The following is a 112,793-nucleotide window of genomic DNA, read 5'->3' as shown; positions in this document are numbered from 1 at the left end:
CGCCGTCCAGGGTCGCCGACATCACCACGATGCGCAGGTCTTCGCGCAGCGAGGCCTGCACGTCCAGCGCCAATGCCAGGCCCAGGTCGGCGGCGAGGTGGCGTTCGTGGAATTCGTCGAACAGCAGGGCGCCGACGCCGTCCAGGGTCGGATCGTCCTGGATCATGCGGGTCAGGATGCCTTCGGTGACGACCTCGATGCGGGTGCGCGGGCCGACCTTGTTCTCGAAACGGATGCGGTAGCCGACCGTCTCGCCCGCGGTTTCGCCGCGCTGGCGCGCCATGAAGTTGGCGGCGGCGCGCGCGGCGACGCGGCGCGGTTCGAGCACGATGATCTTGCCGCCGTCCAGCCACGGCGCATCGAGCAGCGCCGGCGGCACCTGGGTGGTCTTGCCAGCGCCGGGCGGCGCTTCCAGCACCAGCCGCGGGTGCTCGGCGAGGCTGGAGCGGATCTGCGGCAGCAGGGAATCGATGGGGAATTGGGCGGTGGTCACCTGCATAAGGATACGTGCGCGGTTGTGCGGCGTGGCGCGATTGCCTGCTCCCTCATCCGCACCACCGTTCTCCCGCCTTTGAAAAAGGGGGTTGAGGGGGATTTGCTTTTGGCGCTTTACCGCGGGAACAACAGCAACAGCAAATCCCCCCCTCCCCCCCTTTTTCAAAGGGGGGAAAAGCGAGAGCGGGCTAGTAAACTTGTGCATTGCGGCCTCCAAGCCCCTCTCTTCGTGATCCCATGCAACTGATCGACATCGGCGCCAACCTCACCCACGACAGCTTCGACCCCGACCGCGAGGCGGTACTGCAGCGCGCGCGCGATGCCGGCGTGACACGCATGGTGATCACCGGCGCCAGCCGCGAGCATTCGCCCAAGGCGCTGGAACTGGCGCGGCAGTACCCGGGCGAGCTGTTCGCCACCGCCGGCGTGCATCCACACCACGCCACCGAATACACCGCCGAGTGCGACGCGGAAATGCGCGAATTGCTGTCGCACGATGAAGTGGTCGCGGTCGGCGAATGCGGCCTGGATTACTTCCGCGACTTCTCGCCGCGCCCGGCGCAGCGGCGCGCGTTCGAGATGCAGCTGCAGACCGCGGTGGACACCGGCAAGCCGCTGTTCCTGCACCAGCGCGATGCGCACGCCGATTTCATGGCGATGATGAAGAACTTCGACGGCAAGCTCGGCGCGGCGGTGGTGCACTGCTTCACCGGCACGCGCGAGGAGTTGTTCGATTACCTGGACCAGGACTGGTACGTCGGCATCACCGGCTGGCTGTGCGACGAGCGCCGCGGCCTGCATCTGCGCGAACTGGTCAAGCACATTCCGGCGCAGCGGCTGATGATCGAGACCGACGCGCCGTATCTGCTGCCGCGCACGGTGAAGCCGGCGCCGTCGCACCGGCGCAACGAACCGATGTATCTGGCGCATATCGTCGAGGAACTCGCCCGCGATCGCGGCGAGGAGGTCGCGGTCACCGCCGCCAACAGCAGCGCGGCGGCGAGCGCGTTCTTCCGCTTGCCGGCGCGCTGAGATTCGCGCGCCGGCCCGGTCCCTTGATCAGTCCAGGGTGAAATTGCCGCAGCCGTACCACAGCGCCGGCCAGGCCTTGTGGTCGGGACCGGCGTTTTTCGCCGCCGGCGTGACCATGATCGCGTAGGTGTAGCGCCCGTACTTGCCGCCGGTATTGCCTTTGTTGTCCTTGCACACCTGGCCCAGCTTGACCGGTGCGATCTGCACCTTCAATCCGGTTTTTTCCTGGCCGATCACGCCCACCAGCTGGTACTGGCCCTGCGGCGCGGCGGTCTGATCCAGCGGGCCGTTGAGCGGCTTCTTGGCTTCCGGCACGGTCAGCGCGTAGACCACGCTCGCGTCAGCGTTCGTCGTCAGCACCACCCGCCAATCGGTATTGCCGCCGCGGAAGGCCGGCGCGGGAAAGGTGATGGCCTGTGCGAACGCACAGGGCACCGCGAGCGCGGCGGCCAGCGCCAGACCGGCGGCGACAGTGAAGGAAACGCGCATGGAAGACTCCTGGAGGGGGCGACGTCGTGCCGCCGGTACCGCTATCAACGAGCGGCCGCGGCATCCGTGAAAGCCGGCCGGCGCGGCCGACCGGTGCGGGCCGCGAGCGCTTGCGCGCGTCGCGGTTCACCCACCAACGCAGTACCCGCGCGATAGCGGACAAGGTTCCGGGCGCGAGCATCGCCTCGCTCGCGCACGCGTTCGAGCCGGCCCGCGCCGCCATGATTCGCCGACTGCGCCGCGACGCGCGGCGGCCGAACTCGCTACTCTTCGCGCTCGAACCGGGCCGCAGCCACCCATCGCCCCGACGCCTTGCCAGGACTCCGCATGCCGACCGCCGTCTCCGAAAACCGATCGCCCGTCTTCGTCCCGATGGCCGTCGCCTGGCTGGCGCTGATCCTGTCGGCGGCCTTCGTCCTGATCGGCACGATGACCACGCCCGCCGACGCGCGCGCGACCGCCTCGGCGGCGGCGCAGATCGTGCAGTGGCTGTGCTCGATCGGCCTGCTGTTCGGTTTCGTGTTGGTACTGGGCTGCGTGCTGGTCGATCGCCGCGGCACGCCGCGGCGCGCGTGGTTCGCGGTGCTGGCCGCGCTGGTGCTGATCTTCGGCCTCGGCGTGGCCTGGTCGATGGGACAGAACCAGGCCTTGGCCGCCTTGCTCAAGGATCGCAGCCGGCAGGACCTGCTGATCTGGGTGTCGGCGCTGGGCGCGGTCAAGGTAATCGCGATCAACGCCGTCGCGCTGCCGCTCGCCTGGCGGCTGGGCGGGCGCGGCGACACGCCGGTGAGCTGGAGTTCCGGGCAGCGCCGGGTGGTCGGCGCGCTGGTCGCGGCGAGCCTGTGCGCCGGTCTGTTGCTGCTGGTGCAGAACGTGGCCGCGGCCTTCACTTCGCTGGGCCAGGGCGAGCAGGGCGCGGGCATGAGCGTGGTCGCGCTCGCCGTCGGCGCGGTACACGGCCTGTTCGCCTTGGCGCTGCCGATGCGGCGCGGCGCGGGCGCGGTGCCGGCGCTGCTGTCGTCGCTGCTCACGCCGGTATTGATCGTCGCCGCCTCGCTGCCGGTGGTCACCGCCGGCGAAAGCTGGGACCTGCCCGCACGGATCACCGCGGTGCTGCTGATCCTGTTGTTCGCGCCGATGCTGTCGTGGCTGCTGGTGCGCTGGCTGCACGGGCGCGCCGGGCGCGGTTGACAAGCACGCGACCGGCAAACGAAAACGGCCCGCATCGCGGGCCGTTCCGGTTTCGCCGCAATGAAGGGCTCAGTACATGGCGAGGTCGCCGCAGCCCTTGAACGTGTCCATGCCGTCCACGTGCACGCTGACCGACTGCAGGTGCTTGTTGTCGCCGTCGTCGGTGCATTCCTGGCGGCTGATCTCGATGGTCATCGGCTTGGCGCCGTCCTTGCCGGTCAGCTCGCCGCTGAGCACGATCAGCGTGCTCGGCGCGTCGGCCGGCTGACCGTTGTAACGCGCGCTGCCGCTGGCCTTCTCGGTGCCGCTGCCCCAGGTCAGATCGACCTTGTGATTCATCTCGCCGGTGGCCTGGATCTCGATACTCCAATGTTCGCCGAAGCCCTTGAACGCGGGCACCGGGCTGACCTTGCCGACCTGATCGGCGCCGATCTTGCCCATCGGCTGGATGGTCTTGGGCGGGTCGGCGGGGGGCGTATCGGTCGCGGGCGCGGCGGTGTCGGCGGGCTTGTTCGCGCTCGCATCGGCCACCGCCGGATCGGCGGCCGGCGGTTTGGAACAGGCGGCGGCGAGAACCGCGACGGTGAGCATCGCGGCGAAAGGCATCAGGCGCATGGGCAACTCCTAAATCGAATCCGCCCGGTGCGGGCGTGGAGGTTGTAACGCGGCTACGGTGCAAATAGGGTCAAAAGGCTAGGAGTGAGTGCGCAGGAGTGAGGAGTGAGCGAAAGCAAAAACTCACTCCTCACTCCTGCGCACTCACTCCTGCTTTAATCAACTGCGCAACCCCACGCCGCGCTTGAGCAGCCACAGCGCCAGCGACGACAGCCCGACCACGAAGGCCAGCATCAGCGCATAGGCGACCAGCACCGGCACGTCGCTGCTGCCGAGCAGGCCGTAGCGGAACGCATTGACCATGTAGAAGATCGGGTTGGCGTGGGTGGCGGCCTCGGCCCAGGCCGGCAACAGCTTGACCGAATAGAACACGCCGCCCAGGTAGGTCAGCGGGGTCAGGATGAAGGTCGGGACGATGGCGACGTCGTCGAACTTCTTCGCATACACCGCGTTGATGAAGCCGGCCAGCGAGAAGATCGTCGCGCCCAGCAGCACGGTGGTGAAGGTCACCAGCGGATGCGGCACCCGCACCTTGGTGAAGAACATCGCGATCAGCAGCACGATCGCGCCGACCATCAGCCCGCGCAGCACCGCGCCGGCCACGTAGCCCCACAGGATCACCCAGTTCGGCATCGGGCTGACCAGCAGTTCCTCGACATGGCGGCCGAACTTGGCGCCGAAGAAGCTCGAGGAAATATTGCCGTAGCTGTTCTGGATCACGCTCATCATCACCAGGCCGGGGACGATGAACTCCATGTAGGTGTAACCGCCCATGTCGCCGATGCGCGAGCCGATCAGGCCGCCGAAGATCAGGAAGTACAGGGTCATGGTGATCGCCGGCGGCACCAGGGTCTGCCCCCAGATCCGCAGGATGCGCGCGACTTCGCGCCGCACGATGGTGCCCAGCGCGACCAGGTTGCGGCGCATGGAAGTGGGCTGAATCGCGTCGGCCGGTTGCACCGGAAGCGTCTGGCTCATGCGGCGGTCTCCGTCGTTGCGGGGGTCGGTTCGGAGGGTTGGTTGATCATGCGCACGAACAGTTCTTCCAGTCGGTTGGACTTGGTGCGCATCGAGCGCACGCGGATGCCGGCTTCGCCGAGCGCGGCGAAGACGCGGTTGAGATCCATCGCGCGCGGCATTTCCAGATCCAGGGTGTGATCGTCGGTGGCGAGGATGGTCGCGCCTTCGATCGCCGGCAGCGTCGCCGGCACAGTGCCGTCGATGTCGAGCAGGAAGCCTTCCACGTCCAGCATCGCCAGCAGCGCGCGCATCGGGCCCTGCTGGACGATACGGCCCTGGTCGATGATCGCCAGGTTGCGGCACAGGTTCTCGGCTTCTTCCAGGTAGTGCGTGGTCAGGATGATGGTGGTGCCGGCGGCGTTGATCTCGCGCAGGGTCTTCCACATGCCGCGGCGGATTTCGATGTCCACACCGGCCGTGGGTTCGTCCAGGATCAGCAGGCGCGGGCGGGTCATCATGGCGCGCGCGATCATCAGCCGGCGCTTCATGCCGCCCGACAGCGTGCGGCTCATCATCGTGGCCTTTTCCCACAGCTGGGCGCGCTTGAGCTCTTCCTCGGCGCGCTGCAGCGCGACCGCGCGCGGCACGCCGTAGAAGCCGGCGTAGTTGACCAGGATGTCGAGCGGCTTCTCGAACATGTTGAAGTTGAGCTCCTGCGGCACCAGGCCGATCAGGCGCATCGCTTCGCTGCGGTTGCCGGTCAAGTCGGTGCCGAAGATCTCCACCGAGCCTTCGCTGAGATTCACCAGCGAGCTGACGATGCCGATCAGGGTGGACTTGCCGGCGCCGTTGGGGCCGAGCAGGGCGAAGAAGTCGCCCGGGGCGACGTTCAGGGACACGCCCTTGAGCGCCTGAACTTTGTTGTCGTAGGTCTTGCGCAGGTCGCGCACACACAAGGCGGGCACCGAAGCGGACGCGGGGGCACCGGAGTGCGCCGTTGCCGAACCGGGTCCCGTGGCGGGGGCCGTTGGCTGGGTCATTGCGGAAGGTTCTCGGATCGCTGGCCGCGGGCCTCGCGGCGAATGGCTTAGTATAGGCGGCCCCGTGGCGGTACTCCGGCCACAGACTGTTGCGAAATCCCGCGTTGCCTCGCCCAGGACGGGCCGAACCTCGCCCTGGACAGGCTTTGCGCCCACCCGGCTTTGCGCAGGCGGTCGCCTCGATCATCGCGACGGGGCCGGCCGGGCCCCTCCCGCGTCCGATCGCGCCGCAAGCCGGCCGGACCGTCCACCGAGAATGCGACCTACATGAAGCAATTCCCGCTCAAGCTCGTCTCGCGCAGGATGCTGGCGCCCAGCGTCGGCCACTACGTGTTTCTGCGCGACGACGGCGAGCCGCTGGATTACATCCCCGGCCAGTTCATCCAGATCCATTTCCAATACGCCGACGGCACCGCGACCAAGCGCAGCTATTCGCTGGCGACCATCCACGACCACGCGCTGGGCCCGGGCGAGGAAGTGGAGATCGCGGTCAGCTACGTGCCCGGCGGCGCGGCGACGGCCTTGTTCGAAGGCTTGAGCGAAGGCGATCCGGTCCTGGCCAGCGGCCCGTTCGGGCGTTTCTGCCTGATGCCGGGCGACGCCAACCAGCGTTATCTGCTGATCGGCACCGGCACCGGCGTCACCCCGTACCGGGCGATGCTGCCGCAGTTGCAGGCTCTGATCCGCGAGCGCGGCATCCAGGTGGTGCTGCTGTTCGGCGCGCGCACCCCGGACGAGCTGCTGTACGGCGACGAGTTCCGCGCCTTCGCCGATCGCGAGCCCAACTTCCGCTTCGTCCCGTGCTTCTCGCGCGAGCTGCCCGAGCAGCCGCACGCCGATGTGCGCCATGGCTATGTGCAGCAGTTCCTGGACGAATTCGCGCCGGACGCGAACGGCGATATCGCTTATCTGTGCGGCAATCCGAACATGGTCGATGCCTGTTTCGAGGCGCTGAAGGGGCATGGGCTGCCGGTGCCGCAGATTCGGCGTGAGAAGTACGTTTCGTCTAAGTAAGGCTTAAGAGCGAATCCCCCCTGCCCCCCTTTTTCAAAGGGGGGAACAGCAAAAGCCTGGAGCCGCCGCGCGTTAACCGTTGCCCCCTTTAAAAAAGGGGGCACGCGCCTGCGCAGCCCCCATCCCGGGCCGTAGCCCACCGCGCGGGGGATTCGCTCTTCAACCACCGCGATCAGTCACATTCTTCCCGAAGCCCCCGTCTGTCATCCTTGAAGGCGCACCCGCCTTGGGGAAGAGACTCGGACCATGCATCGATTCGGATACGCACAGCGGCCGCGCTACGCGGCCTTGGGATTGGCCGCGGCCTTCGCGGTACTGGCTTTGGCCGGTTGCAATAACGCCGGTACGCAAGCCGCGGCCAGCGGCGGCGCCGGCAAGACGGCGGCGGTGAAGCGCCACTACGGCCGCATCGTGTTCGATCCGTGCACGCTGTCCTCGGCCTACGCCGCCGGCACCATCGCCGCCCAGTGCGCGACCTTCAAGGTTCCGGAAAACCACGCCGCGCCGAACGGGCGCACGATCGACCTGCACATCGCCTGGCTGCCGCCCACCGATGAGAGCGCGGTCGACGACGATCCGGTGTTCTTCCTCGCCGGCGGCCCCGGCCAGGCCGCGACCGAATCGTGGCCGCTGGTCGATGGCGCCTTCCGCGAAGTGCGCAAGCACCGCAGCATCGTCCTGGTAGACCAGCGCGGCACCGGCCGGTCCACGCCGCTGACCTGCCGCGAGGCGGCCGGCGACAGCGACGGCGGCCAGAGCGAGCAGGCCATGCTCGACAACTCGGTCGCCGCGGTCGAACGCTGCGCCAAGTCGCTGAAGGTCGATGCGCGCTACTTCACCACCACCGACGCCATCGCCGACCTCGACCTTGTGCGCACGGCGATCGGCGCGGCCAAGATCGACGTGGTCGGCGTCTCCTACGGCACCCGCGTCGCCCAGCAGTACGCCGGCCGTTATCCGCAGCACACCCGCGCGGTCGTGCTCGACGGCGTGGCGCCGAACGAACTGGTGCTGGGCAGCGAGCACGCGCGCAATCTGGATTCGGCGCTGGCCGCGCAGTTCAAGCTGTGCCAGCAGACCCCGGCCTGCCGCGCGCGTTTCGGCGGCGAGCCGCGCGAGCAGTTGCGCCGGCTGATGGCGCGCCTGCAGGCCGCGCCGGTCGAGGTCGATTACCGCGATCCCAGCACCGGCGAACAGCTGCGCGAGAAGGTCACTTCCGGCCACGTGGCGATGCTCACGCGCATGTTCTCCTACGCGCCGGAAGCGGCTTCGCTGCTGCCGCTGATGCTCAACGAAGCCGACCAGGGCCGCTACGCGCCGCTGATGTCGCTGTCGAAGATGCTCGGCAGCCAGCTCAGCGAAGAACTCAACTACGGCATGCAGCTGTCGGTGACCTGCGCCGAGGACGCGGACCTGTTCGTCGCCGATCCGGCCGACGCCGACACCGTGCTCGGCGATGCGATGACCAAGGTGCTGCAGGCGCAGTGCAAGGTCTGGCCGACCGGCCAGCGGCCGAAGGATTTCCACGCGCCGTTCGCCTCGCCCTTGCCGGTGCTGCTGCTGTCGGGCGAACTCGATCCGGTCACCCCGCCGCGCTACGGCGAGCAAGTGCTCAAGCACCTGCCCAACGGCCGCCACCTGATCCTGCGCGGCCAGGGCCACGGCGCCCTGCGCATCGGCTGCACGCCCAAGCTGCTGGGCCAGTTCATCGAAACCGCCAACGCCAAGCAGTTGGACGCGCGCTGCCTGGACGCGCTGGGCTACGTGCCGCCGTTCGTTTCGTTCAATGGGTGGGAACCCTGAGAGCCGGGAATCATGCCGCTCTCGCCATTCCCGATTCCCCATTCCCCATTCCCGGATTCCTATGATCACCGCCCACGATCTGCATAAATCCTTCAAGACCAAGACCGGCCTGGTGCAGGCCGTGCAAGGGGTCGATTTCGAAGCCCGCGACGGCGAGATCACCGGCTTGCTCGGACCCAACGGCGCCGGCAAGACCACCACGCTGCGCATGCTCTACACGCTGATGCAGCCCGATCGCGGCGAAGTGCGCGTCGATGGCATGGACGCGGCCAAGCAGGCGGCCGCGGTGCGGCGCGCGCTGGGCGTGCTGCCCGATGCGCGCGGCGTCTACAAGCGCCTGACCGCGCGCGAGAACATCGCCTACTTCGGCGAACTGCACGGCATGGGCCGCGCCCAGATCGATCAGCGCACCCGCGCGCTGTCGCAGGCGCTGGACATGGACGACATCCTCGACCGTCAGACCGAGGGTTTCTCGCAAGGCCAGCGCACCAAGACCGCGATCGCGCGCGCGCTGGTGCACGACCCGCGCAACGTGATCCTGGACGAACCCACCAACGGCCTGGACGTGATGACCACGCGGGCGATGCGCGGCTTCCTGCGCGGCCTGCGCGAGGAAGGACGCTGCGTGATCTTCTCCAGCCACATCATGCAAGAGGTGGCCGCGCTGTGCGATCGCATCGTGATCATCGCCAAGGGCCAGGTGGTCGCCGCCGGCACCGCCGATGAACTGCGCGCGCACACCGGCGAAGACAATCTGGAAGACGCCTTCGTAAAGGCGATCGGCAGCGACGAGGGACTGCACGCATGAAGACCGGGACTTTCGCCGCCATGTGGTCGGTGATCCGCAAGGAACTGCGCGACATCTCGCGCGACCGCCGCACCCTGGCCATCACCCTGCTGATGGGCCCGCTGCTGTATCCGCTGCTGATGCTGGGCATGGGCTCGCTGGCCGAGAACCGCGCCCGCACCCAGCTGGACACCGCGTTGCGGGTGCCGGTGCGCGGCGCCGAGCACGCGCCCAACCTGATCAAGTTCCTGGCCACGCAGAACATCGTCGCCATTGCCGCACCCAAGGATCTGGACGCGGCGATCCAGAGCCAGGACAGCGACGTCGGCCTGATCATCAGCAAGGACTACGCAAAGGATTGGAAGGACGGCCAGCCGGCGCTGGTGGAAATCGTCCAGGACAGCACCCGCCGCGACGCCGAAATCCCCAGCCGGCGCGTACGCGCGGCGCTGGAAGGCTACAGCCGCCAGGTCGGCGCGCTGCGGCTGCTGGCGCGCGGGATCTCGGCCAACATCGTCCAGCCGGTCAACGTCGGCGATCGCGATGTCGCCACGCCCGAGGCCAAGCGCGGCCTGGTGCTGTCGGCGCTGCTGCCGTATCTGCTGATCATGACCTCCTTCATCGGCGGCGCGTACCTGATCATCGACGCCACCGCCGGCGAGCGCGAACGCCAGTCGCTGGAGCCGCTGCTGGCCACGCCGGCGCCGCGCGGGGCGATCGTCAGCGGCAAGATCGCCGCGGCCTGCATCCTGGGCCTGTTCTCGCTGCTGCTGACCCTGCTCGCCTTCAAGCTCAGCGCGCAGATGACCACCGGCATCGGCCGCATGCTCGACGTCGGCCTGCCGGCGATCGGCAAGATGCTGCTGATCCTGATGCCGATGTCGTTCATCGGCACCGCCCTGCTGACCTACCTGTCGGCCGCGGCCAAGAGCCTGAAGGAAGCGCAGAGCCACATCACCTGGCTGATGCTGATGCCGCTGATCCCGACCTTCGTGTTGATGGTCAATCCGCTCAAGACCCAGCTGTGGCAGTTCACGGTGCCGTTCCTGGCGCAGAACCAGCTGCTGCTGAAAGTGATCCGCGGCGAAGCGATCTCCGGCCAGACCTGGGCGGTGTACCTGGCCACCGCGTTCGGGCTGGCGGCGCTGCTGTGGTTCGCGGCGGTGCGGCGTTATCACAACGAGCAGCTGGCGATTTCCGGCTGAGGCCGGCGATGAGCGGCCGCCGCGGTGTCGCGGCGGCCGCGGCGTCAGACAAAAAAAGCCCGGCTTGCGCCGGGCTTTTGTTTTGCCGATGGGTTCGAACCGGGGCGATCAGCCGCCCGGGTTGAAGCCGATCGTGCGGCGCGTGGTGACCGGTCCGGGAACCGGCTGGAAACGCCACTTGCGCACCGCGTTGACCGCTTCGCGATCGAACACCCGCGCCGGGTTGGAACGCACCACGCGCGCGGCCGTGACCGAGCCGTCGGTGCCGACGGTGAACTCGACCTGGACCTCGCCGGAGGTGCCGGCGCGCAAGGCTTCCGGCGGATACCGCGGGGCCGGCGTGGACACTGCGCGCAGATCGCTCGGCGAGCCCGTCGCGGCGGCGGCCGGAGCCGGACGCTCGGGCGCGGCGGCCGGTTCGGGGGCGCTGCGTTGTTCGGCGGCGCGTTGCTCGGCGGCTTTCTGCTCCGCGGCGCGCTGGGTCGCGGCCTGGCGCTCGGCGGCCTGCTGGGTCGCCAGTTGCTGGGCGGCCTGCTGCTGCTGTTGCTTCTGCTGGTCCAGACGGGTCTTTTCCAGCTCGGCCTGCTTCTTGGCCTGTTCCTCGGCGGTGAGCTTTTCCTGCTCGGCGCGCTTGGTCACCCCGTCCTGGGCGGCGGTGATGCTGGCCTTCAGACGGGCCAACGCCGGATGCTGGGCGTCGGCGCGTTCGATCAGCGCGGCCAGGCGCTGGGCTTCGGCAAAGTCCTCGCGGCCCACGCTCTGTTCGGTCGCGATGACCGTCATCGGCAGCAGGTCGGTCAGCGCGCTGGAGGCGACCGCATCGGCCGGCGCTTTTTCGCGCAGGGCCAGGTAGTACTCGACGGCGTTGTCCTCGGCCGGCGCGTAGAGACGGTTTTCCACATACGCCTTGCGCGCGGCTTCGCGCAATTGGTCCACCGTCAGGGCCGAGACCTTGGCCGAAACGGCGTTCTGCGCGGTCACCGCCGGTGCGGTGGCGGCGGGCGCGGGCGTCGCGTCCGTGGCGGGCGCGGCGTCTTCTTTTTTCCCGCAGGCGGCCAGCGCGCATCCGAGCGCGAGCACGACGGAAACCTGCTTTACAACGCACAGCCGGCTGCTACGCCGGTCATAGTTAGCGACGATCATTGGTAAAAGCTCCCCTGAAGTACGCGAGACCCGTCCGATACGGGGCCGGGCGCACGTCCGATAGGACGCGCTAGCGGGCCGCGTTTGTCAAGCATTCAGGTTGCGGTGGTCCCCGGGATGGGCGTCAGATGCCGAGTGTGCCACCCATCGCGCCGCCGACCGATACCGGGTGTGTCGGTTTGCGCCGCAACGCGCGACCGCCGCCACAGTTCGCAGCCATGCGCGAGCGGCGCGCCCGGCACGTCCCGAACCCCTGTCGCAGTTGTGAAACGCGGCCGCGCCGGCCCCGGCGCCGGACTGCGCGGACGGGTGCGCGGCCCCGGACCGGGCCGCCCCGATCCGGCCCCGTGCGCGCCGGCCGCCGGCATCGCCGCGGCGCCGCGATCGCCGCCGTCGCCGATGCCCGGGCCGCCATCGGCGTGCTCTAGAATCGCCGCACCACAGGCAGGAAGCGGGAGCGGGTCATGAGCATTCTGGGTTTCATCAAGGGCGAGCTGCTGGAGATCATCGAGTGGACCGATGACTCGCGCGACACGCTGTCGTTCCGCTACCCGGACGACGACAAGGAGATCAAGAACGGCGCCCAGCTGATCGTGCGCGAGTCGCAGCAGGTGCAGTTCGTCGCCGCCGGCCAGTACGCGGACCTGTTCAATCCCGGCAAGCACACGCTCAAAACCGAGAACATCCCGATCCTGTCCACCATCCTGGGCTGGAAGTACGGCTTCAACTCGCCGTTCAAATGCGATGTCTATTTCCTCAACACGCGTTTGTTCACCGGCAACAAGTGGGGCACCTCCAACCCGGTGATGATGCGCGACGCCGACTTCGGCGTGGTCCGCCTGCGCGCGTTCGGCACCTACGACTTCCGCATCGTCGATGCGCCCAAGTTCCTGCGCGAAGTCGCCGGCACCGACCAGAATTTCCGTCTCGACGAATTCGCCGACACCATGCGTTCGCGCATCGTCAGCGTGTTCACCGATGCGCTCGCCACCGCCAAGGTGCCGGCGCTCGATGTCGCCTCGCGCTACGGCGAACTCGGCGATGCGTTGCTGCCGATCATCAACCCGGCGATGACTTCCAAGTACGGCATCGAGATCACCAGTTTCCTGCTGGAAAACGTCTCGGTGCCGCCGGAAGTGGAGAAGGCCATCGATGCGCGTTCCAGCATGGGCGCGGTCGGCAATCTCAACGACTACGTCAAATTCCAGATGGGCACCTCGATGGCCAACGGCAGCGACGGCGGCGCGGCCGGCGGCGCGGCGCAGATGGCGATCGGTTTCGGCATGGCCCAGGAAATGATGCGCAGCATGCAGAACAATACTGCTGCCGCGCCCGCGGCCGGTGCCGCGGCGGCCCCTTCCGATGCGCTGGACGTGCTCACGCCCGAACAAGCAGCGGCCAAGCTGGGCGTATCGGTCGAAGACGTGATGGCCGCGATCGCCTCGGGCGATCTGAAGGCGCGCAAGATCGGCAACGCCACCCGCATCGCCAAGGCCGCGCTCGAAGAATTCCTGCGCGGCTGATGGACAGCGCCACCGTCGGAAAACATCCCTGCCCGGAGTGCGGCGGGGATCTGCAATGGAATGCGGCCAAGCAGTCGCTGGCCTGTCCCTATTGCGGCACCATCGTGCCCTGGTCGCCCGCGCAGGAAGCGCAGGGCGAGCAGGTGGCCGAGCTGGATCTGGTCAAGGCCCTGGCCGAGCATCCGGCCGATCAGCGCGGCTACGGCGACGATGCCCAGCGCCGCGAAGTGCAGTGCCAAAGCTGCAAGGCGATCTCGGTGTTCGTCGACGGCAAGGTCGCCGATCGCTGCGAATTCTGCGGTTCGCCGTCGATCATCGACCACCAGTCGCTCGGCGACGCGGTCACGCCGCAAAGCCTGCTGCCGTTCAAGATCAGCGACGGCCAGGTGCGCGACTCGATCCGCAAGTGGTACGGCACGCGCTGGTTCGCGCCGAACCGGCTCAAGAGCGCGGCATTGACCGACACGCTCAAGGGCATCTACCTGCCGTACTGGACCTTCGACGCCCACGTCTCGGCCAGTTGGACGGCTGAGGCCGGTTATCACTACTACGAAACCGAAAGCTACACCGAGAACGGCGAGCGCAAGACCCGTCAGGTGCAGCGCACGCGTTGGGAAGACGCCTCGGGTTCGCTGCAGCATTTCTTCGACGACGAACTGGTGCCGGGCACGGTCGGCGTGCACCAGGATTTGTTGCAGCAGATCGGGACGTTTCCGACCACCACGGACTTGAAGGCGTACTCGCCGGAATTCGTGCGCGGTTGGTTGGTGGAGCGTTACCAGGTGGATCTGCGCCAGGCCGCGCAGCGCGGCGAAGCGTCGATGCAGGAGCAGACCCGCGCCTTGTGTTCGGCCGACGTACCGGGCGATACGCAGCGCAATCTGCAGGTGCAGGCGAGTTTTCGCGGCCGCACCTTCAAGCACATCCTGGTGCCGGTGTGGCTGGTCAGCTACACCTACGGCTCGCGCAGTTTCCAGGTGTTGGCCAACGGCTACACGGGGCAGATCGCGGGTGAGCGGCCTTATAGCTGGGTGAAGATTTTCTTCGCTTCGTTGGCGGCGTTGATCGTGGCGATGTTGTTGCTGATGGTGTTTGGCGGCAATCGCTGAGTGCGGTTGCGCGGGATCGCGCGACCCTTTTCGTGTTGAACGATTCGGCCGGCTTTGTCGGCCGATTGTTTCTGCGTGTCTGGGCGACAGCGCGGCGAAGTAATTGAGCATCCACTGAGATGTCGAGTGCGGCGATAGCGACGGCTGCTATTGCTGCTGTTGCTGTTGCTGTTGCTGTTGCTGTTGCTGTTGCTGTTGCTGTTGCCAAGATTTTGCTTCGTTTCGCCTCTTCTTTTGTCGTTGCTGGGCGCGGCTGGTTACTCGCGAGACCGATGGACACCCGAAGGGCGGCGCACATGGACGTGCGCCGGGTGCCACCTTGGGCAGGATGCCCAATGTGGCACCTGCCTGCGCAGGCTACGCACTCGTGGCTTTTGACTCGAAACAGCCAATGCGTTTTCTTTGGTTACTTTCTTTGTCGCTTTGGACAAAGAAAGTGACCCGCCGCTTTATGGCGGAAGCGTTTAGCGTTTGATCTTGCTTGTTGCGTTTGATCTTGCTTGAAGCGTTGAAGCTTCTAAGGAACCTGAAAGCCCCTGACCGAAACAACCAGACCTGCGCACTCCCTCCTACCGTCATTCTCGCGAAAGCGGGAATCCAGCGACTTCAAGCGTTCTCGCACGAAAGGCCCTGGATTCCCGCTTTCGCGGGAATGACGAGCAAAAGAAGCCTCAAGCGAGAGCGAGATCAAACGTCTAAGCAAGATCAAACGCATGAAGCTTCCGCCATGGAGCGGCGGGTCACTTTCTTTGTCCAAAGCCACAAAGAAAGTAACCAAAGAAAAGGCTTTAGCTGTTTCGAATCAAGAGCCACGAGTGCGATGCCTGCGCAGGCAGGTGCCACATTGGGCATCCTGCCCAAGGTGGCACCCGGCGCACGTCCATGTGCGCCGCCCTCCGGGTGTCCCTGGTCTCGCGAGTTACAGGCCGCGCCCAGCAACGACAAAAACAAAGGCGAAGCGAAGCAAAATCTTGGCGACGGCAACAACAACAGCAGCAGCAACGACAACAACAACAACAACAACGACAACGACTGCGGCAGCTAGCGACAGCGACAGCGACAGCGACAGCGACAGCGACAGCGACAGCGACAGCGACAAGGCTAAAACGGTCTTCAGCGGTGGAAGCCTGGCAAGCCAGTCGGCCCAAACGCCCAGACAAGTCGAGGGGTGGGTCGCAACTATTGATTAAATATCAACAGTAATTCGCCCAGAACCCCATTTTTCAGCAAACCCGCCCAGCCGACACTGCGCATCCCCATCCACCGGATGCCCGCCATGCCCCTCGCCCTCCTGGCCTTGACCCTCGGCGCCTTCGCCATCGGCACCACCGAGTTCGTCATCGTCGGCCTGATCCCCACCATCGCCGAAGACCTCGGCGTCAGCCTGCCCTCGGCCGGGTTGCTGGTCAGCCTGTACGCCCTCGGCGTCGCCATCGGCGCGCCGCTGCTGACCGCGCTGACCGGGCGCGTGCCGCGCAAGACCCTGCTGGTCGGGCTGATGGCGCTGTTCACCGTCGGCAACCTCGTCGCCTGGATGGCGCCGGGCTACACCACGCTGATCGTCGCGCGCATCCTCACCGGCCTCGCCCACGGCGTGTTCTTTTCGGTCGGCTCGATCATCGCCACCAGCCTGGTGCCGAAGGACAAGGCCGCCAGCGCTATCGCCACCATGTTCAGCGGCATGACCGTCGCCTTCGTCACCGGCATTCCGATGGGCACCTTCATCGGCCAGCACTTCGGCTGGCGCACCACGTTCCTGGTAGTCGCCGCGTTCGGCCTGATCGCGATGCTCGGCAGCGCCTTGTTCGTGCCGAAGAAGATCGCCCACAGCGCGCCGGCGCCGCTGCTCAAGCAAGCCGCGGTGCTGCTGCAACCGCGCCTGTTGCTGGTCTATGCGATGACCGCGGTCGGTTACGGTGGCTCGCTGATCGCCTTCACTTACCTCGCGCCGATCCTGCAGGACATCGCCGGTTTCAGCCCGAACATGGTCAGCCTGGTGCTGCTGGCCTACGGCATCTCGGTCGCCTTCGGCAATGTCTGGGGCGGCAAGCTCGCCGACCGCAACGGCCCGATCAAGGCGCTGAAGACGATCTTCCTGCTGCTGGCTTCGGTGCTGTTCGTGCTCAGCTTCACGGCGCACAGCCAGTGGCTGGTGGTACTCACGGCGCTGGCCTGGGGCGCGGTCGCGTTCGGCAACGTGCCGGGCCTGCAGGTGTACGTGGTCAAGCAGGCCGAACATTACTCGCCGCAGGCGGTCGATGTCGCCGCCGGTTTCAATATCGCCGCGTTCAATCTGGGCGTCGCCGGCGGCTCCTGGGCCGGCGGACTGGTCGTGGCCCACATGGGCCTGGGCCACACGCCGTGGGTCGGTGCGCTGGTGGTGCTCGGCGCGTTCGGCCTGACCGCATGGAGCGGCTGGCTCGACCGTCGCGACGGCCTGCCCGATCGCGCCAGCGGCGCCGTCGTCGCCGCGCACTGATCCGTTTCTCTCTTCCCCCAATCCACCACGAGGTTTCGCCATGACCATTCCCGCCTTCGGCCTGGGCACTTTCCGTCTCAAGGGCCAGACCGTCATCGATTCGGTACGCAACGGCCTGGAGGTCGGCTATCGCGTCATCGACACCGCGCAGATCTACGACAACGAATCCGAAGTCGGCCAGGCCATCGCCGACAGCGGCGTGGCCCGCGACGACTTGTTCATCACCACCAAGATCTGGGTCGCCAATCTGTCCAAGGACAAGCTGATCCCGAGCCTGCGCGACAGCCTGCGCAAGCTGCGCACCGACCGCGTCGATCTGACCTTGATCCATTGGCCCTCGCCAAACGATGCGGTTTCTGTCGCCGAGTTCATGAGCGCCCTAGCCCAGGCCAAGCTGCAGGGGCTGACCGGCGCGATCGGCGTGTCCAACTTCAATATCGACCTGATGCAACGCGCGATCGACGTGGTCGGCGCGGACGAAATCGCGACCAACCAGGTCGAGCTGCATCCGTATCTGCAGAACCGCAAGCTCGCCGCCTTCGCGAAGCAGCGCGGCATCCACCTGACCTCGTACATGACCTTGGCCTACGGCAAGGTGCTCAGCGATCCGGTCGTCGCCTACACCGCGCGCAAGCACGACGCCACGCCCGCGCAGGTCGCGCTGGCCTGGGCGATGCAGCTGGGCTACGCGGTGATTCCGTCCTCGACCAAGCGCGAGAACCTCGCGAGCAATCTGCTGGCGACCTCGCTGCGCTTGAGCGACGACGATATGCAGCGCATCGCCGCGCTGGATCGCGGCGAGCGCCTGACCGATCCGGACAGCCTCGCCCCGGCCTGGGATTGATCCGCGCGTGCCGCCGCGCCGATGCGCGCGGCGGCGCGACTACCGCGCCACGCATCCGGCCCGGCCCCGCAGCGATTCTTGCCGCAACAGAAAGAGTCGTTTGCCCGCCGCCGTATTTTTCATCGCCCCCGCGATCCCCACACTGATCGCAATCGCAGCTTCCAGAGACCGACCATGTTGTTCACCTCACACCGCCTGGGCGGGTTCGATACCGCCAACCGCATCGTCATGCCGCCGATGACCCGCTCGCGCGCCGCCCACGGCGAAGTCGCCACCGAGCTGATGGCGCAGTACTACGCGCAACGCGCCGGCGCCGGCCTGATCGTCAGCGAAGGCACCCAGATCAGCCGCCAGGGCCAGGGCTATGCCTGGACGCCGGGCATCTACACGCGCGAACAGATCGCCGGCTGGCGCAAGGTCACCGACGCGGTGCACGCCGCCGGCGGGCGCATGTTCGCCCAGCTGTGGCATGTGGGCCGCGTCTCCCACGTCGCGCTGCAGGCCGACGGGCAGGCGCCGGTGTCGTCGTCGGCGCTGATCGCGCCAGGCGTGAAAGTGTTCGTCGATACCGAAGGCCGCGGCCCGGAAGCCGGCGTCGGCGAGATGGTCCAGCACTCGCCGCCGCGGGCGTTGAGCGTGGAGGAGATTGCCGCCATCGTGCGCGACTTCGCCCAGGCCGCGCGCAACGCGCTCGAAGCCGGGTTCGACGGCGTCGAACTGCACGGCGCCAATGGTTATCTGATCAATCAGTTCATCGACTCGCAAGCCAACGCCCGCGACGACGAATACGGCGGTTCGCTGCCCAACCGCCTGCGTTTCCTGCGCGAAGTCGCGCAAGCGGTGGCCGACGTAGTCGGGCCGCAGCGCATGGGCGTGCGCCTGGCGCCGCTGACCACGCTGCAAGGCGCGGTCGACGACACCCCGCAGGCCACGTACCTGGCCGCGGCCAAACTGCTCGACGATATCGGCGTGGCCTACATCCATATCGCCGAGGCCGACTGGGACGACGCGCCCGGCATGCCCGATGCGTTTCGCGAAGCGCTGCGCATCGTCTACGGCGGCAGCCTGATCTACTCCGGCCGCTACACCAAGCAACGCGCGGAAGAAGCCTTGCGCAAGGGCTGGGCCGACCTGATCGGCTTCGGCCGTCCGTTCATCGCCAATCCGGACCTGCCGTACCGCCTGCGTCACGATCTGCCCTTGAACGAAGGCGACCGCGCGCGTTATTTCGGCGGCGGCGCGCAGGGCTATACCGACTACGCCCGCGCCGCCTGACGCGTGGCGCGATGTCAACAGCCGGCGCGGTTCATCCGCGCCGGCCGTCGCGGATTCAACTCGCCCACTTCGATTCGCGGATCACGCTGCAGAAGTTGCCGCGCACGAATCCGGGCTGCTTGTCGGCGATCACGTCGGCCTTGACGTTGCCGAACGTCGTCTCCGGCTTATGCCGGATGCCGTCGTAGAACGCCTGCAAGATGTCTTCCTTGAAACGCGCTCCGCGCGGATGCTCGCGCACCACCGCTTCGCGCTGCGCGTCGCTGTAGCGGTCGTAGGTCAGCCCCAGCACATCCATTTCCACGCCCGCGGTCACCAGCGCAATCAGCGGATGCATGTGCTGCGGGATCCCCGGCGTGGTGTGCAACGCGATCGCGGTCCAGACGCGGTCGATATCGAGTGCGTCGATCCTGTGACCGCGCAGGAAATCGCGCGCGGCGTTGGCGCCGTCGACTTCGAAGCGTTCGCAGGCGCTGCTATGGACATGGGTCAGTCCCATGTCGTGAAACATGCAGCCGCAATACAGCAGCTCGGGATCGAAGCTCAGCCCGCGTTCGCGGCCGGCCAGCGCGGCGAAGTAATAGACCCGGCTGGAGTGATGGAACAGCAGCGGCGAGGCGGTGTCGCGGACCAGCTCGGTGATCTCGCGCGCCAAGGCGCTGTCGGGAATGCGGATGCCGTCGATATCGAAGTTCATGGCGATGCCTGACTGTGGGGACTTTCATGCTCGGCGCCGGCCGCCATGGCCTCAATCGTCGTAATACGTCTTAAACTGCCATTTCACGCGTCCAGCCGACGCCGGCCCGCCGGCAAGCGAATGTCATGGCCCGAACCATCGCGATCCTCGCCCTGCCCGGCGTCCAACTGCTCGATGTCTCCGGCCCGCTCGACGTGTTCGCCCAGGCCAATACCGAGAGCGGCCGCGAGGCCTACGCGCTGCGCGTGGTCGCCTGCGCGGCCGGGCCGATCCGCAGCTCATCGGGCGTGCGCCTGCTGCCGGACCTGATCGCCGGCCGCACCGACGAGCGCTTCGATACCTTGCTGGTCGCCGGTGCACCGGATGCTGCGCGCACCCGGCCCCGGGATCACGTCCTCGCCTGGCTGCGCGCCAGCGCGGCGAAGTCGCGGCGCTTCGGTTCGGTCTGCACCGGCGCGTTCGCGCTGGCCGCGGCGGGTTTGCTCGACGGGCGCCGCGTCACCACGCATTGGGCCGCGGCCGAAGCCTTGGCGGCGGCGTACCCGGATACGACGGTGGAACCCGATGCGCTGTTCGTGCGCGACGGAAAACTGCGCACCGCCGCAGGCGTGACCGCCGGCCTGGATCTCGCCCTCGCTTTGGTCGAAGAAGACCTGGGCCGCGAGTTGGCGATGCGCGTGGCCTCGCAGTTGGTGATGTTCTTCAAGCGCCCGGGCGGGCAATTGCAGTTCAGCCGCCGCGGCCAGGCGCATCCGGCCGGGCGCTCGGCCTTGCAGGAAGTGCAGCGTTGGGTCGCCGCGCATCTTGCCGACGATCACAGCGTCGAGGCGCTGGCCGCGCGCGCCGGATTGAGCCCGCGGCATTTCGCGCGGCTGTTCCTGGCTGAAGTTGGAATCACTCCGGCGGCGTGGGTCGAACTGGCGCGGATCGATCACGCGCGCGAACTGCTCGAAGCCGGCACCGCCGCGCCCAAGCAGGTCGCGGCGCTGTGCGGCTTCGCCAATGCCGACACCTTGCGGCGCGCGTTCGCGCGGCAGCTCGGCGTGACGCCGGCGGAATACCGGCGGCGCTACGGACACGGGCGCGTTTAAGCGCGCGGCCGCCGATCGGCTTATTTGCCGATGCAGAAGCTCGAAAAGATATGCCCGAGCAGATCGTCCGCGCGCACGCGGCCGGTGATTTCGCCCAGGGCTTCATGCGCCTGCCGCAATGCTTCGGCGGCGAGGTCGAGCATTTCGTGATCGAGCTGGGCGCGCGCGTCGTCGAGCTCCTCGCGCGCGCGCAGCAGCGCATCGACGTGTCGCGCGCGCGCGGTAAACGCGCCTTCGGCCGCGTCCGCCGCGTCGCCTTGCGCCAGCGCGCGCAGGCGCGCGTGCAGGGCGTCCAGGCCGGCGCCGGTCTGGGCGGAAACGAATACGCGATTCTCGCCGCCGATATCGGCCGGACCGGGCGAGTCGTAGTCGGATTCGAGCAGATCGATCTTGTTGTAGACGAACAAGCGCGCCGGCACGTCGATGATCGCGTCCGACACCGAGGCCAGCCCGATGTGCGGGGCGCGCGCGTCGATGACCACGATCGCCAAGTCCGCGCGGGTCAGCTCGCCGCGCGCGCGACGCATGCCTTCGCGTTCGATCGCATCGCCGCCGTCGCGCAGGCCGGCGGTATCGACCAGGGTCAGTTCGACGCCGTCCAGGCGCACGGTCTCATGCAGCAGATCGCGGGTGGTGCCGGCGATGTCGGTGACGATGGCGCGCTCGCTGCCGGCCAGCGCGTTGAGCAGCGAACTCTTGCCAGCGTTGGGCGGGCCGACGATCACCGCGTGCAACCCGTCGCGCAGGCGGCGGCCGCGTTCGGCGGCGGCGAGCAAATCGTCGAGCGAGGTCGAGGCGGCGGCGAAGCGCGTGCGCAATGCGGCGCCGCCGAGGGTGTCGAGCGGTTCGTCGGCGAAATCGATCGCGGCTTCCACGTGCACGCGGATCGCGAGCAGATCGGCGGCGAGGGCTTCGACACGGCGCGAGAACTCGCCGTCGAGCGCGCGCCGCGCAGCGCGGGCGGCGCGCGCGTCGCCGGCGGCGATCAGGTCGGCGACGGCTTCGGCCTGGGCCAGATCGAGGCGGCCTTCGAGAAACGCGCGTTCGCTGAATTCGCCCGGTCGCGCCCGTCGCGCGCCCAGGGCACATGCGCGCGCCAGCAATTCTTCGAGCAACGCCGGGCCGCCGTGGGCCTGCAGCTCGACCACGTCCTCGCCGGTGTAGCTGGCCGGCGCGGCGAAGTAGAGCGCGATGCCGTCGTCGATGGTCTCGCCGGCTTCATCGCGGAAACGCACGTAGTGGGCGTGGCGCGGCTGCAGTTCGCGCGCGGCGATGGTCTGCGCGATCCCGCGCGATCGAGAACCGGACAAACGCACGATGCCGACGCCGCCGGCGCCGGGCGCGGTGGCAATGGCGGCGATGGTGTCGCGGGCGGCGGGCGGGGTCATGGGGAGGATCATAAATCCGGGGGTGGCGAAGGGGATGTATTTCGGGGACGGTCCGCAACGGGATTCGCGATTCGCGGCCAGTAGGGCGCTGTTTTTGCCGTCATTCCCGCGAAGGCGGGAATCCAGCGACTTCAAGCGTTCTCGCACGAAAGGCACTGGATTCCCGCGTTCGCGGGAATGACGAGCAAAAGCGAACTCTCCGCGCGACCTAACCCGCGTTGGCCGTTAGTGCCACGCGACGTAGCCCCAACCTCACAAACACGAAGCCCGCCTTGCGGCGGGCTTCGTGGGCGAATCGAATCAATCGACCCAGACCGAACCTCAGTCCTTGTCCTTATCCTTGCCCGCCGTCGCCGGCGCCTCGGCATAACGCTTGGTGGTCACCCACTGCTGCAGCAGGCCCAGGCCGCCGTTGGCGACTTGGTACAACACCAGGCCAGCCGGCAGGAACGCCAGGATCACGCCGAACATCAGCGGCATGAACTGCATCATCTTGGCCTGCGCCGGGTCCATGCCGGTCATCGGCGTGAGCTTCTGCGTGGTCCACATGATCGCGATGTTCATCAGCGGCAGCACGAAGAACGGATCGCGCGAGGTCAGGTCGTGGATCCACAGCATCCACGGCGCATGGCGCAGTTCCACCGACTCGGCCAGCATCCAGTACAAGGTCATGAAGATGATCATCTGCGGCAGCAGCGGCAGACAACCGCCGACCGGGTTGATCTTCTCTTTCTTGTACAGCTCCATCAGCGCCATCTGGAACTTCTGCTTGTCCTCGCCGTAGCGCTCCTTGAGCTGAGCCACGCGCGGCTGGAACTTGCGCATCTTCGCCGCCGACTTGTACTGCGCGGCCGACAGCGGATACAGCGCCAGCTTCAGCATCACCACCAGGCCGATGATCGCCCAGCCCCAGTTGCCGAACAGGTTGTGCAGTTTCTCCAGCAGCCAGAACAGGCCGTTGGCCAGGGTCGCGAAGATGCTGTAGCTGCTGAAATCGACGGCGCGGTCCAGGCCGGGCACGTTCTGCGCTTCGATCGCCTTGACCAGCTTCGGGCCGACCCACAGGCGCGCTTCGGTCGTGGCCTTCTGGCCCGGAGCGACGTTGACGCCCGGGCCGAGGTCGCGGATCAGGTACTGCGGCGCGGCGCCGGCGTTGAGCTGCTCCAGCGAGAACTCGCCGGCGTCCTTGTCGCCCGGAATCCAGGCGGCGAAGAAGTGGTGCTGCAGCATCGCTATCCAGCCGCCGGTGACTTGCTTGTCCAGCTTGCCGTCGGCGAATTTGTCGAACTTGCGCTTCTCGTACTTGTCGGCCGGGCTGTACCACGCCGCGCCCTGGAAGCTGTACTGCTCGGGGCTGAAGGGCCCCTTGCGCGCCAGTTCGCGCGGCACGCGGCTGAGCTGGCGATAGACGAAGCCCTGCCACGGCGCGGTGCTGCCGTTGCTGACTTCATCGCGCACTTTGATCGCGTAGTCGCCCTGGCGGAAGGTGTAGGTGCGGGTGATGGTCACGCCGTTCGGGCCGGTCCATACGAACGGCACGGCGATGTCCTTCGCGTCCTTGGCCAGGACCAGATCGCGCTGCTCGCCGGCATAACGGAAGCCCGACTCGTGCGTCGGCGCGGCGTTGCCCTGGCTGACCCAGCCGCTCTGGGCGACGAAGTACAAGCTGGAGTCGCTGGCCAGCAGCCGCATCGGCGGGCTGTCGGGCTCGGAGCTCACCGGGTAACGCAGCAGATCGGCTTCGCTGATCTCGCCGCCGCGCAAGGTCACCTTGAATACGCCGGTGGTGACGGTGACGGCCGGTTCGGCGCCGTTGGCCGCGGCAGTACTGACGGTGGAACCGCCGGGAACCGCCGGCGTGGCCGCGGTCGGCGCGCCCGGCACGGCGGCCGTGGCGGCGACGCCGGAGGCGACCGGCACGCTGCTGGCCGGTGCGACCGCGCTCGGCGGCGGCACGGGCGGAGCCGATTTCTCCTTGCCCCACTCCATCCATAGCAAGGTCGCCACCATCAGCCAGGCGAGGATCAGAAAAGCACGGGTCTGGTTCATGGGCAGCAGGCAGGCTCAGCCGGGACCGGGGTCCGGCGTGGGGTCGGAAGGGGAAGCGGCCGGCATTGTGCCGGGCGCCGCAGTTGCGGGCAATGCGAGCGCCGGACGGGTGCCGCCGCGCTTGAGCAGACTGTGGAAGGCGACGCGGAGTTCCTCGCCGCTGCAGCGCGATGCGCCGGGTCGAGCGACCACGACATAGTCGCCACCGGCCAGCTCGGCGCGGACGTGGCGGAAGGCGTCGCGAAGCACACGCTTGATGCGGTTACGGCCGACCGCATGCGGATCGACCTTACGCGAGACCGCAAGGCCCAGGCGCGGCGCGATGGAATCGTCGGCCTGGAAATGCAAAGCAAGCACGGGCAGCGCCACGCGCCGCCCATGCTTGAATATACGGTCGAAATCGGAGCGCGCGCGTACCCGCGCGGTGCGCGGGAAGCGGGTCGAATTCATTGCAGGCGGGCGGCCGCTGGACGCCGGATCGGGAAGATCGCGACAGGCGGCCGGCAACGCTTAGGCGGTCAGGCGCTTGCGGCCCTTGGCGCGACGACGGGCGAGGATCTTGCGGCCGTCGGCAGTCGCCATGCGGGCACGGAAACCGTGGTCGCGCTTGCGCTTGAGGTTGCTGGGCTGGTAGGTGCGCTTCGTGGCCATGATCGGCTCGGCTGTAACTGGCGTAGAGGACCGCGGATTCTACGGGATCGCACAAGTTCGGGTCAACTCTTTGTTTCGTCTGCGCTTTGCGTTGCGCGACCGGCGCCGCCAAAGCGGTCGCCCCAGCCTGTGCATGAACCTGTGGATTAGTCCTGTTCCGGACCCGGCGGCGATGGTAGTCTGACCGACCCCCCGGCCTCCTTCGTCGCGATGTACGCATCGTGCGTTGGGCCGCTTTCGTCCGTCGCCCGGCCTCACCGCCCCGCCCGGCCGACCGCATCACGCATAAAGAAGACTCACAGCACAGATGGAAGCCTGGCCCCGCTGCCTTGAACGCCTCGAAGCCGAATTCCCGGTCGAGGACGTCCACACCTGGTTGAAACCGCTGCAGGCGACGCAGCGCGACACCAAGACCGTGCTCTACGCGCCGAACGCGTTCGTGGTCGAACACGTGCGCGAACGCTACCTGGGCCGGATCCGCGAACTGCTGTCGTATTTCGCCGGCAGCGACGATGTCAGCCTGGAAATCGGCTCGCTGCCGCGCATCGCGCCGTTGCCCGCGCGCGAGCCGGACATCGCCGTGAGCGCGCCGCGCCCGGTGGCGCCGCCGGAGCCGTTCCAGGGCAATCTGGACAATCACTACACTTTCGACAACTTTGTCGAAGGCCGCAGCAACCAGCTCGGCCGCGCCGCGGCCTGGCAGGCGGCGCAGAAACCCGGCGAACGCGCGCACAACCCGCTGCTCTTGTACGGGGGAACGGGCCTGGGCAAGACCCATCTGATGTTCGCCGCCGGCAACGCCATGCGCGAGGCCAATCCGGCCATGCGGGTGATGTACCTGCGTTCGGAACAGTTCTTCAGCGCGATGATGAAGGCGCTGCAGGATAAGACGATGGATCAGTTCAAGCGCCAGTTCCAACGCGTGGACGCGCTGCTGATCGACGACATCCAGTTCTTCGCCGGCAAGGACCGCACCCAGGAAGAGTTCTTCCATACCTTTAATGCGCTGTTCGACGGCAAGCAGCAGATCATCCTGACCTGCGACCGCTATCCGCGCGAGGTCGAGGGCCTTGAGCCGCGATTGAAGTCGCGCCTGGCCTGGGGCCTGTCGGTGGCGATCGAGCCGCCGGACTTCGAGACCCGCGCCCAGATCGTGATTTCCAAGGCCAAGGAACGCGGCGCCGCGGTGCCGGAGGAAGTCGCCTTCCTGCTGGCCAAGAAGATGCGCAGCAACGTGCGCGACCTGGAAGGCGCGCTCAACACCCTGACCGCGCGGGCCAATTTCACCGGCCGCGCCATCACCGTCGAGTTCGCGCAGGAAACCCTGCGCGACCTGTTGCGGGCGCAGCAGCACGCGATCGGCATCCCCAACATCCAGAAGACCGTGGCAGACTACTACGGCCTCCAGATCAAGGACTTGTTGTCGAAGCGGCGTACCCGTTCGCTCGCCCGTCCTCGCCAGGTCGCTATGGCGTTGACCAAGGAGTTGACCGAACACTCGTTGCCGGAAATCGGCGACGCGTTCGCCGGCCGCGACCACACGACCGTTCTGCACGCCTGCCGTCAGATCCGCACGTTGATGGAAACCGACGGCAAGCTGCGGGAAGACTGGGACAAGTTGATTCGTAAACTCAGCGAGTAAGTCGTTCCGGCGGCGGCGGCAACGCCTAGCCGGAAGGAGAGAAAGAACCGCTGTGTCGTACAAGCCGGGTGCGCGGTCGGTTGCACGGGCCGTTGCATCGGCGGAAAGAAACGAAGTGATTGTTGTGAGGCGGGTGTTGCGGGGGCTTCGAACCCGGAGCGCCGCGTTCGCCGATCACGCTCCAACGTATAGGCTCGACCGCGCTGCCGGCCGCGCTCATCGTCTGAGATCGCAGGACCGCTGCTGCAGGGTTGCCGTTACCTCGTAAGTCGTCTCGGGAAGCGTCGGATCGTGAGGTGCGAAGGTTTGCGCGGAAGGAACGGGAACGCTGGAGGTTTCGCCAGCACGCACCGCGATTTCAGCTGCCGTGAGGCCGTGTCACTGCGGCGAGACACAAGGTAATTCGTAAACCACTGATGCGAAAGGCATAAGTTGGGGGACGAAAGACGCACAAGCTGTGGACAAGTTAGAGGCCGCCCAGAGGCGCCGAATTTATCCACAGGTTCTACCCGGTCCCCAAGGCCGGTTCTACCCGCTTTTGAAGTACCGAAAAACGTATGGATATCAAAGCGTTACATACGTTCTCCAACGTTTTTCGCCGCTCCACCTCCACCATGCTTTTGATTTATACATCTCTTTAGTAATTGGGCTTGCGCCCACAGACGGCCAAGGGGTCCGCATGCGTTTCAGTCTGCAACGCGAAGTCTTTCTCAAGCCGTTGGCCCAAGTGGTCAATGTCGTCGAACGCCGGCAGACCTTGCCGGTCCTCGCCAATCTGCTCGTGCAGGTCAAGGACGGGCAGCTGTCGCTGACCGGCACCGACCTGGAAGTCGAAATGATTTCCCGCGTGGCGGTCGAGGATGCGAAGGACGGCGAAACCACGATTCCGGCGCGCAAGCTGTTCGAAATCATTCGCGCCCTGCCCGACGGCAGCAAAGTCACGGTCAGCCAGACGGCGGAGAAGATCACCGTCCAGGCCGGTCGCTCGCGCTTCACCCTGGCCAGCCTGCCGGCCAACGACTTCCCGTCGATCGACGAAGTCGAGGCCACCGAGCGCGTGCGCGTGCCGGAAGCGGCGTTGAAGGAGCTGATCGAACGCACCGCGTTCGCGATGGCCCAGCAGGACGTGCGCTATTACCTCAACGGTCTGTTGTTCGACCTGCGCGAGACCAGCCTGCGCTGCGTCGCTACCGACGGTCACCGCCTGGCCCTGTGCGAGGCGCCGTTCGAAGGCAACGCCCAGGCCAAGCGCCAGATCATCGTGCCGCGCAAGGGCGTGCAGGAACTGCAGCGTTTGCTCGAAGGCGGCGATCGCGAGGTCGAGCTCGAAATGGGCCGCGGCCACATCCGCATCAAGCGCGACGATGTCACCTTCACCAGCAAGCTCATCGACGGCCGCTTCCCCGATTACGAGGCGGTGATTCCGATCGGCGCCGACAAGGAAGTGCGGATCGAGCGCGAAGTGCTGCGCGCCTCGCTGCAGCGCGCGGCGATTCTGTCGAACGAGAAGTACCGCGGCGTGCGCATCGAAGTCACCCCGGGCCAGCTCAAGATCAGCGCGCACAACCCCGAGCAGGAAGAAGCGCAGGAAGAAGTCGAAGCCGACACCAAGGTCGATGACCTGGCTGTGGGCTTCAACGTCAACTACCTGCTCGACGCCCTGACCGCCCTGCGCGACGAACACGTGGTCATCGCGCTGCGCGACGCCAACTCGTCGGCGCTGGTGCGCGAGGCCTCCAACGAGCGTTGCCGCCATGTGGTGATGCCGCTGAGGCTCTGATTCGGGTTATCGAGTCAGGTTCCACGTGGAACACGAAGACGCCCGGTTCTTAACCGGGCGTTTTTCGTTGACGGGTCCGGATTGGTGCCGGGCGCGGACCTGGCTGTAGCAGCCCCGTTAACCCTTGGGTCCGGGGCTGCTCTGTTCCCGCCGCAGGGATTTCTCCGCAAAGCCTGTTCCGGCGGATCTCCTGCCCGGCCCAATTGCCCGTGCAGTCCGGGGCGGCGTTTCGCAGCTCGTGCCGTTTCCGTTGCGGCAGGCGCAACCCGCGCCTGAAACCGAGCCGCGCCCGCCGCCCGTCAACCCAATCTGCGATCATTTCCCCCATGCACGTAACCCGCCTGGACGCCCGCGGTCTCCGCCGGTTCGCCGAAGTGAGCTTGTTGCCGGCGCCCGGGATCAACCTGATCACGGGCGAGAACGGCGCGGGCAAGACCAGCCTGCTCGAAGCCCTGCACCTGATGGCCTACGGTCGCAGTTTCCGCGGCCGCGTGCGCGACGGCCTGATCCGGTCGGGCGACCCGGCGTTGGAAATCTTCGTTGAATGGCAGGAGGCCCGCCGCGAGCAACGGCGCAAGGCCGGCCTGCGCCACAGCGGCCAGGATTGGGTCGGGCGGCTGGACGGCGTAGCCGTATCCCAGCTCGGCGAACTCTGCGCCGCCCTGGCCGTGGTCAGTTTCGAGCCCGGCAGCCACGCCCTGATCACCGGGGCCGCGGAAATCCGCCGGCGCTACCTCGATTGGGGCCTGTTCCACGTGGAACATGACTTCACTCCGCTGTGGCGCCGCTATACCCGGGCGCTAAAGCAGCGCAATGCCCTGCTCAAGGCCCGCGCCCGCGACGGCCAGCTGGATGCCTGGGACCGGGAGCTGGCCGAGTCCGGCGAACCGCTGACCCGACGGCGCCAGCAGTACCTGGACGAGCTGCAGCCGAGATTCGCCGCCTTGGCAGCCGAACTGGCGCCGTCCCTGGGCGCGGTGCGCCTGGATTACCTGCCGGGCTGGCGCCGCGAGGAATTTCCACTGGCCGATGCCCTGCTCCTGGCCCGCGATCGCGACCAATTGGCCGGCTACACCTCGGTCGGCCCGCACCGGGCCGACTGGCGGATCGGCTACGGCGCCATTCCCGGTCGCGAAGCCCTGTCGCGCGGCCAGGCCAAGCTCACCGCGTTGTCGGCCTTGCTGGCCCAGGCCGAGCATCACGCAGCGATCCGCGGCGAATGGCCGGTGGTGGCGCTGGACGATCTGGCCTCGGAGCTTGATCGCAATCACCAGCAGCGGGTACTGGAGCGGTTGCTGGCGTCGAAGGCGCAGGTCTTCATCACCGGGACCGAGGCGCCGCCGGCTTTGGCCGGGATGCGGGTCGAATTGACCAGGTTCCACGTGGAACATGGGCAACTGGTGGGCGGGTAATCGTAGAAGCCCGGTTCCGGGCTCATCGGTAGTGGCGCGGTGCCCAGGCTTCCGCGCCCTGCTCGCTGACCCGCCCGACCAGCCGACCAGCCGACCAAGCCGACCAAGCCGACCAGCCGACCAGCCGACCAAGCATCACTGCGGCGATCGGCCCGCAAGTTGTCGCGCCGATCCAGGCCTCGCAACCACACCTCAAGCCCCTCCAACCCCAATCCAACCATGTTCCACGTGAAACATAGACCCCACGGGGTCGCCCAGGTTTAAATCGGCCTGCGGCGGCCCCATTTAAGACGCTGGCGGCGCGCCGGAGCACCCGGGCGCCGGGTCGCCCCGTCCGAGGTGCCGCGCCGGCCTTCCTCGCCGTTCTGCGGCCGCGGAGCGCCCTCTCCCGCCTGCTATACTTCAATCACTTTTTTATGTGTCTCGACGCGTCCCGGCGGCCCCGCCGGACCCGCGCGTCGTCGGAGCCTGTTGACGCAATGACCAACACCGAGCACGACCCCTCGCAAGACCCGACCGCCGAGCCGTCCACGCCGCAGCCCCCGCAAAACCAGACCTACGACTCCAGCAAGATCACCGTCTTGCGCGGACTCGAGGCCGTGCGCAAGCGCCCGGGCATGTACATCGGCGACGTCCACGACGGCACCGGCTTGCATCACATGGTGTTCGAGGTGGTCGACAACGCGATCGACGAAGCCCTCGCCGGCCACGCCGACGATGTGATCGTGACCCTGCACGAAGACGGTTCGGTCTCCTGCTTCGACAACGGCCGCGGCATTCCGGTGGACATCCACAAGGAAGAAGGCGTGTCGGCGGCCGAGGTGATCCTCACCGTGCTGCACGCGGGCGGCAAGTTCGACGACAACAGCTACAAGGTTTCCGGCGGTCTGCACGGCGTGGGCGTGTCGGTGGTCAACGCGCTGTCCGAGCACCTGTGGCTCGACATCTGGCGCGACGGTCACCATCACCAGCAGGAATACGCGCTGGGCGAGCCGCTGTACCCGCTCAAGCAAATCGAGGATTCGCCCAAGCGCGGCACCCTGCTGCGCTTCAAGCCGGCGGTGGAAATCTTCAGCGACGTCGAATTCCACTACGACATCCTGGCCAAGCGCCTGCGCGAACTGTCGTTCCTCAATTCCGGCGTCAAGATCACCCTGATCGACGAGCGCGGCGAAGGCCGGCGCGACCTGTTCCAGTACGAGGGCGGCATCCGCTCCTTCGTCGAGCATCTGGCCCAGGTCAAGACGCCGCTGCACCCGAACGTGATCTCGGTGTCGGGCGAGCAGAACGGCATCACCGTGGACGTGGCGCTGCAGTGGACCGATTCCTACCAGGAAACGATGTTCTGCTTCACCAACAACATCCCGCAGAAAGACGGCGGCACCCACCTGATCGGTTTCCGCGCCGCGCTGACCCGCACGCTGACCAACTACATCGAGAACAGCGGCATCGCCAAGCAGGCCAAGGTGGCGCTGTCGGGCGACGACATGCGCGAAGGCATGATCGCGGTGCTGTCGGTGAAGGTGCCGGACCCCAGCTTTTCCTCGCAGACCAAGGAAAAGCTGGTCAGTTCCGAGGTTCGCCCGGTCGTTGAGAGCACGTTCGGTGCACGTTTGGAGGAGTTCCTCCAAGAACACCCCAACGAAGCCCGCGCCATCACCGGCAAGATCATCGACGCCGCCCGCGCCCGCGAAGCCGCGCGCAAGGCCCGCGACCTGACCCGCCGCAAGGGCGCGCTGGATATCGCCGGCCTGCCCGGCAAGCTCGCCGATTGCCAGGAGAAAGATCCGGCGCTCAGCGAACTGTTCATCGTCGAGGGCGACTCGGCAGGCGGCTCGGCCAAGCAGGGCCGCAACCGCAAGACGCAGGCGATCTTGCCGCTCAAGGGCAAGATCCTCAACGTCGAGCGCGCGCGCTTCGACCGCATGCTCGGCAGCGCCGAAGTCGGCACGCTGATCACCGCGCTCGGCACCGGCATCGGCAAGGACGAGTACAACCCGGACAAGCTGCGCTATCACCGCATCATCCTGATGACCGACGCCGACGTCGACGGCTCGCACATCCGCACCTTGCTGCTGACGTTCTTCTACCGGCAGATGCCGGAGTTGATCGAGCGCGGGCACATCTACATCGGCTTGCCGCCGCTGTACAAAATCAAGCAGGGCAAGAACGAGATCTATCTCAAGGACGACGCGGCGCTGGACCAGTACCTGGCCAACAACGCGGTGGAAGGCGCGTCGCTGATTCCGGCGACCGGCGAGTTGCCGATCGAAGGCGCGTCGCTGGAGAAGTTGCTGCTGGCCTACGCCGGCGCGCGCGAGACCATCGCTCGCAACGCGCATCGCTACGACCCCAACGTGCTGCAGGCGCTGATCGATTTCACTCCGCTTGACACCGCGCACCTGCTCGCCAACATCGACGAGCGCCACGAACTCGACGCGCTGGAAAAGCGCCTCAACCAGACCGGGCTCGGCAAGCCGCGTTATTCGCTGCAGCTGCATCCGGCCAACGAAACCCGCCAGGCCGCGTTGCTGGTCACGCGCGCGCACATGGGCCAGACCCTGGTGCAGGTGTTGCCGCTGTCGGCGTTCGAAGGCGGCGAGCTGCGTTCGCTGCGCGAAGCGGCGGCGCTGCTGCACGGACTGGTGCGCGAAGGCGCGCAGATCATCCGCGGCAACCGCGCCCAGCCGGTGACGAGTTTCGCCCAGGCGCAGGCGTGGTTGCTCGAGGAAGCCAAGAAGGGCCGCGCGATCCAGCGCTTCAAGGGCCTGGGCGAAATGAATCCCGAGCAGCTGTGGGACACCACGGTCAATCCGGAAACGCGGCGCCTGCTGCAGGTGCGCATCGAAGACGCCGTCGCCGCCGATCAGATCTTCAGCACCTTGATGGGCGATGTGGTCGAACCGCGCCGCGAGTTCATCGAGGACAACGCGCTGAAGGTGGCCAATCTCGACGTGTGACCCGCAAGCGCCCGATCCGGCCGTAACGGCCGGATCGGGCGAGCCACGCGACGGCGCGCGCGAGCGCGCCCTCGCCGCGTCGCCGGCGTCGCCGCCGGCCGCGTTCGACAATGCCGATGCGCGCGCGTCATCCGCATCGCACGCACACACAGGCACATCGCCTGCGTCGTTGTTCACCGCCGTTGGCGGATTCTTCCTCGACCTGTCGCTGGCGATCGCATTGCTCGCCGGCTTGTCGCTGCTCGGCGTGGCCGCGGTCGGCTTCGTGCAGGGATTGCGCGGCATCGATTCTGCGCAAATCGCGCTCGATCCCCTGCTTTTGATCGTCGTGAGCCTGGTCGCGACCGCGATCAGCGCCTTGTTCGTCTACTACTTTCGTCGAAATGCGAACACCGTCGAACGGGCCGAATCGTGGCGCGCGTTGTGGCATCGATCGAGCTGGGGATGGATCGCTTTCGCACTGATCGTATGCAGCGGTTACAGCGCTGTTGTCAGCACGTTCGCGCAAAAAATGGGGATCGACATCACCCCGACCAATCAGGTGCTCGGCGACATCATCCGCACGCATCCGCGCTCGCTGCTGATCTTCGCGGTGCTGATCGCGCCGGCTTACGAAGAACTCTTGTTCCGTCGCGTGCTGTTCGGCCGCCTGTGGGCCGCGGGGCGGCCGTGGCTGGGCGTGGCGCTGAGTTCGGCCGCCTTCGCGCTGGTCCACGAACCGCCGGGCCTGGGCGCCAGCAGCGGCTGGGGCATGGTGCTGCTGTGGTCGGTGTACGCGCTGATGGGCGCGTTGTTCGCCTGGATCTACCGCCGCACCGGCAGTTTGTGGACCGCGTATCTGGCCCACGCCGGCAACAATCTGATCGCCTGTCTGGCCCTGCTCGCCTGAGCCGGCGCCGCTGCGCCGGCTATTGACGATTTGTTAATCCAGGCCGGGCTACAACGGTCGAATCGTTATGGGGAACGCCGGTATGAAACGTCTTGTGCTGGGGCTGTCGATCGCATCCCTGGTCGCCGCCTGCGCCACCACCACCTCGCCCACCGGGCGCACTCAGCATGTCGGCGCGATCTCGAAAGCGCAGCTCGACCAGATGGGCGCGCAGGCCTTCGAGGAGACCAAGAGCAAAGAGCGCCTGAGCACCGACGCTCGCCAGAACGCCTACGTGCGCTGCGTGGTCAATTCGATCACCGGGCAACTGCCGCCGGGCTGGCAATCCAACTGGGAAGTGGCGGTTTTCGTCGATTCCTCGCCCAACGCCTTTGCCCTGCCGGGCGGGAAGGTTGGCGTAAATACGGGGATTTTCACGGTCGCGAAGAATCAGGACCAACTTGCGGCGGTGATTTCGCATGAAATCGGCCACGTGGTTTCGCGCCATCACGATGAGCGCATCACCCGCCAGATGGGCAGTCAGGCCGCGTTGAACATCCTGGGCACCTTGATGGGCGCGCGCTACGGCGACGGCGCCGCCAGCGCGACCAGTCAGCTCGGCGGCGCGGCCTTGCAGACCGCGTTCCTGCTGCCGGGCTCGCGCACCCAGGAAAGCGAGGCCGACGTGGTCGGCCAGCGCCTGATGGCGCAGGCCGGCTACGACCCGCGGCAGGCGGTGAACCTGTGGCAGAACATGATTTCCGCCAGCAGTTCGCGGCCCCCGCAATGGCTGTCCACCCACCCCGATCCGCAGTCGCGCATCCAGGAGTTGAACGCCCGCGCCGGGTCGCTGATTCCGGTTTACGAACAGGCCCGCGCGGCCGGCCGTACGCCCAAGTGTGGATGATGTCGAGTGTGAAAAGGATGTGCAGACCCGTATCGCGCCGGCCCAGGTTTCTGTTAGGTTGGCGGCCCCTTGGCCTTGCGCCGTCCCGCCGCGAGGCCCCACGGTCTGCGGCCGCTGAGCTCTTTTGAGGTGAGTCCATGAACAAGCAACCCACCCGCCATAGCACCCTGCTCGCCGCCGCCATCGGCGCGGTGGTGCTGTTCGGCGCTGTCCCCCAGGCGGCCGCTCAGCAGGACACCGAGCGCCAGACCGAGAAGCGCGAGAACGCCAGCAACCTTCGCGACAACGGCCGCGCCAACTCGCGCCGGAGCAAGAGCGAAGACGGCAAGAAGGTCGAGAACCAGTACCCCAACGCGACCCGCGTCGCGCCGGACGCCAAGGCCTCGTCGAAGGGCGGCGCCAAGCTGCAGAAGATGATGGACGCGTTCAACAAGGAAAAGCCCGCCGACGCGCGCGCCCAGGCCGATGCGATCATCGCCGACACCGGGCTGAACCCGTACGAGCGTTCCTTCGCCGCCCAGATCGGCTTCCAGGTCGCCTACGACGCCGACGACAACAAGGCCGCGATCGAGTACCTGAAGAAGGCCATCGACATCAACGGCCTGGACAACAACAGCCACTTCGACCGCATGTTCGTCCTGGCCCAGCTGCAGCTGCAGGAAGAGCAGTACGCCGAGTCGCTGGCGACGATGGACCGCTTCCTGACCGAATCCAAGAGCACCAAGCCCGAGCACCTGATCGTCAAGGGCAATGCGCTGTATCGCCTGGAGCGCCACGCGGAGGCCGCCAAGGTCATCAAGGCCGCCATTGACGCCTCGCCCGATCCGAAGCCGGAGTGGCAGCAGCTGCTGATGGCGACCTACGTGGAAAGCAACCAGGGCGCCGAAGCGGCCAAGGTCGCTGAAGCCATCGCCGCCAAGTCGCCCAACGACAAGCGCGCGCAGATGAACGTCGCCGCGGTCTACTCGCAGTCCGACATGCTCGACAAGGCCGCCGTGGTGCTCGAGAAGATGCGCGCCGCCGGCCAGTTCACCGAAGACAAGGACTACCGTCAGCTCTACTCCACCTATCTGAATCTGGATGGCAAGGAGAAGGAAGCGGCGGGCGTCATCAACGAGGGCCTGGAAAAGGGCATCCTCAAGCCGGACTACCAGGCCTACGTGGCGCTGGCGCAGTCCTATTACTTCTCCGATCAGGCTGGCAAGTCGATCGATGCGTACAAGAAAGCGGCTCCGCTCGCACCAGACGGTGAGACGTACCTGAATCTCGCCCGTGTACTGTGGCAGGAAGACCGCATCCCCGAGGCCAAGGAAGCTGCCCAGCAGGCGATCTCAAAGGGCGTTAAGAAGCCCGATGACGCCAAGAAGATTCTCGCGCTGAAAGGCAAGTAATTTCAGTGTGTAGAGCCCAACCGCGCTTGGAACCTGTGACGCGGTTTGGTATATGCTAGGAGGTTCCCGCGACTGGAAACGGTTGCAGGAACCGAACGATGGCCCGCGGCGCCCCGGCGTCCGGAAACACCTCCCGAGCTGACGGCATGACGCAAGACCTCGAACTCCAAGTTAGGAATGATGACGACCGCGAAGGTTTGAACTGGGCACGTATTGCCGGTATCTCCTGCGCGATCGCCGTGCATGCCGCGGCGCTCCTGCTGTTGCTGGCCCCGATGACACCGCCCGCGCAGCAGCAGGACAAAGAGGAGGTGACGATGGTCAACATCATCAAGCCGCCGCCGCCGCCCCCGCCGCCGCCGCCGCCGCCGCCGGAACCGCCCAAGGAGCTCAAGCAGCCTCCGAAGGAACTGTCCCCGCCGCGACCGACCCCGACCCCTCCGCCGCCGGATCAACCGCCGGTCGAGAACCTGGATCCGAGCCCGATCGATCCGCCCGCGCCGCCGCCGGCTCCGCCCGCGCCGCCGTCGGTCGCCAGCGACATCGGCTCGAGCGTGGACCCGTCCTCGCGTCGTCTGAATCCGCCGAAGTACCCGCCGACCGAAGCCCGTCAGGGCGTGGGCGGTACCGTAGTCCTCGTGATCAGCATCGACGGCCAGGGCAACGTGCTGGACGTGCAGGTCGAGAAGTCCAGCCGTAACCGTAATCTGGACCGAGCGGCCATGGATGCCGCACGCAAGTGGCGCTTCAATCCTGAAATGCGCAACGGTCAGCCGGTCGCAAGTCGCGTCCGCGTGCCCGTGGATTTCGTCCCGCCGACCTGATCGGGGTCCAGGGACTGTCGTAAGTCACTTTACGTAATACGTACTACCTTCTTTCCTTTCCACGACATTACAAAGGTAAGCGTCATGCTGCAGCAAACCACTACCGCCGCCGCTGGAGGCTCCAACGCAGAAGCGCTCCAGCAGATGAGCTTCATGCATCTGGCGCAGAACTTCGATTTCGTGGGCTGGGTCGTGTTCATCACGCTCCTGCTGATGTCGGTTCTGTCGGTGTACTGGATCGTCATCAATTTCGTTAAGAACCTGCGCCTGCGCGGCTCTTCGGACCGCGTCGTCAGCACGTTCTGGGAAACCCCGAACGCCCAGGACGCCATCCGTTACATGGAAGAGCAGTCGCGCAGCGAGCCGTTCTCGAAGATCGCGCTCGATGCCGCTCAGGCCGCCGCTCACCACCAGCGCCACGAAGGTTCGCGCCTGGTCGAGTCGCTGAACCGCTCGGAGTTCGTCGATCGCGCCCTGCGTCAGGCCGTGACCCGCGAAAGCTCGCGTCTGGAAGCCGGTCTGACCGTGCTCGCCACCGTCGGTTCGACCGCTCCGTTCGTCGGTCTGCTCGGCACCGTGTGGGGCATCTACCACGCCCTGCTGCGCCTGGGCGCCAGCGGCGAGTCCTCGATTCAGGCCGTGGCCGGCCCGGTCGGTGAAGCGCTGATCATGACCGCCATCGGTCTGTTCGTCGCCATCCCGGCGGTGCTCGCATACAACTTCTTCGTGCGCCTGAACCGCGTCACGAACAACAAGTTCGACACCTTCGCGCACGACCTGCACGACTTCTTCGCTACCGGCTCGCGCGTCGGCGAAGTCGGCGGCAAGCGTTAAGCAACAAGCCTCCTCATTTAGCGTAGTTCTGGAGTTCGGACATGGCCTTTAGTTCAGGCGGTGACACTGGCGGCCCCATGGCCACCATCAACGTCACGCCCCTCGTGGACGTGATGCTGGTGCTGTTGATCATCTTCATGATCACGGCGCCGTTGATGACGCATAAGGTCGAGATCAAACTGCCCGATGCCACGCTGAAGAAGATCGAGGAAGCGCCGAAGACGCCGCCGATCACCTTGGCGATCCAGGAAGATGGCCACATCTACTGGAACGACGAGCCCGTGTCGGCGGAGCAGCTGGAAAGCCGGCTGTCGGTCGAAGCGCAGAAGACCCCGCAGCCGCAGCTTAATGTTCGCGGCGACAAGACCACGAAGTACCGCACCATCAACAGCGTGGTGACCGTGGCGCAGAAGCAGGGCATGCGCAAGGTCGGTTTCGTCGCGATCAAAGAACGTTAATCGGAGACTAGTCAGATGGCTTTCAGTAACAACTCCGATAGCGGCGCGATCTCCGACATCAACGTGACCCCGCTGGTCGACGTGCTGTTGGTGCTGCTGATCATCTTCATGGTCACGGCACCGACGGTGTCTTACCCGATCGACGTCAACCTGCCGCAACCGACGTTGAACCCGCCGCCGCAAACGCAAGAACCGCCGCCGCCGATCGCGCTGCGGATCGATGCGACCGGCCAAGTGTTCTGGAACAACAACCCCACGCCGTTGACGGCGATCCAGGGGATGATGAACGAGACGGTTCAACGCGATCCCACGAACCAACCTCTGCTAGAAATCGACACCAACGACGATGCCGAATACGGCATTCTCGCTAGGGTGCTGGCTTATGCCAAAAACGCAGATATGAAAAAAATCGGTTTCGTCCAGAAGTAATTCCGTCCGGAACCGACGCTTACCGTCGTGAGAACGCCGCCCAACCGGGCGGCGTTTTTTTATGCGTGGGGCGGACTCGATGCGATGCGATCCAACTCGATCCGATCCGATCCGATCCGATCCGATCCGATCCGATGCAATGTCGGTGTCGGTGTCGGTGTCGGTGTCGGAGCCGCGACGGTGCCGGGACTGCGCCTTTGGTCGCACTTGCGTTGCGGACTGTGACGGGATTAGCGTAAAGGCGGGCATCCCGCCCAAGGATGGAGGTGCATATGGCCGGCTCCGCGTTCTCCGCATCCACCTACTCGGGCAACGCGCCCGTTGCCGAAATCAATGTCACGCCGCTGGTCGATGTGATGCTGGTCCTGCTGATCATCTTCATGGTCACCGCGCCCGCGCTGACCGGTAATCTCAATCTGTCCCTGCCCTACCCTAGTCCGAAGCCGACCCTGACACCGCCCAAGGTCGTGTTGATGGTGCAGCAGGACGGCAGTTTCGATCTCGACGGTCAGCGCCTGACCACGACGCAGCTGACGGCCGCGCTCGCCGGCGTCGTCCATGCGAACCCGGACACGATCGTGGAAGTCGGCGCCAACGCCGATGCCGATTACCAGGGATTCACTCACGCTCTGTCGGCAGCGAAGGAAAGCGGCGTGCGGAATATTTCTACGCGTTGATGATCGATGGATTTGGATTGTCGGCGATGTATCTGCCGATGCAAAAAGGCCGCTTTTTAGCGGCCTTTTTGCATATTGGAAGACGTTGCGGCATGGCAGGACAAGACGCAGAGCTGCCGTCGGTGAGACGCGAATCAACGAAGCAATGCGTGGCATCACCACACCTTCGCCCGTCATTCCCGCGAACGCGGGAATCCAGTGTCTTTCGCGCCAGAACTATCGAAATCGGCAGAGTGCTTTGCGCCAATGCTCTTCGTTAAACGACATCGATGACGACGGACCTCAGTGTCTTTCGCGCGAAAGTCACTGGATTCCCGCGTTCGCGGGAATGACGAGCAAAAGGGACGTCGGTCAGTTGTACGTCGGAATGATCAGTAAAAAAACACTGGCGCGCAGATGACGCCGACGATTGAATTCTGGTGGCGATACGACATCGCCTTACTCGAACTCGACGCGACCCCGATCCCGATCCCGATCAAGCCCGATATGACTTAAAAGGCCGAGCGAAGCCCAACCAACCGAATCAACGCGCCTTAGCAATCACCTCGACATACGCCCGCACCGTCGCATCCAAGCCCGCGTACAAAGCCTCGCTGATCAACGCGTGCCCGATCGACACCTCAAGCACCTGCGGCACACCGCGCAGAAACGCACCGAGATTGGCCTGACTCAAATCGTGTCCGGCGTTGACGCCCAGACCCACCGCCTGCGCGCGCCGCGCCGCACCGGCGAACAACGCCAGCGCGTCGCCCGTCCGCCCTTCGGCGAAAGCTTCCGCATACGGCCCGGTGTACAGCTCGACCCGTTGCGCGCCGAGTTCGGCGGCGCGTTCGATGCCGTCGCGATCGGCGTCGGCGAACACGCTGACGCGGCAGCCCAGTTCGCGCAGTTCGGCGATGCGCGGACCCAGCCGTTCGGCGTCGCGTTCGAAATCGAAACCATGATCCGAAGTGAGCTGATCGTCGCCGTCCGGTACCAAGGTGGCCTGCGCCGGCGAAGTGCGCCGGCACAGTTCGAACAGGCCCGGATAACCCGGCCGCGGCGGCGCGAACGGATTGCCTTCGATGTTGAACTCGACTCCGCGCGCATGCGCGAGTTCGGCCAGGGCGAACACGTCGTAATCGCGGATATGCCGCGCGTCGGGTCGCGGGTGCACGGTGATGCCGTGCGCGCCGGCGTCCAGGCATGTGCGCGCGGCGCGCAGCACATCGGGTTCGCCGCCGCCGCGCGAGTTGCGCAGCACCGCGATCTTGTTGACGTTGACACTCAGGGCGGTCATGACGAAAGCCTAACGCGCCGCGTTGCCGGCGGCGAGTGCGCAATGTGGCTGGGTGAAAGCGAGGACGGCCGCGGCGAGCGCGCGGCGGCGATCAGCGCTGCGGCGGCTCGGACTGGCTGGCGGCGAGTTTGCGTGCCTCGGCCTGTTCGCGCAGACGGCGCAGCTCGACCGGATCGATGATCACCGAGACGTCGCGGCTGGTGTTGTCCAGGCGCCGGGCCAGCAGGCTCATCACGCCGGCGATCAGCAGGCCCAGCGCGGCCAGCAGGCTCACCGCCATCAGCGCGGGCGAGGTGGTCTTCAGCGCCACCACGAAGGCGGCGATGGCCAGCAGCAGGTAAACCCAAGGCATTGCGGCGTGCTCCCTGACGAATTCGACATCCCCGCGTCCGGCCCGGATCGCGTCCGGACGGCGGTGGACCGTGGGCCTCGGCGGGCCCGGGTCGAGTGTAGCGCGGCCCGGCGACGGCGACAGCTGGGGCCGTCCCTGGCTGCGACCGCCGGCACAGGTGCGCGGGTTGGGCGGAGTTGCCTGAACGCCCGGGATGCCCGGGGCGGCACGATGAGAGCGGCGCAAGCTCCGACCGTCACGGCCGCTTGCGCCGCGACAACGAATTAGCGGCCGCGGCGGCCGGTTCTCCGAAGCCGCCGATCAAAGCACCGGCGACACCAGCCGCGCCAGCGCCTCGGGCAGGCGGGTGCGCCACAGCGAGCGCTCGCGATCGATGCGCACGCGCGGCGCCCACGAGCATTCCTGTTCGATCAACGCCGCCAACTCGCCGGCCAGCGTCGCGTTGTAGAACATCACCGAGATCTCGAAGTTCAGGCGGAAGCTGCGGTGATCGAAATTGGCCGTGCCGATGATCGCCATCTCGTCGTCGCACAGCAGCGCCTTGGTGTGCAGCATGCGCGGGCCGTATTCGTGGATCTTGACCCCGGCTTCCAGCAATTCGTCGAAGTACGAGCGCGCCGCATAGGTGACCAGGCGGCTGTCGCTGAGCTTGGGCACCAGCAGGCGTACGTCCAGGCCGCCGAGCGCGGCCGAGGTCAGGGCCATGCGCGCGGCCTCGCCCGGCACGAAGTACGGCGTGACCAGCCACACGCGCTGGCGCGCGGCGTGGATGGCGCCGACGTGCACGCGATGGATCGCCTCCCAGCCCGAATCCGGCCCGGAGCTGACCACCTGCGCGGCGATCGCGCCTTGCTGCGGCGCCGGATGAATCTGCCGGATCGGCGGCTGGCCGGTGGCGTAGCACCAGTCCTCGATGAAGACGAGTTCCAGCTCGCGCACCACGTCGCCTTCCAGGCGCAGATGCAGATCGCGGTAAGCGTCCTTGCGCAGGCGTTCGTCTTCCTCGTCGGTGATGTTGATGCCGCCGGTGTAGCCGACCTTGCCGTCGATCACCACGATCTTACGGTGCGTGCGCAGGTTCAACCACGGCCGCCGCCAGAACCAGCGCAGCTTCATCGGATGGAACCACGCCACTTCCGCGCCGGCCTCGATCAGCGGCCGCAGGAACGCGCTTGAAGTCGAGCCCGAACCGACCGCGTCGAGCAGCATCAGCACCTTGACCCCGGCGCGGGCGCGCTCGATCAACGCATCGCGCAGCGCGGTGCCGGTGCGATCGGGCTGGTAGATGTAGTACTCCAGGTGGATGTACTCGCGGGCCAAGGCGATGTCGGCCAGCAGCGCCGCGTATTTGGCGCCGCCGTCGATCAGCAGGCGCGCTTGTGTCGCGGTGGTCGGCGGCAGGCCGGTGGTGGCCTGGCCGAGCCGGGCCAGTTCGATGGCTTCCGGCGACGGCGTCAGTCCCGGCGGCGGCGCCGGCAGCGCGGCGCGCGCGCGCACCCGGCGCAGGCGCTGGCGGTGGATGCGTTGCGGGCCGAAGAAGTAATAGATGAGGAAGCCGATGTAGGGCAGCGCCGCCAGGCTCACCAGCCAACTGATGGTCGCCACCGGTTCGCGCTTCTGCAGCACGATCCACAGGCCCAGCCAGACCAGATAGACCGCCCAGCCCACGGTCAGATACAGGCTGAGGTGGGGAATGCGGATCAGGTTCTGCCACAGCTGGGACAGCGCTTCGGGCACGGGGAAAACTCCAATGGGCGACCGATGCGGCCGCAGCCGGTGCGGGCTAAGGCTAGCCCGCCGGGGCATGCACGCAAAGTGTGCAATCGGTCGGCATGGCGAGCATAAGCCGCTGCTGCTGCCTGCGTTTAGGATAGCCGCTGTCGCAGCGAGGACGGGCCCGATGGCATCGGCATTGGTGGTGATCGACGTGCAGCGCGGCCTGTTCGACACCCGGCCGCCGCCGGCCGAGGCCGAGGCGGTGATCGCGCGCATCAACGCCCTGGCCGAGCGCGCTCGCGCCTATCCGGTAACCGTGGCGGCCGACGCGCACACCACCCACGACAAGCCGCACGCCGATGCCGCCTTCATCCGCGCCCATCACAATCTGACCCTGGCCGATGTCACCAGTTTCGGCCCGGTCATCCGCGCGCAGGCGGCCGAGGCGATCGATTTCGCCTGTTGAACCCGCGCCGGTTCCTGTCCCACGCATCGCCGCCACGCCTGTCCCGACCGCCGCAGACCGGCGGCCCAATCCAAGGAAGTGATGACATGAAATACCGCCTGCTGTTCGCGCTCGCCCTGGCCGCCTTGCCCGCCCTGCCCGCGTTCGCGGAGAAAGCCAGCCGCAGCATCAGCGTATCGGGCTCGGCCGAAATCAAGGTCGCGCCGGACGAAATCCTGCTCAACGTCGGAGTCGAATCGCGCCATCCCAAGCTCGATCAGGCCAAGCGGCTCAACGACGAAAGCGTCGCCGCCGCGCTGGCCTTCCTCAAGCGCAGCGGCGTGCCCGACAAGGACGTGCAGACCGACTTCATCAGCATCGAGCCCGATTACGAGCGCGACAACAGCAACCGCACCGCGCTGGAACGATCGACGCTGGTGCCGCTGGTGTACATCGTGCGCAAGAGCATCGGCATCAAGGTGACCCGCGTCGCCGGCTTCGACGATCTGCTGACGGGCCTGCTGGAAAACGGCGTGCAATACATCCACGGCATCGAATTTCGCACCTCGCAGCTGCGCAAGCATCGCGATGCTGCGCGCGCGCTGGCGATCCGCGCGGCGAAGGAGAAAGCCGACGCGCTGACCTCCGAGCTCGGCGTGCGCCGCGGCCCGGCGCAATCGATTTCCGAATCGTATTCGGGCGGCTGGTGGCGCAGCGCCGCCGGCTGGGGCCACAGCGGCGGCCAGCAACTGATGCAGAACGTCATGCAGAACAGCGGCGGCGGTGACGGCGGCGAGGACGGGGCGACCTCGGCGGTCGGCCAGATCAGCGTGAACGCGTCGGTGAATGTGACCTTCGAAATAGAGTGACCACCGGCGCTAGCGGCCGCGTGCCGCACCGGCGCCGAAATCGTCGCTGACCCGTTCAGGCGCGGCGCGCGAGGGGCCGTGTGCGTCGCGTCCGCTGCGACGGCGCGGGAGTAATCTGGGGCGCATGGATTCGGCGCACAAAACCCGGCTTTCGCTCGACCCCGCGGCGATCAAGGGCCGTGGCTCGGCGTCCTACGTCGCCGGCCGTTACGCGGTCACCACCGCGCAGGCGCAGGACGACGGCTGGGGCTCGGTGTATGAGGACGCCGACGCGCAATCGCGGCCCGACACCGTGGTCACGGAGGAACGGGCGCGCAGCATCATCAGCCGCAACGATTCGCCCGACATCGCTTTCGGCCAGTCGGTCAATCCGTATCGCGGCTGCGAGCACGGTTGCGTCTACTGCTTCGCCCGGCCCTCGCATGCGTATCTGGAGCTGTCGCCGGGCCTGGATTTCGAGACCCGGCTGTTCGCCAAGACCAACGCCGCCGAGCGCCTGCAGAACGAACTCGCGCGTCCGGGCTACCGCTGCGCGCCGATCGCGCTGGGCATCAACACCGATTCCTATCAGCCCATCGAACGCCGCTACCGCATCACCCGCGGCGTCATCGAAGTGCTCGACGCCTGTTCGCATCCTTTCAGCCTGATCACCAAGAACGCCTCGGTGGTGCGCGATGTCGAAGTGCTGGCCTCGATGGCGCAGCGCGGGCTGGTGTCGGTGTACTTCTCGGTCACCACGCTCGACAACCATCTGTCGGCGAAGATGGAACCGCGCGCCTCCGCGCCGCATTCGCGGCTCAAGGCGATGCGCACCCTGGCCGATGCCGGCGTGCCGGTCGGGGTCATGGTCGCGCCGGTGATTCCGATGATCAACGACAGCGAAATGGAGCGCATCCTCGCCGCCGCCTACGAGGCCGGCGCGCGTTCGGCCGGCTACGTGACCCTGCGCCTGCCGCACGAACTCAAGCAGGTGTGGCGCGAGTGGCTGCAACTGCATTACCCCGATCGCGCCGCGCACGTGATGAGCCTGATCCAGCAGATGCAGGGCGGCAAGGACTACAACGCCGGCTTCGGCAAGCGCATGCGCGGCGAAGGGCCGTTCGCGCAGCTGATACAACAGCGCTTCCACAAGGCCTGGCGCAAGCACGGCTTCGGCCGCTTGCCGCCGCTGGACACCGGCCGTTTCGTCGCGCCGCGCAAGCCTACGCCGCAGTTGGAATTGTTCTGAGGGCTGGTTCAAACCCCCTGGAAAATGGCCCCGTCATTCCGGCGAGCGCGGGCTTCGCTCCATTTCGACAGAGGCGAAGATCCAGCGACTTCAAACGTTCTCGCACGAAAGACACCGGATGTTCGGCTCCGCCGAAGCAAAGCAGAGCCCGAGTTCGCGGGAATGACGAGCAAAAAGATGCGCAGCCCGAAACCCGAAGCCGGGACTTTCAACGCTTGGCCAGCAATCCCCGCGGGCAAGCCTGCGAGCGCGCCGAGGCCTCGAAGTACAGGCGTACCTGCATCGGCGGCAACTGCTTGCTGGCGATCTGCTCGCGGCCGAAGTCTACGCGCAGCACGCCGAAGCGTTCGATCTGCGTGAGGTAGTCCCGCGCCGCGCGCATGTGCGCGGCCAGGTTGCGGCGCTCGTGATCGTTCCTGAGCGCGTGGCGCAAGGCGCCCAGCGCGTCGTCGCGGCGGCAGTCGGACATCGCGTACAGGACGCGATACATCAACGCCTCGTGCACCAGCCCGTACATGTCGCTCTTGGTCCGCGGGCCGCCCTCCACGGTGTCGATGAAGCGGGCGAATTGCGCATCGGCCTGAGCCTGTTGCCCGCTTCGGTACAGCGCCGTGGCCAGGGCGAAATCGACGTAGGAGCCCGCCGCCGCGCGCGCCGGCAGGTAGCGGCGGATATCGGCCTGGACCTCGCGCAGGATGCGCTCGGCGCGCGGCAATTCGTGTTCCGGCGCGCTCCAGGCCAAGGCGGTCGCGAGCACCATTTTTTCGTAAGGCATCGGAATATCGGCTTCGCTGCCGGTCTGGACCAGGTCTTCCAGGATGCTCATGCCTTCGCGGTACTTCGGCGAATCCCAGGTGCTGTCCGGGCCGAACGCCAGCTTGGTCGCCAGATTCAACCGCACCCGCAGGGTTTGCTCGTGGGTCGGGCCGAACGCCCGCTCGCAGATGTTCACCGCCTCGCGCGCCTTGCTCAGACTGTTGTCGTACTGGCCGCGCATGACATCGTGCAGCGACTCCAGGCGCAGCACTTCGGCGTACTCGGGATGGCGCGCGCCGTAGCTGGCCAGGACGATGGCCTTGCCGTGCTGCAATGCGCCGATGCTGTCGCTGATGTGGCCGGCGTTGTACTGGGCGTCCGACAGCGCGATCCAGGCGCGGCCGGTATCGGGATGCTGCGCGCCCAGATGCGCTTGCCGGTCGGCGACCAATTGCACGGCCTCGGCGATCGCGCGCTCGGCCTGTTCGCTGTAACTGAGCATGCGCACCAGTTGGTAGCGCGCGTTGTCGGCCTGGGTCGTGCCCTGGCTCATCGCGATGGCTTGCGTGAGATCGCGTTCGGCCGCGGTGAAATCGAAACGCCGTCCGCGCCATTGGCCGCGCTGGGTCAGCAGCTCGGCGATCAGCCCGGCATTGGGCGGAACCAGGGTGCGGGCCTGCGCCAGCGCGTCTTCCAGCGAACTCATCGCGCCGTCGTCGTCGGCCAGTCCCCATTGCGCGCGGCTGAGCTCGATCTGCAGGCGCAACTGATCCAGGCGCGCGGGCATGTCGATGCTGTCGTGGCCGTGGCGCAGTTCGGTCTTGGCGATTTTTTCCGCCGGCGCATAACGCGCCTGCAGATTCAACAGCGACACCGTGGTCGCGGTGACGGAGAGATTCTCCAGGCCGTGTCGGTCGAGCAGGCCGTTGGCTTCGTCGGACAAGCGCTCGGCCTGGGCGTAACGGCCGATCAGGGCGTGGCCGCGCGCCAGCACCGACAGTCCGCAGGCCAGCGGCATCGCCTGATCGGATGAGGCCAGACGACGCAGCCGCACTTCGGTGTCGATCAGCCGCGCGGGCGAGGCGAACGGCGCGCGGCCCAGATGGCAGATGGTATCGACGCCGAGGCGGGATTCGAACAAGGCCGCGACCTGGGCCTGGACCCGCGCCGAGCGTTCGAGCTCATCACGATGTTGCCGGGCGGAATAAACGGCGATGACCGCGGCGCCGGCCAGCAGCGCCGACGCGGCGAGCGCCAGCCACGGGCGGATGCGGGCCGTCGGGCGCGGCCGGTCCGCGCGGGCGACGGCGTCGCCGGCAGGAGGGGAGGAAGTGGCCATCGGTCGGTGGTCTCTCGACATATGCAGCACTGACGGAGCGGCCGATCTGCGCTTGAAACACACCTCGAAGGCATCTTTGCGATGCCTTCGAGGTGAGAACTTGCGCCTGATCGGTGGGGGTCAGTGGTTGAATCGAGGTAAGGCCGCGAGGGCGGACATGCGCCGGATACGTGTTGGCTCGCTCAAAAATGCTGGATGGGGCGGGGCGGCCGCCTCCCGGGCCGGCGCCGCCCCGCGTGGGCCGCCTCAGCGGACCGGTTCATCGGCCAGTTCGATGCGATCGTCGCGCGCCGGCTCGGCCAGGGCGGCCGCCTCGTGCGCCGAGGCGTCGCCGAGCAGGGCGAACACCACCGCGGCGATCGCCGCGGTCAGCCCGGCCAAGCCATACATCAACCAGGCGAACGCGGCGTCGTAGCTGTGCACCAGCGCGGCGGCGTCGAGCTGCGGCAGCAAGGCCTGCGCGCGCGCCGCATCGCCCGTGGCCAGCCGCTGCGCGGCCTGCGCCAGCGCCGCGTCGCCGGCGCCGAGCGCCGAGGACAGACGCAGCTGCAGCAGCCCGGCCAGGGCCGCAGCGGTGATCGCCAGGGCGATGCCTTCGCCGGAGACGCGGCTGGCGCCGAACACGCCCGCGGCCATGCCGGCGCGTTCCTTGGGCACCACGCTGATCGCCAGCCCGTCCATCAGGCCCCACGGCACCGCCGAGCCGGCGCCGATCAGCAGCATCGGCGCGATCAGGCCGTGCACCGAACCGGCCGCTGCTTCCACGCCCAGCCACACCAGCCCCGCCGCGGCCAGCAACAACGCCGCCGCGCACAAGGTGCCGGCGGCGATGCGGTGGCTGAGTACCGCGGCCAGGAACGGCACCACCAGCATCGGCGCCGACAGCGCGATCATCATCAAGCCGGCGTCGAGCGCGCTCAGGCCGTGGATGCCGATCAACCGCACCGGCAGCACGATGATCAGCGCCAGATAGCAAAACCCGGTGCCGATCGGCAGCAACTGCGCGCCGACGAAACGCGGGTACTTGAGCAGGCTCAGGTCCAGCATCGGCCGTGCGGCGCGGGTTTCCACCCGCACGAACAAGGCCAGCAGCGCCGCCGAGCCGATCAATGCCGCGATCACCCAGCCGTCGCTCCAGCCGCGCTCGGGAGCTTCCAGCACGCCGATGGTCAGCAGCGCCAGCATCGCGGTGGAAGTCAGGCTGCCGCGCCAGTCCAGGCCGGCGGCGTCGGGATCGCGCGACTCGCGCATGCGCGGCACGCCGAACACCGTGGCCAGCAGCGCGATCGCCAGACTCGACAGAAACACCGAGCGCCAGCCCTGGGTCTGCACCAGCCAGCCGGCCAGGCTCGGCCCGAACGCCAGCCCCAGCCCGAACGCGGTGCCGAGCAGGCTGAAGGCGCGGATCCGCGCCGGCCCGTGGAATTCCTGCGACAAGGCGGCGTTGCCGCCGGCCAGGGCCAGCGCGGCGGCGACGCCCTGGGCGATGCGCAGGCCGTTAAGCACGGCCAGGCTCGGCGCCAGCGCCAGCAGCAGCGAGACGATCGCGTAGGCGACGATGCCGATCGAGAACACGCGCTTGCGGCCGTAGGTGTCGGCCAGGGTCCCGGCCGCCATCAGGCAGCTGCCGAAGGCGAGCATGAAGGCGTTGGTCATCCAGTTCAGCGCCACCGGGCTGCCGCCCAGTTCAGCGGCGATGGCGGGGATCGCCACCGGCGGGGCGGTGAAGCTCAGCGGCAGCACCAGCCCGGCCAGGCACACCGCGCCGAGGATCAGGAAACGGTCGTAACGGCCGGGCACGGGGCCCGCGGCGGAAGCCCGCGAGGGCAGGGGGGAGGGCATCGGGATCGCCGTGGGGATGGGCGGTCCAGCTTAGGTGGGACGCAATCGGGGAAAAATGCCGATCTGGTTCATGCTTTATGGAGCAATACGACATAATCGCGGCCGCAATCTATGCGCCCCGCCGCTGGAGACCCCCGCATGGACAAGCTCGGCAGCCTGCTTGCCTTCGTCCGCACCGCGCAGTTGCGCAGCTTCGTCGCCGCCGGCCGCCAGATCGGGATTTCGTCTTCGGCGGTCGGTAAGAGCGTGGCCAAGCTGGAGCAGCAACTGGGCGTGCGCCTGCTCCAGCGCAACACCCGCAACGTGCGCCTGACCGAAGAGGGCCGGCAGTTCTACGAGCGCTGCAAACCGCTGCTGGATGAACTGGAAGAAGCCGAGGCGATGCTGACCCATTCCATGCAGGCGCCGCGCGGCCGCCTGCGGGTCAGCCTGCCCACCAACGGCTACAAGTTCCTGGTGCCGGTGCTCGGCGAGTTCCGCCGGCGTTATCCCGAGGTCGAGCTGGATCTGGATTTCAACGACCAGATGGTCGATGTGATCGAAGGCGGTTTCGACGCGGTGATCCGCAGCGGCGACATGCCCGACTCGCGCCTGCGCGCGCGCCGGCTGGGGCCGTTCTGTTTCATGTTGTGCGCCTCGCCCGACTATCTGGCGCGGCGCGGCGAACCGCGCGCGCCGGCCGATCTGGAAGCGCACGAGTGCATCCATTTCCGCTTCGCCAACAGCGGCAAATTGCAGGAATGGTCGCTGCGGCTGGAGCCCGGCGAGAACCCGCCGCATCTGCCGGCGGCGCTGGTGTGCAACAACAGCGAAGCGGCGGTGCAGGCCGCGGTGCACGGGCTGGGCATCGTGTATTCGGTGGATTTCCTGGTGCGCGATCACTTGGCTTCCGATCGCCTGCGCCGCGTGTTGCCGGGGTTCGAGACCCAGCGCGGGCAGTTCTGGGCGCTGTGGCCGGCGCACAAGCACGTCTCGCCGAAGCTGCGCGTGTTTCTGGATTTCGTCGATGAGCACTTGTTCGTGAACAAGCCTCTGGCTTGAGCGCGATGAGTGGTCGTCGTCGCTCCGGAATCAGCGCGCGCGCTTCATCTCGCGGCCTTCGCTGAAACCGCGCCGGTACGCGGTCGGGTTGGTGCCGACCGAACGCGAGAAGCGATCGCGGAAGGTCGTCGCCGAGGCGAAGCCGACCTGCAGCGCGATCTGCTCCACGGACAAGTCGGTGGTTTCCAGAAACTGCTGGGCGCGGCGGATGCGGGTGATCAGCAGCCACTGCAGCGGCGTGGTGCCGGTCTGCTCACGGAAGCGGCGGTTGAGCGTGCGCGTGCTGACCGAGGCGTGGCGGGCGAGTTCGTCGACCAGCAGCGGCCGGTCCAGATGCTCCTCCATCCAGCGCAGCAGCGGCGCCAGCGAGGCGTCGGACTGCGGCGGCGCATGTTGCAGCAGCGGCGAGTGATCGGCGCCGCGTTCCATCGGCACCACCGCCCAGCGCGCGGCGGCCGCGGCGGCGGCCGCGCCGTAGTCGCGGCGGATCAGGTGCAGGCACAGGTCGATGCCGGCGGCCGAACCGGCCGAGCTGAGTATCTGGCCTTCATCGACGAACAACACGTCCGGATCGACCTGGATATTCGGATAACGCTCGGCCAGTTCGACCGAAGTGGACCAATGCGTGGTCGCGCGGCGGCCGCCGAGCAGGCCGGCCTGGGCCAGCACGAACACGCCGGTGCAGATCGAGGCGATACGCGCGCCGCGCGCGGAGGCGGCGCGCAGCGCGTCCAGGATCGCGGCGGGAAACGGCGCGCGCCACGGCGACATGCCCGGCACGATGACGGTATCGGCATGTTCGAGTTCGGCCAGGCCCCACGGCACCACCAGTTCCATCGAACCTGTGCGCACGCGCTCGCGTTCGGCGCAGATGCGCACCTGGTAAGCGGTCTCGCCGTCGGCCAGCCGCACCCACGGAAACACCAGCCCGGGAATGGACAGTTCGAAGGGCAGAACGTCGTCCATCGCGACGACAGCGACCTGATGCATGGGGACCGGCTGTGCTGGGGGTTGGACAAAGTGTAGCCAGCGGCCTGGCGCCCCGCGCGCACGGATACGGGCGTGTCGGCGATGGCCGGAACCCGGCGGAATCTGGCGGTTTCGCCGCTCAGGCGCGCGTGGCGCCACATCGGTCGGAATACGGATGCGCGGTCTGAACCACGATAAGCGCACCACTCACCTCATGCGCATCGCATCGTCGCCACCGCCGTCGTTGCGAGGGCAGGGCAGAGCAAGCACGACCCATGCATCGACACGGCCGCATAAAGAACGGCCCCCGCCGCGCGAACGCAACGGGGGCCGCAAAGACCGCAAACACTTACCAATTCGAGCCCGGGTACGGCTCAGAGCGATTCTTTAGTTCTTGCAGCGCGCCGCCGTGGAGCCTTCCGGCAGGGTCACGTTGACCGCTTCCCAGGCGCAGGCCACGGTCTTGACCGCGCTGGCCTTGAGCAGGCCGCGATCGACCAGATCCTGCGCCGCCGTCTGCGTCGCCACGCGCGCATCCGGGTAGGTCGCCTGCGAGGTCAGGTACAGGGTGTTGGCGCGGTACCAGATCTGTCCGGCGACGGTCGGGGTCAGGCCCTTCAGGCCGGTCGCGCCGTTGCAGACCAGATCCGACGGCAACACGGTCTTGCGATGCGACTTCGGCACCTTCTGGCCTTCGGCCAGCAGGTAGAAGAAGTGATTGCCGATGCCGGAGGTGTAGTGCGGATCGTGCGCCTGGTTCTCCGGATCGAAACCGCCGGCCGGGTAGCAGTCGAACGAACCCACGCCGTCGGCGTCCTGGTCCAGGCTGGGCTTGAACATGAAACGCAGCGGCACGCCGCTGAGCATCACGTTCTCGCCGATCAGGTAATCCGGCGGATCCTTCGGGCTGTTGTCGTAGAACTCGACCAGGGTGCCGTGGATGTCGGAGTTGGCTTCGTTCAAGCCGCCGGCATCGCCCGAGTACAGCAGGCCCGAGGTGGCCTGGGTCACGCCGTGCGACATTTCGTGGCCGGCCACGTCGAGCGCGACCACCGGGTTGGACACGCCGTAGTCGCCGTTGCCGTAGACCATGCGCTTGGCGTCGCCGTCCCAGAACGCGTTGGTGCCGCCCACGTCGATGAAGAAGAAATACGTGAAGGTGACATTGACGAAGCTCTGCACGCCCAGGCCGTCGCCGAAGATGCCGAGGCGGTCGTAGTACTTCTTGTAGTAGTCCCAGGTCTTCGACACACCGTAATGCGCTTCCACGCCGGTGCGCTCGATGTTGGTCATCTGCTCGTTGCCCCACAGGTTGTCGGCATCGAACATCGGCGGCGCGGTGAAGTCGCCGCCGCCGAACACCAGGTCGACCACCGTGCCGCCGGTGTTATGCACAGTGCCGCCGCCGCGCTTGTCGTCGCGCAGCAGGAAGCCGGCGCCGCGGCCGTCGCTTTCTTCCGCGCTGACCTTGCTGGTGGAGATCGGCACCTTGCCGCGGGTGATGGTGAAGCCCTGGCCTTCGGCCGCTTCGGCGGTGTAGATGCGGCTGTCGCGGCCGAGGAAGCTGCCGTTGTCGGCATCGACGTAAATCAAATCATGGACCGGACGCTCGGCCTTGTTGAGGCCGCGGAAGCTGACTTCATACGCCAGCTTGGGCTGGTTGTTCTGCGCGAAATACACCGTGCGCGATTTCGGCGCCTCGACGAAGCGGCCGGCGAAATGCACGCCGGCGTCGGCGATGGCCTGGCTCTGCGAAAGCTTGGGCGTGACCGATGCGCCGTCGCCGAGCTTGAGGTCCAGGGTCTTGCTGATCGAGGTCAGCAGGCCGCCCTTGGCGTGGGTGACCAGATCGCCGCCGATCACCGGTAGGCCCTGGTATTCGCGCTGGAAACGCACGTGCTCGCTGCCGTCGGCTTCGACCACCACATCGCGCGGCTTGTAGCTTTCCGCCGCCATCGCGTTGGCGCCGGCGTTGGCCAGGCCTTGCGCGCCGGCGCTGCCGGCCTTGCTCGCCTGCAGCAGTTCGCGCGCGCGCTGCACCGCCGGATGGCGTTCCAGCTGCGCGGCCGGGGTGGCGCCGGAGACGGCGCTGGCATCGGCGAAGGTGTTTTCCGCGGTGGCGCGCACGCTGGCGTTGGAACGCGCGGACGCATCAGGCGCGCGCGTCGCCGCATTCGATGCCGCGGCGGTCTGGGCGACGCCGCTGGCGGCGTCGTCGCGATGCGTGCTGATCAGCGCGGTCGCGGTGGTGCCGGTGATCGCAAGCAGGATCGATGCGGTCAGCACTCGTTGTTTCATGGACATGCGAAGTTCTCCGAGTCATGCAAAGCAAAAATAGGAAAGAACGCAAATCGCCGTTTCGCGATCGATGTCGCGAAATCGGCGCTACTGCACAACGGCAGGGAGCTTGTAATGCTTGGAAAGACGCGTCCTACGACGAGGAAGGACGCGTGTTGTCCATCGTTTCCCCACCAATTCGAACGCTAGCGGACACGTTTCACCCCACCTTTCGGGCACGCGGGTGACGTACTTCCTTCACGAAATGCGATGCGCGTCTAACAGAGGCCTACGATTGATGGCACGACGAAAACGCCGAAAGGCCGCGAGCGCGGCCGATGGGCTGGTGTCGTGGCGATGGCGGCAGGCGCGCGGCGCCTGCAATGGATTACATCGGTATGCGGCGCGATCGCCGCGCGCGTCAGCGCTGCGGCGCCGGCATGATGTGCGACAGGAAAATCCGCCGGTCTTCGAAAATGCGGATCGCCACGGCGACGCCGAGCTGTACCGACAGGTGGAAGGCCTCGTTCTTGGCCGCGGCCGAAGCGGCGGCGACATTGTCGAAACGCTCCTCGGCCACGTCGCACGACAAGGTGCGGCCGAGGTAGGTGGATTCGTTGAGTTGCACCGTGTAGGGCATGGGGTCGTCGACCATCGAATGAAACGGGATGCCCCGACCCAGCTTGACCGCTTGCTCAAGGCGGCGACTTGTTCCCTTGCTGAGCGGCGTCCGTTGCCGGCGCATAAGTCGTGCTGTCGGGGCGTGCATAAGGTGACTTAGCGACCAGGCATTTACCCTCAGGGGACCCCAGGGCGTGCTGTAGGGAATTCCTTACAACCGCGTGACCGCGGTCACGTCCGCAAACCCACGCAGGAGGCCGCTTTGCGTGAGGCCCCTCTTTGTGGGAGGGCCCTTCAGGCCCGACGCTTTCGGCTCCGATCGCCGCGCCCCTTCATCGGCGCCCCTGCGAGCGAAGCGATTCGCCGCCCGCGCCTTGCCGCTGCATGAACGAACCCCGCAAACCCCGCGCGCCCCGCGACCTTAGGCGGATTCACCGCGCCGGCAATGCCTCTAGCGTGTCCGGGCCGCAGCTGCGGCCCCGACAGGACCGTCCATGTTCGCGACCGCCACGACCACGGCCATGCGACCCGCGCCGCGCGCGCGGCAGGTTTCGTCCCGTCCGCGCCATCTGCTCGCGACGCTGTGCCTGCTGACGCTCTGCGCGGGCGCCCCGGCCGCGACCGGTCGCGGCGCCTTGCCGCCGCTGCTGTTTCTGGTCCACGCCGCGCCGTCGGCTCAGGACGCGCCCGGCAGCAACGGCCCGCCCAGCCACAGCCAGCGCGCCATCCAGGCGCTGACCCAGGCGATGAGCATGGTCAAGGGCAGGCCGATACGCAGGAAATCGCTGAAGCGGTACTGGCCCGGGCCGAGGATGAGAAGGTTGCCGTGGTGACCGATCGGGGTCAGGAACGCGGCCACCGCGCCCAGCGCCGTGCACACCACGAACGGCGTCGGTGGCAGGCCCAGCGATTGCGCCAGTGAGATCGCGATCGGCCCCAGCAGCACCGTGGTCGCCGCGTCGGACAAAATCTGGGTCAGCAGGGCGGCGACGGTGAACATCACCAGCAAGATCGCCAGCGGCGACCAGCCCGCGATCACCTGCAGCATGCCCTGCGCCAGCAACTGCGCGGTGCCGGTCTGCTCCATCGCCACGCCCAGCGGAATCACGCCTGCGATCATCACGAAGATGCGCACGTCGATTTCGCGATAGGCCTGTTCGACATCGACGCAGCGCGTGGCCACCATCGCCACCGCGCCCAGCAGGAACGCCAGCGACGCCGGCAGCCATTCGGTCGCCGCCGCGATGATCGTCATCAGCAAGATGCCCAGCGCCAGCGGTGCGCGCACCCGCCGCCGCGCTTCGCCGGCGAACGGCACCAGCATCAGGAAGCCGTGGTGCGCGGCCAGTTCGGCGAAACGCGCTGGCCGGCCCCACAGCACCAGCAGGTCGCCCTCGCGCAGGCGCGCGTCGGACAGGCGCGGCGCGACCGCGCCCTGGCGCCGCCACAGGCCGGCGATGACGGCGTGGAAGCGGCGCGCGAAATCCAGCTCGCGCACGCTGCGGCCGACGAATTCCGAACCCGGCGCGACCAGCGCCTGCACCAGCTGCGGCTCGCCGTCGCCGTCGGCGTGTTCGCCGAAACGCTTGATCGCGTTGAGATCCAGGCCGGCGTCGTCGTGCAGCGAAGCGAGCGCGTCGGCCGAGGCCTCCACCAGCAGGATGTCGCCGCTGATCAGGGCGCTGCCCGGGCCCAGGTCCTGGCGGCGCTGACCGTCGCGCAGCCAACCGGTCAGCACGAAGCGGTCGCCGAGCGCCTTCTGCAGTTCCGACAGCGGTCGCGTGCTCCAGCGCGAGCCTTCGACGATCACCAGTTCAGTGCGGTAACGGTCCAGGCGCAGATAGCCGTCGTCGCCGTGTTCGCCGCCGCGCTTGGGCAGCACCCAGCGCGCGGCCAGCATGTACAGCACGCCCACCACCACCAGGGCCAGGCCGATCGGGGTGATCGAGAAAATCCCCAGGCCCGGCGCGCCGGTGCGTTCGATCAGGTTGTCGGCGAGCAGGAACGCCGGCGCGCTGACCAGCGTCAGGGTCGTGCCCAGCGAGGCGGCGAAGGACATCGGCATCAGCAGGCGCGAGGCCGACAGCCCGCGCGATTTGGCGAACCGGGTCAGGATCGGCAGCATCATCGCCGTGACCATGACGTGGTGGGTGAACGAGGACAGCGCCGCCACCGCCGGCATGGTCACCGCGATCGCGCGGCTCTCGCTGCGGCCGGCGGCGCGGCCGATCCACTGGCCCAGGCGCTCGGTGATGCCGGTCGCGGCCAGTCCGCCGGAAATCACGAACACCGCCGCGACGATGATCGCCGGCTCGCTGGCGAAGCCCGACAAGGCCTGTTTCGCGTCCAGTACCCCGCTGAGCACCAGCGCCAGCAGGGTGATCATGGCCGTCACATCGACCCGAAGGCGCTCGCTGACGAACAGGTACAGGGCGGCTGCCAGGATCAGCAGGAAAGCGATCTGAGAAAAGTCCATCGCGCGATTGTGCTTGAGCCGGCTGTGTCCGAGTCGTGTGCGCCGTCCACCGCGCCATCACGGCGGCATTGGATACACTCCCCGGTCACTTCGGACCCCCTGTGCGATCACAGCGTTACCGCGATGACCCTGCCGCACCCCACGATGCCGGCCAACAAAGCCGCCGACGACCGTTTCCGCCTAGCGATGGCGGCGTCGAACATCGGCATGGCGATCGTCTCGATCGACGGCATCTGGTTGGAGGTCAACCCGGCGTTGTGCGCATTGCTGGGCTACCGCATCGACGAATTGCGCGGTCATCACTACAGCGAAGTCACCCATCCCGACGATCTGGCGATCAGCAACAATCTGGTCGCCGCGCTGGTCAGCGGCGCGCTGGCCTCGGTCGATGAGCACAAGCGTTATGTGCACCACGACGGCAGCGAAGTGTGGGTGCAGCTCAACATCGCGGTGATGCGCGACGAAGACGGCAAGCCGCAATATTTCATCTCGCACATGCGCGACATCCGCGGCGAGCGCGAAGCCGATCTGGCGCGCAGCGCGCGCATGGCCGAGCACGGCGCCGCGCTGGACGCGTCCAATCGCCAGTTGCAGTTGTTCGCCGACGCGGTCGCGCACGACCTGCGCGCGCCGCTGCGTTCGATCGAAAGTTTCTCCGCGCTGCTCGGCGAGCGCGCGGCCGAGCGCTTGAACGAAACCGATCGCGATTACCTGACCCGCATCCGCGCCGCGGCCTCGCGCATGACCGGCCTGCTGGCGGCGCTGACCGAGCTGTCGCACGTGACCCGCGCCGAGATGCGCATCGCCCCGGTGGACCTGAGCCTGCTCGCCGACTGGGTCGGCGCCGAGCTGCAGGACGCCGATCCCAAGCATCGCGGCGAAGTCAGCGTGCAGCCCGGCCTGCAGGTCGAGGGCGACGAGCGTCTGCTCAAGCTGATGCTCAATCAACTCATGCATAACGCGTGGAAATTCTCGTGCGAGCGGGCCGCCGGCGAACCCGGCGGCGAGCTGGCCCCGGTGCGCATTCAGGTGCGCGGCGAGGTGGTCGGATCGCGCCTGCAGTTGTCGATTCAGGACCAGGGGGCCGGATTCGACATGCGTTATGCTCACAAGCTGTTCGAGCCGTTCCAGCGCCTGCACGGGCCGGATCAGGGCGGCGGTCACGGCCTCGGGCTGGCGATCGCGCGGCGGGTCGCCGAGCGTCATCGCGGCCAGTTGCGCGCGCACTCCCAGCCCGGCGCGGGCAGCACGTTTACAGTCGAACTGCCCTTGCGGTCCAAGGGCGAGGAAAGCGCAAATGCATAAGGAAATCCTGCTGGTCGAGGACAACCCCGACGACGTCGAGCTGACCCGGCTCGCCTTCGACGAGGCCAAGATCGCCAACAGGCTGGTGGTGATGGGCGACGGCGCCGAGGCGCTGGATTACCTGTTCGCCCGCGGCCGTTACTCCGATCGCGACCCGGCCGATCTGCCGTCGATCGTGCTGCTGGATCTCAATCTGCCCAAGGTCGATGGCCGCGAGGTGCTGCAGGCCATCCGCGCCCACGAACCCACCCGCACGCTGCCGGTGGTGGTGTTGACCACCAGCACCGAGCCGTTCGACGTCGAGGCCAGTTATGCGCTCGGGGTCAACAGCTATATCCAGAAGCCGGTGGATTTCGAGCAGTTCGTGTGGGCGGTGAAGCAGGTCGGGTTGTATTGGCTGGTTTTGAATCATCCGCGTAATCCCTGATTGCTTCGGGGATAAGGGCAGAAGCAAATCCCCCCTGGCCCCCCTTTTTCAAAGGGGGGAACCCTGTCGAAGACAGCGGCGGGATTTGGCGTTGCGCGGAATCTCCAGACGCTGGCTATAGCCGCGTCCTCTTTGCGAGCACGCCAATTCGCCCCCTTTGAAAAAGGGGGCAAGCGCCTGCGAAAAATCGTGACCTGATCGCCCCACCAGCGCCGGGGGATTTGCTCTGCGCCTCAGCGCGCCGCATAGCCGCATCCTGTTTACGAGCGAATCAATTCGCCCCCTTTGAAAAAGGGGGCAGGGCGCCTGCGAACAATCGCGACCTGATCGCCGTGCCAGCGCCGGGGGATTTGCTCTACACCTCAGCGCGCCGTATAGCCGCATCCTGTTTACGAGCACGTCAATTCGCCCCCTTTGAAAAAGGGGGCAGGGCGCCTGCGAAAAATCGTGACCTAATCGCCGCGCCAGCGCCGGGGGATTTGCTCTGCGCCTCAGTGCGCCGTATAGCCGCGTCCTGTTTACGAGCGCATCAATTCGCCCCCTTTGAAAAAGGGGGCAGGGCGCCTGCGAACAATCGCGACCTGATCGCTGCGCCATCGCCGGGGGATTTGCTCTACGCCTCATCGCGCCCGCGCTTACCCCCCGCCGTACAACCGTTCCGCGCGCTGAAACAAAATCCAGCTGGTAGCGATGTACTTGTCCCCGCCCTTGGGCCGGTTGCCGCGATGGGTGTGGGTGAACGCCGCCGGGGCGATCAGCAGGTCGCCCGCGCGCGGTGCGATCTTGCGGCGCTGGTAAAGAAACTCGGTCTCGCCTTCGCTGAAACCGTCGTTGAGATAGATCGTCCACAGCACATGCCGGTGCAGGGTTTCCGCGGTCTGGTCGCGCGGATACAACTCGCAGTGCCAGTACGGATAACCGCCGCGATCGGCGGTGTAACGCTGCAGGTTGATCGCGCCCGGACGGAACACGGTCTGCGCGACCGGCGCCAGGGCGCCGTCGTCCATTTCGGCCATGCGTTCGGGCGTGAGGCGATGGCGCTTGCCGTCGGCGGCCGGCGCTTCGAGCATCAACGGCGCGATCATGGTGTGCGGATAACGCCGCAGATACTTCAGCAAGCCGCGGAACACCGCCAGATTCAGCGCGACCTCCACGTCCTTCCAACCCTCGCGGCCGGTGATGGTGAGATCGCGGCTGTCCTTCAGATCCGGCATCACGCCGCCGCCGACCCGGCCCGGTTCGCTGTCGCGGCTGGCGTCGAAACGGCGCACGAGTTCGGCGCATTCCTCGCGCGTCAACGCCTGCGGATAGACCTCGATGAAATCGTCTGAGCCGGCGGGTGCAACGGAATCGGGCGTTGAGGACATGGCGGGCGCTGGGCTGTGAGAGAACGTGCGAACGGCAAGCGCGTGGAAAGCGGCCATCCTCGCACGGGGGCCCGAGGTTGCAAAAAGGCAACGTCGGATCGGCAGGGCGGCGGCCACGCCGCGCAAGCGTCTCAAAGGCCCGCTGGACGGGCCTGAACCCATTCACCGGGCGAAACCTGAGCAGGCGAATGCTGCGAGTGCGAATTTCACCGGGCGTTGCGACAGCGCAACGTTTAGCGGCACCCGCGCCGGCCACGCGCCGCTGGACTTCCTGAAAGTCCTTGTAATTCATGGCCTTGCGAACTTGGCACGGCTCTCGCGTCAGCCCTGCTCGTCCGCCTCGATTGCCCCGATGCGGACCCCGCGAGAGTCCCCCGCCTCGGAGTTCGCCGTCATGTCCGTGCTCGCCCCTGGTATTCCACACCGCCCCTGGTTGCGGGCCCTGAGTGTCGCCGCGGTCTGCATGGCGGCCGGATTCGCCCCCGCGGCGATGGCGCAGGACCGCGATTCCGGCGAGCAGGACACCACCATCGTCATCGCCCGCACCGTCCACCCGCGCATCGCCTATCGCGCGCTGCCGGCGCAGGACAATCCGGTCCACACCCAGGCCACGGCGTTTCCCGGGCAGGTCTTCCACGGCACGCTGGATCGCTCGCTGTCGCCGCTGCTCGGCGATGCCGAACTCGATCAGCACGGTTCCACCGGCCTGAGCCCGCTCCTCGCCGGCAACACCAACACCCTCAACGGATTGTTGGTGCCGGTCAGCGGCGCGGCCAATCCCATGCTCGGTCCATCCGCGTCGACGGCGCCGATGGGCCCGACCGCCAGCGTCGGCGGCGCGGTCACCGCCGCGACCGCCGGCCTCGGCGATCGCATCACCGGCAGCGTGATGCAGGCGCTGGCGCCGCAACTGCAGGGGAGCGGGCGATGAACGCACGCCTGCGCTCGCTGCGCCTGACGCCGCTGTGGCTGGCCGCGTGCCTGCTCGCCACCGCGATCTCCACCGACAGCCACGCCCAATCGCCGAACGGTCGCGATCGCGCCCACATCGGCGCGGCCGGGCGCGGCATCGACGGCCGCGCCGCGATCAACCAAAGCGCGGGCACCGGCAACACGCAAGCCAATCTGGCCGCGATCGCGATCGCCCCCGACGGCCTGGCCCTCATCGAACTGCACGCAAGGCAACGCAGCATGATCGGCGCGCAAGACCTGCGCCGCGACGCCAGCGCGCGCATCGACGCGCAGGCCTTCGCCGGCCACGACGGATTGCTTTCGCTCAACCAGAGCGCCGGCGCCGGCAACGCGCAACTCAATTCGTTCGTGCTGGCGCAGGGCGCGCAGACCGGCGTCGCGCATATCGCCGGCGTCGACGACAACGCCCTGGCCGAGGTGGCCGGCGCGCCGAGCATCGAAACCCAAAGCGCGCCCAGCCTGCGCGATGCGGCCATCGCCGACGACGCCTTCCGCGGCGGCCAGGGTGTGCTGCAACTCAATCAGACGGCGGGAACCGGCAACGCGTCGGTCAACGCCATCGTGCTCCAACTGCCCGGGGGCGTTCCATAAAACAAGACGGCAGAACCCAAGCACTACTCAACCACCACCAGGAGAGAGAATCATGAAAGCGCAACTGACTCTGCTTGCCCTCGCGCTCGGCCTTGTCATCGCCGCGCCCGCCTACGCCGAAGGCGACGACGCCCAGATCCACAGCACCACCAGCATCAGCAACAACATCGATGTGTCCGGCAAGGTGCGGGTGAAAGGCAAGATCCGCGTGGCGTCCGAATCGGCCGCGACCGTCGATCAGGACCAGACCACCGAAGCCAATGCCTCGCTCGGCGACGGCGACCACAGCGCCCACCTCGGCGGCAACGCGTTGTCGGATGCGCAAGGCAACATCGGCGCCAACGTCGCCGCCGGCGTCGGCAACGCCCAGGCCAACGACACCGCGCTGTCGGCCGTGGACGGCGAGAAAGTCTTCGCCTCGGCCATGACCTTCAACAGCCAGAGCTCGGGCTTCAACTACGCCTACTCCAGCCAGCAAGACACCTACTACGACGCCACCCTCAACGGCGATGCGCTGTCGAACGCGAAGGGCAACATCGGCGTCAACGTCGCCGCCGGCGTCGGCAACGCGCAGAGCAATGCGATGGCCGCTTCGGTCAACAGCTCCGGCACGATCGCCAAGGCCGCCTCCGACAGCGAGCAGGACTCGTGGATGAACGAACTGGCCGCGGCCTGCGACCTCGACACCTTCGCCACGCTGGCCGGCAACGCGCTGTCCGGTGCGCAGGGCAACATCGGCGCCAACGTCGCCGCCGGTGTCGGCAACCTGCAGCACAACGGTCTGTCGATCGCGACCGCGTCCTGCGGCAGCTGCCAGTAATGCGCACGCGGCCGCGGCGCAGGCCGCGGCCGTTCCGCGCTCCTAACGGAGAACGACCATGAAACTCCAATACACCGTGCTGGCGATCGCGCTGGCCGGCATCGTGGCCTTGCCGGCCTTCGCCGAAGGCGACGACGCCGACATCCACAGCAACACCTACATCAGCAATCACATCGACGTATCGGGCCGGGTCAAGGTTCGCGGCAAGATCAAGGTCGCGTCCGAATCGGCGGCGACGGTCGATCAGGACCAGACCACGCTGCTCAATCAATCGCTCGGCGACGGCGACCACGACGCCCATCTGGGCGGCGATGCGCTGTCGGACGCGCAGGGCAACATCGGCGCCAACGTCGCCGCCGGCGTCGGCAACGCCCAGGCCAACGACACCGCGCTGTCGGCGGTGGACGGCGAGAAAGTGTTCGCCTCGGCGATGGTGTTCGGCAGCCAGGCCTCGCTCGGCAACTTCGCCACCACCAACACCGACGACACGTATTACGACGCGACGCTGGACGGCAACGCGCTGTCGAACGCCAAGGGCAACATCGGCGTCAACGTCGCCGCCGGCGTCGGCAACGCGCAGGGCAACGGCATGGCCGCTTCGGTCAACAGCTCCGGCACCGTGGCGATCGCCACCTCCGACAGCGAACAGCTCTCGGTCGGCAATCTGCTCGACAGCGAAGGCCGGCGCATGAGCCTGGACCTGTACGCCTCGCTCGACGGCAATGCGCTGTCCGGCGCGCAAGGCAACATCGGCGTCAACGTCGCCTCGGGCATCGGCAACCTGCAGCACAACGGTCTGTCGATCGCGACCGCGTCCTGCGGCGCCTGCGCACCGCCTCCGCCGCCTCCGCCCTGCACCAGTTGCGGCGACTGAGTGTCCCCAGTCCCGCCTCCGCGATGACCGCGCGTCGGTCATCGCGGAGTTTGATCCATCCACCCTGTTCCGAGCCGAGCCCCGCCGCCATGTCGCCGATCCGCACCGTATTGCTCGCTGCCCTGACCGTCGCCGCCTTGTCCGGCGGCGCGCGCGCGCAGTCGGGCGAGGAGCGCCGCACCGCGGTCGATGTCACCCGCCTCACCGGCAATGGCACCTCGCCGATCGTCAAGCCGATGCGCACGCTGCGCGATCTGCGTTATCGCGATCTGCTGCATCAGCGCTACGACTTCAGTTGCGGCTCGGCGGCGCTGGCCAGCCTGCTGCATTACGGCTACGGCCTTGAGGTCAACGAGCCCGAGCTGATCAAGAAGATGATGGTTGGCGTGGACCCGAACGAAGTCGTGCGCAACGGCTTCTCGATGCTGGACATGAAGCGCTACGTCGAAAGCATCGGCCTGCGCGCGCACGGTTTCCGCATCGATGCCGACGCCTTGTACCGCCTGCAGATGCCGGTGATCGCGCTGCTGGACCTGAAGGGCTATCGCCACTTCGTCGTGGTCAAGGGCGCGGCCGGCGGCCGCGTGTTCGTCGCCGATCCCGCGCTGGGCCATCGGGTGATGCAGGAAGCCGACTTCGTGCGCGGCTGGAACGGCATCGTCCTGGCGGTGGTTTCCGATCAGCCGATGCGCACCGATTCCTACCTGGTCAACAACCGCAGCTCGCCGGCCCTGCAACGCCGCGTGGACGCGCTCGACCACGCCACCGCGCCGCCGCGGGTGGTCGAGTTCGGGCTGGTGATCGCCGATCTGTTCTGAATTTCCGCGTCGCGAGCCGCGACGCATGCACTCGTTCCGAGGTGTCCGATGAACCGCCCATCACTCCCCCGTGCCCTGTTCTCGGCCCTCCTGGCAGCGGCGGCCGCGGTGCAACCCGCGGTCGCCCTGCCCCCTTTGCGCGCGGATCTGGTCGATGAAGCCACCCTGGCAAAGATCAGCGGCAAATACTTCGGCGCGCAGATGCTGGTGGGTCTGCGCGTGGACGTCATCTCCAGCTTGAACACGCCGCAGCAAGGTGCGGCGACGGCGAGCGGCTCGCTGCTGGTGCAGCGCGACGGCGCCGGCTTCGCGGTGTCGGTCGATGCGCGCAGCCATGCCGAAGCCGGCAGCGGCGGCGCGTTGCCGAACAACAGCCATGCGAACGGCGCCGATGCGGTGCAGGTGCGCGGCATCGGCCAGATCGCGCAGATCGCCGGCGACGGCAATCGCCTGTCCAATCTGACCTCGATCGGTTTCGTCGATCAGGCCCAGGCCAACACCGACGCCAGCGGCTTCAACGGCCAGAGCCAGAGCGCCGCGAGCGCCGGCACGATGCAGGCGCGTGTGACTTTCCTCGACGGCGGCGTGCATGTGGGCATCGAAGGGCCGGGCGCGTCGATACAGCAGCGTCTGGATGCCGGCGCGCAAGGCGGCATCGCCCAGCTCGGCCGCATCGCCGGCAACGGCATGGACGCCGGCAACCGATTGCAGCTGCAGATCGTCACCGCGGCGATGACGCCGCAACTGAGCCGGCAACTCGGCCTGCAGCAGGCGCTCGACAGCCTGCGCGCGCTGCCTCGCTGAATTCACCTTCCTCTTGTCAGGGACGCCAGGATCATGCGCGCCGCTCACGCACCGCTTTACCTCGCCCTAGTGCTGGCCCTGAGCGCGCCCGCGCGCGCGGCTGACGACGGCGGCGAGACCATCGAACAACAACGCGCGCAGTTCAAATCGCTGCACCAGCGCATGCTCGACATGAGCCGCGAACTGGACGCGCAGAAGGCCGAAATCCAGCAACTGCGCGATCAGGTCGATGATCTGCAACTGACCCAGCGCGGCCGCGGCCTGTCCGCGCCGAACGGTCCGCAGCAGGAATTGGTGGGTCAGGACGCGCGCGACGTCGCCGAACAGGCCAAGCGCAAGGCCGCCACCACCGCGGCCAGCGACGAGGATCGCGACGCGCCGGTGCAGGTCGGCCAGACCCAGCGCGCCGAGGACGCGCAACGCCGCGAGCAGGAAAAAGCCCTGGTGGTGCGCGAACACGCGCCCTTGTTCGAGCGCAAGTTCACCCTCGATACCGGCCTGAGCTACAGCTACTACGACCGCCGCCAACTCGCGCTCAGCGGCTTTCTCGCCCTGGACGCGATCTTCCTGGGCAGCATCAACCTCGATCAGACCAAGGCCAGCGTCGCCACCTTCGAACTCAGCGGCCGCTACGGCCTCACCGACCGCATCAGCGTCGAAGCCAGCCTGCCGTACGTGTACCGCGACTCGCGCTTCGTCAGCGGCGGCGCCGGCGGCGCCTCCAGCGTGGTCAGCGAAGTGCGCATGCGTTCGCAGGGCGTGGGCGACGCCAGCGTCGCGGCGTACTACCAATGGGTGAAGGAATCGCAGCGCTGGCCCGACATCGTCACCAGCCTGCGCGTGCGCGCGCCGACCGGGCGCGACCCGTTCGGCCTGAAGCTGATCCAGCCCGACGGCGACAACAACAACCTCAACATCCCCGAGAACCTGCCGACCGGCTCGGGCGTGTGGGCGGCGACGGTCAACGTCTCGGCGCTGCGCACCTACGACCCGGTGATCCTGTTCGGCAACATCGGCTACACCTACAACCAGCCGACGAACTTCGACGACATCTCGCCGGTGGCCGAGCAGGTTTCGCCGGCGCGGGTGGAACTGGGCAATGCGATCCAGCTCAGCGGCGGTCTGGCCATCGCGCTCAACGATCGCTCGGCGGTGAGCTTCTCGGTCGCCACCTCGGTAACCGGCGCCACCCATATCACCGCACCGGGCGGCAGCAAGCGCCGCGTGCCGGGCAGTTCCAGCAACTCGACCACCCTCAACATCGGCGCGAGCTACGTGCTGCCCTCGGGCTGGACCATCAACGGCCAACTGGCCGCCGGTCTCACTCCGGATGCGCCGAATTTCGTGTTTTCGATGCGCGGTTCGAAATCCTTCTGAGCCGTCCGGCGATTCAAGCTTTCAGCGCAACGGCGTCGCACGACGCCCCACGCCGGGGCGGAGGCCTGATCTCCGCCCCGTTTTTTATGTGACGCGCGCTTGCAGCGATTTCAATTGCGATTGCGCGGCGCATCGCCGCGGCGCCAGAATCGCGCCACCCACGATCGCGCTATCGAGAAGTACCGCCGATGAATCACTGGTTCGTTCCTGCATCGGCAGCGTGGGCCCGGTCATGAATCTGCATTGGCGTCTGTTGGTTTCGACCAAGACTGAACCCGCGGCACGCAAGCTCGCGGCCAAACATTTCCGCCGCGCCCAGGTCGAGGTGTCGGCGTTGACGCTGGCGCCGTACGAAAAGGGCGGCTACAAGATCCAGGCGCGCAGCGAGCACGCGACTTCGTCGTGGTCCGACAGCGTGGTGGCGGCGATCGCCCTGGCCCAGCGCACTGGCCTGGGCTGGAGCCTCAATGGCCTGATCATCGATGAGCTGGCGCTGTGGAGCACGCAGGCTTCGACCCCGGGCATCGATGCGATCGAAGTGGTCGTGCACCGGATCGAACCGGCGACGACGAATGGCGCGGACGAACCGGCCGACCGGGCGACGGCTTAAGCCGTGCGGACGGCGTCGTCGTCGATCTCTTCTTCGCCGCCGCGCATGCCCAGCCGCTGCATCAACCGATACAAGGTCACCCGCGACACACCCAGCTCGCGCGCCGATTCGCCCAGGCGCCGGCGGTTGCGGTGCAGGGCGCGTTCGATGGCTTCGCGCGTGGCCAGATCGCGGGCTTCTTCCAGGGTCATCGGCACGCCGTCGGCGGCATCGTCGATGTGCAGGTCGGCGGCGGTGATGTAGCGGCCTTCGGCCATGACCACGGCCTGGCGCACGCGGTTGATGAGTTCGCGCACGTTGCCCGGCCACGGATGGCGGTGCATGGCCTGGCGCGCGCACGGCGAGAAACCCTTGATGCCGCGCGAGGTTTCCTGCGAATAGCGTTGCAGCGCGTGATCGGCGATCAGGTCGATGTCGCCGCCGCGTTCGCGCAGCGGCGGCTGTTGCAGGCGCAGCACGCACAGGCGGTGGAACAGGTCGGCGCGGAAGCGGCCGTCGGCGATGGCCTGATCCAGATCGTGATGGGTCGCCGAAACGATGCGCACGTCGACCGGGATCTGTTCGTGTCCGCCCAGGCGTTCGATCGAGCCTTGCTGCAGGAACCGCAGCAGCGAGGCCTGGCTCTCCATCGGCAGGTCGCCGATTTCGTCCAGGAACAAGGTGCCGCCGTTGGCCATCTCGATCCGGCCGAGCTTGCGTTGCTGCGCGCCGGTGAAGGCGCCGCGCTCGTAGCCGAACAATTCCGACTGCACCAGGTTGTGCGGGATCGCGCCGCAGTTGATGGCGATGAACGGATTGCGGCTGCGATGCGACTGGCGGTGCACGGCCATCGCCGCCAGTTCCTTGCCGGTGCCGGTCTCGCCGGCGATGAACACCGGCGCGTCGGTGGAGGCGGCCTTGTGCAGGCCGCGGCACAGCGCGCGGATGGCTTCGCTTTCGCCGATCATGCCGTCCACGCCGCCGCTGCACAGCACGTCGGCGCTGCCGGCGCCGCAGGCCAGCGCGGCCATGCCGTAAGCGTGGCCGATCACCGTGTGCAGCACCGCTTCCGGGCAGGGCAGGGTGACGTAGTCGTAGCAGTAGTCGCGGATCAGCCGGCGCGCGGGTTCGTCGTCGAGCTGGGCCGAGGCGACGCCGGCGATCCAGCCGGCGTTCTGCGCGGCCAGGGCGGGGCCGAGCTCTTCCAGGTCGCGCGCGTCGAAGCCTTCGCGCAGATCGATCAGCACCGCATGCGGCAGGCGCGGGCTGGACTGCAGCTGCCGCAGCGCGGCGCGCGCGTCGGGCGCGCGGCGCAACGTCCAGCCCAGGTTCTGCAGCGGGGCGAGCGCATGCATGCGTCCGGCGCCGCCGGGGCTGAGGTAGATGAGTTCGCGCGCGCCGTCGCCGCGCGCGGCAACCACCCGCGCGGACGCAGGATGCGTTGCGGAGCGACTCCCCAAGTCGCCACGGATGCCGTTGGCCATAGCTGTATTCCCCGCCGGCGCAAGGCGCCTGCAATTACCGCAAGTAATTACTCCAACGCAGAGTCCGGCGAAAGGCGGTCACCGACGGCCGGTAGGCCGGGCTTGCTGCGTTTATACGGGCGGCTTGGCGGGGTGCAAGAAACGGGCCACGGAATTGTTTCGATCTAACCGCGGCGACACACCGCATACGGCGAAGAATGTTGGCGAAGCCGGGACGCGCGCAAGCACATGTTTCGACGACACCTTCATCGCCTCGCACCAGGCACGCAGCCATGCACAGCGCTGAAGAGCCCATGCCCGCGCCGTCCTCATCGCTGGAACCGTGCCGGATATTTACGTCGCGCCGGTCGCGGACATCACCCACGCACGCTCACGCCGCGCGAACCGCGTCGCAGGTCGGCGGGAAAACGGCGGCGGAACCGGTCCGGTCCCGCCGCCCGTGCATCACGCCTGTTCGGCGTCGAACTCGTGGTGATAGCGCACCGCGGTCTCGACCTCGGCCTTGCTGCCCAGGAACACCGGCACGCGCATGTGCAGGCCGGTGGGCTGCACTTCCAGCAGGCGCTGGCGGCCGGTGCTGGCGGCGCCGCCGGCCTGTTCCACCAGGAAACTCATCGGGTTGGCTTCGTACATCAGCCGCAGCTTGCCGCCCTGCGCCGCGCACTTGGCGTCGAGCGGATAGCTGAAGATGCCGCCGCGGGTCAGGATGCGGTGCACGTCGGCGACCATCGAGGCCACCCAGCGCATGTTGAAGTCCTTGCCGCGCGGGCCTTCCTTGCCGGCCAGCAGATCGGTCACGTAGGCTTGCATCGGCGGCTGCCAATGGCGCTGGTTGGACATGTTGACCGCGAATTCCTTCGTGTCGTCCGGGATCTGCATGCCGCGCGTGGTCAGCACGAAGCTGCCGACTTCGCGGTCGAGCGTGAACGCGTGGGTGCCGTTGCCGATGGTCAGCACCAGCATGGTGCTGGGGCCGTAGGTGGTGTAGCCGGCGCAGACCTGCTCGGTGCCGGGCTGCAGGAAGTCCTGGTCCTGCGCCTGGGTCACGCCTTCGGGCGCGCGCAGCACCGAGAAGATGGTGCCGACCGAGATGTTGACGTCGATGTTGGACGAGCCGTCGAGGGGATCGAACAGCAGCAGGTAGTTGCCGCGCGGGTAGACGTCGGGGATCGGATGCGAGGTGTCCATTTCCTCCGAGGCCAGGCCGGCGAGGTGGCCGCCCCAGGCGTTGGCTTCCAGCAGGATCTCGTTGCTGAGCACGTCGAGCTTCTTCTGCGCCTCGCCCTGGATGTTCATGCTGGCCGCGCCGGGCGTGCCGGCATCGCCGAGCACACCGCCCAGGGCGCCCTTGCCGACCGCGATGGAGATCGTCTTGCAGGCACGGGCGACGACTTCGATCAGCAGGCGCAGGTCGGGATTGATGCGCCCGGCGCGTTGTTCCTCGATCAGGTAGCGGGTCAGGGAGATGGAGGTGTTGCTGGGGCTCAGGACGGAGGACATGGGCTCGGGGCAGTGGCGGCGAGGGGCGCCATTGTCGCCGATGCGGGTGACCGGACGCAGACCGCCGGCGCCTGCGCATTCAGTTTTTGCGCGCTGGATCGGGGTTCGGCGAGGGGGCAGGGCGGGGCCGGAGCCCGGGCGGCGCGCGGGTTTGCTCAGTTGTCCGACGCCCGCGCGCGTTCGCTCAGATGGATCGAATCGGCCTCGCGGCGCAGATGCCGCTCGGTCACGCCGAAAGCCTGCGCGACCTCGCGCTGGCTGCGCCCGGCGCGTACCGCCGCGCGGATGGCGACCCGGCGCAGGCCGACGAACACGCCCCAGGCCGAGGGGATCTCGATGGTGCCGGCGGCGCTGGCGCGGTCGAGCAGGCGCCGGTGGGTGGCCGGGTCCAGCGGCACTTCGAGCCGGTCCGAGCAAGCGACGCGGCCGCGCGGCAGATACAGCCGGCGCCCGCCGTGGCGCAGCACCAGCCGCAGCATCGCGTCGAATCCGCTCAGGCCGGCGACCTCGGCCGCGACCCAGGGCAGCGAGGCCAGCACGGCCACGCGATGGTCTTCGCAGAACCGGCACAGCGAGTCGAAGTCGTCCGTGTCCGGCGGCGGCAGTCCGGTGAAGCACGGATGCGCGGCGATGGCGGAGGCGGCGGGGGGCTGCAGACGAAGTTCGGAAGTCATGCCCGGCAGAACGCGGCGTTGCGCGGAACGTGAATGGCGCGAACGCATCGGTGTTTGGGTTCGCGACGGCGGTCGGCGTGCGCGATCGCCGCGCCGCGCTGCGATATCGATCGCCCGTTCCGCGCGGCCGCCGCCGGATTGCGCCGGCCGTCTGCGGATCGCGTCCGCATGTCGCGCCCGTTCGCGCCGCGCTACAACCGACCAACACGCGGCGCACCGCCGCGACCGGGAGACGCCGATGCCGTATCAGATCAATTACACCAACCAGCCGCTGGCGATCGCCGAATGCCAGTACGGCTCCGCCAATGCGGTGCCGCCGCTTCAGGGGCAGCAGATACAGCCCACGGTGAAGTTCACCAACTTCACCTCCTGCATCGGCGTGATCGGCGCCAGCAACAACGGCGCGCAGGCGATCGGCATCCATCTGGTCATCGTCGATGGCGCCGGCAATGTCTTCAGCGCCGCCGACGTGCCCACGGTGACCGCGCTGTTGGTCGGGTTCCAGCAGAACCTGTGCATCGTGGGTCAAGTCGGGGTGTGGCAGGACAACGTGGGCGCCGCCTATGCCGCGCTGGCGCAGGCGCTGGGCAATCCGCCGATCCTGGACAACGGCGATGGTTTGTACGGCGCCGGATTCAACAACGTCGGCGTGCTGGTGCCGATCTATCCGGCCTGAGGCCGCCGCTGCGGGCGCGCCGATCGAAACGCGCGGCGCGCCCCGGCGCCGCCGCGCGCCGCATTGCCGCCGGTTCGCGCACAAGCGCGGTCGCAGCCTGCGCGCGCAACAGCGCTACCATTCGGCCACCTCCCGTTGGCGTGCGCCGCGTGTCCGAGCCGGTTTCCAGCCGCAAGATCCTGCATGTCGATATGGACGCGTTCTACGCGTCGGTCGAACAGCGCGACGATCCGGCGCTGCGCGGGCAACCGGTGGTGGTGGCCTGGCGCGGCTCGCGCTCGGTGGTGTGCGCGGCCAGTTACGAGGCGCGCAAGTTCGGCGTGCGCTCGGCGATGCCGGCGGTGCGCGCCGAGCGCCTGTGCCCGCAGGCGGTGTTCGTGCCGCCGGATTTCGTGCGCTACAAGGCGGTGTCGCGGCAGGTGCGCGAAATCTTCGCCCGCCACACCGACCTGATCGAACCGCTGTCGCTGGACGAAGCCTATCTGGACGTCACCGCGACCAAGACCGGCCTGCCTTCGGCGACCGCGACCGCCGAAGCCATCCGCGACGCGATCCGCGAGGAAACCCGGCTGACCGCGTCGGCCGGGGTGGCGCCGAACAAATTCGTGGCCAAGATCGCATCGGACTGGAACAAGCCCGACGGCCTGTTCGTGGTCAAGCCGCATCAGGTCGAGGCGTTTCTGGCGCCGCTGCCGGTCGGGCGCCTGCCCGGCGTGGGCAAGGTGATGGAAGCCAAGCTGGCCGAACTGGGCGTGCAGCGCGTCACCGATCTGCGCGCGCTGGGCGCGTTGGCGCTGGAGCAGCGTTTCGGCCGCTGGGGCCGGCGCCTGCACGAACTGGCCTACGGCATCGACGACCACCCGGTCGAGCCGTCGCGGCCGACCTTGCAGATTTCCTCCGAAGACACCTTCGAACGCGACCTGCCGCTGAGCGAGGTCGAAGCCGACCTGCGCGCACTGGCGGCCAAGACCTGGGCCGGTTATCAGCGCGAACTGCAGCGCAATCCCGGGCGCATCGCGCGCACCGTGGTGCTCAAGCTCAAGACCTCGGATTTCCGCATTCTCACCCGCAGCCTGACCCCGCCGCATCCGCCGACGAGCGAAACCGAACTGGCCGACCTGGCCTGCGGCCTGCGCGCGCGAGTGGAGTTGCCGGCATCGACCTTGTACCGGCTGGTCGGTGTGGGTGTGTCGGGTTTTGTCGAAGAGGATGAGGCGATCGCGCAGTCGGATCTGTTCGATGGTGGGGTTGAGGATGAGGTGTTGGAGGGGCGGTGAGGGGATGCACCGCGAGACTTTTTCGCCGTCGCCTTTAACGTCATCCCTCAGAACGTCATTCCCGCGAAGGCGGGCTCTGCTCTACTTCGGCGAAGCCGAACATCCAGAGCCTTCAGCGCCATCCTTCCAGACCGTCATTCCCGCGAAGGCGGGAATCCAGAGGCTTCAGCGTCATCCTTTCAGTCCGTCATTCCCGCGAACGCGGGAATCCAGTGACTTCAAGCGTTCTCGCACGAAAGGCCCTGGATTCCCGCGTTCGCGGGAATGACGGTAGGTAAGAATGCGTAGTGCTGAGTGAATAGCGTGGAGTGCGAAATACGAAATACGAAGTGCGAAGTGCGAAGTGCGAAGTGCGAAATACAAAGTGCGGACTGCGGACTGCGGACTGCGAAGTGAGGACACGAAGCGCGAAGTGAGGAGTACGGCCTACACGGCGCATCCCGCAAAAAATCCAACCCCACCTTCCCACTCCATCGCGCGCCCCAACATCACCCAACCACCACCTCACTCTCCGTCCGCACCACATACTTGACCGCCTCCACCCGCACCGCCCGCAGCGGCGCATCCAGCTCGCGCGCAGCTTCGCTCCAGGCCGGCGACTGGCATTGCAGATTCAAACAGCCGAAACGCTGCGCCGCGTCCAGCGCATGCCGCAGCAACTCGGTCTCCACGCCACGCCCGCGCCAGGCCGAGCGCACGTAGGGATCGTCCAGCTGCAGGCAATACGCGCGCTCCAGCATCGAAAACCCGGCGGTCGCGCTGGCGTAGCCGATCACCTCGCCATCGACCTCGGCCAGCCACGCCCAGGCGCCGAACGGCGGCTCGAACAGGACTTCCATCAACTCCAGCGCATCGGTGCGCGGCGGGCCGTAGGGACGGCGCTCCAGCGCGCGGCTGTCGGCGTGCTCATCGCACAGCGCGATCAAGGTGGGCGCATCGGCGGGCAGCACCGGGCGCACGGTCAGGACGACGGATCCGTGCTCGGCGGGAGCGGTTGGGGTCGCGGCAAGCTGGGGTTTCATCGCGGGGTTCCGGTTTAGGGGGACGGAGGGGACATCGCGGCCGGGGGCGGCCATTGCCTGAACCGCCGCGCGCCGTGGCGGCCGCGACGGGCGTAGCATCCTCGCCAACGGTGTCTGCAACGAAATGCGGGCAGCGGACATGGCGGGGCACCACGGGAAGTCAGAGTGGATCGTGCGCGCCGGCTTTTAAGAAGTTTTTAATCGTGCCGGCGCAGCCTGAGTCCTGGCGATGCGGCCAAATGACGCAAGACGAGGCATGAAAATCCTGCTGGTGGAAGACGACGCGATGCTGGCCGAGGCCGTGCGCGCGGGACTGACCGACGACGGCTGGCGCGTGGAATGGGTCGGCGACGCGCCGCAGGCCAAGACCGCGCTGGTCGATCACGACTTCGACGCGGTCGTGCTCGATGTCGGCCTGCCCGGCGGCTCGGGCCTGGGCGTGCTCAGCACCTTGCGCAACCGCTACGACGCCACCCCGGTGCTGATCGTGACCGCGCGCGACAAGCTCAGCGAACGCATCGCCGGCCTGGATGCCGGCGCCGACGACTACATCGTCAAACCCTTCCAGTTCGACGAACTGTGCGCGCGTTTGCGCGCGGTGATGCGACGCAGCCAGGGCCGGGTTTCGCCGGTGCTGAGCTGCGGCACGGTGGTGCTGGACCCGGCGCGGCGCCTGGTCACCCGCGACGGCGAGCCGGTCGCGCTCAGCGGCCACGAATTCCGCACCCTGATGCTGCTGCTCGAACGCCAGGGCCGCGCGGTCACCCGCGAGCAGCTCGAAGAAGCGGTGTACGGCAGCTCCGGCACCATCGAAAGCAACACCATCGCGGTATACGTGCATCAGCTGCGGCGCAAGCTCGGCGAGCAACTGATCGTGACCGTGCACGGCTACGGCTACCGCATCGGCGGCGGTCCGGCATGAGCAGCATCGACGGCCGCAACGACGCCTCGCCGCCGCACGCCGCGCAGGACGAAGCCGGCGGCGGCCGCCACGGCCGCGATCACGACGAACGCCGCCAGCGCTGGCACGATCACGAACAGCGCCGGCGCGAATGGCAGGAGCGCTGCGGCCGGCGCGAATCCTTCGCCGGCGGCCGCTCGCTGCGCTGGAAGCTGACCTGGGTGCTGATCAAGACCGTGCTGCTGGCGTGGTTCGTATGGCTGGCGTGCCAGGTCTGGCAACTCAGCCGCGAACACTCCGGCATGCTCGACAACTCGCTGCGCGAGATCGCCGAGCAAGTGCTGGCGTCGATGCCCGAAGGCCTGGAGCGGCTGCCTTCGCGCGATCCCAAGCGCATCACCGAGCCGGTCGCGGCCGATCGCAAGATGAGCTTCCAGGTCTGGGCGCAGGGCCGCAACGTGGTGTATTCCGCGGCCGCGCCGCTGCAGCCGCTCAATCCCACGTTCAAGGACGGTTTCGCCCGCCGCCTCATCGGCGGCGAGCCGTGGCAGGTGTACACGCTCACCGATCACCGCCGCGGCCTGATCGTGCAGGTCGGGCGCAGCAAGCAGATGGCGATCCAGGAGCTGCAGGGCTGGATCGCCGGCAGTCTGCTCGCGGCCGGCCTGATCCTGGTGTTGTTCGGCCTGGCGACGTGGAAGGTCATCGGCCGTTCGCTGCGTCCGATCACGGCCCTACGCGAAATCCTGCAGCAACGCCCGCCGCTGGATCTCACGCCGCTGCCGACCCAGGCGCTGCCGTCGGAATTCCGGCCGCTGGTGGACGCCTTCAACAATCAGCTCGAACGCGTCGATGCCGCGGTCCAGCACGAGCGCCGCTTCATCTCCGACGCCGCGCACGAACTGCGCACGCCGCTGGCGGTGTTGAGCACGCACGCCGAACTGGCCTTGCGCGCGACCACCCTGGAAGAGAAGAACGCCGCGCTGGTGCGCCTCAACGCCGGCGTGCAGCGCAGCGCGCGTTTGTCCGAGCAGTTGCTGGATCTGGCGCGGCTGGATGCGGGCGAGGAGTCGGTGCGGCTCAAGCCGCTGGATCTGTCGGACCTGATCGTGCTGGTGATCCGCGATTTCGAAACCCTCGCGCGCGAGCGCCGCCAGCGCATCAGCCTGCGCGCCGAGCCCGCGCGCCTGCTGGGCGATGTCGATCAGCTCGGCATCCTGCTGCGCAATCTGATCGACAACGCGGTGCGCCATGCCGGCGCCGAGGGCCAGGTCGCGGTGACCTGCGCGGTGCACAGCAGCGGCGCGGTGGTGCTCAGCGTCGCCGACAGCGGCTGCGGCGTCTCGCCGGAGGATTGCGACCGCATCTTCGACCGTTTCTATCGCGCGCCGGGCAGCCCCGACGGCGGCAGCGGCATCGGCCTGTCGCTGGTCGCGCGCATCGCCCAGACCCACGGCGCCCGCATCGAATGCGGCCCGGGCCTGGAACGCGCGAGCGACGATCCGCGCGGCCCCGGCCGCGGCTTCGAGGTACGGGTGCAGTTCCCGCTCGCGCCCGCGGGCTGAGGGCGCGCCAACCCCGGTTATCCCGCGATTGCGCTTTCGCCCCGCGCCACCGCCCTGCTGACAGCAGGCTGGCAGCAGCCCGGGCCCATCGTGCCGGTGTGCGATCGGCACGGTGAGGGGAGCGGGCATTGGATACCACGGACGTGGACAAGCAACGGCGCACGATGCTGCGCCTGGGCGCCGCCGCGCCACTGGCGGCGCTGGCCGGCGCGCTGCCGGCGGAACCTGCGCCGCCTCGCGCCGCGCTCAAGGCGTCCGCGCCCGAAGCTGTCGTAGCCGCGGCCGACGGCCGCCACGATTTCGACTTCTATCACGGCCGCTGGCAGGTCAAGAACCGCCGTCTGGCCAAGCGCTTGGCCGGCAGCCGCGACTGGATCGAATTCGACGCCACCGACGAATGCCACCCCGTGCTGGCCGGCCTGGGCAGCGTCGATCGCTACCTCACCGACTGGAACGGCGGCATCGAAGGCTTCGCCCTGCGCCTGTACCGGCCGCAGAGCAAGCAATGGCACGTGTACTGGGCCAGCGACCGCGACGGCGTGCTCGAAGCGCCGCTGATCGGCGGCTTCCGCGACGGCGTGGGCGTGTTCGAAGGCCAGGAACTGCATGAAGGCGCGATGCTGCCCTCGCGCGCGCTGTGGACCGACATCCGCGCCGACAGCGTGCGCTGGGAGCAGGCGCTGTCGCCCGACGGCGGCAAGAGCTGGGAAACCAACTGGGTCATGCACATGACCCGTCTGCCATGAACGCACCGGTGACGCCCATGAACACCCACTCCGCGGCCGCCGACGGCCGCCACGACTTCGACTTCCTGCACGGCCGCTGGCAAGTGCACAACGAACGCCTGCGCCAGCGCCTGAGCGGCAGCGACGACTGGGAAATCTTCCACGCCCGGCAGACCTGCGAGCCGGTGCTCGGCGGGCTGGGCAACGTCGATGCTTTTCTGAGCGACTGGCATCGGCCCGGCATGGCCGACACCTTCCAGGGCATGACCTTGCGCCTGTTCAATCTGGAACATCGCCACTGGAGCATCTGGTGGGCCGGCAGCCACGACGGCGTGCTGGAGCCGCCGGTGGTCGGGGTTTTCGAGCAGGGCGTGGGCCGCTTCAATGGCGAACTCGAACACGAAGGCCGGCCGGTGCAGGCGCGTTTCATCTGGAGCGACATCAGCGCCAACACCGCGCACTGGCACCAGGAATTCTCCGCCGACGGCGGCCGCACCTGGGAAACCAACTGGCATATGTGGATGCACCGCAGCGACGAGCACGGCCGCCTGCTGCACGAGGACGCGACGATCGAACTGCGCCAATACCGCATGAATCCCGGGCGCCGCGACGACTTGATCGACCTGTTCGAACGCGAATTCATCGAATCGCAGGAAGCGGTGGGCATGCACGTGATCGGTCACTTTCGCGATCTCGACGATGCCGACCGCTACACCTGGATGCGCGGCTTTCCCAATCACGCCCTGCGTGCGGCCTCGCTCGACGCCTTCTATTCCGGCCCGACCTGGCTACCCCATCGCGACGCGGCCAACGCCACCTTGCTCGACAACGACGACGTGCTGATGCTCAAGCCGGCGCGGCCGGGCTCGGGCTTCGCGCCGGCCGCGCGCGCGCGCGCGGCGGTCGGCAGCCGCGAACAGTCGGCCGAGGTGGTGATCGCCGGCCTGTGCGCCTTGAACGCGCCGGCGCAGGACGGATTCCTGGCGCGCTTCGAACGCGAGTTCGCGCCCTTGCTCGGCGAAGGCGGCGCGCAGTGGCTGGCGACCTACGTCGATGACGCCTCGCCGAACGGCTACCCGCGCCTGCCGGTGCGCGAGGGCGAACACCTGCTGGTGTGGTTCGTGCGTTATCCCGACGAAGCGGCGCAGCGCGAACACGCGGCGCGGCTGGACACCGATCCGCGCTGGCGCGCGGCATTGGCCGAGGCCTTGCTGGGCGAGCTCAAGCAGGCGCCGCAGCGCTTGCGGCTGTCGCCGACGGCGCGTTCGGAGCTGCGGGCGTGATAACGGCGGGCCGGGCCCGCCGCGACCTGTGGCGGCCATCGCGCGCCGGCCCGCGCGCGCTTGAGCGCGAGGGCGCGGCGCGGGATCATGCCGCATGCGCCGCGCCGACCGACTGTTCCTGCTGATCCATGCCCTGCGCGGCCGCCGCCAAGCGATCACCGCCCAGCAGCTGGCGCAGACGCTGGAAGTGTCGCTGCGCACGGTCTACCGCGATGTCGCCGACCTGCAGCGTTCCGGCGTGCCGATCGAGGGCGAGGCCGGGGTCGGTTATCTGCTGCGCAAGGGCGCGGACATCCCGCCGCTGATGTTCAATCCCGACGAGCTCGAAGCCCTGGTGGTCGGCAGCCGTTTCGTGCGCGCCTTCGGCGGCGAGCGCCTGGGGCGCAGCGCCACCGCGGCGCTGTTGAAGATCGAGGCGGTGCTGCCGCCGGAATTGCGCGATCGCAGCGCACGCACGCGTATTTTCGCGCCGGAACTGGAAAATCGCATCGAGGCCAGCGGGCTGATCGACGTGCTGTACGGCGCGGTTCAAGGGCGGCAACTGCTGAAGTTGACCTATCGCGACGGCGAAGCGCGCGCGAGTGAGCGCGAGATCGAGCCGCTGTGTTTGTCGTTCTGGGGCGGCAGCTGGACCTTGGGGGCGTGGTGCCGGCTGCGTGAGGATTACCGCAGCTTCCGGCCGGACCGGATCGTCGCGCATGTGGTGACCGGGGAGACGTTCGCCGACAGTCGTGAGCGCGGGTTGGATGGGTATCTGCGTTCGGTGGGGGCGCAGGGGTTGGAGCGGTAGCGTCTGTGGCCTTCTTTGAAAAAGAGGGGTGCGCGCTGCGTTGGTACGATGTCGGGGATGCGGCTCGCGCGGGGGATTTGCGTGTTGCGCGGTGAAAAGCAAATCCCCCCTAACCCCCCTTTTTCAAAGGAGGGAACAGCTTTGCGGCGCGTCAATCTGCCCCCTTTGAAAAAGGGGGCTGCGCGCTGCGTCGGTACGAAGTCGAGGGGATGTGGCTCGCGCGGGGGATTTGCTTCGTGCGCGGTGAAAAGCAAATCCCCCCCTAACCCCCTTTTTCAAAGGGGGGAACAGCTTTGCGGCGCGTCAATTTGCCCCCTTTGAAAAAGGGGGCTGCGCGCTGCGTCGGTACGAAGTCGGGGAGATGTGGCTCGCGCGGGGGATTTGCGTGTTGCGCGGTGAAAAGCAAATCCCCCTAACCCCCCTTTTTCAAAGGGGGGAACAGCTTTGCGGCGCGTCAATTTGCCCCCTTTGAAAAAGGGGGCTGCGCGTTGCGTCGGCACGAAGTCGAGGGGATGTGGCTCGCGCGGGGGATTTGCTTCGTGCGCGGTGAAAAGCAAATCCCCCCTACCCCCCCTTTTTCAAAGGGGGGAACAGCCTGGGGGCCGCGGCGCGCGCCCTCAACGAATCTTCACCGCCTCCAACCGAGCCAGCTTGTCCGGGTTGCGCATGATGTAAATATCGCGCAATTGATCGTCCTCATCGTAGCCAAAGCTCATCGCCGCCTCGATGCGGCCCTCGCGTTCCAGGATCACGCCGCGCGAGCCGTTGAGATCGACGAACACCCAGCGATCCTCGCGGCAGGCCGGATGCAGCACCGATTCGATGAAGCCCAGCACCGCGTCGCGCCCATGCAGCGCGCGCGCCACCGCGCTGACCTTGCCGCCGCCGTCGGCGTGCAGGGCGATCTGTTCCGACAGCAACGCCGCCAAGGGCGCGGTGCGGCCTTCGACCAGCGCGGTCTCGAATGCGGTCAGCAGGCGGTCCTGCTGTTCGGCCGGGGTGACGTGACGCACCTTGGCCTGCTCGACATTGCTGCGCGCGCGCTGCACCAGTTTGCGGCAGGCGGCTTCCTCCATGTCGAGGATGCGCGCCACGTCGGCATACGGCTGGTCGAAGATTTCATGCAGCAGGTACGCCGCGCGCTCCTTCGGCGTCAGCCGCTCCAGCAACAACAGGAAGGCGGTCGATAGCGAGGAGGCCAGCGACAGTTGTTCCTCCGGTTGGCCGGCGGTTTCGGCGTGGATGGGCTCGGGCAACCAGTCGCCGACGTAATCCACGCGGGTGCGATGGGCCGAGCGCAGCAGGTCGATGCAACGGCGCGTGCACGCGGTGGTCAGCCACGCGCCCGGGTTGTCGATGCTGGCGCGATCGGCGGCCTGCCATTTCAGGAACGTGTCCTGCACCGCGTCTTCGGCGTCGGCGCGCGAGCCGAGAATGCGATAGGCCAGGCCGGTCAGCATCGGCGCGGTCTGGGCGAACAAGCGGTTGTCTTCGGCGGCGGTCATGGCGATGTAAGTGCAAGGGGTTCAAAAAAGGCGACGCAGATGATAGCCGGACGCGCAGCGCTTCCGGTCGCCGAAATGTTGCGGTGAAGCAGTGTTCCGGCAGCGACGGCGACACGCACGCCGCCATATACGCGCGACTCAGTGCTTGGACACCTGCAGCCGGTTCCACAGATTGATCATCGCGATCGCCGCGGTCATCGTCGCGATCTGCCGCTCTTCGTAATGCGCGCGCAGTTCGGCGCGCAGCGGCGCGTAGTCGGTGGCGGCGTCGAGCGTGGTCAGCGCTTCGGTCCAGGCCAGCGCGGCGCGTTCGGCGGCGCTGAAGTCGCCGGCGTGGCGCCACACCACCAGCCGGTCCAGGCGGTCGTTGGTTTCGCCGTCGCTGCGCGCTTCGCGCGTGTGCATCTTCACGCAATACGCGCAGCCGTTGATCTGCGAGGCGCGCAGCTTGATCAGGTGATAGATCGCCGGCGGCAGTTTTTCTTCGTCGGCCAGGTTCTTGATCGCCGATTCCACGCCGCCCAGCTGGGTCAGCAGCTGGGGGAGTTCGCGTTCGTACTTGACCGGGGCGGTGTCGCTCATGGGGGCGTCCTCTCAGGGGGTGATGTGTCTATACCCTGTTCGACGATCCAGGCCTGCGACCCGTGACATGTCCTGCGAAAAAAGTCGGCGCGACCGGCGCCGGAGAGGTGCAAACCCAGGCAGGACGGGGCTCGCGGAGCAACCCCTGCGGTGGCCTCAGATGACCCGCAAGGTAATCGCCTTGAGTACCGCCCGGGTGCGATCGCGGGTATCGAGCTTTTCCAGGATCACCGAGACATAGTTCTTGACCGTGCCCTCGGCCAGGAACATCGCCCGCGCGATTTCCTTGTTCGAATAACCGCCGGCCATCAGCCGCAGCACCGAGACCTCGCGTTCGGTGAACAGCGCGCGCGGCGCGTCGTCGGCGTGATAGCGGTAGCGCGCGCGCACCGGCCCGGTGCTGACTGGCTGCAACAGGGTTTCGCCGGCGGCGACGCGCACGATCGCTTCGCGCAGGTCTTCCGGCGCCGCGTCCTTGAGCAGGAAGCCCTGCGCGCCGGCCTCGGCCGCGCGCAGCAGCAGATCGCTGTCGTCGAAGGTGGTCAGCAGCAGCACCGGCGTGCGGTCGCCGCGCTCGCGCAATTTCGTCAACGCGTCGATGCCGTCCAGGCCGGGCATGCGGATATCGCTGAGCACCACATCGACCGGGCTTTGCGCCAGGCCATCGAGCAAGGCCTGGCCGTCGTCGGCTTCGAAGACGATGTGCAGGCCCAGGCGTTCGAGCAGGGCGCGCAGGCCGGCGCGCACCAGCATCTGATCGTCGGCCAGGGCCAGTCGCAGCGGTGCCTTGGGCGGCGCGCTCATGCCGGCCTCGCGGGATTCAGGGGAAAGCTCGCGTCGATGCGCATCGCGCCTTGTCGGTTGCGGGAAAGCGCCAGGGTACCGCCGGCGGCGTCGATGCGTTCGCGCATCCCGGCCAGGCCGTTGCCTTCGCGCAGCGGGCCGCGCGCCTGGCCGTCGTCTTCGATCCGCATCCGCAACGTCGCGCCGTCGCGACGGATATCGACGACCACGCGCTCGGCCTCGGCATGGCGCGCGCTGTTGGTCAGCGCTTCCTGGACCACGCGCAGCAAGGTTTCGGCCAGCGCCGGATCGGTCAGATGGATGTCGTCGTCGATGCTCAGATCCAGCGCCGGCTTGGGCATCGGCGCGGCCAGCGCGCGCAGGGCGGTGGCCAGATCGAGACCCCGCGCATCGCGCAACGCCTGGACCACGCCGCGGATGTCGCCGAGCAATTCGCCGGCCAGTTGCTGCGCCAACTGCACTTCGCGGCGCTCGGCGAGGTCGGGCTCGGCCGCCAGCGCGCGCAGGTTCAACATCATCGCGGTGAGCTTATGCCCGGCCACGTCGTGCAACTCGCGCGCCATGCGCAGGCGCTCGGCGTCGCGCGCGCTGTCGGCGAGCAGGGCGCGGGTGGCGAGCAGGTCGGCGTTGACCAGGGCGAGGCGGTCGCGGGTCTGCTCGGCGTTGCGCGCGTAGTGCGCGATCAGCGCGGCGAAGGATTCGAAGCCGGCGAAGATCACCGTGATCACCAGCGGCGCGGGGCTGCCGCCGTAGAGCAGGATCAGGTACAGGGCGAGGTTGATCGCCAGCGCCAGCGCGATCAGCACGCGCGGCGGATACGCCGTGGTCAGGTGCGCGATCAGCACCACCAGCAGCGCCGGCGCGGCGCCGCCGCGCGAGGCGAACCAGCACACCGTCAGCGCGCTCGCGGTTTCCAGCGCGAACAGCGCCGCGCGCCAGGACCGGCGGCGCTCGGGCAGCAGATCGTGGGCAAGGAAGCTCGCCGCGAAGGTCAGCATCGACAGCCACAGGATCGGCGCGTCGCGGTCGCCGGCGTAGCGCAGCGACAGCGCGACCGCCAGCCAGGTCAGCAGGGCCGGCAGGTTCATCGGTTGCAGCACGGTCCTGCGCAGCAGCGTGGTCATGACCGGCATGCTGCGGCGCGGCCGCGGCGCTGGCAATGCTTGCGCGGCAGAAAGTGACTTCCGGCAGGTGCCGGCGATGCGATGCCGGGCCCGTGTCCGCGGCGCAGCAGCACATCGGCGGATAAAACGAAAGTGTCTACAGTTGCCGAATTTTCGCCGCGCGCGGATGCAACCGCCGCGGCGCGGCGCGCATCACAAGCCATGACCTCCTTCCACGGCTTCGCTGATGAACACCTTCGTTTTGCGCACCACCGCCTTGTTGACCGCGTTGCTGGCCAGCGCCGCCGCCGTCGCCGCCGAACCGGCCGCCGCCGCCCAAGCGCCCGACGCGCGCTGTCACGCCGGCGCCTATCGTCTCGACGACGACAGCGTGGTCTCGGTGGGCACCATCGACAAACCCGAGCAGCTGCGCTGGCGCCTGCTCGACGGCCGCACCGGCAAGCTGACGCCGAAGGACGGCGCCTGGGTCAGCACGCGCGGCTGGACCGATCGGCCCGACGGCGTGCAGGTGTCGTTCGGCGCCTGCGACGAAGGCCGCATCCAGTACCAAGGACACGCCGGCAAGAAGATCAAGTTCGACATCGCCGATACCAAGTTCGAAGGCAAGGGCGTCACTCTGCGCGGCCGGCTGGTGCTGCCGCAGGGTTCCGGCCCGGTGCCGGTGATCGTGATGGTGCACGGCTCGGAGAACTACTCCGGCGTCGACACCTATTACCAGCAGCATCTGTTCCCGGCCGAAGGCGTGGGCGTGTTCGTCTACGACAAACGCGGAACCGGCGGATCGAGCGGCAAGTACTCGCAGAATTTCCACGACCTGTCCGACGACGCCTCCGCGGCGCTGCGCGAAGCGCAACGCCTGGGCGGCCCGCGCATCGGCCGCATCGGCTTCCACGGCGGCAGCCAGGGCGGCTGGGTCGCGCCGTTGGCGGCGACCAAGACGCCGCAGGCGCAGTTCGTGTTCGTCGGTTTCGGCCTGGCCGACAGCGTGCTGGCCGAGGATCGCGATCAAGTCGTGCTGGACCTGCGCGCGGCCGGCTTCGGCGATGCGCAGACCTTGCGCAAGGCGCGCGAGGTGAGCGACGTCACCGGCCTGATCGCGTCCACCAACGGCAAGCGCGGCTGGGAAGCGCTCGACGCGCTGCGCGCGAAATATCAGGGCGAGCCGTGGTGGAAGTCGCTCAAGGGCGAGTACAGCGGCATGATCGCGCTGCACACGCGCGAGGAATCGATGGCGGAGATGGCGAAGTACGATTACGAAGTCAGCTGGGACTACGACCCGATGCCGGTGCTCAGGACCTTGAAGACGCCGCAGCTGTGGGTGCTGGGCGGCGACGACGTCGAGGCGCCGCCGCAGGAGACCCAGAAGCGTTTGATCGCGCTGGGCCAGGCCGGCCGGCCGATCACCAGCGTGGTGTTCCCGCAGGCCGATCACGGCATCCTGGAATTCGAGAAGGACGCCAAGGGCGAGCGCCAGCACACGCGCACCGCCGAGGGGTATGTGCGCATGCAGCTGGATTGGGTGAAGGACGGGACGTTGAAGCATTGGCCGTATGGGACGGCGAAGCGGTTGGCGGGGCCGAAGTAAGGGCTGTTGCGCAGCGCTCGCGAAAGGCTCGGCTCCTGTTTGCAAGCATCCGCAATACAACTCCCTCTCCCGCCTGCGGGAGAGGGAATCGAGACACCGATCGCTGCGCATCATTTTTCAATTCCGCGACACTCGTAATTCCCGTTAGTAATGACGAAGTTCCGCATCGTTCGCGCCGCTTTACGAAGCGGTAACCCGCGCTTTACACACACCGCGGCGCGATCCTCTAGAACGTGGGCTCCCCATCGCGTCGCAGGAGCCGCGTCATGCGCATCACGATCGTCGGAGCAGGGTTCAGCGGCAGTGCGCTGGCCAGCGAGTTGGCACGCCAGGCCGGGCCGGGCGTGGAGTTGTGCCTGGTCGGCCAGACGGAAAGTTACGGCCGCGGCGTGGCCTACGGCGAGGCGCGGCCGGAGCATCTGCTCAACGTGCGCGCCAGCGATCTGGGCGCGACGCCCGATCGCCCCGGCGGTTTCGCCGACTGGCTCAACCTCACCGACCGCGCCCGCGGCAGTTACCTGCCGCGCCTGCTCTACGGCGAGTACCTGCACGCGCAATTGCAGACCGCCGTCGCCGGCAGCACCGCCGGTTTCAGTCAGATCCGTCACGAAGCCATCGCGGTCGAACGCGCGTCGGCGGGCTTTCGCGTGCATCTGGCCGACGGCAGCGATTTCGTCAGCGACCGCGTCGTGCTCGCGCTCGGCGCGCTGCCGCCGCAGCCCTTGCCCGGCGTCGGCCCGCGCCTGGCGATCCACCCCAGCTACCTGGGCTGGCCGTGGCAGGACGGCGCCATCGACGCGATCGCGCCCGATGCGCGGCTGTTGATCGTCGGCACCGGCCTGACCATGGCCGATGTGGTGGTCACCCTGCAACGGCGCGGCCATCGCGGGCAGATCGTCGCGCTGTCGCGACACGGCCTGTTGCCGCGCGCGCACGGCGAACAGCCGCCGGACGCGATCGCCCTGCCGCCGGCGGTGCTGCACGCGCTCGACCGCCATGCGCCGCGCGAACTGCTGCGCGCGCTGCGCACGCTGACGCCGGTGATCGCCGACTGGCGCAGTCTGGTCGATGCCTTGCGCCCGCATCTGCAGAAGTTCTGGCAGGGCATTCCCACGCCGCAGCGCGCCAGCTTCCTGCGCCATCTGCGCTCGTACTGGGAGATCGCGCGCCATCGCATCGCGCCGCAGTTGCACGATGAACTGCAGGCCCTGCGCGAAAGCGGGCAGCTGCAGATCCGCGCCGGCCGCCTGCTGCGCGCGCGGCGCGGCGACGACGCGGTCGAGGCGCTGATCCGCGAACGCGGCGGCCAGCGCCTGCACACCGAGCGTTTCGACGTGTTGATCCGCGCCACCGGCCTGGATACCGATGTCGAACGCAGCACCCATCCGTTGATCGCGCATCTGCGCGAGTCGGGGCTGGTCGCGGCCGATCCGCTCGGCCTGGGGCTGCGCAGTTCGGCGCAGTTCGAAGTGCTCGATCACAAGGGCGTGGCGGTGCGCGGCCTGTATGCGATCGGGCCGCTGCTGCGCGCGCAGTTGTGGGAGATCACCGCGGTGCCGGAGCTGCGCGTGGCCGCGCGCGATCTGGCCGCGCGGTTGTTGTCGAATTCGGCGGCGTCGCGGCAGGCGGCCGAGCGCGTGGCGATCGCTTAGGCCGGCGCCGCCAACGACGGCAGGCGAAGCCGCGCCTCAGCGCGGCCGCGTCGCGCCGATATCGATGCGGCGGGTATCGCGCACGTCCACCGTCACCGGCAGCGCGCCGTCGGCCACCGACCACGGCAGCGGCAGGTTGTCGGCGATCACCTGCAAGCGGTGCGAGCCGACCGACACCCGTGCGAACGCGAACTGGCCGTTGCTGTCGGTGCGCACCGAATAACGTCCGTCCAGCACCACGGTCACGTTGACCGCGGCCAGCTCCGAAGCCGCGCGCACGCCGTCGCCGTTGTCGTCGAGGAAGATCGAGCCGGCGACCTCGCCGGTCGCCGCGCCCGGCGCGCCGCCGATCACCGCCAGCGGGCGGCCGGCCTGATAGTCGTAGCGCAGGCTCAGGAAGCCCGAGCGTTCGCGCGGCAGCGACTGGAACGGCGAATCCACCGTCAGCGGGTCCAGCGCGAACGGCGAGCGTTGCGAGCCGCGGCTCTGATACAGCGACGCGCTCAAGCCCCAGCCCGGGGCGATGCGCCAGTTCAAGCCGAGATTCAGATCGACGCCGCGCAGCGCCGACGGGCCGTCGCCGCGGGTCCAGCGCGCGTTGCCGTCCAGCGACCAGCGCTGGCCCAGTTCGATGCCGCCGTACAGCGACACGCTGGCGGTGCGCGTCGGGCTTTGATCGGGATAGCTCAATTCGCCGTAGCCCAGCGATACCGACAGGCGCCGGCCTTCGCGCAGCGGCAGCGCTTGGTCGATGCTGGCCTGCCAGCTGCGGCCGATGCCGCGGCCGCCGTCGGCCTGATCGAGCTGCAGGCGGGTCAGGCCCCAGTCGCTGCGCCGGTCGAGGAAGCCTTGCAGCGAATAACTGTCGCTGCCTTCGACATGGCGCAGGCTGGCGCTGGCGCCGTAACCGAGCGAACTGCTGGCCTGATAGCGGGCGAAGCCGGTCGCGTATTGGCCGTCGAAACCGTGGCCGCTGATCGAGTGGATGTCATCGACGCCGGCGTTCCAGATCCAGCGGCCGTATTGATAGGCGATGCGGTAATAGCCGCCGCGCACGTCCTGGTTGATCGGCAACGCGCCCCAGACCAGACCCGGATCGAGCGAGAACAGGCCGTAGTTGTGGCGATAGCGGCCGCGCCGGGAACTGGCGTCGATCCAGCCGCCGGTGGCGTCGCCGCGATCGCTACGCGCATCGCCAACGCCAGAACTGCGGCTGTTGAGCAGATTGATCTGTACCGAATCGCGCGCCGAGCTCCAGGCCGCGGCCCAGTGCGCGGCCTGCGATGAACCGGTGGCGAGCGCGGCTTCGCCGAGCGAGTCGGGCACGATCCGGCCGTCGGTGCTCAGCAGCGCCGCCGACGCGGTCCAGCCCGGCGCCGGCCGCCATTGCGCGCCGACCGCGCCGACTTGGCCGTCGGCGGTATCGAAGCCGGTGACGCGGGTGCCGTTGTAGAGGCCGGCGCGGCCGAACGCGGCATATGCGCTCAGGCCGTCGGCATCGCGATTCCATTGCGTGCTCAGGCCGGCCAGCGCCACCGTCGGCAGGAAGAACCGGTACTGATTGCGCTGCAGATCCAGCGACGGCGTATTGACCACGCCCAGGCCGTTGTCGAGCCGCCAGCCGCCGTCCAGGAACAGGCCGCGTTGCCACAGCGTGGCCGCGCCGCCCCAACCGCCGCCGTCGCCGTAACGCGCGCGGTCGCTGTGGAAGGCGGCCGCGTCCAGCGACCAGCTGCCCCAGTCCGCGGTTTCCCAGTAACCGCCGGCCGACAGGCCTTGTTCGCCGTAGCCCTCATCGCCGCGTTCGGTGCGGGCCAGATCGAGCTGCACGCGCAGCGAACGCGGCAGGCCGCTGCTGTCGGCGACTTCGTCGGAATCCGGCGGCAGCGGCGCCAGCGCTTGCGCGGCGATGATGCGGTCGCGGTATTCGCCCTCGGTCGATGCGGCCGCGCCCACGGCCTCGCCGGCGAGCGCCGGAGCGCACGCGCAGACGATCGCAACGGCGAGGCAGGCGGCGAGCCTGCTCCGCAGCGGGGCGCGCGGTGGACTCAACGGCGCGCGCTCACGGGCTCAGCCGGGCGTCGAGTTCGAGCCGCTGCTTGCCCCAGTCCAGCGCGCCTTTCAGCTGCAGCGGATAGGCGATGACCGGCGGCGCCGACGCGGCGTCGTCGGCCTGCGGCGTGAGCGCGATGGTGCGGGTTTCGCCCGGCATCAGCGGCAGGCTGCTGGGCAGGAAGCTGAGCTTGCGGCCGTTGGCGTCGGTGCCATCGACCAGGCCTTCCAGGCGGCTGTGCGCGTTGCCGTCGTTGCGCACGCGCAGCACCGGCAGCTTGCGGCCTTCCACTTGCGCCACGCCGGTGTCGAGCAGATGCAGTCGCGCGGCGGCGTCGCCGACGCCCAGGTAGACGATGATGCCGATCCGTCCCGACACCGGCAGCGCGAGCGCGCCGCCGACGGTTTCCGGATCGCCTTCGAGCAGGATCGCGAAGCGGCATTCGCCGACCGGCGCATCGGCCGGCACCGCGACTTCGAAGCGGTAGCGGCGCTTGCCGTTGGCCGCGACCTGGATATCGGCCGCTTCCAGCCCGACCCACGGCCGGCAACTGCCCGGCGCCAGCGCGGTGTCGAACACCGCCGAGCCCTGCGCGTCCAGATGCCAGTCGGCGGTCTTCAGGGTGTAGTGCGCGGCGGCGCCGGAGACGTTGGAGATCTCCACCACGTTGCGATACACCGTGCCGGGCTTGACCTGATCTTCGAAACGCGGCGGCGAGACCAGGGCGGAGAAGCCCTGCGCGCCCGCGCCGGCCGGGGCCAGGGCGCAGGCGGCCAGCAGCAGGCCGGCGATGTCGAGACGGAGCTTGCGCATCACAGATCGTCCAAGTCGATTTCGAAAGAGAAGTTGAGCGCCTCGGCGCGCACCAGGCGCTGGCCGTCGGCTTGCAGGGTCAGGCGCAGGGTGTCTTCCAGCGCGCTGTCGGAAATCAGCCCGCTGTAGACCAGCGTGCGTTCGCCGGCACGCAAGCTGCCGGGCAACAGCCGGCCCTGGCTGCTCCAGGTGGCGCTGAGCGGACCCGACGGCGAGGCCGGCAGGGTCATGTAGATGCGGCCGATGCGGCCGCGCCAGGCGGCCACGTTCAAACGCAGCGCGACGTTGAGCGCGCCGGTCACGCCCGAGCGCGAAGCGCCGCCGGGGAGCGGTGAATCCCAGCGCATCTGCACGCTGTTGTTCGATACCTGGGTGCCGCTGTCGTCGACGCGATAGGTCGCCGCCGGCAGCGTCGCCGGCGCGGTCAGCAGCGCGGCGGCGAAGATCGCGATGCGCAGGCGCCGCCGCATCACGGCGCGCTCAGGGTGTAGGTCACCCGGCCGGTGTAGACGCCGGCGGCGACGATCGCATCGTTGGAATAACTGAAGGTGTGGCAGCTCTCGCGCCAGCTGTTGACCGGGAAACTGGCCAGGACCTGGGTGCCGCCGGTGAACTGTCCGGCCGCGATCGGCTGCGCGCCGGTGTCGTTGTTGCCGCTGCTGGTCCACTTGATCTGCGAAAACGCGATCGCCTCGCCCTGGGCGTTGGTCAGGCTGGTCGGCGCGGTCGCGCTCAAGGTCGCGGTGCCGTTGACGCCGGGCAGGCGGTAGAAGCCGCCGACATAGATCTGCGCGGGCACGTTGCAGAACGCGAAGCCGTCGTAGTTGCTGTTGGCCTGGGTGGCGTTGGTGGTCATGACCTGGTCGGTGCCGTTGCCCAGGACCGCGGCCGGCACCGTCACCGACACCACGTTGAGCGCGCCGCCCGAGCCGGGCGTGCCGCCGCTGCTGTAGTTGCCGGTGAACACGCCGTTGCCCACGCGCAGATACACCGCGCGGGTGCCGGGCAGGATGGTCGCGGTGAACGCGCCGGCCGCCTGCGACCATGCGCAGGCGAGCAGCAGCAGCGCCCCGCCGCGGAAACGTGCGGTCATGGCGGACCTCGGAAAGAGAAGCGCCGCCGCCGGGTCGGCGGCGGTGCATGACGCGTGTGCGTTGCCGCTTACGGCATCGACGCGGTGTAGGTGACGCGGCTGTTGTTGGTGTTGGTGCCGCCGTAGGTGCCCGGAGCGACCACGTTGCTGTTGAGGTAGGCGAAGGTCCAGCGCGCGTCGCGGTTGATGACCTTGCCGGTGGCCGGGGTCAGGTTGACCGTGGTGGTCGCGCCGTCGGCCAGGGCCGGGTGCGGCAGCGCCACCGGCGAGGTCAGCGCGGTGACCGTGGTGCCGATCTGGCTGTAGGAAATCGTGTCGCCCGCCGCGCCGTTGCTGAGCGCGCCCAGGGTGGTCGAGGTGAAGGTGATGTTGCCGTTGTTGCCCAGCACCTTGGCGGTGACCGCGCCGTTGCCCAGGTCGCCGGACGCGGCGGTGGCGGCGATGGAGCTGCCGTCGCCGACATTGGCCGCCGGCACGGTGAAGGCGATCTGGTTGATAGCGGCGTTGGTGGTGAAGTCCGCGCCGGTGCCCACGCGCAGGAACAGGATCTTCGGAACCGTGATCTGGAAGTCCAGGCGGGCGCTGGCGGTAATCGGCGTGCCGGCGCCGGTGGTGAACTGCGATTCGGCTTGGGCGATCAAGGGCAGGCTGGCCAGCAGCGTAATGGCCAGTAGGGCTTTCGGGAGCTTGCGCATGGTGGATTGGAATCCGAAGAGGGCTGCCGGGGAATCCGGAGCTCCCGCCTGATAAAGCACAATCCATGCCAAAAATGTGAATTCAATCGCATTGTCATTTGTTAGCAGGGCGTTATGCATTGTCGATAAATGTGACGGTTGCCGCGAACTGCGGTTCAGGTGCCGGGCCTGTCGGGATTCGCCGTTTTTGGTCAGGCGCGCGCGGCGGATGTGACGCGGTTGGACCAGCGGCGCGGAGCGCGGGTCCCGCGGGAGCCCGATTCAGGTGCCGATGCCGCTACTCCACGGCACGACTCGGACAAGGCGCCGCGGCAGCGGATATGGCGATGACTTCCGGCAGGTCGGATCGATGACCGCCGGGACTGCGACGCGGACGCGCGCCGGCCGAGCATGAGCGCCACACCGCAGCGGGCCCTCCGGCGACATCGGGACGGCCGCGACGGCTACGGCCCGACCGTCGCCGCGCCCGCCTCTGCGGTGAGCCCTTCCCATCCGCCGAGGTTCGCCATGCCGCTGTCCGCCCTGTTCTCGCAAACGCCTTTGTGGGTGTTCGCCCTGCTCGCCCTGCTGGTCTGGCTGGGCATCAAGCGCCTGCAGGCGCGCACCACGCCGCTGACGCGGGTGTGGATGGTGCCGGCGGTGTTCATCGTCTGGGGCGTGTCCGGCCTGTTTGCGCGCGGCGGCGCGCCGATCGACATCGCCGCGCACTGGTTCGCCGGCGCCGTGCTCGGCGGCGCGCTGGGCGCATGGTCGCTGTCGCCGGCGTCGCTGCGGTTCGATCACCGCAACCGCCTGGTGCACCAGCCCGGCAGCGTGCTGCCGCTGCTGCGCAATCTGGCGATCTTCCTCGGCCACTACGTGCTGCAGGTGATCGCCGCGACCCAGCCGCACCTGCGCGACAGCGCGATGGGCTGGGACGTGTACGTGTCGGGTTTGAGCGCCGGCTACTTCATCGGCTGGTCGATCCGTTTCGTGCTGGGCCAGCGGCGCGCACCGCAGACGGATCTGTTTGCCAGTGCGGCTTGATCGGAGCGCAAAGCGTCGGGGCTGAAGCCCCTCCCACAAAAGACTTCGCGGTCGCGCGGTGTCTGGGGCTGGTCTGAGCTTTGGTGGGAATTACTTGATCTGAGCGGAAAGCATCGGGGCTGAAGCCCCTCCCACAACAGATTGCGTCGCCGCGAAGTTTTTTGTGGGAGGGGCTTCAGCCCCGATGCTCTTCGCTCAGATCGCTCAGATCGCTCAGACCAAGACCACGACTCAGACGTCGCCATCCAGCAACCAACCCTCGCCGGTGCCGCGGGTGTAGACCGTGTCGGTCGCCAGCACCTCGCCGGCCGGGATCGAATCCTGCTTCGCCAGGCGCTGGTAGATCGGCGTGAAATCCGGCTCGGTCGCGCGCATCAACTGCTCGAAGCTGTCGATGACGAAGTAGGTCTTCTGGTAGGTGTCGATGCGGTAGCGCGTGCGCATCAGCCGCTCCAGGTCGAAGCCGATGCGGTTGGGCGCGTCCGATTCCAGGCTGTAGATCGACTCGCCCTTGGACGAGACGATGCCGCTGCCGTAGATGCGCAGCCCGTCGGCCTGCTTGATCAGGCCGAATTCGACCGTGTACCAGTACAGGCGCGTGAGATGCACCAGCGCGTCGGGATCGATGCCGTGCGCCTTCACGCCGCCGCGGCCGTAGGCCTGCATGTAGTCGGCGAACACCGGATTCATCAGCAGCGGCACGTGGCCGAACAGGTCGTGGAACAGATCCGGCTCGGACAGGTAATCGATCTGCTCGGGCTTGCGGATCCACCACGTCACCGGGAAGCGGCGGTTGGCCAGATGATCGAAGAAGGTCAGCTCCGGCAGCAGGCCTTCCACGCCGATCAGCTCCCAGCCGGTGTGCGCGCGCAGCACGCGGTTGAGGTCGTCGAACTTGGGAATCCGATCCGGCGTCATCCGCATCGCGCGCTGGGCGGCGATGAACTCGTCGCTGGCGCGGCCGACCAGCACCTGCTGCTGGCGTTCGAACAACTGCGCCCACACCGAGTGGTCGTCGGCCGAATACGACGCCCACGGCTGCTCGATCACGGCGGTCGTATAGACCGGCACGTAGCCCTTGTCGGTGAGCTGATGTTCGACGCGCTGCGGGGTGGCGGTGTTCATGCCGGGTCGCTCCTGACCACGAGGGGAGGTGATCACACGACTTTAATCGCGATTCGGCGCAATTAGCTTGCGTTGTTGCGTGTTTCGGCCGTCTTGGCGCAAGATTGTTGCGTCATTAACCTGTAAGGCGCTGAAAATGGCCAGCATCGAACTGGACCGCACCGACATCGTCGTGTTGGCCGAATTGCAGCGCGACGGCCGCCTCACCAACGCCGAATTGGCCGAGCGCGTGCATCTGTCGGCCTCGGCCTGCCTGCGCCGGGTGCAGCGGCTGGAACGCGAGGGCGTGATCTCCGGCTACCGCGCAGAAGTGGACGCCGCGCGCCTGGGCCTGGGCCTGCAGGCATTCGTGCGGGTGCGCCTGGGCCGCCACGACAGCGAGGCGGTCGGCGCCTTCGCCGAGTTCGTCGAAACCTGGGACGAAGTGGTGGCCTGCTACGCCCTGACCGGCGACATGGACTACCTGCTGCAGATCGTGGTGCGCGACCTGGAGCATCTGTCGCGCTTCCTGCTCGACCGTCTGCTCAATCAGGCCGGCGGCGCCGACATCAATTCCAGTCTGGTGCTGCGCACGGTCAAGACCTTCAAGGGCTTGCCGCTGCCGTCGCGGTGACATCGGCGTCGGCGCGCGGCGCGGGCTCTTCCTCGGAGTCGGGTTGCTCGGAGTCGGGCTCGGCATCGGAGTCCGGGTTCGACTCCGATTGCGGCGAGGTGTCCTGCGCCGGCGCAGATCCGCCCGGCGCCGAGCCGCCGTTGCCGAGCAGGTCGATGCGCTGGTCGCTGCCGTCGATGGCGACTTCGATCAGCGAGTACGACCAGCGCCCGGCGGCGCGATCGGCCTTGAGGTAGAGCCGGCCCTTGCCGCGCGGACCGGTGAGCGGCAGCGACAGATCGGCGTGGCCGTCGTCGTTGCTGGTCTGCATGCTGCCCTGGATCATCATTCCGACTTCCAGCGGCGTGCCCAGCGCGGCGACCACGGCCGGATTGGCTTGCGCCAGCGTCACGCTGTGGCGCACCGGTTCGGAGGACGCGAACAGCCCCGAGGCGCCCTTGATGCCGAGCCCGATCAGGCCGACCAGCGCCAGCGCGGCCAGCAGCAGCACGGTCAGGCAACCGGTGGGGACGAACCATTTCCAGTTACGGCCAAACCAGCCGGGATTCGGGCGGTCGTTCATCGCGGACTCCGTTGCGCGGTCGATGGCCGCAGTTTGGCGGCAGCGCGGCTGCAACACCACCGCCGCGGCGGCAGGGGCGGCGACTACGGCGCCGGCGCTTCGCCGAGGCTGGCCAACGCCGCCGCGCGCGCATGCAGCGCGGTGGTGTCGAACAAGGTCACCTCCACGTCTTGCGGGCCGATCAACAGGCCGATCTCGGTACAGCCCAGGATCACGCCCTGCGCGCCGCGCGCGACCAGGCCGGCGATGATCCGCCGATATTCCTCGCGCGACGGCGGCAGGATCTTGCCCAGGCACAGCTCGTCGTAGATCACCCGGTGCACGATCTCGCGATCCTCGGCCGGCGGCACCAGCACCTCCAGGCCGTGGCGTTCGATCAGGCGCTGGCGATAGAACTCCTGCTCCATGGTGAAGCGCGTGCCGAGCAGGCCGATCTTGCCCAGGCCGGCGGCGCGGATCGCCGCGCCGGTGGGATCGGCGATGTGCAGCAGCGGCAGGCCCGACGCCGCTTCGACCTGCGCGGCGACCTTGTGCATGGTGTTGGTGCAGATCACCAGCAACTGCGCGCCGCCGTCGCGCAGCGAACACGCGGCGCGGCCGAGCAGCTCGCCGGCCGCGTGCCAGTCGCCGGCGTGCTGCAGGCGCTCGACTTCGGCGAAGTCCACGCTGTACAGCAGCAACCGCGCCGAATGCAGGCCGCCGAGACGATCGCGCACGGTCTCGTTGATCATGCGGTAGTACGGCACGGTCGATTCCCAGCTCATGCCGCCGAGCAGACCGAGGGTTTTCATCGTGGTTGCGCTCATGCCCCGAGTATAGCTATGCCCACCCGACGCCCATGGAGCGTGATTTTGTGGAAGGGGTTTCAGCTCTTGTGGGAGGGGCTTCAGCCCCGATGCTTTCCGCTCAGATCGCCCGACCCCACACCAACCCCGCCGATTCAAACCTCACGGTTTCGCCGCCTTACCGGCCCCACCAAACCGCTCGCCAAAAAAATCCCCCGCATTCCACCGAGGCCGCTGCGCCGCATCGGCGATACGCTGACCGATACGCGCATTGAGCCGCGCCAGCCGCGCCGCGTCCGCATACTGGATCGGCTGCGACGCATCGTCGCTGGGCTCGTGATAGTGATCGTGCAAAAAATCCTTGAGCTGCCGATCCGCGCCCTCGCCGCCCTTGAGCCCGCCGAGCAGAAACACCGCCGGCACCCCGGTGCGGATGAAGGCGTACTGATCGCTGCGGATGAAGATGCTCTCCTGCGGCAACGGATCGGGCGACAGCTCCACGCCGGTGTCCGCCGCGGCCTGCTGCAGCAGGGGCTGCAGGCTGGAATGCTCCACGCCGATCGGAATCACGTCGCGCGTGGGCACCAGCATCACCGGCATGTCCACGTTGATGTTGGCGACCAGCGACTCGCGCGGCACCGTCGGCCGCTGCGCGAACCACTCCGCGCCGAGCAGATTCTTTTCCTCGCCCGTCAGCGCGACGAACAGCAGCGAACGCCGCGGCGGCGTCGCCGACTGCGCCAGTTGCTGCGCCGATTCCAGCATCACCGCCACGCCCAGCGCATTGTCGAGCGCGCCGTTGTAGATCGCATCGCCGCCCACCGGCGCGCCGATGCCCAGGTGATCCAGGTGCGCGGTGAACACCACGTGCTCGAGTCCCAGCGCGGCGTCGGCGCCGGGCAGGCGCGCGACCACGTTGCGCGATTGCGCGGGTTCGATCCGGTTGTGCGCCGACAAGCTCAGCGTGCCGGGCAGATCGAAGCCGCGCAGCTTGCCCTCGCGGGTGTCGCGGAACAGCGCAGCGGCGCTGTGGTCGCCGACATCGAGCAGCGCGCCGGCGCGGGCCGCGCCGACGCGGGCGACCACCGCCAATTGCGGAAAGGTGTCGATGGCGCTGCCGTCGGTATCGCGCAGACGCATGCCCGGCCAATTCCAGTTGCGCACCTCGTGCGCCCAGGGCTCGGATTTTTCTTCGTCCTCGGTGTCCACGATCACCGCGCCGACCGCGCCGCGCTCGACCAGCGCGCGCATCTTTTCGCGGTACGAGCTGTAGAACGCGCGCCGGTCGATATCGAAGCGCGCCGGCGCGCCGTTGAACAGCACCGCGATCTTGCCGTGCAGATCGATGCCGGCGAAGTCGTCCTGATCCAGATCCGGCGCGTACACGGCCTGGCCGACGAACGCCGCGGGCGCGGCGACCTGCGCCTGGGCTTGATCGAAATTGAGTTGCGGAAGGAAATCGTCGCGAAAACGCAGCGCGACCGTGCCGGTCGCGCGCTCGATGCTGAGGCTGCCGCCGTTGTCGAGGCGCTGCGCGCGCAGCAGCGGCACCTGCTGGAAATAGCTGCCCTTATCGCCGGCCGGCCGCAGGCCGATCGCGCGGAAGCGGGCGGCGAGGTACAGCGCGGCCAGATCGAACCCGCGCGTGCCGGTCTCGCGGCCTTCCAGCAGATCGTCGGCGAGAAAGCGCAGGTCCGATTCGATCCGGCGCGCGTCGGCGCCGGCGCGTTCGTCGTAGCCGCCGGCCGGTGGAGGCGCCGGCTCGGGTTTGCACGCGGACAGCATCGACAGGGCGAAGACGGCGGACAGCAATACGGGCATCGAACGGCGCATGGAGTTCTCGCGGCGGTGGCGACGACAGCGGCTTGCGGCGGTCGACCTCGATCAGCGCGGCGCCGATCGGCGTAAACGGCCTGGGTTGCGTATCGAACCTCGCGCCGCGTCATCGGTTCGGCATTGATGACCGGCGAGGCGATGGTTGGATGCGAGGCCGACGCTAGCACCGACGCATGGCGCCGCCAAGTGACGGCGGCGGCGCGATGCGGCCGACCGCGCCGCGCTAACCGGTCAGCTTGCGCATCAACTCGTCGGCCTTGACCCGCTCGGGCGCATCGGCGGGCAGTTTGTCCCGCACCACCGGCATCACCTCATCCAGCAGCCGCCGCGCCGCGCCGCTTTCGCCGCGTTCGATCTCGATGCTGGCCGCCACCAGTTTCAGCTTGGCGATCATCACCGCGTTATAGCCCGGCGCCTTCGTCGCATTGGTCAGCGCCTCGCTCATGCGTTGCGAGGCCAGAGCCAGATCGCCGCGCTTGCGCGCCAGCTGCGCGCCGAGCGCATCGAGACCGGGCACGAAGTTGCGCTGCTCCGGCTTGCCGCTATCGACCGCGCGCTTGGCGGCGTCGATCAGCTGCTGGGCCTGATCGAATTGCTCATCCTTCATGCGCAGCTTGGCCAACTGCAGCTGCGAGCCGATCATGCCGTCGATATCGCCCAGCTGCCGCGCCAGCCCGATCGCCGCCTCGAAATCGAGGTAGGCCTCGTCCTTGCGTTCCAGCGCCATCAGCGCCTTGGCGCGGCTGGCGTGGGCGCGCTGGCGCCAGGTGAGCTGCGCGGTTTCGTTCGTGTCGGCGCGCGCGGCCAGCAGCGCGAGCGCGGCGGTTTCCATCTCCAGCGCTTGCGCGGCATCGCCGGAAAACAGGTGGAAGGTGCCCAGGTTGATCTGCAACTGCGCCATCGTCAGCGCCTGCAGGCCCAGTTGCTGGGCGATGGAGTAGGCGCGCTGGTAATGCGCCAGGGCTTCGTCGCGGCGGCCGGCCTCGCTCAGGCTGGCCGCCAGGTCGTTCTCCATTTCCATGGTCAGGCGGCTGCGTTCGCCGTAGGCCTTGTAGGCCAGGCGCACGGCTTGCTCGCCCTCATTGATGGCGTCGTCGTGACGCGATTGCAGACGGCGCAACTGCGCGGTCAGCAGATGGACGATGTACCAGTCCGGATGGTTCTCGCGCCAGCCCGCGCGCGCCGCGCTCACCGCTTCGTCGAGACGACGCTGCGCCAGCGCCAGGTCGCCGGCGTCCATGGCCGGGGTGACCAGGGCGACGCGCAGGTGCGCGCGCAGCTCCGGGACTTTTTCGCCAGCGCGATCGAGCACGGCCAGGGCGTGGCGCACGTAGCGTTCGGTGGTTCCGCCGGGGGCCGCGCGCACGGCCACGGCGATGTATTGGTAATAGGCCTGCGCGATCGCCACCGCGTCTTCGGGCCGGCGTTCGCGCATCGCGATCAGGCGCTTGAGCTCGCGCATGGATTCGTCGAAGCGGTCCAATCCGGCCAGCGACGCGCCGTGCACGCGCAGCACCCGCGCTTCGAATTCGGGATCGTGCAGGCCGGCGTCGGCCATCAGCGTCTTGGCCTTGTCGGCGGCGTCGAGCGCGGCCTGCGGATCGAGGATGGCGTCGTAGACCTCGGCGATGGTCAGCCAGGCGATGGCGCGGGTGCGCGGGTCCTGGCCCTGTTCGGCCTGCAGTTGCTCCGAGGCGCGCGCCAGCAGCGTGGCCACCGTGATCGGCTCGCCGCGGATCGATTGCGGCGCGGTCTGCGCCAGCACCGAAGCGAGAAAGTTGCGCGAGGCCTCGGTATAGCCGGCCTCGCGTTCGGCGCGGATGCGCGAGAGCTGGGCCGCGTGTTCGGCGGCGAGCGCGCGCTGGCGTTCGCTGTCCAGCCGCCACACGAACAACCCGGCCGCGGCCAGCGCGACCACGGCGGCGGCGGTGGCCAGGCGATGGCGGGCGACGAATTTGCGCAGCCGGTAGACCGGGCCGCCGACCGCGACCGAGATCGGCAGTCCGTCGAGATAGCGCTGCACATCGGCGGCCAGCGCGGCCACGGTGGGATAGCGCTCGGCCGGCGCTTCGGCGCAGGCGGCCAGCACGATGCGGTCGAGATCGCCGCGCAAGGCGCGGCGCAGCGCCGGGTCCTGCGCGTGCTTGCTCGGCGCCGGCACCGGCGCGTCGCGGCCGCGCACGTCGGCCAGTTTGCGTTCGCTCAGCAGGTCGAACAGCAGCGCGCCCAGGCCGAACACATCCGTGGCGGTGGTCGCGCGTTCGCCGCGGCGTTGCTCGGGCGCGCTGTAGGCGGGGGTGAACGCGACCGTCGCGGTCAGCGCCGGGCGTTCGTCGTCGCCGGCCATCAGCGTGGCGATGCCGAAGTCGAGCAACACCGGCGCGCCGTCGGCGCGCACCACGATGTTGGACGGCTTGAGATCGCGATGCAGCACCAACCGTTGATGCGCGTGCTGGACCGCCTCGCACAATCGCAGGAACAGGCGCAGGCGTTGCCGCGTCGTGCCCGGCGTCGCCGCCAGATACTCGTGCAGCGAGGCGCCTTCGACGTAGTCCATGACCAGATACGGCTGGCCGCTTTCGCTGACGCCGCCGTCGATGTGGCGGGCGATCTGCGGATGATCCAGGCTCGCCAGCAAGCCGCGTTCGCGCGCCATGCGCCGGTTGGCGGCCTGAGTCGGCAGGCCGTGCAGCAGTTTCAGCGCGACCCGCTGCACGCCGTCGCCGGCATCGCGTTCGGCCAGGAACACCGTGCCCATGCCGCCGGCGCCGAGTTCGCACAGCAGCCGATACGCGCCGACCTGCCTGGCGGTGGCCGCGTCCGGCGCGGCGAAGGCCTGAGTGAGACGCTCGGCCAGCGGATCGGAAGTGTCGTCGTGAGCGGCATGTTCGAGCAGCCGCCGCACCGCCGCGCGCACGTCCGGATCGGGCTCGGTGTCGAGCAGGTAGCGCTCGCGCAGCGACGGCGGCTGGGTCAGCGCGGCGTGGAAGGCTTCTTCGACCCGCGCGTGCTGTTCCGGCGTCATGACGACAGATGCTCGCGCAGCCAGGCCTTGGCGAAACTCAGGTCGCGTTCCACCGTGCGCACGTTGATCGCAAGCGCCTCGGCGATCTCCTGCTGCTTCAGGCCGACCAGGAACGCCAGTTCGATCACCCGGCACTGGCGCGGATAAGCGCCGTCGAGCGCGACCAGCGCCTGTTCGACTTCCATCCAGCGCTGATCGGCGGGCGTGGCGGCGTGGTTCTGGCCCAGGGTGGAATCCAGCGAAGTGATGATCACCTCGCCGCCGCGCTTGTCGGCCTGTCGCTGACGGATCACGTCGATCAGGGTGTAGCGGATCGCGGTGGCGGCGATGCGGAAGAAGTGTTGCCGGTTCTGCGCGTCGAGCTTGTCGTCGAGCAGGCGCAGCAGCGCTTCGTTGACCAGCTCGGTCGGATCGATGACCGATCGCCCCATGTGCGCCAGCCGCCGCAGCGCGATGCCCTTGAGCTCGCCGTAGACCAGGCGGTACAGCGCGTCGCGCGCATCGCTGTCGCCGCCGTTCCAGGCGTGCAGCAAGCGGGTGACGTCTCCTTTCGTCTCTTCGTCCGTCATGGCCCTTCCTCCGTGCGCGGCCAAGCATACGACGCCGTCGCCGCCGTGGCATGCGCCTTCGGTCGGGCTTTACGAACCCGTACACGGGACGGCACAAAAAAATCCTGCGTGGCCGTGTCGGGTTTCGCCGCCGCGTTGCGAACTGTGTATGGACGGCGGCGATCACGGCGCCGCGCGATCCGCTGGCGCATCCGCCGCCGGCCGGGTCGCGGGCGTTTGCGCGCGCCGAGCGCGGGCATCGGCCTTCGTTTCACCACCCAACTCATTCATTCAGGAGTCAACCCATGAAGCAGATCGACCTCGAACAAATCGCCGAAGTCGCCGGCGGCGTGACCATCGATCCGGAAACCGGCCGCGGCTGCACCGAGCACGGCCCGCTGTTCCCGGTTCCGTTCAATCCGCTGCCCGGCAAGTTCGAGCGCGCGACCGGCGTCGTCGCGGCGCCCTGATCCGCGTCCGCACGAAATGCACCGCCGCCGGCGCAGGGACGCGAAGCGGATCCACATCGCACTGGACGCGCCAACTCAACTCACCAAAAAGGATTAATCGCAATGCAGACTCTCGATCAAAACGCAGTGGCTCTCGTCGCCGGCGGCCAGGACACCATCAAAATCCAGAAGCCGGTGCCGCCGCCGGTGGACACCACTACTTACGGGCCTTACCCGATCGATACCGTCGTCGTGCGTCCGCGCTGAGCGCGGATTGCCGTCGATGCGGTAACGCCGATCGCCCCGTCAGCGGCCTTCGGGTACTCACAGGTTGGGTGCGATCGGGATAGTCGTTTCGACCGTGCGACGGCTGCGGCCGTCGCGCGGTGGCCAGCGCGATGGCGACTTGTCGCTCATCGCCGGCGATCCCGCCCGAGCATCGCACGACAGACTTCAGCGGTGGAACGCGCATGAACCCCAAGCACAGCATCGTCCAATCCGAAGCCGCCGAATGCGGACTGGCCTGTCTGGCGATGATCGCCGCGCATCACGGCCAGCATCTGGGCCTGCGCGAATTGCGCGGCCGCTTTCCGCTGTCGCTCAAGGGCGCGAACCTGAGCCGGCTGATCGAAGTCGCGGGGCAACTGGGCCTGCAGGCCCGGCCGTTGCGCCTGGAGCTGGATGAACTCGATCAACTGCGCACACCGTGCATCCTGCATTGGGATCTGAATCATTTCGTCGTGCTGGCGCGCGTGCGCGGCCAGCGCGTGACCGTGCTCGATCCGGCCGTCGGCGAGCGCACGCTGAGCGTCGCGGAGGTTTCCAAGCATTTCACCGGCGTGGCGATGGAGCTGTCGCCGGTCCCCGGCTTCGAGCGCGTCGCCGCGCCGCCGGCGATTGCCCTGAGCCAACTCACTGGCCGCGTTACCGGCCTGTGGCGCTCGCTCGGCCTGTTGCTGGGGCTGTCGGCCGCGCTGCAGGTGTTCGTGCTGGTCGCGCCGTTCTTCATGCAGGGCGTGGTCGATCAAGTGCTGGTCTCCGCCGATCGCGATCTGTTGACCGTGCTGGGCCTCGCCTTCGGCGCGTCGGTGCTGTTCCAGGCCGGCATCGGTCTGCTGCGCGGTTGGGCGGTGGTGTATCTGTCCACGCGGCTGGGGCTGCAGTGGATGGGCAACGTGTTTCATCATCTATTGCGTCTGCCGATGAACTTCTTCGGCAAGCGCCATCTGGGCGACATCGTGTCGCGCATGGGCTCGGTGCAGAGCATCCAGCGCACGCTGTCGACCAGTTTCGTCGAGGCGATCATCGACGGCCTGATGACCGTCGCCACCTTGGTGATGCTGCTGATCTACAGCTGGAAGCTCGCCGGCCTGACCCTGCTCGCGGTCGCGCTGTACCTGGGCCTGCGCGTGCTGGCGTTCCGGGCGATGCGCGACGGCACCGAGCAGCAACTGGTCGCGGCCGCGCGCCAGCAGAGCTTTCTGCTCGAATCCATCCGCGGCATGCAGTCGCTCAAGCTGGCCGGGCGCGAAGCCTCGCGCGAGGCCGGTTACGGCAATCTGATGAACGAAAGCGTCAACCGCGACGTATGGCTGGCGAACCTGGGCCTGAAGTTCAGCGGCGTGAGCCAGTTGATCTTCGGCCTGGAGCGCGTGGCGGTGATCTGGATCGGCGCGAAGCTGGCGATGGACAACGTGTTTTCGGTCGGCATGTTGATCGCTTACCTGAGCTACAAGGATCAGTTTTCCGGCCGCGTGTCCGGGCTGATCGACAAAGGCATGGAACTGCGCATGCTGCGGCTGCACGGCGAGCGCCTGGCCGACATCGTGCTGGAAGCGCCCGAGCCGCAGACCGCGCCGCGTTCGCTGGCGCCGGCCGCGGATACGGCCAGCATCGCCACCGATATCGAAGTGCGCGGGCTGAGCTATCGCTACGCCGAGGGTGAGCCGTGGGTGCTGCGCGATTGCAACCTGCGCGTCGCCGAGGGCGAATCGGTGGCGATCGTCGGCGCCTCGGGCTGCGGCAAGACCACGCTGATCAAGCTGATGCTGGGGCTGGCCGTGCCCGGCGAAGGCGCGATCGCGGTCGGCGGGCACGATATCGGCAAGCTCGGCTTGCGCGCCTACCGCGGCATGATCGGCGTGGTGATGCAGGACGACCAGCTGTTCGCCGGCAGCATCGCGGAGAACATCGGCTTCGACGACGACTGCGATCCGGCGCGGGTCGAAGCCGCGGCGCGGCTGGCCGGCGTGCACGAGGACATCGTCGCCATGCCGATGGGCTATCACGGCCTGATCGGCGACATGGGCAGCAGTCTGTCGGGCGGGCAGAAGCAGCGGCTGATCCTAGCGCGCGCTTTGTGTCGGCAGCCGCGGATTCTGTTTCTCGATGAAGCCACCAGCCATCTGGACGTACACAGCGAGCGGCTGGTCAATCAGGCCGTCGCTGGGCTCGCGTTGACGCGGGTGATCATCGCCCATCGCCCGGACACCATCGCCAGCGCCGATCGCGTGCTGGTCATGGCCGATGGTCGCATCGTGGAGGAATACCGGCCGGCCGATCGCGTGCGCAATCTGGGCGATCGATGGCGCGAGGCCGCGTCCAAGGGCGCCGCCGCGGGGACGCCGGCATGAGTACGCTGAGCTTTCGTAACGAAGTGCTGCAAGCGCGGCGCGGCAGTTGGCTGGGCGGGATTTCGCTGTTGCAGCCGCTGCGCCTGTGGATGTTGGCCGCGGTCGCGATCGCATTGGCGCTGACGGTGGCGGCGTTCCTGGTGTTCGGCGAATACTCGCGTCGCTCGCGCGTCGCCGGCGAACTGGCGCCGGACCTGGGACTGGCCACGGTGGTCGCGCCGGTCAGCGGAGTGATGCTGCGCTCGTTCCCGCAGGAAGGCGACCGCGTCGCCGCCGGCGGCGCGCTGAGCCTGATCCAGATCCCGCGTGTCACCGGTTCGGGCACCGACGCCAATGCCGCCGGCGGCGCCGGCATCGCCGAGCGCCGCGACAGCCTGCAGCGCATGGATCGCGCGATGGCCGCGCAGAGCGATGTGCAGCGCGGCGGCCTGAGCCGGCAGATCGGCGAACTGCGCCATGAGCTTGCGCAGATCGAAGCCGAGATCCAGACCCGGACCGAACAGGTGCGCATCGCCCGCGAAACCGCCGGCCGTTATCGGCTGGTGCTGGAGCAGAAATACGTCAGCGAGTTGCAGCTCAAGCAGCAAGAGCAGACGGTGCTGGAGCTGCTGAGTCAGCAGCAGGCGATGCAGCGTCAGGCCACCGGTTTGCGCCGCAATCTGGCGCAACTGGAGCAGGGCCTGGCCGAACTGCCGACGCAGCGCATGCAACAGCGCGCCGAGAATCAGCGTCAGCTGGCGCAGTTGGAACAGGACCGGGTGCAGCAGGAAGCCGACGGCGAGTTGATGGTCAACGCGCCATTGGCCGGCCTGGTCGCCAGCCGTCTGGTCGAGCCCGGTCAGGCGGTGCAGGCCGGGCAGCCGCTGCTGAGCCTGCTGCCTGCAGGGGCGCGTTTGCAGGCGCAGTTGCTGGTGCCGAGCAGCGCGATTGGTTTCATCGCGCCGGGCAATGCGGTGCTGTTGCGGTATCGGGCGTTTCCGTATCAGAAGTTCGGCCAGCATCGCGGGCGGGTGCTGCGCATCTCGCGAAGCGCGATGGCGCCGCGGGATGGCGATGCGGGGGCGGCGAGCGGTGGCGAGGCGATGTATCGGGTGATCGTCGCGTTGGATCGGCAGTCGATCCTGGCTTACGGCAAGCCGGAGGCGTTGCGGCCGGGGATGGCGATCGAGGCGGATATTCTCGGCGAGCGGCGGCGTTTGTTCGAGTGGTTGTTGGAGCCGTTGTATTCGCTTGATGGGCGGATGGGGCGTTGAGGGCCCGCGGCGGTTGATTGAGCCCGACACGCGAAGCCGGCGCAGGTGCCTTGCCGTTGCCGTTGCTGTTGCTGAGATTTTGCCTTGCCTTGCCTTGCCTTGCCTTCGTCTTTGTTTTTGCTGTTGCCGGGCGCGGCCTGTAACTCGCGAGACCGAAGGACACCCGGAGGGCGGCGCACATGGACGTGCGCCGGGTGCCACCTTGGGCAGGATGCCCAATGTGGCACCTGCCTGCGCAGGCTACGCACTCGTGGCTTTTGACTCGAAACAGTCAATGCGTTTTCTTTGGTTACTTTCTTTGTCGCTTTGGACAAAGAAAGTGACCCGCCGCTCCATGGCGGAAGCGTTTAGCGTTTGATCTTGCTTGAAGCTTCTAAGGCTTCTAAGGAACCTGAAGTCCTTGATCGAAACAACCAGACCTGCGCACTCCCTCCTACCGTCATTCCCGCGAAAGCGGGAATCCAGGGCCTTTCGTGCGAGAACGCTTGAAGTCGCTGGATTCCCGCCTTCGCGGGAATGACGAGCAAAAGCAAAAGCCTCAAGCAAGAGCAAGATCAAACGCCTAAAGCTTCCGCCATAGAGCGGCGGGTCACTTTCTTTGTCCAAAGCCACAAAGAAAGTAACCAAAGAAAGGGCTTTGGCTGTTTCGAATCAAGAGCCACGAGTGCGGTGCCTGCGCAGGCAGGTGCCACATTGGGCATCCTGCCCAAGGTGGCACCCGGCGCACGTCCATGTGCGCCGCCCTCCGGGTGTCCCTGGTCTCGCGAGTTACTAGCGGCGCCCAGCAACAGCAACAACAAAAGCGAAGCCGAAGCAGGGCACAGCAAAGCAAAGCCGAAGCAAAGCCGAAGCAAAGCAAAATCTCGGCAACGGCAACGGCAACGGCAACGGCAACGGCAACGGCAACGGCAACGGCAACGCGCCGCTACAAACGACGCTACGGCCGCAACTCACCCACGTAATCGGCCATGAACACACCCGCCATCGTGGTCAGCGTCAGCAACCACAGCACCGCACCCAGCACCAGCCACAAATAATTGGCCGGCGTCAGCAGCTGATTGGATTCACCCTGCGGATCCGCACAAGCCGCGTTGGCCGCGCCCTGAATCTTCAACAGCGCCCATCCCAACGGCAGCAATATCAGCACGTCGAAAAGGTTGATAGCGGACACCGCGACCCGGCCCTGCGCGGCCAGATCGACAACCAGACCGACGACCTGCGCGATTACATAAACCGTCGCCGGAACCGCCGGCCTCCACGCGAAAACGAGGCCGGACCCGCGCAGCGACGCGTCGATCCGCTTGGTCAGAGAATGCGTGTAGAACACCGCGAACAGCGTGCGCGTCACCGGCGACAGCACAACCGAATGCGCGCGGCGGTACCGCGCCCAGTGCATGTAGAACCAATACAGCTGATACAGGCCGAAGGTGCCGAAGTACAGCAGGCAGAACTTGCGCGGCGACACCACGAAGAATTCGTTCGTGCGGCCGACCGGCCCCGCGACGGGCGTAACGTCGCTGACCGGCGGGGCGTAGAGATTGCGATCGTCCATCAGGGTTCTTCGAGGTATTGCTCGGGCAGGAACGACATCGCCGTCCCGAACACGATCAACAGCCACACCAGCGCGCCCAGCACCAGCCAGACGTAGTTGGCCGCGGTCAGGCGGCGATTGGATTCGCCGGCCGGATCGCCGCAGGCGGTGTTGGCGGCGCGCTGGAACGTCAGCAGCGCCCAGCCGGTGGGGACGATCATCAGCAAGGTGACCACGGTGGCGATCGGCTCGGCCGCGCCCGGCCAGGGAATGCGGTCGGCCAGGTTGCTGATCAACTGCGCCACCACATACACCGTCGCCGCCGTCGTCGGGGCCCAGGCGAAGCGCTGGCCGGAGGCGCGCAGCGATTCGTCGATGCGTGCGGCCAGGGCGTGGGCGAAGAACAGGGAGAAGATCGCCCGCGGCACCGGCCACAGGCTCAGCTGATGCACGCGGCGATAGCGCGCCCAGTGCACGTAGAACCAATACAGCTGGTACAGCGAGAAGGTACCGATGAACAACAGGCAGAACTTGCGCACCGAGACGATATAGAACTCGTCGCTGCGTCCGGCCGGTCCTTGCGTGGCGACCACTTGGCTGGCCGGTGCTGCGTAGAGGTTGCGATCGTCCATGTTCGTCTCCGTGGTGGGTTGATCAATCGAAGTAGAAGGCCACGCCCACGCCGCCTTGCAGGTCGGGGCTGTCGCGGTCCAGGCCGGCGTCGAGCGAGACGTCGAGCTGGATCGCCGGTGTCGCCATGAAGGTCAGGCCCGCGCCGGCGACCGAGGTGGTGGGCTGGTGATCGGTGTGCGACCAGCCGGCTTCGAGGTAAGCGCCGACGCGGTCGCTGATCGCGTAACTCAGGCTGGGCGACCAACTCCAGGTGTCGGCGCCGTCGCTGCGATCCAGGTTGAAGTACAGCGCGCCGGACACCGAGTCGCTGAAGTCGTATCCCAAGGTGGTGCCGAGCGAATACTGGATGGCGCCGTTGCTGAATTCGCGATCGCCGCTGGCCGCGGTGACGCTGCCCAGCACGGCCCAGGAAAACTTGTCGTGCGAGGACGGCAACGCGATCTTCAGCGCCACGCCGGTATCGCCGGCGCCATGGCGCGAACGGCGGCCGTCGCCGTCGCGTTCGCGCAGATAGTTGAACGGCGAGGTCGCCAGTTGCAGCTCGACGCGATCGCTCAGCCCCAGGCGCAGATTGGTGTTGGCGCTGTAGGTGGTGCTGCGCACGCCGCCGCTGTCGTTGCGCTGGAAATCCGGCAGCCCCTGTTCCCAGGCGAACGCGCCCTTGGGCAGGGTGCCGGTGGCGAAGGCGATGCCGGGCCGGTCGAACGAAGGCGCGTCGGCGGCGCGCACCGCATGGCCGGCGCTTGCCAGCGCGGCGCCGAGGATCAGCGCCGCGGCCGTGCGCGGGCTCAAGGCTGAGTCCACTTGCCGCGCTGCATCTCGCACGCGCGTTGCAGGTTCGCCAGTTCCTCGGCCGAGCGCTTGTAGTAATAGATCTTGGCCTGCGCGCCCATCGGCGATTCGCACACACCCTTGGCGCCGCTGGGACAGGCCGGGACCAGCCGGGCGTTGGCCTGGCCGCCGAGTTCCTCCAGCCCCGGCACCTTGCCGTTGCACTGCTGCTTGAGCTGTTCGTCCGAAATCGGCTGCAAGGACTGGGTGCACTCGTTGATGACCATGCCGGCGACCTGGCCCTCGACATGGCAGGCGCTGGCGGCCTGCGCGAGCGGGGCGGCGAACGACAACGCGAGCACGAGCGGTGCGGTCAGGTGGCGCATGGCGAAACTCCGGAGCGGACGTTGGACGGATCGCGCCGGGGAGACGGACGGTCCGGTAGCGCCTGCGAACGTGGCGACCGGCGCCGCCGCATGGACGCCGCGCCACTGTAGCGCGCCATGATGGCGACTGAGCAAGCGGGCCGTCGATCGTTTTGAGGCGCGTCCGTATCGCAGCCACGGCGCACGCGAACAGCCATGCGCCTGAGCTAGACAGGTTCGCGGAGTTGAAAAAGCGCCACCGATAACGATCGACGCAAACGCCCGGACCTTCGCCGGGCAGATGTGCTCAGACGCCGTCGGCGCCGATCACTCTTGCGAATCCCCGCGCCCCGGAAACCGCAACACCACCCCCGACTGCACATCCCGTGGGTCCGGCCGGTTCCACAGCACCGGCACGCGGCGCGGGCTGGGCGGTTCGAGTTCGTCGTTGACCGGCACCATTTCCGCGTCTTCTTCGTCTTCCCAGCTGTAGCGCTTGCGCGGCGGCAGCGGGTCGCTGAGCTTGAACACGAAGGCGCCGATGACGCCGGCCACGGCGCCGCCCAGGTGGGCCTGCCAGGACACGCCGACTTCGCGCGGCAGCACGGTCAGCAGCATGCCGCCGTAGAGCAGGAAGGCGATGAAGGCCGCGGCGATGGAGGCGCGGTCGCGGCGCAGCAGGCCCAGCGACATCACCAGGAACATCAGGCCATGGGTCACGCCGCTGGCGCCCAGGTGGTAGCTGCCGGGGTCGCCGAGCAGCCAGGCGCCCAGGCCCGAACCCAGCCACATGATCGGCAGGGCGCGGATCGTCGCCTTCGGGTAGACCGCGCCGGCCAGGGTGCCGAGCAGCAGCAGCGAGGTCGCGTTGGCGGCCAGGTGCTCGATCGAGCCGTGCAGCAGCGGCGCGGTCAGCAGCCCGATCAGGCCTTCGGCCGACCAGGGCTGGACGGTGAAGGCGCGCACGTCGAAGCTGCCCTGGGCGCTGAACACCGCCACCAGCACCAGCACGAAGGCCAGGCTCAGGTTGAGGGCCCGGATCAGGCGCGCGCGGTCGGCTTTGCGCTGGGCCGGGGTGTCGGGGATCGGGGCGTCGGTGGGCAGGTGCATGTAAATCAGATTGGCACCACCGCAAACCTTTACAAGCCGGTCCGGCTGGGCTTCTTTGTCCCGCGAACGGGACTGAGCACCCGGTCAAAGGCCGGGACCGGCGCCCGGCCCCGGTAGAATGCCCGGATGACTACCGAAATCCCCACCGTACGCCTCAAGAACGCCTGGAAATCCACCCACCCCTGGATCTTCCAGCGCCTGGTCGATAAGCCGGCCCAGCGGCCCAAGCCCGGAGCCATCGTCAACGTCGTCGGCGTGGACGGGCTGTGGATCGGCCGCGGCTTCTACAACGGCCATTCGCGCATCGCCCTGCGCATGCTGGAAAACGATCCCGACGTCGAAGTCGATGCCGACTGGTTCGCGCGCAAGATAGCCGCGGCGGTATCGCTGCGCCGCGACGTGCTCAGGCTCGACGATGTCAGCGACGCCTGGCGCGTGGTGCACAGCGAGGGCGACGGGATCAGCGGGCTGGTGGTCGACCGTTACGGCGATCTGCTGGTGGTCGAGTACTTCAGCGCCGGCGCGTTCCGTCATCGCGAATGGATCTACGACGCGCTGCGCGCGCAGTTCCCCGGCTGCCGGTTCTACGCTTTCGCCGACGAGCACGTGCAGAAGCAGGAAAGCTTCGATTTCCGCGGCACCGAGCCGGTGCCGCCGTCGACGATCACCGAGTACGGGGTGAAGTTCCGCGCCGACCCGGCCGGCGCGCACAAGACCGGCTTCTTCGCCGACCAGCGCGAAAACCGCGAGTGGCTGTCGCAGCAGGTGGCCGGCAAGCGCGTGCTGGACCTGTGCTGCAACACCGGCGGCTTCGGCGTCTACGCCAAGGTGCGCGGCGCCGAGGAAGTGATCGGCGTGGACATCGACGCCGACGTGCTCAACATCGCCAAGGGCAACGCCAAGCTCAACGGTGCCAACGTCAAGTTCGTCCAGGCGGACATCTTCCCGTACCTGCGCGACATGGGTAACGCCGGCGAGCAGTTCGACGTGGTGATCCTCGACCCGGCCAAGATGACCCGTGATCGCGAGCAGGTGATCGCCGCGCTGAAGAAATACCTGGACATGAACAAGCTGGCCTTGAGCGTGGTCAAGCCGGGCGGCTTGTTCGCCACGTTCTCGTGCACGGGCCTGGTCAGCGAAGACCAGTTCCTGGACATGCTGCGCCGCGCCGCGTTCTACGCCGGCCGCACCGTGCAGGTGCTGAAGGTGTCCGGCGCCGGCGCCGATCACCCGTGGCTGGCGCAGGTGCCGGAGTCGCGGTATTTGAAGGCGGTGTTTTGCCGGGTGTTGGATTGAGGTTGGTCCCCTCTCCCGTAAACGGGAGAGGGAGCTTTTCGGCCTGAGTTCGTTACGATCCAACGCTCAATCCGGCGCGCGAAACCCCGTCACATGCCGCGCCTTGTAGCTATCGGGCCGATACGACACCTCGCGCGCCAAGCCATCGAGAAACCCCGGCTCCCCGATCCGCGCGCGTTCGCCGGCATCGAGTTCGAGCGTCAACTCGTACATGGCGATCGTGCCGCACAGCACCGACAGATAGCGGCGCTCGCCGTCGGCGTACAGCGTCCAGGCCCAATCGCGTTGGTCGATGAGTTGCATTCGGTTTCTGCCGATCTCTTCAGCTGATCCACAACGGGACGTGGCAGACGACCTTCCAACGACCGTGCTCGAGCGTGAGTAGTTGCAGTCCGCCGGCTTCAGTATTGCTCAGTCTTTCCACCACAGGATCGTCGGCGGATCCTCGGCCCGGGTCTGCTCCAGGCGATGCAGGGCTTCCACGTCCAATCCGGGCAGATGCACGACCAGGGCGGTGGCGACTTCGCGATAACCGGGCCAATCGGTGCGCAGCTCCAGGCGCTCGCCGGCCGCGGTGCCGAGTTCGACGAATACCAGCTTGCGGTCGGTCGCGTCGATCGCGTAACCGTCGATGCCGTCGATGTCGTGCCAACGGATGCCGTGCACGCGGCCGGCGCCGTCGTCGCGCCAGACGCCGCGCGGGTCGGCGAACAGCCGGGGATCTTGCGAGTCCATGGGGGCAGTCCTTGGCGCGCGACCGGCGAAGGCCGGGCGGTCGAGCGGCCAAGATTGGCACAGTGGCCGCGTTCGATCCTGTTCCGTATGGAACGCGGCGGGGGTGGCCTAATGGGCTTTTGCGACTGCGTTCGCAATTTAGTGGGCTGGACAGGAGGCCTGGGTCCGGGGTGGTCCGGCGTGACCACGCCAAAGCGGATGCACGGGTTCGGGGGCGCGCCGTGAAGCCCTGGCCTCCGCGTTCGCAGGAATGACGGCAGGCGGGACCGCGATACCCGCACCCTCCAATGCGCAGCTGCAACCGCGCGCAGTGTAAACCGGCCTTCGCATCGACGCTCGGTCGGCACCGCAACACCTCGAACCACGAACCTCGCCTTCACCCGCACCGCTCCGGCTCGTCGCAGAGCTTGAGACTCCCCCGCCTAGACTGGACGCTTAGACTAGGCATGCGATCCGTGCCCGTCTTCAGAACGCCCTTATCCGGCGTTCGGCCACGGAACGGCCTGTCCCCCGTACGTTCCACGAGCCTTCGATGTCCCCGACCGTTGTCCTGATCGCCATTTTGTCCGCGCTGTTGATCGGCGCCGCGCTCGCCTGGCTGCTCGCGCGCGCCGGCGCGGCGCGCGCGCTGGAGGCTGCGCGCAACGAACTGGGCGCGCAATTGAACGCGGCCAACGCCGAACGCGCGCAGTTGCTGGAGCGCAGCGCGCGCATTCCCGAGCTGCAGAGCCGGTTGGACGAACTGGAAGCCGCGCGCAACCAGTTGCAGCGCGACAGCGGCATGCTGCGCGAAGCCATCGGCCGCACCGGCGCGGAGCTCGACAAGGAGCAGCAGGCGCTGCAACGCCTGCGCCTGGAGTTCGAACAACTGGAGCGCGAGCGCGACGCGGCCGCCGCCGAACTGAGCCGGCGCACGGTCGATGTGGGCCGCCTCAACACCCAGCTCGACGCCGAGCGCAGTCAGTCGCAGGAAAAGATCGCCCAGCTCAAGGACGTGCGCGACGAGTTGAGCAACCAGTTCAAGAACCTCGCCAACGAAATCCTGGAAGAGAAGAGCAAGCGCTTCACCGAACAGAACCGCAGTCACCTCGGCCTGCTGCTCGATCCGCTGCAGCAAAAGCTCGCCGAGTTCCAGGCCAAGGTCGAGACCGTCTACGACAACGAAACCCGCGACCGCACCGCGCTCGGCGAACAGGTGCGGCAGTTGATGGCGCTCAATCAGTCGCTGAGCGAAGACGCGAAGAACCTCACCACCGCGCTCAAGGGTTCGAGCAAGGCGCAGGGCGCGTGGGGCGAGTTGATCTTGGAGCGCGTGCTGGAATCGGCCGGCCTGCGCAAGGGCGAGGAATACGACGTCCAGGAAAGCCACGGCACCGAGGATGGTGAGCGCCGCCCGGACGTTACCGTGCATCTGCCCGAAGACCGGCATCTGGTGATCGACTCCAAGGTTTCGCTGACCGCGTATGAGGAATTCACCAGTGCCGAGGACGACGACCTGCGCGCGCGCGCGCTCAAGCGCCATCTGGAATCGGTGCGCCAGCACATGCGCGGGCTGTCGGAGAAGCGTTATCAGGACTTGTATGGCTTGCGTTCGCTGGACTTCGTGCTGATGTTCGTGCCGGTCGAGCCGGCTTTCATGCTGGCGGTGACGCACGACCGCAATCTGTTCATGGACGGCTGGCAGCGCAACGTGCTGGTGGTGAGCCCGTCCACGCTGCTGTTCGTGCTGCGCACGGTCGCCCATCTGTGGCGGCAGGAAGCGCAGAACCGCAACGCGCAGGAAATCGCCAAGCGCGGCGCGCAGTTGTACGACCGCTTGTGTTCGTTCGTGGCCGATCTGGAAAAAGTCGGCGACCGCATCGGCCAGGCGAAAGATAGCTTCGACGCTGCCCGCGACAAACTCAGCCGCAACAAGGGCAGCGTGATCCGCCAGGCGGAGATGCTGCGCGACATGGGCGTGAAGCCGAACCGGGCGCTGCCGGCGAAGTTGGTGGAGTTGTCGGGGGATGAGGATGCGGTCGACGACTTGGTGGCCGATGGGCCTAGTCCGATCGAAGGCGCGGCGGGTTTGCTGGGCGTGGATGAGGGCGCCGGCGAGGATCGCGCTGAAGAAGAAAAATGAGCGCGGTGTGCTTGAGGATTTAGCGCGACGCCGATAGCGCGTGTATCTCGCCTTTCAACGAAGCCACGTCAAGTTGCCCCCTTTGCAAAAGGGGGCGAGCGCCCTGCATGGAACCGTGAGCCGATGCAGTAGCGGCGCGGGGGATTTGCCGGGACTCGCGAGTTACCGCGGCAAAAAGCAAATCCCCCCTACCCCCCTTTTTCAAGGGTCTTAGGAAGCAAACGCCCCTCAGAGGGGGTTGGATCGTAGCAACTTAAGGGTCGCCCGATAGAGGTCGTCGTGGCGATGGTTGAAGCGAAACTCGCACTCCTTGAGGTGCAGGTAGAAGGTGGTTTGAGGTGCAGGTAGAAGGTGGT

The 112,793-nt window shown here is 67.6% G+C and carries 102 protein-coding genes and 1 pseudogene (1 of these 103 running past the window's edge); 55 read left to right on the top strand and 48 right to left on the bottom strand.

Going from position 1 to position 112,793, the window contains the following annotated elements; genetic code table 11:
• Positions 1–493, bottom strand: partial view of an ATP-dependent helicase HrpB gene (gene hrpB, locus AB4Y92_RS12795; protein ID WP_441819990.1) — the 5' portion only. The gene continues 2,054 nt to the left of window position 1, outside the view; the window shows 493 of its 2,547 coding nt (coding positions 1–493); the start codon lies at positions 491–493; the stop codon falls past the left edge of the window.
• 239 nt (positions 494–732) lie between these two features.
• On the opposite strand from hrpB, the gene AB4Y92_RS12790 reads away from it, so the two are divergent.
• Complete coding sequence (locus AB4Y92_RS12790) at positions 733–1,527, top strand: TatD family hydrolase (RefSeq protein WP_441819989.1); 795 nt, start codon at positions 733–735, stop codon at positions 1,525–1,527.
• 27 nt (positions 1,528–1,554) lie between these two features.
• Here AB4Y92_RS12790 and AB4Y92_RS12785 read toward each other — a convergent pair whose 3' ends face one another.
• The gene (locus tag AB4Y92_RS12785; RefSeq protein WP_441819988.1) at positions 1,555–2,016 is read right to left on the bottom strand and encodes a hypothetical protein; all 462 of its coding nucleotides are present in this window, start codon (positions 2,014–2,016) and stop codon (positions 1,555–1,557) included.
• A 327-nt stretch (positions 2,017–2,343) separates the two neighbouring features.
• On the opposite strand from AB4Y92_RS12785, the gene AB4Y92_RS12780 reads away from it, so the two are divergent.
• Complete coding sequence (locus AB4Y92_RS12780) at positions 2,344–3,207, top strand: hypothetical protein (RefSeq protein ID WP_441819987.1); 864 nt, start codon at positions 2,344–2,346, stop codon at positions 3,205–3,207.
• 69 nt (positions 3,208–3,276) lie between these two features.
• Here AB4Y92_RS12780 and AB4Y92_RS12775 read toward each other — a convergent pair whose 3' ends face one another.
• The 3 genes from AB4Y92_RS12775 to AB4Y92_RS12765 form a co-directional block, all read right to left on the bottom strand.
• The gene (locus AB4Y92_RS12775) at positions 3,277–3,822 is read right to left on the bottom strand and encodes a hypothetical protein (RefSeq protein ID WP_441819986.1); all 546 of its coding nucleotides are present in this window, start codon (positions 3,820–3,822) and stop codon (positions 3,277–3,279) included.
• Positions 3,823–3,981: 159 nt separating this feature from the next.
• Positions 3,982–4,749, bottom strand: a complete 768-nt coding sequence (locus AB4Y92_RS12770) for an ABC transporter permease (RefSeq protein WP_187313212.1) — start codon at positions 4,747–4,749, stop codon at positions 3,982–3,984.
• Between the two features lie 47 nt (positions 4,750–4,796).
• On the bottom strand, positions 4,797–5,822 hold the full coding sequence (locus AB4Y92_RS12765) for an ABC transporter ATP-binding protein (protein ID WP_441819985.1): 1,026 nt from the start codon (positions 5,820–5,822) through the stop codon (positions 4,797–4,799).
• A 267-nt stretch (positions 5,823–6,089) separates the two neighbouring features.
• Here AB4Y92_RS12765 and AB4Y92_RS12760 point away from each other — a divergent pair, with 267 nt between their 5' ends.
• From AB4Y92_RS12760 to AB4Y92_RS12745, 4 genes are all read left to right on the top strand, one after another.
• Positions 6,090–6,836 (top strand): ferredoxin--NADP reductase, encoded by a 747-nt coding sequence (locus tag AB4Y92_RS12760; protein ID WP_441819984.1) that lies wholly within the window; start codon positions 6,090–6,092, stop codon positions 6,834–6,836.
• A 246-nt stretch (positions 6,837–7,082) separates the two neighbouring features.
• Entirely contained in the window at positions 7,083–8,639 is a 1,557-nt protein-coding gene (locus AB4Y92_RS12755; protein ID WP_441819983.1) for an alpha/beta hydrolase, read from the top strand.
• A gap of 61 nt (positions 8,640–8,700) precedes the next feature.
• The gene (locus AB4Y92_RS12750; protein WP_441819982.1) at positions 8,701–9,447 is read left to right on the top strand and encodes an ABC transporter ATP-binding protein; all 747 of its coding nucleotides are present in this window, start codon (positions 8,701–8,703) and stop codon (positions 9,445–9,447) included.
• Positions 9,444–10,631, top strand: coding sequence for an ABC transporter permease (locus tag AB4Y92_RS12745; protein WP_441819981.1), 1,188 nt, complete (start codon positions 9,444–9,446; stop codon positions 10,629–10,631). Before AB4Y92_RS12750 ends, AB4Y92_RS12745 begins: the two co-directional genes overlap by 4 nt.
• 108 nt (positions 10,632–10,739) lie before the next feature.
• Here AB4Y92_RS12745 and AB4Y92_RS12740 read toward each other — a convergent pair whose 3' ends face one another.
• The gene (locus AB4Y92_RS12740; RefSeq protein ID WP_441819980.1) at positions 10,740–11,774 is read right to left on the bottom strand and encodes an energy transducer TonB; all 1,035 of its coding nucleotides are present in this window, start codon (positions 11,772–11,774) and stop codon (positions 10,740–10,742) included.
• Positions 11,775–12,238: 464 nt separating this feature from the next.
• Between AB4Y92_RS12740 and AB4Y92_RS12735 the strand changes: the two genes are divergently transcribed.
• Positions 12,239–13,297: an SPFH domain-containing protein gene (locus AB4Y92_RS12735; RefSeq protein WP_441819979.1), complete on the top strand. Its 1,059-nt coding sequence runs from the start codon at positions 12,239–12,241 to the stop codon at positions 13,295–13,297.
• Positions 13,297–14,406, top strand: a complete 1,110-nt coding sequence (locus tag AB4Y92_RS12730) for a hypothetical protein (RefSeq protein ID WP_441819978.1) — start codon at positions 13,297–13,299, stop codon at positions 14,404–14,406. The genes AB4Y92_RS12735 and AB4Y92_RS12730 overlap by 1 nt, the downstream gene beginning before the upstream one ends.
• A gap of 919 nt (positions 14,407–15,325) precedes the next feature.
• Here the strand turns inward: AB4Y92_RS12730 and AB4Y92_RS12725 are convergent.
• Positions 15,326–15,505 (bottom strand): hypothetical protein, encoded by a 180-nt coding sequence (locus AB4Y92_RS12725; RefSeq protein WP_441819977.1) that lies wholly within the window; start codon positions 15,503–15,505, stop codon positions 15,326–15,328.
• Between the two features lie 177 nt (positions 15,506–15,682).
• Between AB4Y92_RS12725 and AB4Y92_RS12720 the strand changes: the two genes are divergently transcribed.
• The 3 genes from AB4Y92_RS12720 (at position 15,683) to AB4Y92_RS12710 (ending at position 19,004) form a co-directional block, all read left to right on the top strand.
• Positions 15,683–16,885 (top strand): MFS transporter, encoded by a 1,203-nt coding sequence (locus tag AB4Y92_RS12720; RefSeq protein WP_441819976.1) that lies wholly within the window; start codon positions 15,683–15,685, stop codon positions 16,883–16,885.
• 40 nt (positions 16,886–16,925) lie between these two features.
• Complete coding sequence (gene dkgB, locus AB4Y92_RS12715; RefSeq protein ID WP_441819975.1) at positions 16,926–17,729, top strand: 2,5-didehydrogluconate reductase DkgB; 804 nt, start codon at positions 16,926–16,928, stop codon at positions 17,727–17,729.
• A 174-nt stretch (positions 17,730–17,903) separates the two neighbouring features.
• On the top strand, positions 17,904–19,004 hold the full coding sequence (locus AB4Y92_RS12710; RefSeq protein ID WP_441819974.1) for an alkene reductase: 1,101 nt from the start codon (positions 17,904–17,906) through the stop codon (positions 19,002–19,004).
• Positions 19,005–19,059: 55 nt separating this feature from the next.
• Here AB4Y92_RS12710 and AB4Y92_RS12705 read toward each other — a convergent pair whose 3' ends face one another.
• On the bottom strand, positions 19,060–19,701 hold the full coding sequence (locus tag AB4Y92_RS12705) for an HD domain-containing protein (protein WP_441819973.1): 642 nt from the start codon (positions 19,699–19,701) through the stop codon (positions 19,060–19,062).
• Positions 19,702–19,826: 125 nt separating this feature from the next.
• Between AB4Y92_RS12705 and AB4Y92_RS12700 the strand changes: the two genes are divergently transcribed.
• Complete coding sequence (locus AB4Y92_RS12700; RefSeq protein WP_441819972.1) at positions 19,827–20,792, top strand: GlxA family transcriptional regulator; 966 nt, start codon at positions 19,827–19,829, stop codon at positions 20,790–20,792.
• A 20-nt stretch (positions 20,793–20,812) separates the two neighbouring features.
• Here the strand turns inward: AB4Y92_RS12700 and mnmE are convergent, their stop codons facing one another.
• The 4 genes from mnmE to rpmH all read right to left on the bottom strand — a co-directional run bounded on the left by mnmE (position 20,813) and on the right by rpmH (position 24,880).
• Positions 20,813–22,180: a tRNA uridine-5-carboxymethylaminomethyl(34) synthesis GTPase MnmE gene (gene mnmE / locus AB4Y92_RS12695; protein ID WP_441819971.1), complete on the bottom strand. Its 1,368-nt coding sequence runs from the start codon at positions 22,178–22,180 to the stop codon at positions 20,813–20,815.
• Between the two features lie 321 nt (positions 22,181–22,501).
• Positions 22,502–24,229, bottom strand: a complete 1,728-nt coding sequence (yidC, locus tag AB4Y92_RS12690; protein ID WP_441819970.1) for a membrane protein insertase YidC — start codon at positions 24,227–24,229, stop codon at positions 22,502–22,504.
• Between the two features lie 15 nt (positions 24,230–24,244).
• Entirely contained in the window at positions 24,245–24,679 is a 435-nt protein-coding gene (gene rnpA, locus AB4Y92_RS12685) for a ribonuclease P protein component (protein ID WP_215055137.1), read from the bottom strand.
• Between the two features lie 60 nt (positions 24,680–24,739).
• On the bottom strand, positions 24,740–24,880 hold the full coding sequence (gene rpmH / locus AB4Y92_RS12680; protein WP_027083663.1) for a 50S ribosomal protein L34: 141 nt from the start codon (positions 24,878–24,880) through the stop codon (positions 24,740–24,742).
• A gap of 307 nt (positions 24,881–25,187) precedes the next feature.
• On the opposite strand from rpmH, the gene dnaA reads away from it, so the two are divergent.
• The 12 genes from dnaA (at position 25,188) to AB4Y92_RS12620 (ending at position 39,062) form a co-directional block, all read left to right on the top strand.
• Entirely contained in the window at positions 25,188–26,522 is a 1,335-nt protein-coding gene (gene dnaA / locus AB4Y92_RS12675) for a chromosomal replication initiator protein DnaA (protein WP_057941040.1), read from the top strand.
• Positions 26,523–27,201: 679 nt separating this feature from the next.
• Complete coding sequence (gene dnaN / locus AB4Y92_RS12670; RefSeq protein WP_215055133.1) at positions 27,202–28,302, top strand: DNA polymerase III subunit beta; 1,101 nt, start codon at positions 27,202–27,204, stop codon at positions 28,300–28,302.
• A 326-nt stretch (positions 28,303–28,628) separates the two neighbouring features.
• Complete coding sequence (gene recF / locus AB4Y92_RS12665) at positions 28,629–29,714, top strand: DNA replication/repair protein RecF (RefSeq protein WP_441819969.1); 1,086 nt, start codon at positions 28,629–28,631, stop codon at positions 29,712–29,714.
• Between the two features lie 479 nt (positions 29,715–30,193).
• Positions 30,194–32,674 carry a DNA topoisomerase (ATP-hydrolyzing) subunit B gene (gene gyrB, locus AB4Y92_RS12660; protein WP_441819968.1) on the top strand — a complete coding sequence of 827 codons (2,481 nt, stop codon included), beginning with the start codon at positions 30,194–30,196 and terminating at the stop codon, positions 32,672–32,674.
• A gap of 169 nt (positions 32,675–32,843) precedes the next feature.
• On the top strand, positions 32,844–33,563 hold the full coding sequence (locus AB4Y92_RS12655) for a CPBP family intramembrane glutamic endopeptidase (protein ID WP_441819967.1): 720 nt from the start codon (positions 32,844–32,846) through the stop codon (positions 33,561–33,563).
• A gap of 82 nt (positions 33,564–33,645) precedes the next feature.
• The gene (locus AB4Y92_RS12650) at positions 33,646–34,449 is read left to right on the top strand and encodes a M48 family metallopeptidase (RefSeq protein WP_441819966.1); all 804 of its coding nucleotides are present in this window, start codon (positions 33,646–33,648) and stop codon (positions 34,447–34,449) included.
• 137 nt (positions 34,450–34,586) lie between these two features.
• Entirely contained in the window at positions 34,587–35,840 is a 1,254-nt protein-coding gene (locus AB4Y92_RS12645) for a tetratricopeptide repeat protein (protein WP_441819965.1), read from the top strand.
• A gap of 146 nt (positions 35,841–35,986) precedes the next feature.
• On the top strand, positions 35,987–36,664 hold the full coding sequence (locus tag AB4Y92_RS12640) for an energy transducer TonB (protein ID WP_441819964.1): 678 nt from the start codon (positions 35,987–35,989) through the stop codon (positions 36,662–36,664).
• An 84-nt stretch (positions 36,665–36,748) separates the two neighbouring features.
• On the top strand, positions 36,749–37,498 hold the full coding sequence (locus AB4Y92_RS12635) for a MotA/TolQ/ExbB proton channel family protein (RefSeq protein WP_057941048.1): 750 nt from the start codon (positions 36,749–36,751) through the stop codon (positions 37,496–37,498).
• A gap of 41 nt (positions 37,499–37,539) precedes the next feature.
• The gene (locus AB4Y92_RS12630; protein ID WP_441819963.1) at positions 37,540–37,956 is read left to right on the top strand and encodes an ExbD/TolR family protein; all 417 of its coding nucleotides are present in this window, start codon (positions 37,540–37,542) and stop codon (positions 37,954–37,956) included.
• A gap of 15 nt (positions 37,957–37,971) precedes the next feature.
• Positions 37,972–38,385 (top strand): ExbD/TolR family protein, encoded by a 414-nt coding sequence (locus tag AB4Y92_RS12625; RefSeq protein ID WP_441819962.1) that lies wholly within the window; start codon positions 37,972–37,974, stop codon positions 38,383–38,385.
• A gap of 272 nt (positions 38,386–38,657) precedes the next feature.
• Positions 38,658–39,062: an ExbD/TolR family protein gene (locus AB4Y92_RS12620; protein ID WP_441819961.1), complete on the top strand. Its 405-nt coding sequence runs from the start codon at positions 38,658–38,660 to the stop codon at positions 39,060–39,062.
• Positions 39,063–39,585: 523 nt separating this feature from the next.
• Here the strand turns inward: AB4Y92_RS12620 and AB4Y92_RS12615 are convergent.
• The 3 genes from AB4Y92_RS12615 to cls form a co-directional block, all read right to left on the bottom strand.
• Positions 39,586–40,341, bottom strand: a complete 756-nt coding sequence (locus AB4Y92_RS12615) for a pyridoxine 5'-phosphate synthase (protein WP_441819960.1) — start codon at positions 40,339–40,341, stop codon at positions 39,586–39,588.
• 91 nt (positions 40,342–40,432) lie between these two features.
• Positions 40,433–40,693: a hypothetical protein gene (locus tag AB4Y92_RS12610; protein WP_057941054.1), complete on the bottom strand. Its 261-nt coding sequence runs from the start codon at positions 40,691–40,693 to the stop codon at positions 40,433–40,435.
• A 300-nt stretch (positions 40,694–40,993) separates the two neighbouring features.
• Entirely contained in the window at positions 40,994–42,430 is a 1,437-nt protein-coding gene (cls, locus tag AB4Y92_RS12605; RefSeq protein ID WP_441819959.1) for a cardiolipin synthase, read from the bottom strand.
• 163 nt (positions 42,431–42,593) lie between these two features.
• Between cls and AB4Y92_RS12600 the strand changes: the two genes are divergently transcribed.
• The 3 genes from AB4Y92_RS12600 to AB4Y92_RS12590 all read left to right on the top strand — a co-directional run bounded on the left by AB4Y92_RS12600 (position 42,594) and on the right by AB4Y92_RS12590 (position 44,951).
• On the top strand, positions 42,594–42,875 hold the full coding sequence (locus AB4Y92_RS12600) for an isochorismatase family protein (RefSeq protein ID WP_441819958.1): 282 nt from the start codon (positions 42,594–42,596) through the stop codon (positions 42,873–42,875).
• 86 nt (positions 42,876–42,961) lie between these two features.
• The gene (locus tag AB4Y92_RS12595; RefSeq protein WP_441819957.1) at positions 42,962–43,723 is read left to right on the top strand and encodes an SIMPL domain-containing protein; all 762 of its coding nucleotides are present in this window, start codon (positions 42,962–42,964) and stop codon (positions 43,721–43,723) included.
• 124 nt (positions 43,724–43,847) lie between these two features.
• Positions 43,848–44,951, top strand: a complete 1,104-nt coding sequence (locus AB4Y92_RS12590; RefSeq protein WP_441819956.1) for a PA0069 family radical SAM protein — start codon at positions 43,848–43,850, stop codon at positions 44,949–44,951.
• A 208-nt stretch (positions 44,952–45,159) separates the two neighbouring features.
• On the opposite strand, the gene AB4Y92_RS12585 is transcribed toward AB4Y92_RS12590, so the two are convergent.
• Positions 45,160–47,046, bottom strand: a complete 1,887-nt coding sequence (locus AB4Y92_RS12585) for a hypothetical protein (protein ID WP_441819955.1) — start codon at positions 47,044–47,046, stop codon at positions 45,160–45,162.
• Positions 47,047–47,292: 246 nt separating this feature from the next.
• Positions 47,293–48,888, bottom strand: coding sequence for an MFS transporter (locus AB4Y92_RS12580; RefSeq protein WP_441819954.1), 1,596 nt, complete (start codon positions 48,886–48,888; stop codon positions 47,293–47,295).
• Between the two features lie 138 nt (positions 48,889–49,026).
• Between AB4Y92_RS12580 and AB4Y92_RS12575 the strand changes: the two genes are divergently transcribed.
• Entirely contained in the window at positions 49,027–49,929 is a 903-nt protein-coding gene (locus AB4Y92_RS12575; protein WP_441819953.1) for a LysR family transcriptional regulator, read from the top strand.
• 30 nt (positions 49,930–49,959) lie between these two features.
• On the opposite strand, the gene AB4Y92_RS12570 is transcribed toward AB4Y92_RS12575, so the two are convergent.
• From AB4Y92_RS12570 to AB4Y92_RS12555, 4 genes are all read right to left on the bottom strand, one after another.
• Positions 49,960–50,919 (bottom strand): GlxA family transcriptional regulator, encoded by a 960-nt coding sequence (locus AB4Y92_RS12570; RefSeq protein WP_441819952.1) that lies wholly within the window; start codon positions 50,917–50,919, stop codon positions 49,960–49,962.
• A 366-nt stretch (positions 50,920–51,285) separates the two neighbouring features.
• Positions 51,286–53,202: a M4 family metallopeptidase gene (locus AB4Y92_RS12565; protein ID WP_441819951.1), complete on the bottom strand. Its 1,917-nt coding sequence runs from the start codon at positions 53,200–53,202 to the stop codon at positions 51,286–51,288.
• Between the two features lie 394 nt (positions 53,203–53,596).
• On the bottom strand, positions 53,597–53,830 hold the full coding sequence (locus AB4Y92_RS12560; RefSeq protein ID WP_057941063.1) for a hypothetical protein: 234 nt from the start codon (positions 53,828–53,830) through the stop codon (positions 53,597–53,599).
• A gap of 642 nt (positions 53,831–54,472) precedes the next feature.
• On the bottom strand, positions 54,473–56,272 hold the full coding sequence (locus AB4Y92_RS12555) for an SLC13 family permease (RefSeq protein ID WP_441819950.1): 1,800 nt from the start codon (positions 56,270–56,272) through the stop codon (positions 54,473–54,475).
• A 123-nt stretch (positions 56,273–56,395) separates the two neighbouring features.
• Between AB4Y92_RS12555 and AB4Y92_RS12550 the strand changes: the two genes are divergently transcribed.
• Complete coding sequence (locus tag AB4Y92_RS12550) at positions 56,396–57,577, top strand: sensor histidine kinase (protein ID WP_441819949.1); 1,182 nt, start codon at positions 56,396–56,398, stop codon at positions 57,575–57,577.
• Entirely contained in the window at positions 57,570–58,004 is a 435-nt protein-coding gene (locus AB4Y92_RS12545; protein WP_057941066.1) for a response regulator, read from the top strand. The genes AB4Y92_RS12550 and AB4Y92_RS12545 overlap by 8 nt, the downstream gene beginning before the upstream one ends.
• A 635-nt stretch (positions 58,005–58,639) precedes the next feature.
• On the opposite strand, the gene AB4Y92_RS12540 is transcribed toward AB4Y92_RS12545, so the two are convergent.
• On the bottom strand, positions 58,640–59,371 hold the full coding sequence (locus AB4Y92_RS12540) for a 2OG-Fe(II) oxygenase (protein ID WP_441819948.1): 732 nt from the start codon (positions 59,369–59,371) through the stop codon (positions 58,640–58,642).
• A 394-nt stretch (positions 59,372–59,765) separates the two neighbouring features.
• Here AB4Y92_RS12540 and AB4Y92_RS12535 point away from each other — a divergent pair, with 394 nt between their 5' ends.
• From AB4Y92_RS12535 to AB4Y92_RS12500, 8 genes are all read left to right on the top strand, one after another.
• The gene (locus AB4Y92_RS12535) at positions 59,766–60,302 is read left to right on the top strand and encodes a hypothetical protein (RefSeq protein WP_441819947.1); all 537 of its coding nucleotides are present in this window, start codon (positions 59,766–59,768) and stop codon (positions 60,300–60,302) included.
• The gene (locus tag AB4Y92_RS12530) at positions 60,299–60,934 is read left to right on the top strand and encodes a hypothetical protein (protein WP_441819946.1); all 636 of its coding nucleotides are present in this window, start codon (positions 60,299–60,301) and stop codon (positions 60,932–60,934) included. Before AB4Y92_RS12535 ends, AB4Y92_RS12530 begins: the two co-directional genes overlap by 4 nt.
• Before the next feature lie 52 nt (positions 60,935–60,986).
• Entirely contained in the window at positions 60,987–61,754 is a 768-nt protein-coding gene (locus AB4Y92_RS12525) for a hypothetical protein (RefSeq protein ID WP_441819945.1), read from the top strand.
• 58 nt (positions 61,755–61,812) lie between these two features.
• On the top strand, positions 61,813–62,628 hold the full coding sequence (locus AB4Y92_RS12520) for a hypothetical protein (protein ID WP_441819944.1): 816 nt from the start codon (positions 61,813–61,815) through the stop codon (positions 62,626–62,628).
• Between the two features lie 89 nt (positions 62,629–62,717).
• Entirely contained in the window at positions 62,718–63,446 is a 729-nt protein-coding gene (locus AB4Y92_RS12515; RefSeq protein WP_441819943.1) for a C39 family peptidase, read from the top strand.
• A gap of 48 nt (positions 63,447–63,494) precedes the next feature.
• A complete protein-coding gene (locus AB4Y92_RS12510) occupies positions 63,495–64,250 on the top strand; it encodes a hypothetical protein (RefSeq protein ID WP_441819942.1) in 756 nt (251 codons plus the stop codon).
• 33 nt (positions 64,251–64,283) lie between these two features.
• The gene (locus AB4Y92_RS12505; RefSeq protein ID WP_441819941.1) at positions 64,284–65,627 is read left to right on the top strand and encodes a transporter; all 1,344 of its coding nucleotides are present in this window, start codon (positions 64,284–64,286) and stop codon (positions 65,625–65,627) included.
• A 232-nt stretch (positions 65,628–65,859) separates the two neighbouring features.
• Entirely contained in the window at positions 65,860–66,237 is a 378-nt protein-coding gene (locus AB4Y92_RS12500) for a hypothetical protein (RefSeq protein WP_441819940.1), read from the top strand.
• Here AB4Y92_RS12500 and AB4Y92_RS12495 read toward each other — a convergent pair.
• The 3 genes from AB4Y92_RS12495 to AB4Y92_RS12485 all read right to left on the bottom strand — a co-directional run bounded on the left by AB4Y92_RS12495 (position 66,234) and on the right by AB4Y92_RS12485 (position 69,874).
• Complete coding sequence (locus AB4Y92_RS12495; protein WP_441819939.1) at positions 66,234–67,700, bottom strand: sigma 54-interacting transcriptional regulator; 1,467 nt, start codon at positions 67,698–67,700, stop codon at positions 66,234–66,236. The two genes, AB4Y92_RS12500 and AB4Y92_RS12495, sit on opposite strands and share 4 nt — an antisense overlap.
• A gap of 444 nt (positions 67,701–68,144) precedes the next feature.
• Complete coding sequence (locus tag AB4Y92_RS12490; RefSeq protein ID WP_215055075.1) at positions 68,145–69,200, bottom strand: class 1 fructose-bisphosphatase; 1,056 nt, start codon at positions 69,198–69,200, stop codon at positions 68,145–68,147.
• A 155-nt stretch (positions 69,201–69,355) separates the two neighbouring features.
• Positions 69,356–69,874 (bottom strand): hypothetical protein, encoded by a 519-nt coding sequence (locus AB4Y92_RS12485; protein WP_441819938.1) that lies wholly within the window; start codon positions 69,872–69,874, stop codon positions 69,356–69,358.
• 238 nt (positions 69,875–70,112) lie between these two features.
• On the opposite strand from AB4Y92_RS12485, the gene AB4Y92_RS12480 reads away from it, so the two are divergent.
• On the top strand, positions 70,113–70,550 hold the full coding sequence (locus AB4Y92_RS12480) for a hypothetical protein (RefSeq protein WP_441819937.1): 438 nt from the start codon (positions 70,113–70,115) through the stop codon (positions 70,548–70,550).
• Positions 70,551–70,699: 149 nt separating this feature from the next.
• Entirely contained in the window at positions 70,700–71,827 is a 1,128-nt protein-coding gene (gene dinB, locus AB4Y92_RS12475) for a DNA polymerase IV (RefSeq protein WP_441819936.1), read from the top strand.
• Between the two features lie 488 nt (positions 71,828–72,315).
• Here the strand turns inward: dinB and AB4Y92_RS12470 are convergent, their stop codons facing one another.
• A complete protein-coding gene (locus tag AB4Y92_RS12470) occupies positions 72,316–72,849 on the bottom strand; it encodes a GNAT family N-acetyltransferase (protein WP_441819935.1) in 534 nt (177 codons plus the stop codon).
• Between the two features lie 256 nt (positions 72,850–73,105).
• Here AB4Y92_RS12470 and AB4Y92_RS12465 point away from each other — a divergent pair, with 256 nt between their 5' ends.
• From AB4Y92_RS12465 to AB4Y92_RS12445, 5 genes are all read left to right on the top strand, one after another.
• The gene (locus AB4Y92_RS12465; RefSeq protein WP_215055064.1) at positions 73,106–73,771 is read left to right on the top strand and encodes a response regulator transcription factor; all 666 of its coding nucleotides are present in this window, start codon (positions 73,106–73,108) and stop codon (positions 73,769–73,771) included.
• Positions 73,768–75,315 carry an ATP-binding protein gene (locus AB4Y92_RS12460; RefSeq protein WP_441819934.1) on the top strand — a complete coding sequence of 516 codons (1,548 nt, stop codon included), beginning with the start codon at positions 73,768–73,770 and terminating at the stop codon, positions 75,313–75,315. Before AB4Y92_RS12465 ends, AB4Y92_RS12460 begins: the two co-directional genes overlap by 4 nt.
• A gap of 128 nt (positions 75,316–75,443) precedes the next feature.
• On the top strand, positions 75,444–76,061 hold the full coding sequence (locus AB4Y92_RS12455) for a hypothetical protein (RefSeq protein ID WP_441819933.1): 618 nt from the start codon (positions 75,444–75,446) through the stop codon (positions 76,059–76,061).
• A gap of 17 nt (positions 76,062–76,078) precedes the next feature.
• Complete coding sequence (locus AB4Y92_RS12450) at positions 76,079–77,323, top strand: NIPSNAP family protein (protein ID WP_441819932.1); 1,245 nt, start codon at positions 76,079–76,081, stop codon at positions 77,321–77,323.
• A gap of 94 nt (positions 77,324–77,417) precedes the next feature.
• Entirely contained in the window at positions 77,418–78,113 is a 696-nt protein-coding gene (locus AB4Y92_RS12445) for a helix-turn-helix transcriptional regulator (protein WP_057941083.1), read from the top strand.
• Positions 78,114–78,730: 617 nt separating this feature from the next.
• Here the strand turns inward: AB4Y92_RS12445 and sigJ are convergent.
• The 4 genes and pseudogenes from sigJ to AB4Y92_RS12425 all read right to left on the bottom strand — a co-directional run bounded on the left by sigJ (position 78,731) and on the right by AB4Y92_RS12425 (position 82,243).
• Positions 78,731–79,618, bottom strand: a complete 888-nt coding sequence (gene sigJ, locus AB4Y92_RS12440; RefSeq protein ID WP_441819931.1) for an RNA polymerase sigma factor SigJ — start codon at positions 79,616–79,618, stop codon at positions 78,731–78,733.
• A gap of 138 nt (positions 79,619–79,756) precedes the next feature.
• Complete coding sequence (locus AB4Y92_RS12435; protein ID WP_441819930.1) at positions 79,757–80,200, bottom strand: carboxymuconolactone decarboxylase family protein; 444 nt, start codon at positions 80,198–80,200, stop codon at positions 79,757–79,759.
• Between the two features lie 156 nt (positions 80,201–80,356).
• Positions 80,357–81,004: a response regulator transcription factor gene (locus AB4Y92_RS12430; RefSeq protein ID WP_441819929.1), complete on the bottom strand. Its 648-nt coding sequence runs from the start codon at positions 81,002–81,004 to the stop codon at positions 80,357–80,359.
• Positions 81,001–82,243: pseudogene (locus AB4Y92_RS12425) on the bottom strand (sensor histidine kinase). Before AB4Y92_RS12425 ends, AB4Y92_RS12430 begins: the two are co-directional and overlap by 4 nt.
• Before the next feature lie 111 nt (positions 82,244–82,354).
• On the opposite strand from AB4Y92_RS12425, the gene AB4Y92_RS12420 reads away from it, so the two are divergent.
• Together AB4Y92_RS12420 and AB4Y92_RS12415 are read left to right on the top strand one after the other, a co-directional pair.
• Positions 82,355–83,713, top strand: coding sequence for an alpha/beta hydrolase family protein (locus AB4Y92_RS12420; protein ID WP_441819928.1), 1,359 nt, complete (start codon positions 82,355–82,357; stop codon positions 83,711–83,713).
• Positions 83,714–83,979: 266 nt separating this feature from the next.
• Positions 83,980–85,365: an FAD/NAD(P)-binding protein gene (locus AB4Y92_RS12415; protein ID WP_441819927.1), complete on the top strand. Its 1,386-nt coding sequence runs from the start codon at positions 83,980–83,982 to the stop codon at positions 85,363–85,365.
• A gap of 36 nt (positions 85,366–85,401) precedes the next feature.
• Here the strand turns inward: AB4Y92_RS12415 and AB4Y92_RS12410 are convergent, their stop codons facing one another.
• The 5 genes from AB4Y92_RS12410 to AB4Y92_RS12390 all read right to left on the bottom strand — a co-directional run bounded on the left by AB4Y92_RS12410 (position 85,402) and on the right by AB4Y92_RS12390 (position 90,019).
• Positions 85,402–87,321 (bottom strand): hypothetical protein, encoded by a 1,920-nt coding sequence (locus AB4Y92_RS12410; RefSeq protein WP_441819926.1) that lies wholly within the window; start codon positions 87,319–87,321, stop codon positions 85,402–85,404.
• A 106-nt stretch (positions 87,322–87,427) separates the two neighbouring features.
• Positions 87,428–88,231 carry a COG1470 family protein gene (locus AB4Y92_RS12405; protein ID WP_441819925.1) on the bottom strand — a complete coding sequence of 268 codons (804 nt, stop codon included), beginning with the start codon at positions 88,229–88,231 and terminating at the stop codon, positions 87,428–87,430.
• Entirely contained in the window at positions 88,231–88,701 is a 471-nt protein-coding gene (locus AB4Y92_RS12400) for a hypothetical protein (protein WP_441819924.1), read from the bottom strand. Before AB4Y92_RS12400 ends, AB4Y92_RS12405 begins: the two co-directional genes overlap by 1 nt.
• Positions 88,701–89,324, bottom strand: a complete 624-nt coding sequence (locus tag AB4Y92_RS12395) for a hypothetical protein (RefSeq protein ID WP_441819923.1) — start codon at positions 89,322–89,324, stop codon at positions 88,701–88,703. The genes AB4Y92_RS12400 and AB4Y92_RS12395 overlap by 1 nt, the downstream gene beginning before the upstream one ends.
• Before the next feature lie 68 nt (positions 89,325–89,392).
• On the bottom strand, positions 89,393–90,019 hold the full coding sequence (locus AB4Y92_RS12390; RefSeq protein WP_441819922.1) for a hypothetical protein: 627 nt from the start codon (positions 90,017–90,019) through the stop codon (positions 89,393–89,395).
• Between the two features lie 507 nt (positions 90,020–90,526).
• Between AB4Y92_RS12390 and AB4Y92_RS12385 the strand changes: the two genes are divergently transcribed.
• Positions 90,527–91,045, top strand: a complete 519-nt coding sequence (locus AB4Y92_RS12385; RefSeq protein WP_441819921.1) for a DUF6622 family protein — start codon at positions 90,527–90,529, stop codon at positions 91,043–91,045.
• Positions 91,046–91,276: 231 nt separating this feature from the next.
• Here the strand turns inward: AB4Y92_RS12385 and phhA are convergent, their stop codons facing one another.
• Positions 91,277–92,170 carry a phenylalanine 4-monooxygenase gene (gene phhA / locus AB4Y92_RS12380; protein ID WP_441819920.1) on the bottom strand — a complete coding sequence of 298 codons (894 nt, stop codon included), beginning with the start codon at positions 92,168–92,170 and terminating at the stop codon, positions 91,277–91,279.
• A gap of 136 nt (positions 92,171–92,306) precedes the next feature.
• Between phhA and AB4Y92_RS12375 the strand changes: the two genes are divergently transcribed.
• Positions 92,307–92,783 (top strand): Lrp/AsnC family transcriptional regulator, encoded by a 477-nt coding sequence (locus tag AB4Y92_RS12375; RefSeq protein WP_215055024.1) that lies wholly within the window; start codon positions 92,307–92,309, stop codon positions 92,781–92,783.
• Here AB4Y92_RS12375 and AB4Y92_RS12370 read toward each other — a convergent pair.
• From AB4Y92_RS12370 to AB4Y92_RS12350, 5 genes are all read right to left on the bottom strand, one after another.
• Complete coding sequence (locus tag AB4Y92_RS12370; RefSeq protein ID WP_441819919.1) at positions 92,755–93,345, bottom strand: cytochrome c oxidase assembly factor Coa1 family protein; 591 nt, start codon at positions 93,343–93,345, stop codon at positions 92,755–92,757. The two genes, AB4Y92_RS12375 and AB4Y92_RS12370, sit on opposite strands and share 29 nt — an antisense overlap.
• Before the next feature lie 83 nt (positions 93,346–93,428).
• Entirely contained in the window at positions 93,429–94,136 is a 708-nt protein-coding gene (locus AB4Y92_RS12365; protein ID WP_441819918.1) for an aspartate/glutamate racemase family protein, read from the bottom strand.
• Positions 94,137–94,292: 156 nt separating this feature from the next.
• A complete protein-coding gene (locus tag AB4Y92_RS12360; RefSeq protein ID WP_441819917.1) occupies positions 94,293–95,963 on the bottom strand; it encodes a M28 family peptidase in 1,671 nt (556 codons plus the stop codon).
• 226 nt (positions 95,964–96,189) lie between these two features.
• On the bottom strand, positions 96,190–98,991 hold the full coding sequence (locus AB4Y92_RS12355; RefSeq protein WP_441819916.1) for a protein kinase domain-containing protein: 2,802 nt from the start codon (positions 98,989–98,991) through the stop codon (positions 96,190–96,192).
• The gene (locus tag AB4Y92_RS12350) at positions 98,988–99,560 is read right to left on the bottom strand and encodes an ECF-type sigma factor (RefSeq protein WP_441819915.1); all 573 of its coding nucleotides are present in this window, start codon (positions 99,558–99,560) and stop codon (positions 98,988–98,990) included. The genes AB4Y92_RS12355 and AB4Y92_RS12350 overlap by 4 nt, the downstream gene beginning before the upstream one ends.
• Before the next feature lie 284 nt (positions 99,561–99,844).
• Here AB4Y92_RS12350 and AB4Y92_RS12345 point away from each other — a divergent pair, with 284 nt between their 5' ends.
• From AB4Y92_RS12345 to AB4Y92_RS12330, 4 genes are all read left to right on the top strand, one after another.
• Positions 99,845–100,009, top strand: a complete 165-nt coding sequence (locus AB4Y92_RS12345; protein ID WP_441819914.1) for a hypothetical protein — start codon at positions 99,845–99,847, stop codon at positions 100,007–100,009.
• Between the two features lie 102 nt (positions 100,010–100,111).
• A complete protein-coding gene (locus AB4Y92_RS12340; protein WP_441819913.1) occupies positions 100,112–100,255 on the top strand; it encodes a hypothetical protein in 144 nt (47 codons plus the stop codon).
• A gap of 203 nt (positions 100,256–100,458) precedes the next feature.
• Complete coding sequence (locus AB4Y92_RS12335; RefSeq protein WP_441819912.1) at positions 100,459–102,621, top strand: peptidase domain-containing ABC transporter; 2,163 nt, start codon at positions 100,459–100,461, stop codon at positions 102,619–102,621.
• Complete coding sequence (locus AB4Y92_RS12330) at positions 102,618–103,874, top strand: HlyD family secretion protein (protein WP_441819911.1); 1,257 nt, start codon at positions 102,618–102,620, stop codon at positions 103,872–103,874. The genes AB4Y92_RS12335 and AB4Y92_RS12330 overlap by 4 nt, the downstream gene beginning before the upstream one ends.
• A 937-nt stretch (positions 103,875–104,811) precedes the next feature.
• On the opposite strand, the gene AB4Y92_RS12325 is transcribed toward AB4Y92_RS12330, so the two are convergent.
• The 5 genes from AB4Y92_RS12325 to AB4Y92_RS12305 form a co-directional block, all read right to left on the bottom strand.
• A complete protein-coding gene (locus AB4Y92_RS12325; RefSeq protein WP_441819910.1) occupies positions 104,812–105,426 on the bottom strand; it encodes a hypothetical protein in 615 nt (204 codons plus the stop codon).
• Complete coding sequence (locus AB4Y92_RS12320; protein WP_441819909.1) at positions 105,426–106,037, bottom strand: hypothetical protein; 612 nt, start codon at positions 106,035–106,037, stop codon at positions 105,426–105,428. The genes AB4Y92_RS12325 and AB4Y92_RS12320 overlap by 1 nt, the downstream gene beginning before the upstream one ends.
• Positions 106,038–106,059: 22 nt before the next feature.
• Complete coding sequence (locus AB4Y92_RS12315) at positions 106,060–106,830, bottom strand: transporter (protein WP_441819908.1); 771 nt, start codon at positions 106,828–106,830, stop codon at positions 106,060–106,062.
• Positions 106,827–107,195: a hypothetical protein gene (locus tag AB4Y92_RS12310; RefSeq protein WP_441819907.1), complete on the bottom strand. Its 369-nt coding sequence runs from the start codon at positions 107,193–107,195 to the stop codon at positions 106,827–106,829. The genes AB4Y92_RS12315 and AB4Y92_RS12310 overlap by 4 nt, the downstream gene beginning before the upstream one ends.
• 306 nt (positions 107,196–107,501) lie before the next feature.
• The gene (locus AB4Y92_RS12305) at positions 107,502–108,278 is read right to left on the bottom strand and encodes a rhomboid family intramembrane serine protease (protein WP_441820103.1); all 777 of its coding nucleotides are present in this window, start codon (positions 108,276–108,278) and stop codon (positions 107,502–107,504) included.
• Positions 108,279–108,410: 132 nt separating this feature from the next.
• On the opposite strand from AB4Y92_RS12305, the gene AB4Y92_RS12300 reads away from it, so the two are divergent.
• Positions 108,411–109,580, top strand: a complete 1,170-nt coding sequence (locus AB4Y92_RS12300) for a class I SAM-dependent rRNA methyltransferase (RefSeq protein ID WP_441819906.1) — start codon at positions 108,411–108,413, stop codon at positions 109,578–109,580.
• Positions 109,581–109,646: 66 nt separating this feature from the next.
• Here AB4Y92_RS12300 and AB4Y92_RS12295 read toward each other — a convergent pair whose 3' ends face one another.
• Both AB4Y92_RS12295 and AB4Y92_RS12290 read right to left on the bottom strand, forming a co-directional pair.
• A complete protein-coding gene (locus tag AB4Y92_RS12295) occupies positions 109,647–109,883 on the bottom strand; it encodes a hypothetical protein (RefSeq protein ID WP_441819905.1) in 237 nt (78 codons plus the stop codon).
• A 108-nt stretch (positions 109,884–109,991) separates the two neighbouring features.
• The gene (locus AB4Y92_RS12290; RefSeq protein WP_441819904.1) at positions 109,992–110,315 is read right to left on the bottom strand and encodes a hypothetical protein; all 324 of its coding nucleotides are present in this window, start codon (positions 110,313–110,315) and stop codon (positions 109,992–109,994) included.
• 532 nt (positions 110,316–110,847) lie between these two features.
• Between AB4Y92_RS12290 and rmuC the strand changes: the two genes are divergently transcribed.
• Positions 110,848–112,437, top strand: a complete 1,590-nt coding sequence (gene rmuC, locus AB4Y92_RS12285) for a DNA recombination protein RmuC (RefSeq protein ID WP_441819903.1) — start codon at positions 110,848–110,850, stop codon at positions 112,435–112,437.
• Positions 112,438–112,793 lie beyond the last annotated feature (356 nt).

This window comes from Lysobacter sp. TAB13, assembly GCF_052113885.1.
GTDB lineage: Bacteria > Pseudomonadota > Gammaproteobacteria > Xanthomonadales > Xanthomonadaceae > Lysobacter > Lysobacter gummosus.
Note: the sequence above shows the minus strand (reverse complement) of the source record. Positions and strands in the feature narration are given on the sequence as shown.

Bases quoted from the DNA above. Each gene is read 5' to 3' on its own strand.
- AB4Y92_RS12485 (WP_441819938.1), bottom strand. From the start codon at position 69,874: ATGACTTCCGAACTTCGTCTGCAGCCCCCCGCCGCCTCCGCCATCGCC.
- sigJ (WP_441819931.1), bottom strand. From the start codon at position 79,618: ATGACCGCCGCCGAAGACAACCGCTTGTTCGCCCAGACCGCGCCGATG.
- AB4Y92_RS12530 (WP_441819946.1), top strand. From the start codon at position 60,299: ATGAACGCACGCCTGCGCTCGCTGCGCCTGACGCCGCTGTGGCTGGCC.
- mnmE (WP_441819971.1), bottom strand. From the start codon at position 22,180: ATGACCCCGCCCGCCGCCCGCGACACCATCGCCGCCATTGCCACCGCG.
- rmuC (WP_441819903.1), top strand. From the start codon at position 110,848: ATGTCCCCGACCGTTGTCCTGATCGCCATTTTGTCCGCGCTGTTGATC.
- AB4Y92_RS12620 (WP_441819961.1), top strand. From the start codon at position 38,658: ATGGCCGGCTCCGCGTTCTCCGCATCCACCTACTCGGGCAACGCGCCC.
- AB4Y92_RS12400 (WP_441819924.1), bottom strand. From the start codon at position 88,701: ATGCGGCGGCGCCTGCGCATCGCGATCTTCGCCGCCGCGCTGCTGACC.
- AB4Y92_RS12420 (WP_441819928.1), top strand. From the start codon at position 82,355: ATGAACACCTTCGTTTTGCGCACCACCGCCTTGTTGACCGCGTTGCTG.
- AB4Y92_RS12710 (WP_441819974.1), top strand. From the start codon at position 17,904: ATGTTGTTCACCTCACACCGCCTGGGCGGGTTCGATACCGCCAACCGC.
- AB4Y92_RS12290 (WP_441819904.1), bottom strand. From the start codon at position 110,315: ATGGACTCGCAAGATCCCCGGCTGTTCGCCGACCCGCGCGGCGTCTGG.
- AB4Y92_RS12705 (WP_441819973.1), bottom strand. From the start codon at position 19,701: ATGAACTTCGATATCGACGGCATCCGCATTCCCGACAGCGCCTTGGCG.
- AB4Y92_RS12525 (WP_441819945.1), top strand. From the start codon at position 60,987: ATGAAAGCGCAACTGACTCTGCTTGCCCTCGCGCTCGGCCTTGTCATC.
- AB4Y92_RS12645 (WP_441819965.1), top strand. From the start codon at position 34,587: ATGAACAAGCAACCCACCCGCCATAGCACCCTGCTCGCCGCCGCCATC.
- rnpA (WP_215055137.1), bottom strand. From the start codon at position 24,679: ATGAATTCGACCCGCTTCCCGCGCACCGCGCGGGTACGCGCGCGCTCC.
- AB4Y92_RS12325 (WP_441819910.1), bottom strand. From the start codon at position 105,426: ATGGACGATCGCAATCTCTACGCCCCGCCGGTCAGCGACGTTACGCCC.
- AB4Y92_RS12415 (WP_441819927.1), top strand. From the start codon at position 83,980: ATGCGCATCACGATCGTCGGAGCAGGGTTCAGCGGCAGTGCGCTGGCC.
- AB4Y92_RS12310 (WP_441819907.1), bottom strand. From the start codon at position 107,195: ATGCGCCACCTGACCGCACCGCTCGTGCTCGCGTTGTCGTTCGCCGCC.
- gyrB (WP_441819968.1), top strand. From the start codon at position 30,194: ATGACCAACACCGAGCACGACCCCTCGCAAGACCCGACCGCCGAGCCG.
- AB4Y92_RS12445 (WP_057941083.1), top strand. From the start codon at position 77,418: ATGCGCCGCGCCGACCGACTGTTCCTGCTGATCCATGCCCTGCGCGGC.
- AB4Y92_RS12700 (WP_441819972.1), top strand. From the start codon at position 19,827: ATGGCCCGAACCATCGCGATCCTCGCCCTGCCCGGCGTCCAACTGCTC.
- AB4Y92_RS12515 (WP_441819943.1), top strand. From the start codon at position 62,718: ATGTCGCCGATCCGCACCGTATTGCTCGCTGCCCTGACCGTCGCCGCC.
- AB4Y92_RS12480 (WP_441819937.1), top strand. From the start codon at position 70,113: ATGCCGTATCAGATCAATTACACCAACCAGCCGCTGGCGATCGCCGAA.
- AB4Y92_RS12595 (WP_441819957.1), top strand. From the start codon at position 42,962: ATGAAATACCGCCTGCTGTTCGCGCTCGCCCTGGCCGCCTTGCCCGCC.
- AB4Y92_RS12430 (WP_441819929.1), bottom strand. From the start codon at position 81,004: ATGAGCGCGCCGCCCAAGGCACCGCTGCGACTGGCCCTGGCCGACGAT.
- AB4Y92_RS12390 (WP_441819922.1), bottom strand. From the start codon at position 90,019: ATGCGCAAGCTCCCGAAAGCCCTACTGGCCATTACGCTGCTGGCCAGC.
- AB4Y92_RS12520 (WP_441819944.1), top strand. From the start codon at position 61,813: ATGAAACTCCAATACACCGTGCTGGCGATCGCGCTGGCCGGCATCGTG.
- AB4Y92_RS12730 (WP_441819978.1), top strand. From the start codon at position 13,297: ATGGACAGCGCCACCGTCGGAAAACATCCCTGCCCGGAGTGCGGCGGG.
- AB4Y92_RS12590 (WP_441819956.1), top strand. From the start codon at position 43,848: ATGGATTCGGCGCACAAAACCCGGCTTTCGCTCGACCCCGCGGCGATC.
- AB4Y92_RS12375 (WP_215055024.1), top strand. From the start codon at position 92,307: ATGGCCAGCATCGAACTGGACCGCACCGACATCGTCGTGTTGGCCGAA.
- dnaA (WP_057941040.1), top strand. From the start codon at position 25,188: ATGGAAGCCTGGCCCCGCTGCCTTGAACGCCTCGAAGCCGAATTCCCG.
- AB4Y92_RS12775 (WP_441819986.1), bottom strand. From the start codon at position 3,822: ATGCGCCTGATGCCTTTCGCCGCGATGCTCACCGTCGCGGTTCTCGCC.
- AB4Y92_RS12635 (WP_057941048.1), top strand. From the start codon at position 36,749: ATGCTGCAGCAAACCACTACCGCCGCCGCTGGAGGCTCCAACGCAGAA.
- AB4Y92_RS12490 (WP_215055075.1), bottom strand. From the start codon at position 69,200: ATGTCCTCCGTCCTGAGCCCCAGCAACACCTCCATCTCCCTGACCCGC.
- dkgB (WP_441819975.1), top strand. From the start codon at position 16,926: ATGACCATTCCCGCCTTCGGCCTGGGCACTTTCCGTCTCAAGGGCCAG.
- AB4Y92_RS12370 (WP_441819919.1), bottom strand. From the start codon at position 93,345: ATGAACGACCGCCCGAATCCCGGCTGGTTTGGCCGTAACTGGAAATGG.
- AB4Y92_RS12535 (WP_441819947.1), top strand. From the start codon at position 59,766: ATGTCCGTGCTCGCCCCTGGTATTCCACACCGCCCCTGGTTGCGGGCC.
- AB4Y92_RS12790 (WP_441819989.1), top strand. From the start codon at position 733: ATGCAACTGATCGACATCGGCGCCAACCTCACCCACGACAGCTTCGAC.
- AB4Y92_RS12740 (WP_441819980.1), bottom strand. From the start codon at position 11,774: ATGATCGTCGCTAACTATGACCGGCGTAGCAGCCGGCTGTGCGTTGTA.
- AB4Y92_RS12545 (WP_057941066.1), top strand. From the start codon at position 57,570: ATGCATAAGGAAATCCTGCTGGTCGAGGACAACCCCGACGACGTCGAG.
- AB4Y92_RS12505 (WP_441819941.1), top strand. From the start codon at position 64,284: ATGCGCGCCGCTCACGCACCGCTTTACCTCGCCCTAGTGCTGGCCCTG.
- AB4Y92_RS12395 (WP_441819923.1), bottom strand. From the start codon at position 89,324: ATGACCGCACGTTTCCGCGGCGGGGCGCTGCTGCTGCTCGCCTGCGCA.
- phhA (WP_441819920.1), bottom strand. From the start codon at position 92,170: ATGAACACCGCCACCCCGCAGCGCGTCGAACATCAGCTCACCGACAAG.
- AB4Y92_RS12555 (WP_441819950.1), bottom strand. From the start codon at position 56,272: ATGGACTTTTCTCAGATCGCTTTCCTGCTGATCCTGGCAGCCGCCCTG.
- AB4Y92_RS12330 (WP_441819911.1), top strand. From the start codon at position 102,618: ATGAGTACGCTGAGCTTTCGTAACGAAGTGCTGCAAGCGCGGCGCGGC.
- AB4Y92_RS12585 (WP_441819955.1), bottom strand. From the start codon at position 47,046: ATGGCCACTTCCTCCCCTCCTGCCGGCGACGCCGTCGCCCGCGCGGAC.
- AB4Y92_RS12785 (WP_441819988.1), bottom strand. From the start codon at position 2,016: ATGCGCGTTTCCTTCACTGTCGCCGCCGGTCTGGCGCTGGCCGCCGCG.
- recF (WP_441819969.1), top strand. From the start codon at position 28,629: ATGCACGTAACCCGCCTGGACGCCCGCGGTCTCCGCCGGTTCGCCGAA.
- AB4Y92_RS12560 (WP_057941063.1), bottom strand. From the start codon at position 53,830: ATGGTCGACGACCCCATGCCCTACACGGTGCAACTCAACGAATCCACC.
- AB4Y92_RS12765 (WP_441819985.1), bottom strand. From the start codon at position 5,822: ATGACCCAGCCAACGGCCCCCGCCACGGGACCCGGTTCGGCAACGGCG.
- AB4Y92_RS12300 (WP_441819906.1), top strand. From the start codon at position 108,411: ATGACTACCGAAATCCCCACCGTACGCCTCAAGAACGCCTGGAAATCC.
- AB4Y92_RS12495 (WP_441819939.1), bottom strand. From the start codon at position 67,700: ATGGCCAACGGCATCCGTGGCGACTTGGGGAGTCGCTCCGCAACGCAT.
- AB4Y92_RS12720 (WP_441819976.1), top strand. From the start codon at position 15,683: ATGCCCCTCGCCCTCCTGGCCTTGACCCTCGGCGCCTTCGCCATCGGC.
- AB4Y92_RS12365 (WP_441819918.1), bottom strand. From the start codon at position 94,136: ATGAAAACCCTCGGTCTGCTCGGCGGCATGAGCTGGGAATCGACCGTG.
- AB4Y92_RS12735 (WP_441819979.1), top strand. From the start codon at position 12,239: ATGAGCATTCTGGGTTTCATCAAGGGCGAGCTGCTGGAGATCATCGAG.
- AB4Y92_RS12510 (WP_441819942.1), top strand. From the start codon at position 63,495: ATGAACCGCCCATCACTCCCCCGTGCCCTGTTCTCGGCCCTCCTGGCA.
- AB4Y92_RS12750 (WP_441819982.1), top strand. From the start codon at position 8,701: ATGATCACCGCCCACGATCTGCATAAATCCTTCAAGACCAAGACCGGC.
- AB4Y92_RS12600 (WP_441819958.1), top strand. From the start codon at position 42,594: ATGGCATCGGCATTGGTGGTGATCGACGTGCAGCGCGGCCTGTTCGAC.
- AB4Y92_RS12350 (WP_441819915.1), bottom strand. From the start codon at position 99,560: ATGACGGACGAAGAGACGAAAGGAGACGTCACCCGCTTGCTGCACGCC.
- AB4Y92_RS12570 (WP_441819952.1), bottom strand. From the start codon at position 50,919: ATGCATCAGGTCGCTGTCGTCGCGATGGACGACGTTCTGCCCTTCGAA.
- AB4Y92_RS12335 (WP_441819912.1), top strand. From the start codon at position 100,459: ATGAACCCCAAGCACAGCATCGTCCAATCCGAAGCCGCCGAATGCGGA.
- AB4Y92_RS12565 (WP_441819951.1), bottom strand. From the start codon at position 53,202: ATGTCCATGAAACAACGAGTGCTGACCGCATCGATCCTGCTTGCGATC.
- AB4Y92_RS12500 (WP_441819940.1), top strand. From the start codon at position 65,860: ATGAATCTGCATTGGCGTCTGTTGGTTTCGACCAAGACTGAACCCGCG.
- AB4Y92_RS12610 (WP_057941054.1), bottom strand. From the start codon at position 40,693: ATGCCTTGGGTTTACCTGCTGCTGGCCATCGCCGCCTTCGTGGTGGCG.
- AB4Y92_RS12540 (WP_441819948.1), bottom strand. From the start codon at position 59,371: ATGTCCTCAACGCCCGATTCCGTTGCACCCGCCGGCTCAGACGATTTC.
- AB4Y92_RS12580 (WP_441819954.1), bottom strand. From the start codon at position 48,888: ATGCCCTCCCCCCTGCCCTCGCGGGCTTCCGCCGCGGGCCCCGTGCCC.
- AB4Y92_RS12460 (WP_441819934.1), top strand. From the start codon at position 73,768: ATGAGCAGCATCGACGGCCGCAACGACGCCTCGCCGCCGCACGCCGCG.
- AB4Y92_RS12340 (WP_441819913.1), top strand. From the start codon at position 100,112: ATGCAGACTCTCGATCAAAACGCAGTGGCTCTCGTCGCCGGCGGCCAG.
- AB4Y92_RS12615 (WP_441819960.1), bottom strand. From the start codon at position 40,341: ATGACCGCCCTGAGTGTCAACGTCAACAAGATCGCGGTGCTGCGCAAC.
- AB4Y92_RS12650 (WP_441819966.1), top strand. From the start codon at position 33,646: ATGAAACGTCTTGTGCTGGGGCTGTCGATCGCATCCCTGGTCGCCGCC.
- AB4Y92_RS12470 (WP_441819935.1), bottom strand. From the start codon at position 72,849: ATGAAACCCCAGCTTGCCGCGACCCCAACCGCTCCCGCCGAGCACGGA.
- AB4Y92_RS12405 (WP_441819925.1), bottom strand. From the start codon at position 88,231: ATGCGCAAGCTCCGTCTCGACATCGCCGGCCTGCTGCTGGCCGCCTGC.
- AB4Y92_RS12745 (WP_441819981.1), top strand. From the start codon at position 9,444: ATGAAGACCGGGACTTTCGCCGCCATGTGGTCGGTGATCCGCAAGGAA.
- AB4Y92_RS12780 (WP_441819987.1), top strand. From the start codon at position 2,344: ATGCCGACCGCCGTCTCCGAAAACCGATCGCCCGTCTTCGTCCCGATG.
- AB4Y92_RS12385 (WP_441819921.1), top strand. From the start codon at position 90,527: ATGCCGCTGTCCGCCCTGTTCTCGCAAACGCCTTTGTGGGTGTTCGCC.
- AB4Y92_RS12320 (WP_441819909.1), bottom strand. From the start codon at position 106,037: ATGGACGATCGCAACCTCTACGCAGCACCGGCCAGCCAAGTGGTCGCC.
- AB4Y92_RS12770 (WP_187313212.1), bottom strand. From the start codon at position 4,749: ATGCGCCGCAACCTGGTCGCGCTGGGCACCATCGTGCGGCGCGAAGTC.
- AB4Y92_RS12360 (WP_441819917.1), bottom strand. From the start codon at position 95,963: ATGCGCCGTTCGATGCCCGTATTGCTGTCCGCCGTCTTCGCCCTGTCG.
- AB4Y92_RS12345 (WP_441819914.1), top strand. From the start codon at position 99,845: ATGAAGCAGATCGACCTCGAACAAATCGCCGAAGTCGCCGGCGGCGTG.
- AB4Y92_RS12575 (WP_441819953.1), top strand. From the start codon at position 49,027: ATGGACAAGCTCGGCAGCCTGCTTGCCTTCGTCCGCACCGCGCAGTTG.
- AB4Y92_RS12640 (WP_441819964.1), top strand. From the start codon at position 35,987: ATGACGCAAGACCTCGAACTCCAAGTTAGGAATGATGACGACCGCGAA.
- rpmH (WP_027083663.1), bottom strand. From the start codon at position 24,880: ATGGCCACGAAGCGCACCTACCAGCCCAGCAACCTCAAGCGCAAGCGC.
- AB4Y92_RS12755 (WP_441819983.1), top strand. From the start codon at position 7,083: ATGCATCGATTCGGATACGCACAGCGGCCGCGCTACGCGGCCTTGGGA.
- AB4Y92_RS12550 (WP_441819949.1), top strand. From the start codon at position 56,396: ATGACCCTGCCGCACCCCACGATGCCGGCCAACAAAGCCGCCGACGAC.
- AB4Y92_RS12295 (WP_441819905.1), bottom strand. From the start codon at position 109,883: ATGCAACTCATCGACCAACGCGATTGGGCCTGGACGCTGTACGCCGAC.
- AB4Y92_RS12465 (WP_215055064.1), top strand. From the start codon at position 73,106: ATGAAAATCCTGCTGGTGGAAGACGACGCGATGCTGGCCGAGGCCGTG.
- dnaN (WP_215055133.1), top strand. From the start codon at position 27,202: ATGCGTTTCAGTCTGCAACGCGAAGTCTTTCTCAAGCCGTTGGCCCAA.
- AB4Y92_RS12630 (WP_441819963.1), top strand. From the start codon at position 37,540: ATGGCCTTTAGTTCAGGCGGTGACACTGGCGGCCCCATGGCCACCATC.
- AB4Y92_RS12435 (WP_441819930.1), bottom strand. From the start codon at position 80,200: ATGAGCGACACCGCCCCGGTCAAGTACGAACGCGAACTCCCCCAGCTG.
- AB4Y92_RS12760 (WP_441819984.1), top strand. From the start codon at position 6,090: ATGAAGCAATTCCCGCTCAAGCTCGTCTCGCGCAGGATGCTGGCGCCC.
- AB4Y92_RS12625 (WP_441819962.1), top strand. From the start codon at position 37,972: ATGGCTTTCAGTAACAACTCCGATAGCGGCGCGATCTCCGACATCAAC.
- AB4Y92_RS12450 (WP_441819932.1), top strand. From the start codon at position 76,079: ATGAACACCCACTCCGCGGCCGCCGACGGCCGCCACGACTTCGACTTC.
- yidC (WP_441819970.1), bottom strand. From the start codon at position 24,229: ATGAACCAGACCCGTGCTTTTCTGATCCTCGCCTGGCTGATGGTGGCG.
- AB4Y92_RS12355 (WP_441819916.1), bottom strand. From the start codon at position 98,991: ATGACGCCGGAACAGCACGCGCGGGTCGAAGAAGCCTTCCACGCCGCG.